Below are 115343 nucleotides of genomic sequence, written 5' to 3'. Positions count from 1 at the left end.
GGCCAGATGACCAAGGACCTCGCGCTGCTCATCTCGCGCGACGCCCCGTGGCTGTCGACCGACGAGTTCATGAACGCGCTCGACGAGAACCTGGCGCGCAAGCTCGCCGCCTGATCGTTTCGTCGTCAGCGGGCCGCCGGGATTTCCCGGCGGCCCGTTTTCGTCACGGTCGAAGGCGATATGCAGAAAGACGCATGTTTGACTCCGTAACCGGTGGTTATACGAGTCGTTCTCCATGCAGAACGGATGACGGTCGCGGCGCCGAGGGGTCGCCCACCGGTCCGGCCGCCTTGTCCCGGGCGCCGACCGGTTCCCTCAGACCGACGTGACCGACGTAGGCGCCCGCACGCGCCTGCCGTCCCTTCCCTGCGGGGGGTCCTGTCCCGGGCCCCCCGCCCCTCTATCCACAGCCCTGTGGACAACTCAGCGCCGCGAGGCGCAGGTCACGCACATCGTGGCGAAAGGGCGAATTTCCAGGCGCTCGGAGGGGATTGCCGAACCGCACGACTCGCAGAGGCCGTAGGTGCCGGCGTCCAGGCGGGCGAGGGCCTCGTTGACGGCGGCCAGCTGGGTGCGGGCGGCGGTGAGGACGGCGGTCAGCTGGGCCCGTTCGTAGGCGATGGTCGCGCCCTCGGGGTCGTGTTCGTCGTCGGCGTTGTCGGCTCGGGAAGCCTCGAACAGGGCGTGCAGGTCGGCGTCGAGCGTGGCGATCTCGAGCTCCGCCTCGGCGCGCAGGCGGTCCAAGGCGGAGCGGTGGTCCATCAGATCTCGCGCAGCAACTGGGCGGCCTTCTCGGGCACGACGTCGTTGATGAAGACACCCATCGCCGACTCGGAGCCGGCCAGGAACTTCAGCTTGTCGGCCGCGCGGCGGATGCTGAACAGCTGCAGGTGCAGGTAGCCGAGGTCACGCCCCTCGCCCACGACCGCCTGGTGCCAGGCCGAGATGTACGGCATCGGCCGGCCGAACAACCCGTCGAAGCGGCGCAGCAGGTCCAGGTAGAGCGGCCCGAACGCGTCCCGCTCGGCGTCGGACAGCGCGGGGATGTCGGCCAGTTTCCGGTGCGGGGCCAGGTGCACCTCGAACGGCCAGCGCGCGGCGGCCGGCACGTACGCCGTCCAGTGCTCGTTGGCCGCGACGATCCGGGTGCCGTCGGCGCGTTCGGCCGCCAGCACGTCGGTGTAGAGGTCGTTACCCGTACGGGCCAGGTGAGCCCGGGCGGCGGCCAGCATGGCCCGGGTGCGCGGAGGCACGGTGGGGTACGCGTAGATCTGGCCGTGCGGGTGGTGCAGGGTCACGCCGATCTCGACGCCGCGGTTCTCGAACGGGAAGACCTGCGCGACCCCGTCCACCTGGGACAGCGCGGTGGTCCGGTCGGCCAGCGCGTCGACCACCGTCCGTACGCGGGAAGGGGTCAAAGCGCCGAACGAGCTGTTGTGGTCGCTGGTGAAGCACACGACCTCGCACCGCCCGAGACCGGGCCGCACCGGAACCATCGGCGTGACCTCGGTGATCTCATCGGGCAGTACGCGGTCGCTGAACGACGGGAACTGGTTCTCGAAGACGACCACGTCGTAGTCGGGGGCCGGGATCTCGCTCGCGAACCGCGGCCCGGTCGGACACAGTGGACAGGCGTCGCTCGGCGGCAGGAACGTGCGGGTCTGCCGGTGTGCGGCGATGGCCACCCACTCGTCGACCAGGGGGTCGTAGCGCAGCTGCGAGGCCGGCGGCGGGGGCGGGAGCTGCCGCGTGTCCGCGTGACCGGCCCGGTGGGTCTGTGCCTCCTCGTTGAAGTAGATCAGTTCGCGCCCGTCGGAGAGACGGATGGCCGTACGGCTCTTGAACGTCACTGGGAGCTCACAACCACGAGGTCGGGGACTGTCTCGGACAGCAGGGTGCGGGCGGCTTCGTCGAGCCCGTCGTCGGTGATCAGCACGTCGGCCCGTTCGAGGGGGACGATCGAGGAGATGCCCACCGTGCCCCACTTGGTGTGGTCGGCCAGCACGACGAGGCGTTCGGCCGCCTCGACCAGCGCGCGGTTGACGTCGGCTTCCATCAGGTTGGGCGTGGTGTAGCCGGCCCGTTCGCTCATCCCGTGCACGCCGAGGAACAGCATGTCGAGGTGGAGCGTGCCGATCGCGGCCACGGCGACCGGGCCGACGAGCGCGTCCGACGGCGTGCGGGTGCCGCCGGTCAGCACGACGGTCTGGTCGGGGCGGCCGGCGCGGTAGAAGATGTCGGCGACCGGGATCGAATTGGTCACCACGGTCAGCGAGGGCACGTCGACCAGGCGCTGGGCGAGGCCGGCGGTGGTGGTGCCCGCGGAGAGCGCGATCGCGTCGCCGGGGGAGACCAGTGCGGCGGCCCGCATGGCCATGGCGGCCTTCTCCGTACGCTGGCGCACGCTCTTGGCCGCGAAGCCGGGCTCGTGGGCCGAGCCCGGGCTGACCGTCGTCGCTCCGCCGTGTACCTTCGCCAGCAGGCCACGGTCGGCCAGCGATTCGAGGTCGCGGCGGATGGTCATGTCGGAGACGCCGTATTCCGCGGCGAGCTCGCTGACCCGGACGCCGCCGGCGGCCCGGACCCGGTCGAGAATGGCTGCTTGTCGCTGCTGGGCAAGCATCAGCGGACCTCCGCCGGGAACCGCACTAAATCGAACACGCCCGAACACTACCTGGCGTAGGGGCGTGAGCGAAAGAGTCAGTTAGATACCTCGCCCGCGCTTGTGCAACGCGGAGAGAACGTTCTCAACTTTCACTGCTCCGGTCATTGCCGCAAGGGCAATCGCCGTACGAGGTTCCTTCCAGTTCGCCCGTACGGCCTCCTTGCTGAACTGCCACGCCTGACTGCGGTTGCCGGTGGCCGCCGACCAGCAGGCCAGCTGCCCGTAGACGCGGGCCGCGCCGGGCTTGCAGCCGCTGATCTCGGGGTGGCGTTGCATCATCCAGCGCAACGAGCTGATCTTGGTCGCGTACTCGTAGGCGTAGTGCGACGTGCGTCCCCACAGGACCCGGACGAGGGGCTCGTCGAGGTGCACGATCGGGGTCCGGCGGGCCGCCCGCAGCAGCAGGTCCCAATCCTCGTTCTGGCTGCCCGGGGCGTCCTCGGCCACCAGCCCGATCGCCTCCGGCACGAGCGCCGAGCGCCGGATCAGGAACGACGACGAGTGCAGCATCGCCATCCGGGAGCGGGCCAGCTCGTCGATCGTGACGCGGCTGCGCCCGGCCAGCCGGGGTGTGCACTTGCCCTCGTACTCGACCTCGATCGCACATGTGGCGAACTCGGCCTCCGGCTCGGCCAGCACCGCCGCCACCTGCCGCCGCAGCTTGTCCGGCTGCCACACGTCGTCGTCGTCGCAGAACGCCACGAACTCGGTGTCCAGCGCCAGGATCCCGGTGTTGCGCGCCCCGGCCAGCCCCGACGTCCGCCAGTTGGTCAGGACCAGCACCTGGACGCCCTCGGTCGAGGCGAGCAGGTAGTCGGGCTCGGTCTGGTCGTAGACCACCAGCACCTTGAGCTCACCCGGGTAGTGCTGGTCGCGCACCGACGCGATCGCCTTGCGCACGAGTTCGGGGCGGTTGCGGGTGGGGATCACGACCCCGACGGACGGCCAGTTCATCGGGTCTCCTCCGACGTCGACGACAGTGAGAGCGGATATCCGTAGGCACGCAGCATGGGCGCGCAGACCGTGCCGACCAGGCGCCGCTGGTTGCGGGGCAGCGAGCGCTTCCAGGCGTCGTCGCGGCGCAGCGGCAGCCGCCCCACGGTGAAGCGCATCGGGTTGCCAGCGGCGCTGTGCCCGACGCGCAGGTCGGCGTAGCCGTCGCCGACGAAGTTCAGGTCCTCGGGCATCAGGCGCAGCCCGGCGAAGTCGCCGAGGGCCGACAGCCGCGAACGCGGGTCCTGCAGGAACTCCTCGTAGCGCAGCCGGTGCATCGGCACCCCGCGCTTGGCGAGCAGCCCGAAGGCAGCGTTGTGAGCGTTCCACAAAAGCGCCGAGCGGCCGGGGGAGTAGCGGGTCATCTCGTCCGCGCCGTCCGTCTCCGGGCGGGTCACCTTCTTGGTCCACGAGTACGCCACCCCGCGCGCGTCCCGTACGACGTGCACCACGCGCAGGTCGATCTCGGGTGCCCAGCGCAGCACGTGGGCCAGCGCGGAGTGCTTCGAGGAGTCGACGACCGTACGGGCTCCGGAGACCTCCGCCGCCGCCTTGTAGACCCGCGCGTAGAAGTGTGCGTACTCGTACACCTCGTCGGGCGCCTCCACCGCGGTCGCCAGTCTGGGGATGTGCCGGGTGCGTTCGACCGCGTCGCGCAGCCGGTGCACCCGGTCGATGTCCACGTTGTGCCAGCCCCCGAACGCGTACTGGCCGACGCGCTTCCAGAACGTGCAGGCGGAGAATCGGGCGCCGCAGCCGCAGCGCTCGTCGTCGCGGATGTCGCGCTGCCAGAGGTGCACCACCTCGCCCAGCGCGCAGACTCCGGGCAGTTCGCCTAGCAGGCGTTCGACGAGTGTTGTCCCACTTCGCCCTAATCCACCCAGAAATAGCACCCGTGCCACTTTGGCCCACCTTCGCTCGTTTCGCTCCTATAACGAGCCAACAACCGCGAAGGAGGCGTTGCGTGTCAGTCGAGGCTTTCGACCGCGTCGAGCTGGACGGAACCGGCATCGATCGGATCACCGAGGCCGAGGTCGTGGCCGTGGTGCGGGACGCCCTCGCGCACGGCCGGGGCGGGCGGATCTTCACCCCGAACGTCGACATCCTGCGCCGGGCCCAGCGCGACGACGAGTGCCGGCGCCACCTCCAGGACGCCGACCTGGTCGTGGCCGACGGCATGCCGCTGATCTGGGCCAGCAAACTGAGCGGGGCGCCGCTGCCCGAGCGGGTGGCGGGCAGCAGCCTGATCTGGTCGCTGTCGGCCGGGCTGGGCCTCGACCAGCGCTCGATCTTCGTGCTCGGCGGCACCCCCGCGGCCGATGACGCCACGGCCGACGGCGCGACCCGGGCTGCCGACCGGTTGCTGGCCGCCTGCCCCGGCCTGCGCGTGGCCGGGACGTCGTGCCCGCCCTACGGATTCGACAACGACCCGCTGACGTACTCCGACCACTGCGCGAAGGTCGTCGACGCGCGCCCCGACCTGGTGTTCGTCGGGCTCGGCTACCCCAAGCAGGAGCGCTTCATCTCACGGCTGCGCTCCGAACTGCCGCAGACCTGGTTCATCGGCTGCGGCGCGGCGGTCAACTTCGTGGCCGGCGACATCGAACGCGCACCCCGCTGGATGCAGCGCACCGGCCTGGAATGGGCGCACCGGCTCGGCACCGAACCCCGCCGGCTGGCCGGACGCTACCTGCGCCACGACGCCCCGTACGCGTTGCGGCTGCTGGCCCAGGCCCCGGCTCAGCGCGCCAGGGCCCGCTGAATCCGCACGGCGAGCGGCTCGATCTCGGCCCGGCCGTATCCGAGGTGAACGAGGAACCCCGTGACGAACAGCGGCCCGCTGTGCCGGTGCAGCGGCGTGAAGTCGCAGACCAGGTCGTACCGCGAGCACAGGCTGAACACCGCGGGCCCGGCCGGCAGCGGCGCGCGGCGGGCCTCGAACGTTCCCGCGTACGCCTGCGCGACACCCCGGCCCGCGGCCGGCGCGCTGCCCACCCGGACGGCGCGGTCGCCCGGCGCACGGTCCCCGTCGGCCATCAACGCCACCGCCGCGATGTGCTCCAGGGTGGCCGGCCGGGCCCGCTGCAGCACCCGATGGATCACCATCGCCCCCTGCGAGAACCCGGACAGCACGAGCCGCTCGTCCGGGCAGTCCCGCGTGCGCTCCCGCAGCAGCTTCTCCAGAGCCCGTACGCCCCGGCGCACGCTCCGCAGATAGTCGGCCCGCCCACTGGCCGGCTTGACGAACGTGGTGACCGGCGACGCCCGATAGGGCAGCGGATACGCCGTGATCTCCTCCGGCCCGTCCACGAGCGCACGCAGCAGGTCGAGGTTCTCGCTCCCCATGCCCACGTTCTGCCCCGACCCCCGCACCCCGACGAAGAGCACGTCCCCGCACGCGGGCACCTCCACGGCGAGCGCCTCCGGTGCGGTGACCCCCAGTCCCGCCAGCATGAGGAGGGCGGCTCCCATCGTCGGGGCGATTCTGCGCAAAACCGGCACAAGCTCTGTTTTTAGCAGTGCTCAGAGGCGTGGCGGCGGACAACGCTGTGGACAACTGTGGAGTCGCCCGTGGGGACTGTGGACGAGGCGGGCCCGCCGGTTTGACAACGGCGTACGGTGATGACCCGTCTCCCCGAGGTGGGTGGGGGCTTGGGATGGCCGTACATAGCAAAACGTACGTACGGTTTAATGGGTGGCATGGGATTTGAGCGGCTCCATCACGTACAGGTGCTGTGTCCGCCCGGGGGAGAAGAGCAGGCCCGCGCCTTTTACGCCGGCGTGCTCGGCCTGACCGAACTGGCCAAGCCGGCCGTACTGGCGGCGCGTGGCGGCTGCTGGTTCCGGGGCGGCGGCTGGGAGATCCACGTCAGCCCGGTGTCCGGCTTCGCGCCGCAGCAGCGGGCTCATCCCGGTGTGCTGGTCGACGACCTCGACGGACTGGCCGCGACCCTGGAGGCGGCCGGCCGCCCGGTGTGCTGGGATCCTCACTTCCCGGGCCATCGGCGGTTCTACTCGCAGGACGACCACGGCAACCGGCTCGAGTTCCTGGAGCCGGTCACGGAGTGAGGCGAGGGTCGAATATGCGGCGGATATACGGGTGCCGCTTATCTTTCGTTTCCCGCGCGTTCATCGGCGGCCGTGAATGAGGCGGCGGTGGATGGGGCGACGGGTCGAGCGAAAGAGAGAGAAGCATGATTCGGCGGATACCAACCCTGTTGGCGGCTTTCGTAGCCGCGGTCGTCGCCTCCTTCGCGGTCGCCGCGCCGGCGAGTGCGGCCAACCCGTTCGAGTTCAACCGCACTGAGGCGAAGGGTCTGATCATCTGCCTCATCTACTCCGACGCGGGCTGCGGCGAATTCGATCCGGACGGGGACGTCTTCCATGTCTGGGATCAGGCGGCGGACGGGCACTCGGCCGCCGTCTACTGGCACAACTACCTGCCCGGCTCAACGGCGTTGTACCGCTGGGGATCCTGCGTGAACAGCAACGGCAACGGCGATTCGGGTCAGTGCAACAAGAACTTCGTCGAGGGCTCGCGGATCGACTACAAGGTTTGCGCTTACGACTCGGGGACGACGCCCTCGGACGTCAACAACTACTTCCAGTGCAGCGCGGTCAAGCGGACGTACGCATGAGCGGCCACGGCCGGACGGCGATCCTGCGCAGACTGCTCGCGGTTGTCGCCGTCGCGGCGGCCACCCTCTCGATGACCTCGGCCCCCGCCGTCGCGGCCAGCGCCTTCGAGTTCGATCACACGGTCTCGGCGACCTGGTCGGGCGCCGACGGGTGCATCCCCGAGGGTTACGGCGCGCTCGGCTGTTTTCAGCACGACGGTGACATCTTCCGGGTGCAGGACACGGCCCGGGACGGGCATTCGGCCGCGATCTACTGGCACAACTATCTTCCCGGTTCGTCGACGCTCTACCGCTGGGGCTCGTGCGTCAACAACGACGGGTACTTGACCATCGGCAAGTGCAACAAGAACTTCCGAGAAGGCTCCACGATCAAGTTCAAGACCTGCCTCTACGACGACAACGCGGTGACGATTCCCTCGAACGTCGCCAACTACTACGACTGCACCACTGTCTGGACCGTGATCGCGTGATCTCCGGCCGGGCCCGCGGGTCAGCGGGCCCGGCCGGAGCATCGGTCAGCGCGGCGTGAACCAGGGGTCCTTCGCCATCCGATGGAACTCCCGGAACGCCGCGGTGTCGCCGGTGAGCTGGAACTGTTTGGTCGGGCCGTTGCCTTCGGGGTCGGACTCGAAGTAGGCGATGGCCTTGATCTGCGGATTCGCCTTGAAGGTGCGCCGGGCGTCCTTGAGCCAGTCGGCCCGGCCGGCCGAGCCCCACGCCTTGGCCACGCCGAACTCACCGATGACGATGGGCTTGGGGCGCGCGGCGGCCCATGTCAGGAACGGCGCCATCAGGTCGCCGATGGGCTCGAAGCGTTCACCCGCGTAGACGTCGACGCACGTCCAGTCGACCTGGTCGTCGCCGGGGTAGAACGCGGGGGCGTCGCCCCGGATGAAGCCTTCGGCGGTCGGGCACCACACCCACGACACGTTGGTCGCCCGTTCCTGGGCGAAGATCGCCCGTACGTATTTCCAGGCCGCGATGTAGTCCTCGCCCGACCACATGGTCGCGCGCAGGTTGGGCCGGTCCATCTCCCAGCGCATCCGCAGCAGCACCGGTTCTTTGATCTTGCGGACGGCGCGGGCCTGTTTGCGGATCAGGTCGTCGTGCTCGCCGTCCAGGATGGACCGGTTGTCGCCGGTGGCCCAGCTGACCATCAGCGTCGCCCCGCGGGCCAGGAACTCCTTGTCCGAGGGGGTGCCGACCATCTGCTCGAAGCGCCGGTACGTGTTCACGATCTTCAGCGGGCGGCCCAGGTCGGCCTGCAGGCTGTCGACGGCGGCCAGCCGGCCCACGTGGGTCAGCGCGTCCGGTTTGATCCACGCCCCGAACAGGGCCCCGCGCGCGGGCGCCGCCACCGGCCCCGACCGGAACGGGCCCTGGTTGACGGCGACGCCGCTGGGTGCGCTCGTCAGGTCGGGCGCGGGCGGCTGCGGCGGCTTCTCGTCCTTCGTGCAGCCACTCAGCAGCATGGTCAGGGCGGCCAGGATCACCAAGGCCTTACGCATGGACACGCCGGGCCGTGTAGAGGACGTTGACCGCGTACGCGTCGCTGCCCGGGAGCCGGCGCACGGCGGCGTCGGCGGCCCGCGCGACCGGGTTGCCGTGCAGCGACGGCGTGATCATGGAGAAGCCGCGCCGTTCGACGATGACGAAGCCGTGCCGGTCGAGCAGCGTCGCGACCTGCTCGTGGGAGAGCTCGGCGAACCAGCGCTCGCCCTGGTGGCGGCGGGCCCGCAGGTGCCGCACGGAGCCGGCGTTGCCGTGGTTCTCGACGACCAGGATGCCCGAGTCGGCGGTGGGCAGGGCCTTGGCGGCGAAGGCGAGCGCGCGGTCCCGTACGGTCTCGTCGACGTTGAGCAGCAGCCGGAACATCGTCACGATGGCCGGGAAGCCGGCCGGCACCGGGTGCGGCACGGGCCCGTCCGGCGCCACCTGGTGCCAGTTGGCCCGCGACCCGACTTGGGCCGCCTTGGCCATCATCTCGGCCGACGTGTCGTAGCCGTGGGCCTCGCGCACCAGGCCGTGCAGCGTGCGGATGGCCCGGCCGGTGCCGCAGGCGAAGTCGTGCTGCACCGGGGCGAGCTCGCCGAACTCGCGCCGCACCAGCGTGCGCAGGTAGTCCTGCTGCCGTTCGTTGATCTGCGAGGCGTAGCTGTCCGGTGCGTACGTGATCGTCTCGTACTTCTCGACGGCATCGGTGTCCTGGAACACCTTGGTGTAGTCGGTGGTCAACTCGTCCTCCTCATGAGTTCGAACGATTCGGTCGGAACGCGTCCAGTGCGAGCGGGACGCGCAGGAGCCAGGTGCCGGCCAGGAAAGCGGGGACGGCGATCACCATCGCGAGGGCCCGGCCGGTGACGGCGACCAGGGCCCACGGGAGCGCGCCGAAGCAGACGACTGAGAGCAGCGCGGCGGCCCGGGTGCCCCGGCCGAACGGGTGCAGCCCAGCCGAGCGCCCGACCTGGATCAGCGGCAGCAGGTTGTTGACGACCATCGCGCAGGCCAGCCCGATCGCCGCGCCCAGAGCGCCGAACCGGGGGATCAGCAGCACGTCGAGGGCAACCGTGACGGCCAGCGCGACGAGCACGTTGACCAGGTTCCACGAGGTGCGGCCGGCCATCGCGAGCACCATGTCGACCATCCCGCAGCCGGTGGCGACCAGCATCGCGGCCGCCAGCACGGCGACGACCGGGACGCCCTCGGCCGCGTACCGGTCGCCGAACAGCCGCAGCCACACCGGCGCGAAGAAGATCACCAGCAGGTTGACCGGCCACGTCACCAGGACGAGCCAGCCCGTGGCGGTCCGGTAGAGGTCGTTGGCGGTGCGCCGGTCGTCCACGGCCAGCGCCTCGGCCAGGCGCGGCTGCACGGACTGGGAGATGCCCTGGTTGGCGAACTGGATCAGCACGACGAAGCGGCCCGCGACCGCGTAGACCGCCGCCGGGACCAGGCCCCCCAGCACCGCCACGAGCAGCACGTCGATTCGTTGCAGGGCCAGCTGGGCCACGCTGGCGATCGCGCGCGGACCGGTGAACCGCCAGAACTCGCGGCGCAGGGCCCTGCGTTCGGCCCGCCGGGCGGGGACGCCGGTCGGCTCCGTCTTGCGGTAGAGCCGCCGGAGGGCGTACGCGGAAAGGATCGTCACCGGCAGATAGGGTGCGGCCCAGGCCAGCGCGAACGCGGGCAGCGAGGCGGCTGTCCACAGTGATGTGACGCCCGCGATCCCGACCAGCACGAGCTGCAGCCCGCTGCGCACCACCCGGTCGAGCATCACCGTGGGCCGCATCGCGCGATAGCCCCGGGTGGCGGTGAGCAGCGCGTCGGTCATCGCCTGCAACGGCAGGAAGACCGCCAGCACCCGCAGGCCCGCGGTGTGCGCGGCGACCACGTGCCCGGCCTCGCCCGCGGTCATCCGGGCGATCGCCGGCGCGGTCAGCCACAGCGCGACCGCGAGCGCGACCGACAGCACCATCACCGGCGTCAGGCCCGTACGCAGGCAGGCGCCCAGCAGGTGGGCCCGGCCGGTGGCGCGCAGCCGGGCCGGCCAGTAGACCAGCCCGGTCGGGGTGCCCAGCTTGGCCAGCCCGCCGGCCAGCACGAAGGCCGCGGTGGCGGCGAAGAACGCGCCGGCCTGCTCGGCCCCCAGCGAGCGGGCCACCACCCAGGTGACCACCACCCCGGTGCCGCCGGCCAGCGCCGAACCGGCCATGTTGGCCAGCCCGCCCCGGGCCGCGCCGCGAGCACCGGCGGCGGGCCTGTCTAGGACCGCCATACCGGCTTGCGTCCCAGCCAGCGGGCCAGGGCCTCGTCGTGCGGCAGGTAGTAGTCGCTCAGTTCGCGGCGCAGGGCCGGGTCCATGTCGCTCTCGCGGGGCCGGGCGTTGTGCCGCTCGAACGGCGGCCGTTCCAGATAGCTGGGCAGGCCGAGGAACTCGCACACCTCGTCGTAGACGTCCTCGGGGTCGCTGAAGAACCGCTCGCTCTCCATCACGTGGATGCGTTCACGGCCCACGTGCTGCGCCATCACGCTCAGGTAGCGGGCGTACTCGCCGCGGGCCCGGTAGGCGTGGTGCTGGTGGCTGAAGCTGTAGAACTTCGGGTCCTCGGCCAGCCGCTCCTCCTGCTTGTGCAGGCGGGCCGGTTCGAGGGCGATCGCGGCCCCGAAGTCGCGCTCGGTCTCGAAGCCGCGGGCGACCTCGTGGTGGTGCTGCGAGTAGGCGCGTTCGACCGGGTCGCGGACGAGCACGAGCAGCCGGGCGTGCGGCAGGTCGCGGGCGATCCGGGCGGCCGCCTGCGGGTGGTACATGTAATACGGGCTCGACTCGAACGTCTGCGGCTGCACGCCGTAGCGCTCACCGACCTTCTCGCCGCTGCGCACGAGCGGGAAGTGCCCCTTGTACCAGGCCATCCCGCGGTCGTACGAGGTGTCGAAGTAGTGCACCCCCTTGTGCAGCACGGCCTTGAGCACCACGGGATGCCCGGCCAGCGCGCGATACAGCGACGTCGTGCCGCAGCGCTGCCCGCCGCAGATCAGGAAGGTGGGGGTCATCCGGCCCGGCGCGGTCAGCCTGCCGTACGAGCGGGAGCCCAGGTGCACGACGCGCTTCATCGGCGCCGGCAATTTGCGTACGTCCATGGTTGGTCTCCTCAGAGCTCCTCGACCCGCCGGATCAGCACCGGCAGCAGCCAGGTGCCGAGCACGCCCAGGCGGGCGCCCGCCTCGGCCTGGCGGTCGGTCAGGTATCGGGTGGCCAGGTCGACCAGGTAGAGCAGCGCGGTCGCCTCGCGGCCGTCCACCGGCACACCGAACGGCGCCAGCAGCTCGGCCGAGCGCCGCACGGTCGCCTCGACGGCGTCCTTGGCGTCGCCGGTGGACTGGATCCGCCGCTGCAGCTCGTGGTGCACGGCGTCGAAGCCCAGCGGCACGCCCGACGCGAACCGCTCCCAGTCCCAGACCAGCAGCCCGTCGGCGATGTTGGCCATGTTCCAGGGGGCCCAGTCGCCGTGCCACGCGCCGTACCGCAGCACGATCTCGCCGGCCCGCTGGACCAGCAGCTCGGCCGCCGCCGCGAGCCCCACGCCCTCGGGCCGGTCGCCCACCTCGGCCAGCCGGGCCCGCAGGTCGTGCCAGTACGCACTGCCGGACAGTGCCCCCGTCGTGTAGCCGCAGCACCCGGCGATGTCGAGCATGGCCGCGACCAGCCTGCGCCGGCTCAGCGGCGCGCGGGGCAGCCACACCGGCAGCGCCGACTGCACCAGCACCTCGAGCCCGCGCCACTGCCCGGCGTGCAGCACGCGGGGGATGACCAGCTTGGTCAGGCCGCTGTGGGCCAGCGACGTCAGGGCCGCGGTCTCCGCCCGTACGAGGGCCTGGGTGAGCGGCCCGGTGCCGAGCTTGCCGAAGCCGAAGGTGTCGCCGTCCGGCCCGATCAGCTGCAGCACCGGCTTGCGGTTGGCCCGGGCCGGGCCGATGTGCACGCTGACCGACAGCTCACGGCCCAGCGCCTCGCTCAGGTGCCCGTCGATGCTGTGCGAGAACGGGCCGGTGACCCGGATCCGGTCGCGCAGCAGCACGCTCGAGGCACCCGTGCGCACGGCGGCCACGACGGCCTCGCGCTTGAGCTTGGCCGAACGCGACTGCGGTTCGGCGTAGCGGCGCACGGCGGCCGCGGCCACCCGGCGCGAGGTCGACGGCACCAGCAGCTTGGGCCGGCGGGCGTCCGGCACCACCATGTACTCGGCGATCGGGGTGCCGGGCGAGCCGTCGGTGCGGCACGGCGGCGGGTAGAGGAGGCCGAGCACCTCGTTCAGGTAGCGGGTGCGCAGCTCCGCGTCCCCCGCGGTCAGCTCGGCGGGCGCGGTCCTCACCGGACTCATGTCGTTTCCCCCTCGATCGAATTGCGCCAGAGCAGCGCGAAGGCCAGAACCATGAAGGCCAAGGGGGTGACCAGCGAGTTGTACCAGAGCATCGCGGAGAAAGACGTGACGATCGCCGCGGAGGCGGCCACCCCGATGGCACTGCGATCACGCCGGAACCGCCACAGCCCGTACGCGAAGAAGCCGAGATAGCCGGCCGTGCCGACCGCGCCGTGCGAGTAGAGCAACTGCCACAGCTGCCCGTTGCCGCCGACGGTGAAGTTGCCGCAGCGCTCGCAGCCGGCACTCTCCCCGACCGTGATCGAGTTGCGGCCACCGAGCGTGTTGCGGGTGCCGCCGTAGCCGATCACCGGCGACTCCCGGAAGCCGTCGAGGGCCCGGTCGATCAGGAACGAGCGCACACCGTTGGACTTGCCGTTGTCGAGCCGGGCGCCGACCACGTCACCGAGCGGCGTGGCGAGCAGGGCGACCCCGAGCAGAGCGCCCGCCACCGTGACCGCCCCGATGATCCAGAGCCGGCCGGCCAGGACGTAGCGGACCGCCACGTAGAGGACGAGTACGCCGACGCCGATCCAGAGGCCGCGGTTGAGCGACACGACGGCGGGCACGACCGAGACGACCAGGCACACGACCGCCCAGAACTTCGCCTTGCCGCTCCTGGCCTGGCCCGCGGCGACGACGAGCCAGCCCGCCAGCAGGCAGAAGTTGTTGCCCCAGGTGTTCGTGTAGCCCCAGGGGGCGGCCGGGCGCGGCTGGCTGTCGCCGACGATGTCCATGATCTGGGCCGCGTACGGATGCACGAGCGACTGCACGAAGCCCTTGTTGCGCACCCCCGACGGCAGCAGCCACTCGACCGGTGAGGTGAACTCGAAATTGCCCGCCACCATGCCGAGCAGGCCGCCCAGCACGGTCACCACGAACAGCCAGCCCAGCAGCCGGACCAGTCGCCGGCGGGGCAGTTCGGCCTCGGTCAGGTTGCCCGCGTAGACCAGCAGGACGGTCAGCGCGCCGTACATGAGGAACTTGTAACCCGCCGGCAGCAGGCGGCCCGTCGCGTGCCCGGCCACCGTGCCCGCCGGGTCGGCCCCGAGTGCGCCGATGCTGACCACCACGGCGACCAGGAAGACGACCCACCACACGAAGCCCGGCGGCAGCCGCAGCGGGCGCCCGGCCGTACGCCGGCGGATCAGCAGGAACAGCATCGGCACGGCCATCAGCGCGAAGATCAGCACGCCCAGGCCGAGCGCCCACCAGACCGGATAGAACGCCAGGATGCTCGCCACCGGCCAGGCCGGCAGCGCCATCTTGCGGACGTCCGGGGCCGGGCCGCCGGTGCTGGGCACCGCGGCCGCAGACACCTGGGTCACTGCTTGTCGCCGTCCTGCGCCTTGACGTCCAGGCCGGACATGTCGATCACCGCGGTGATCTCCTCCGCGCTGTCCGCGACCCGCGGACGCACCTGCTGCGCGGCCTTCTCGGCGGCCGACATCGTGTTGGTCGGGAACCGCTGGGGCGGCATCAGGTCACGGTCGAGCACGGCGGTCTCGTCCGGGCGCGGGCCCGCCGACGGGGCCGGCGGCGTGAGCGTGACGGCCGGGCCGACCGGCTCCGCGGTGCGCAGGTTGGTCAGGCGCGGCAGCACGACGGCCCCCAGCAGGGGCGTGCCGACCCGCTGCAACTGCTCGGCCGCGTCGAGCAGGGCGGGGCGGCGGGCCCGGCGCAGCTCGACGGCCAGGATGGCCGCGTCGGCCAGGCTGGCCAGGCTCTGCGCGTCGGCGCTGCTGGCGGTCGAGGGCGCCTCGATCACGATGTAGCCGCCCTGGCCGCGCAGCGTCTCCAGGGTGTCCTTGAGCCGCTGCGACTGCATGAGCCCGGCCGCGGTGGCCGCGCCGCCGGTGGTGATGACCCGCAGCGACGGGATGCGCGGGGTGCGCTGCAGCGCGCGGGCCAGGCCGACCCGGCCCGCCAGCAGGTCGGACAGGCCCGGGACGGCCGAGACACCGAGCATCCGGGCGATCGGGGCGGCGTCCACGACGCTGTCCGGCAGGTGAGCGCCGATCAGGACCACTTCACTGCCCGTACGGGCGAGGGCCGCGGCCAGGTTGGCGGCGACCAGCGTGCTGGCCGAACCGCGGCTGGCCCCGGTGACCACGATGACCTGCTGACCGGCCGGCATGGTGGCCAGCACCTCGTTGCGCAGGCGGTTGAAGACCCGGCCGCCGGCCCCGTAGGGCTGCAGCACGTCGTCGAAGTGCGGGGTGGTGCGCTCGTCCAGGGCGGCCAGCACATGCATGCGCCCCCGGTCGCGCACGTCGGCGGCCGAGCGCAGGCGGCGGTCGAAGCGTTCCCGGACGAAGGCCAGGCCCAGCCCGAGCAGCAGGCCGATCATGCCCCCGGTGGCCAGGTTGACCATCGCGTTGGGGCTGGTAGGGGTGTCGGGCAGCCGGGCGTCGCTGATGATGCTGCCGGCGCCGATAGTGGTCGTGGTGAGCTCGTTCAGCTTGCCGGTCATGCCGTTGAGCTGGTTCTGCGAGTTCGACCGCAGGCTCAGCAGGTTGCTCTCGTCCGAGCTGCCCTTGGCCGCCCGTGACAGCCGGGCGTTGATCCCGGCCAGCGTGGTGGTGAGCTGCTTGATCTTCGCGCTCAACGTCTTGATCTGCTGGTTGAGGCTGCTCTGCGCGGTCTCCTCGCGGTTGCGCAGATAGGCCTCGGCGAAGGCGTGCGACCCGGCCTGGGCGTCCGCCGGGGTGCCGGCCTGGAACGTGACCATGAGGACCGTCGTGTTCGCGGGGACCTCGACCGAGACGTCGCGGGCCAGCTCGATCGGCGTCAGGGGGCTGCGCAGCAGGGCCGCCGCCTTGGCCGCGACCGCGCCCGAGCCGACCAGCTGGGCCTCGGTGTCGAGGTTGACCATGCCCTTGGTCCGGCCACCCTGGGCATTGGTGTCCTGATCGACGGCCTGCACCAGCACGGCGGTGGAGGACTGGTAGACCTTCGGCATGGCCGAGGTCAGGGCCGCGCCCGCGCCCAGACCGGCTCCTGTCGCGATCAGCGCGATCCACCAGTGGCGGCGGAACACGCCGAGATAGTGCGAGACATCGGCAGGGCGTGACGCTTCCATCGGTTGGCGGCCCTTTCGGGGGTGGAGTGAGAAGTGGCAATCGGGCGTTTCGCCCCCGGAGGGGTAAACGTCTCACTCCCGCCTTCGTGATGGGTTTATTGCAATTTCGGCTCCACCCAGCCGTTGTCCACGAGATATGCCACCACGAGCTCGATCGCCTCGGGCACGGTGATGGTTGTCGTGTCGATGCTCAGTTCGGCGTCGGCCGGCTCCTCGTACGGGTCGTCGATGCCGGTCATGCCGCGCAGCTGCCCGGCCCGGGCCCGCGCGTACAGGCCCTTGCGGTCGCGTTGCTCGCACACCTCGAGCGGGGTGTTGACGTGGACCAGCACGAAGCCGGCGCCCGCCTCGACGGCCATCGCGCGGACGGCGGCCCGGGCGTTCTCGTACGGCGCGATGGGGCACGCGACCGCCATGCCCCGATGCCGGCCGACCTCGGCCGCCACCCAGCCGATCCGGCGCACGTTGGCGTCGCGGTCGGCCTTGCTGAAGCCCAGCCCGGCCGAGAGCTCGCGGCGCACCACGTCACCGTCGAGCAGCGTGATCGTGCGCTCGCCGCTCTCGCGCAGCGAGTCGGCCAGGCCGCGCGCGATGGTCGACTTGCCTGAGCCGGAGAAGCCGGTGAAGAAGACGACCAGGCCCCGGTGGCGGCGCGGCGGGCGGGCCCGCACCAGCTCCTTGGCCACGGCCGGGGGAGTGTGCCACTCGGGCAGCGGGAAGCCGCGGTCGAGCAGGTCGTCGATCTCAGCCGGGGTCATCGCGAGGCGCCGGTTGCGCAGCGGGATGTCGTCGCGCCAGCGCCACTGGCCGTCGCGGTTGTCGTAGGCCAGCTCGCGCGGGACGAGCACCCGCAGGCCGGCCCCGGAGAGCATCTCGCCCGTCGAGAGCACGTGGGTCACCCCGTACGACCCCAGGACGCGCGCCCGCAGCAGGGCGTCGCGCATCTCGTCGCCCCGGGTCAGCAGCGGCACGGCGACGATGGTGGCCGGGGGCATCCGGTCGCGGGCGGCGAAGACCGCGCGGACCAGCGCCTCGGGCGGCAGGCCGTCGGGGCCGGCGCCGCTCACCGGGATCATGATCAGCAGGTGGGCGCCCAGGGTGCGGGCGGCGTGCGCGATCTGGGCCAGCTGCGGGCGGTGCAGCGGGCGGTCGGCGATCACGCCCAGCACCCGGCCCGGTGGCAGCAGGGCCCGCACCTCCTCGGGGGTGCGCTTGAGCCGCTGGAACGGGCCGTGCCCGCCGTCGCCCATCCGCCGGACGACGCCGCCGGCGGCGAAGCGACGCTCGCTCGTGGACCACAGGTCGTTCACGTCGAGCGCGGCGACCGGCGCGCCCTCGGGGTCGGTGAGGATGATCTTGCGGCGCAGCGGATCGTCGACCGCGAGCCGCTCGGCCAGCTCGGCCGGGATCTCCACAGTGACCGCCACCGGCCACGGCGTGCCGTCCGCGAGCCGGCCCCGGCGGCGCAGGGCGGTCAGGTCGGCGCGGCCCAGAAACCCGGTGAGCGGCGCGTACGCGCCGGACAGCAGGAGTTCCAGATCCGCGAGCTCGTGCGGCTGCGGTGTGTACGACGGGGCGTCGCGCAGCACGTCCTCGGGCAGCACCGAACCATTCACTTCCGTATCCCCCTGCGGCCGATTAGGAGACAGTTTCTCAGCCTCGCTGATCGTGGTCGAGACGGGTATCCCGCCCCGGTTTTCTTCTCGTCGTGAACGGGTAATGGACAAAACGGATGAAAGTTACAATACTGGCTCTTCGTGAATCGCCGCCCGCGCCGTTTCCGGCTCGTTCAGATAGCCGCCGTACCCACGGCCTTCGTCCTTTCCGTCGCCACCACGCTCGCCTGGGCCTGGACCGGCGGGGTCGACCAGATCGGACTTCCGGTGGGATCGCTCGGCGACCCCACGGTCTCCGTGCCCGTGCTCTCACCCACCGCGCAGCAGCCGGGAATGCCGGACGCGCTCGCCCCTGCGCGTCGTCCGTCCTCGGCCGCCGCCGCATCCTCATCGGCGGCCGCTGCCACCACTGCCGCGTCGTCCGCCGCAGCCGGCACGACCGGCACGACCGGCACGACCGGACCGGCGGCGCCGGCCGCCGCGCCGGGGACGCTCGTGCCGCAGGGGCGCATGGCCCCGGCCGGCGACACGCAGCAGGCCCGCGGCGAGGACTGCTACACCGGGCACAACCTCGTGCCCACGTGCGGCGTCCTGTGGGGCGTGGCGCCGGGCGCGCACACCGAGAGCCGGGGCGCCTCGGCGCTCGCCCGCTTCGAGCGCAAGACCGGCCGGCACCAGGCGATCTACCACGCGTACCACGGCGGGATCAGGCAGCTGTTCCCGACCGAGCAGGAGATCGCGATCGCCCACCAGCCGGGCAAGCGGCGCATTCTGTTCCTCAACTGGAAGCCGGAGTCGGCGTCCTGGGCCAAGATCGCCCGGGGGGACCGGCGGACCGACGCGTATCTCGACCGGCTGGCCGTGCACATCAAGAGGAACTTCCCCGAGCAGTTCTTCTTCGCCGTGCACCACGAGGGTGAGAACGACGTCCGCGAACGGGCCGGCTCCGGTTACACCGCGCGCGACTACGCGGCCATGTACCGGCACGTGATCAAGCGGCTGCGGGCCAAGGGCGCGACCAACATCGTCAGCGTGCTGGTGCACATGGCGTACGTGCCGCACGCGCAGAAGAGCTGGTTCAACTCGATGTATCCGGGTGACGACGTGGTCGACTGGATCGGCCTCGACACCTACGCCTACAGCGACCCCGGCTACGGCCACGGCCAGTTCTCCGAGGTCTTCAACCGGCGGCTCGAGGGCAAGGGCAAACAGTACTGGCCCGGCTTCTACAACTGGGCCAAGATGCGGCACCCGGGCAAGCCGCTGATGCTGGCCGAGTGGGGTGTCTGGTCGTCCAGGCGCAACCCGCAGTACAAGGCCGACTTCTACCGCCGGCTGGGCCACGAGATCCGGCAGTTCCCCAGGATCAAGGCGATGGTCCAGTTCGAGACGCCGAGCAATCAGAAGGGCCAGGACTCCTCGGTGGACAGCACGCCGGCCGCGCTCCACGCGTACCGGAAGCTCGGCAGCCTGCCGCTGTTCCAGGTGGCCGTCACACCGCGACGCTGACGGCTACCGCAGCGAGATCCGGGCACCCGGGGAGGAGAAACTTTCGTGCAGCACCACCGTCGTGAGGGTCGCCTCATCGGGGACGTCGAAGACCAGTGACCCCTTGACCTGGCTGCCCGGGGCGATCTCGTCGAGGAAGTTGCGGGCCTCGTTGTTGACGAACACCTCGGCCTGGATGTCGGTGGAGAACTCGGTGCCGGCGGCGTCGTAGGCCTTCTGTGAGTTGCTGTCGAAGAGCTCCGGGGTCCGGGCGCCGTTCTTCACCGTCACGTCGAGCAGGCAGTACGTTCCCTTCGGCTCGAGGTTGACGTATTCGTCGCCGACCCGGTCGACGCCGCAGCGCACGGCGGTGACGGTGAAGACGAACCGGCCGTCGCGGGCCGGCCGGCCGATCTCGCCGCCGGTCGTGCTCACCACTTCCCGGGCGCCGTCGTCGCCGCGCAGCACGAGGAACCAGCTGACCGCGGCGACGACGGCGAGAACGACGACGCCGGCCACCCACGGCCACAAAGGCCGTGGTGGGCCGGCGTCCTCGTCTTCGTCGTCCGCGACCTCGGCGTCGGTCATGACCTCATCAAAACACTGCCGTCACTGTGCGCAGCGGGCCGATCGGTCAGAAGCCGTGCCGGACTAGCTGGTTTCGCCGGCCACGCTGAACGAGCCCAGCCGGTTGATCGCGTAGATCGTGCCGCCGAGGGCGAAAATCGCGCTCATCACGATCGCGACCGGCACCGAGACCTTGCCGTCGAGCATGCCGGTCGGGGCGATCCGGTCGGCGATCGAGATGACGTACTGCTCGATCGAGAGCACCCGGGTGCCGCTGACGAACCGGCCGAGCAGCCCCTCCCACACCAGGATGTAGGCCAGGCCGAGCAGCACGGGCCGCCGGGTCACCAGGCTGAGCAGCAGGAACAGCGCCGAGTAGGCGATCGCGCCGGCCACCGCGCCGACCACCAGGGCCAGCCCGAAGCGCACCGAGTCGGCCAGCAGCCCGGCCACGAACAACGGGACGGCCGCGGTCAGCGCGCTCACCCCGGCCGCCACCAGCAGCTTGGCCAGGATGATGTCGCGCCGGGGCAGCGGCTTGGTCAGGATGTGCACGATCGTGCCGTCGTCGACCTCGGAGCCGAGCACGCCGGTGCCGACGATTAGCGAGATCACCGGGAGCACGACGGCCAGGCCCAGCCCGACCACGACCGCCTGCCCCCACTGGCCGGGGTCGACGTCGTAAGCCCGGCAGATCGCGGCCAGGCCGATCAGCAGCAGCGGCAGCGGCAGCAGGAGCAGCACCCGCCGGCGGCCGAACAGGCCGCGTGCGGTGATGTAGGCGACCGTGGACATCATGCCTCCAGGAGGTAGGAGAAGACGCTCTCCAGCGACTCGTCGGACGGCAGCAGCTTGCGCAGCCGGATGCCCTCACCGAGGGCGATGCGCGGCAGCGCGCGGGTGAAGCTGCCGTAGTCGGACGCCCGTACGGTCAAGCCGTTGGCCTCGACCTCGATGCCGCTGACCGACTTCTCACCGATCAGCGCCACCGCGAGCCGCCGGTCGTCGGAGCTCTGCACGGCGAACACGTGCGGCCGGTTGGTCATCAGGCGGCGGATGCGGCGGTAGTCGCCCGAGGCCGCCAGCCGGCCCGCCACGATCACCTGGACCAGGCCGGAGAGCTGCTCGACCTCCTCCAGGATGTGCGAGCTGAACAGGATCGTGTGGCCCTGGTCGCCCAGCGTGTGCAGCAACTCCATCATGTGCATGCGCTGCCGCGGGTCCATGCCGTTGAACGGCTCGTCGAGCAGCAGCACCTGCGGCTCGTGCACCAGCGCGGCGGCCACCCGGGTGCGCTGCCGCATGCCCTTGGAGAAGGTGTCGATCCGCCTGTCCTGCGCGCTCGTCATCTCGACCAGTTCGAGTGCCCGTTTCGTGGCCGCGGCCGGGTCGGGCAGCTTCTGCATCTTGGCGCAGGCCAGCACGAACTCGTACGCGGAGAGGAAACCGTGCACGGCCTCGCGCTCCGCGACCAGGCCCAGCGAGCGGTAGATGCCCGGGTTGCGCCAGGTCGGCGAGCCGTCGATGGTGACGACGCCGCGCGACGGGGCCAGGAAGCCGGCCATCATGTGCAGCACCGTGGTCTTGCCGGCGCCGTTCGGTCCCAGCAGGCCGGTCACGCCCGGCTGCAAGGTCATGCTGATGTCGTTGACGGCGACCACGTTGCCGTACCAGCGGGAGACGTTCTGCAGGTCGACGGTGCTCACAGCGAGGCCACCTTCCGGTAGCGGGCCAGCAACAGCAGGAGGGCGGCGGCGACCAGGCAGAACAGCTCGATGCCGTAGATCACGCCGAAGTCGCCGATGTCGAGGTCCATGCTGTTCTGGCCGCGCAGCCACGACTGCACGCCCGCGAGCAGCGACATCGGGCTGGCCAGGCCGGCCAGGTGCTGCGCGGTGCTCGACGGCAGGATGCTCAGCACGCCGACGACCGGGGTGGTCATCAGGAAGACGGCCACGATGCCGCCCGCCGCGAACGCGCGCTTGCCGGTGATCGAGGCGACCAGCAGGCTGATCGACGCGAACAGCAGCGCCCACAGCACGCTGTAACCCCAGCCGGGCAGCAGGTCGAGGAACTCGTTCCAGACGCCCGAGGCGCCCTTCTTGGTGGTGAACGCCCCGCCCAGGAACATGATCAGCTGAGGCACGCCGAGCAGCAGGAAGACCGCCGTGGCCAGCGCGGCGAACTTGGCCCCGATGTAGTCGAAGGCGCGCAGCGGGCGGCTGAAGTAGAGCGGCAGCACCCCCGAGCGCATGTCCCGCGAGACCAACTCGGGCGCGACGATCGCCACGAAGAAGATGACCAGCCAGCTCATCGTGTCGTCGAACGAGAAGTAGTCGAACAGAATGATGTTGGCCTGCGCCTTGACCGCGGCGTTGATCACCGCGACCAGCAGGACGATGCCCGCCACCAGCCACGGGAAGATCTTGGCCTTGGCCGAGCGGCCCAGCCCGAACGAGGCGCGCAGGCCGTGCTGATAGATCGCTCCGAACACCGCGGACCGGCCCAGGCGTGGACCCTCGTACCGCTGGTATCCGATGTCGTGGATGACGCCCGCATCAGACATCGGCGGTCTCCTTCGTCGTGAAGAGCTCGGCCACGCGGTGGCGTCGCTGGTCGAGGCGGTGCAGCGGCAGGTCGAGCTCGGCCACGGCGCGCAAGATCTCGTCGTACGCGGATTCGCTGGTCAGCGGCACGAGCAGCATCCGGCCCTCGCGGGTGACCGTCAGCTCGCGCTGCACGAGGACGTCGGCCAGCTCGTCGGTGCCCTCACTGACCTCGACCGCCAGCACGTCGGAGGCGGCCGTCATCGCCGAGATCCGGTCGGCCCGCAGCAGCCGGCCACCCTCGATCGCGATCAGCGAGTCACAGATGCGCTCCACCTCCCCCAGCAGGTGCGAGCAGACGACGACCGAGATGCCGAACTCGTTGCCGATGCGGTGCACCAGGTTGAGCATGGCGTCCCGGCCGGCCGGGTCGAGGCCGTTGGTCGGCTCGTCCAGCAGCAGCAGGTCGGGGTCGTGCACGAGGGCCTGGGCCAGCTTGACGCGCTGCTTCATGCCGGTCGAGTAGCCACCGATCTGCCGGTAGCGCTCCTCGTAGAGGCCGACGTGCCGCAGCGCCTCCGAGGCCCGCTCGCGCGCGGCCGTCTTGGGCAGCCCGCTGAGCCGGCCCAGATGGGTGACGAACTCCGAGGCCGAGACGTCCGGGGGCAGGCAGTCGTTCTCCGGCATGTAGCCGACCCGGGCCCGCACCTTGTCGGTCTCGGTCACCGGGTCGATGCCGAACACCCGCACCTCGCCGCTGGTGGGCGCCGTGAGGCCCAGCATGATCTTGATAAAGGTGCTCTTGCCGGCACCGTTCGCGCCGACGAGCCCGATCACGCCCGCCTCGACGTCGACGGTGAGTTCGCTGAGGGCGGTCACCCCGCCCCCGTACGTCTTCGTGAGCGACTGTGTCGCGATGATGGTCACGGCAACAGCCTAGGAAGGGTCCGCACCCGATCGGATCCGGTTAAACCCTGAGAGACGTCGGGGGTCTCTCAGGCTCCTCTCAGAATCACCTCGATGCGGGTCCGCGCGTTCATCAAGACATGGGACTCACGTCAATGTGGCCGGGTGGGGTCTTCCTGTCCTTCGGCCTCTGGTTCGACCGCCTCCCGGACGAGCCGGTTCTGGCCGCGGTCGGGGACGTCCTGGAGCGCAACGGCGCCACGTACGCCGGGGCGATGTTCTTCGGGCCGCCCGGACTGTCGTTCTCGCGGCTGCCCGGCGCGGCCGGGATCGGGTACGCCGGGGAACGCTCGGCCCGCGAAGTCCGGCGCTGCCTGCGCGACGGCGGCGGGTACAAGGTGGCGATGAACCTGCCCGGCGCCGGACCGGCGGCCCTCTCGTTCGAGGCGACACCCGGCGAGGACGCCCCGCCCGGGCGGCACCCGGTCGAGGTGACCGTGGAGGCGGGCGCGTTCGCCATCCCGCGGCAGTTGTGGAACGCCGACGAGCGGGCGGCCGCCGAGGCCCGCCAGGCGGTGGTGCTGCGCTACCTGGAGGCGTGCTGCACGGCGCTCGACCCGGCGTACGCCGTGCTGCACTCCGAGGGTTCCACCCCCACCCCGGCCGCCCTGGCCGTCGGCCGCCAGCTCGGCACCGACGTCTACGTCTCGGACCGGCTCGGCCTGGACCCCCGTCTGACCCAGGTCAACCGGCTCTCGCAGACGCTGCGGTGGCCGACCGGTTCCTTCCACTCGGGCTGGTTCCTGGCCGAGACCCCCGACCTGGACGCCCTGCTCGCGGCGTGGACCCGCCCCGCCCTGATCATGGCCGAACGCCTGACCGTCACGAGCTGACACGTGTGCCCCCGGGCTGGTGGGAACCCGGGGGCACACGCGGTTCAGGGCCGCCGTACGGAGATCAGAAGTTGTCCGGCGTGCTGATGCGGCTCTTCAGGTAGGTGCCCGACTGGCTCAGGACGCCGTTGCCGTAGTCGGAGCCGTTGCAGGTGCCGGACCGGAAGGCCGCGCTGCTCTCGTCGGCGTCCGAATAGGTCCAGTTGGCGTAGCTGATCTGCAGCCGGTCCAGCAGGTCGAGCCAGGTGGCGGTGCTCTGCAGGTCGACCTGGCCGCCACCGGTGTAGGTCACGGTGCCGAACTCGGTGACGAACAGCGGGAGCGAGGCCGCCGCCCGCTGCACCTCGGCGCGGTAGTTGTCCAGGTGGGACGCCGCGTAGAAGTGGAACGCGTACATGATGTTGCCGGCGTTGACCGGGTTGGCGGTGATCTCGGCCGAGGTCGAGCCCTCGGAGACGCCCAGCGACGACCAGCCGCGGGTGCCGACGACGATCACGGCGTCCGGGTCGTTGGCCCGGATCACGGGGATGACCTGCTCGGCGTAGCTCTTGATGCCGGCCCAGCTGACGCCGTTGGGCTCGTTGGTGATCTCGTAGATGATGTTCTTCTTGTTCGCGTTGCGCGCCGAGACCTCGTTGAAGAACGTCTTGGCCCGGGCCAGGTTGTAGTTCGGGTCGCCCGGGGTCAGCGTGTGGAAGTCCACGAGGGCGTACAGGCCGCGGCTCTCGGCCTGGTCGACCAGGTTGTTGACCTGCGACGTGAAGCCGGCCGGGTTGGTCTCGTAGCCGCCCTCCTGCACGTACATCGAGATCCGCAGCAGGTCGGCCTTCCAGTCGTTGGCCAGCGCGTTCAGCGAGTTCGTGTTGTAGCACTTGGCGAACCACTGCAGGCCGTGCGTGCTCATGCCGCGCAGCTGGATGGCCTTGCCGTTGGAGTTGCACAGCTTGGTGCCGCAGACGCGCAGCTGCCCGTTGATCGCGACCGGGGTCGTACCCGTCGGGGGAGTGCTGGTCGGGGGAGTGCTGGTCGGCGGAACCGTGCTCGGGACCACGGGGGACGGCGTCGTGGACGTTCCGCCGCAGGAGGCGCCGTTGACCTGGCAGGAGGTGGGGCGGCCGGTGCCGTTGGCGACGAACCCGAAGGACGTCGACGCGCCCGCGGCCAGCGTGCCGTTCCAGCCGGCCGGGGTGAACGTGTACGTGGAGCCGGAGACCGACTGCGTGGCGTTCCAGGAATTGACGACGGTCGTGCCGGCGGGCAGGGTGAGCTGCACCCGCCAGGTGCTGATCGTGGACGAGGTGTTGTTCTTGACCTCGACCTGGCCCTGGTAACCGGTGTTCCACGAGCTGGTCACCGTGAAAGCGGCGGTCTCGGCGCTGGCCGGCAGGGCGATCACCGTGGCTACGGTCGCAGCGGCGGCGGCAACCGCGACGCCGGCGAGAATTCTCCATCTGCGCATGGGGGATCGATGCTCCATCGGGGAGGGGACTGGGGCTTTGGGAGCGCTCCCACGGACCATAGCCGCATCCGTCGATGGCTGCAAACGGGAACGGGCCCGGGACGTTTCCGCCCCGGGCCCGGAAAACGGCGTAAATCAGCCCGTGTTGCGCATGCCCGCCGCGATCCCGTTGACCGAGGTCAGCAACGCCCGTTCCAGGGCCGTGGAGTCGGACGGGGCCCGGCGCGCGCCCGGCGCCACGACGGCCTGGCGGTCGGCCTCGCCCGCGTCGCGATACTGCCGGAGCAGCGCCACCTGCAGGTGGTGCAGCGGCTCCAGGTAGGTGTCGCGGACGCCCAGCGTGCGCTTGAGCTCGGGCTGGTTCTCCAGCAGCTCCGACGTGCCGGTGATGGCCAGCACCTCGCGCACCGTCAGCTCGTACTCCTCCCGGATCTTGTCGAAGATCGGGTGGAGGTGCTCGGGCACCAGGGTCTCGACGTACCGCCGGGCGATCGTCAGGTCGGTCTTGTTCAGCATCATCTCGACGTTGGACAGGAACGTCTGGAAGAACTGCCAGTTGGCGTGCATCTCCTGCAGGACCTCGGTGTGGCCGGCCTCGCGGGCCGCCTTGAGGCCGGTGCCGACGCCGAACCAGCCGGGCACGATCTGCCGCGTCTGGGTCCAGCCGAACACCCACGGGATCGCCCGCAGGCCGCCCAGCCCGGCGTCGGTGTTGGGCCGCTTGGCCGGGCGGGAGCCGATGTTGAGCGCGCCCAGCAGCTCGGTCGGGGTGGCCGCCCAGAAATACGCGGGCAGGTCCGGATTCTCCACCAGCGAGCGGTACTGCTTGAACGCCGCGTCGGACGCCGTGTCCATGGTGGCGTCCCAGCGGGCCAGGCGTTCCAGGTCGACCGACGGCGAGGTGTGCAGCAGCGTCGCCTGCAGCACCGCGGCCACGGTGAGCTCCAGGTTCTCCCGGGCCAGGGCGGGCAGCGTGTACTTGTCGCTGATCACCTCGCCCTGCTCGGTCACCTTGATCGCGCCGTCCAGCGTGCCGTAGGGCTGGGCCAGGATCGCCTCGTGGGTGGGGCCGCCGCCGCGGCCGACGGTGCCGCCGCGGCCGTGGAAGAGCCGCAGCCGGACGCCGTGCCGGGCCGCCACATCACGCAGCGCGCGCTGCGCCTTGTGGATGCCCCACTGGCTGGTGGTGATGCCGCCCTCCTTGTTGGAGTCGGAGTAGCCCAGCATCACTTCCTGCACATCGCCGCGAGCCTTGACGATCTCCCGGTACGCCGGCAGCGACAGCATCTCGTCGAGCAGGTCACCACCCGCGTCGAGCTCGGCCGGGGTCTCCAGCAGGGGCACGATGTTGACCCGGGCCCGGCCGTTGTGGATGTCGATCAGCCCGGCCTCGCGGGCCAGCACGGCCGCCGCCAGCACGTCGTCCACACCCAGGGTCATCGAGATGATGTACGTCTCGATGACGTCGGCGCCGAACCGGTCCTGCACGTCGCGGATCGTGGTGAACACGTCGAACGTCTTGCGGGCGGAATCCGTCAGCGGCGTGTCGACGCTGGCCAGCGGGCGCCGCCCGGTCAGTTCGGTGGCCAGCAGCTTGGTGCGGTCGGCCCGGTCGAGCGCGGCGTAGTCGTCGACCTCGCCGACCCGTGCGTACAGCTGCTGCAGGACCTCGTGGTGCTTCTCGGCGTGCTCGCGGACGTCAAGCGTGGCCAGCTGCAGCCCGAAGGCCGAGACCGTACGGATCGCGGTGGCGACCACGCCGACGGCGGTGAGCTGGCCGGAGTTGCGGGCCAGGGAGGCCCGGATCAGCTCGAGGTCGCTGATCAGCTCGTCGCTGCCCAGGTAGTCGCGGCCGGGCACGTGGGCCGTGCCGCGGCGCAGCCGGTCGCGCGTGTTGGCCAGCTTGGCCTTGATCGCGCGGACCTTTAGCCGGTACGGCTCCTCGGCGTTGGTGCGGCGGAACCGGGGCGCGACCTCGGGCAGGTTGTCGAGGTCCTTGGCCAGCGAGGCGGACAGGTCGAGCGAGACCCCGCGCAGCCGCCGGGACACCGAGAGCACGTCGATCAGCTGGTCCATCGCGGCCTCGGTGGCCTGGATGCCGTGCTCGTGCTGGATCAGCAGCACGTCGCGGGTGACGGCCGGGGTGACGAACGGGTTGCCGTCGCGGTCGCCGCCGATCCAGGAGCCGAAGGTCAGCGGGCGGGCCGTCGGCGCGGTCTCGACGCCCAGCTGGCGCAGCGTCTCGGCCAGGTCGGCCAGCACCTGCGGGGCGGCCTCGGCGTAGAGGTCCTTGAGGTAGTAGACCGCGTTGCGGGCCTCGTCGGTCGGGTCGGGCCGGTCCAGCCGCAGCTCGTCGGTCTGCCACAGCAGGTCGATGAGCTCGGCGAACTTGCGCGTCGAGGCGGTGGTGTCGCTCTGGCCGTAGAGCACCTGGGCCGCGGCCTCGGCGTCCAGCGCGTCGGCCAGCTGGCGCAGCTTGGACAGGATCGAGCGGCGGGCGGCCTCGGTCGGGTGCGCGGTGAAGACCGGGCGCACGGCGAGGCGGCGGGCGGCCGCGGCGATCTCGTCGGACGGCACCCCCTGCTCGGCGATCCGCTTGGCCGCCTGGTCGAGCCAGCCGCCGTCACGGGCGCGGCGCCGCCGCAGGTCCCGCGAGCGGTGCACCTGCTCGGTGATGTTGGCCAGGTGGAAGTAGGTCGAGAACGCACGGGCCAGCTTGGTGCCGGTGGTGACGTCCATGGCCGCGAGCCGGTCGGCGGCGGCCTCGGGCTCCTGCCGGACCAGGGCGCGAATCTCCTCGACCAGGTCGAGCAGCGGACGGCCTTCCTGCCGGGCCAGGGTCTGCCCGAGCAGCGTGCCGATGCGCCGGATATCCGCGCGGAGCGCGGCGTCGGGGCCGTCGGGGTCCAGGTGGCCGTGCTGGTCGGTCATGTCGCGCTGCGCGCTCTTCATCGGGGGCGCTCCTTGCCTTGAAAGGTGCTCCAGGACAGCGCTGTCCCGACTGCGCCGATCGTATCGGCGCGAGGGTAGCAAGGGGGGAATTGGGATAAGGTTCACTTGGCCAGCGCGAGCGCGTACGCAGGGAACCATTGCCCCGCCGGGGGCTGACCAGGCCCGCAGGCGCCGTCGGACTCTCCGGGACGTTTCACCCAAAGGTACGCATCCACCAGCGCGTGTCCGGTCCGCAGGGTGGGCGCGGGCCCGAGCCGCCGCCCGGGCGGGTTGCACCAGTGCCGGTCGCCCGCACCGCGCTGGGCCGGCCCGTTGCCGTTGCGGCTGGTGTCGACGACGAAATGTTTGCCCCCGAGACTCCGCGAGACGGCATTTCCGTACGCGACGTTGTCCGCGGTCGTCTCGAAGTTGGCCACGTTGAGCGCGAACCCGGCCGCCGTGCCCACCCCGGCCGAGCGCAGGGCGGGGCCGAGCTGCGCGGCCGGGATCCACGTGGGGTTGCCGCCGTCGACGTAGACGCGCGCACCCGGCGCCGTCTTCCGCAGCGCCGCCACCGCGTGCCGCAGCAACCCGTAGCGCTCGGCCGCGTGGGCCGCCGACAGGCACCCCCGTACGGCCTGCGCCACCGCGTCGGGTTCCAGCACGACGATGGTGCGGTGCCCGCGCAGGGCCCCGGCCAGCGCGTTCACCCACCCCCGATAGGCGGCGGCACTGGCTGCGCCGCCCGCCGAATGCCCCGAGCAGTCCCGGTGCGGAATGTTGTAAAGCGTCAGCACCGGGGTGCGCCGGGCGGCGGCGGCCGCGGCGACCAGCCGGCGCGCCCGTTCGACGTAGCCGGGTGCGCCGTCGGTGAACCAGACCGAGGTCGGCTGGTCGGCGATGCGGCGCAGGATCGTCGCCTCGCCCCGCCGCCCGGCCTGTTCCAGGGCGCGCACGGCGACGGTGGCCGCGCCGTTGGGGTCGGCGTAGAGGTGCGGGCTCACCGACCGTGGCGGCAGCGGGATGTGCAGCTCGGGGTCGCGCTCGCGGGCCCCCGCGGCCACCGCCACCGTGCCCAGGCCGATCAGCGAACCCGCCAGCAGAAGGGACATTCTCACCCGGCGGGGCATCACCGCACCCGGACCCAGCGGGCCACCGACGGGCGGCCGCGGTCGTCGACCAGGAAGAGCATGTACCAGCCGGACGGCGCGATCCCGGCTTGGGCGGGCACGCGCAGCTCGAGGCGGCCGTCGCCGGCGGGCCGGAGGCCGAGCGCGACCGAGCGCTGGTCGGTGTCGGTGCCGTGGGTGACCGAACTGGGCCGCACCAGCCGGGCCGACGTGATCCGGCTGGCCTGCGGCGAGGCGACCGTGAAGGCGCCGCCGCGGGTGATGACGCCGGGGGCCTGCGCGATCACCGGGCGGTCGCCGCGGAACAGGTAGGGCGGGCTGTAGACCTCGATGCGCTGCTCGAACGAGCCGGGCGCCCGGCCCGAGCGGTCGTAGAGCGGGTCGCCGCCCATGGTGATGACCCGGCCGTCGGGCAGCAGCAGCCCCTCGGAGTGGTAGTTGCGGCCGACCGTCGACTCGGCGGCCGTACGGAAGGAATGGGAGGACGGCACGTAGAACTGCGCGTTGAACAGGTCGCTGCGCTGCCGCCCCCGATAAGGCCCGCCGCGGTAACCGGACGAGCCGCCGCTGGTGAACACGGTGTCGTCGGGCAGCACGACGGTGGACAGGTAGCGCGCCGGCTTGGGCAGGTCGGGCCCGGGGCGATAGGCCGGCTTCTTCGCGCGCAGATCGACGATGCCGGTGCGGGCGGTCGAGATCGGTGAGTCACCGACCCCGCCACCGCCGAAGATCATCACCTGCTGGTCCTGGGCGGGCGGCAGCAGCACCGAGGTGGCGGTCTCGTTGAGCTCCGGCTGCCGCAGACCGGGCACGGGCTGGAAGTGGTTGCCGCCGAGATCCCAGATGCCCGGCGTACGCCCCTCCTGGTCGGAGCCGTAGCCGCTGTTCGCGCCCGAGTAGAACAGGCGGCCGTCGGCCAGCTGGTGCAGGCTCGGATAGGTGGGGAAGTAGCGTTGCAGCCGGGGCGCGCGCGACCACGTCTTCGTGCCCGCGTCGTAGACCTCGTTGCGGCCCGGGATGATCCGGCCGTACTGGTCCAGGCCGGACACCGCGAGCACGTCGCCGCCGGTCAGCGTGACGAGGGTCGGATACCAGCGATGGTCGGTCATGTCGCCGGTGCGGTGATAGCGCTCGGTGCGCGGGTCGAACTCGTACGAGGTCTTGTCCCCGCCGTACTCCTGCTTCTCCCGCGTGATCTTGTCGGCCACGCCGTACAGGTTGCGCAGATCGGAGCCGGTGAGGGCCGGGATCGTGTACTGCGCGCCGTCACGGACGACCGCAGCGTCGCCGGCGCGGACGGCGTCGACCCACACCTCCCGCTCGCCGGCCGTGACGGCGACGTGCGTGCCGTGCACGACCTTGCGCGCCGGCGGGACGTCGAACGCCGTACGGCTGACGTATTCGTGCCCGGTGGCCGAGCGGAACTTGGTGCCCTTGGCGAACCGGCGCACGCCGTGGTCGGGCGACTCGTTCTTCACTTTCATCACGCCGCCGGCCCGCTTGACGTCGGACTCCAGCACCTCGTACGACTTGGTGCCGCCCGCGATCAGCAGGTTGCCGTTCGGCAGGAAGCTGTGCCCGGCGCAGAAGACGTCGGTCGGCGTGTCCACCTCGCTGAACTTCTCCGTACGGGGGTCGTAGAGCACGGTCCGGAAGGTGCCCGCCTCGAACTGCTCGCGGTTGTTGCCGCTGCCCGCCACGATCAGCACCTTGCCCGTGCTGAGCAGGGCCGCGTGGATGGCGTTGACCCGGAAGCCGGCGGGCACGGGCAGCTTGGCCCAGTGCCCGTACTTCTCCTTGTACGACTGGCGGTTGATGTTGTAGTTGTGCAGCGCCTCGGTTCCGGCCGCGAGGACCGGGCGGTTCGCGAACGCGACCACGGCGAGCACCACCACCGCGACTGTTCCGCTGGCCATCCGGCGCGCGAGACTGGGGCGGGGGCGGGGCTTCATACAGCGGGCTCCTTTTTCCGGTGGCGGCGCTGCGCGAGCCACAGCGCCGGTGGGGTCAGACAGATGAGCAGGTTGAGCGCGGGCCACACGAACATGGCGTTGTCGACGTGCCCGGTGATCCCGGCGATCACCAGCAGCACGACGAAGAACGCGGCCCAGCGCAGCCCGGGCGCGAAGGTGGCCGGCCGGTCCGGGCTGGTCGAGTCGCCCTTGGGCGTGACCACGAACCCGGCCTTGCGGCCCAGCAGCGCGCCGACGAGCGACGACACGTAGATCGGCGTGGACAGCGTGGACGCCACCATGCCGGTCAGCCCCGACGAGCCGGCCTCCTCGTGCGGGCTGGTGTTGTGGCGGCGGTTGAACACGTACAACCCGACCTGGAACAGCGCGGCGTCGATGTAGAGCATCAGCCACACCTCCTGCGGCACGTGCACGCCCTGCGCCCCGAGAGCCAGATAGCAGAACGCGTTCACGGCGCCCAGCAGCCAGGCCAGCGCGGTCAGCGGGTAGTACGACATGAGCAGGCCGTAGTGCAGCGCCCGGCCCGGGCCGAGCTTGAGGGCCAGCCGCCAGAACTTGCGCAGGACGACCTCGTCGGTGCCGCGCGACCACCGGTGCTGCTGGGTGAAGTAGTCGGTCCAGGAGGACGGGCCCTCACCCACGGCCAGGACGTCGGGCGTGTAGACGGAACGCCACTTCTGGGCGTGCAGGGCCAGACTCGTTGCCATGTCCTCGGTGATCGAGTCCTGCAGCCCGCCGATCGTTCTCAAAGCCTTGATCCGTACGGCGTTGTTGGTGCCCACCAGCATGGCGATACCGCGCCGGTTGCCGGCCCGCTGCAGCAGCGAATGGAACAGATACTGCTGCGACTCGGCCCAGCGGGTGACCAGGTTGTCGTAGTTGCCGTAGATCTGCGGCCCGACCACGAAACCCACGCCGGGATCGCGGAAGTAGCCCAGCAGGCGCTCGCAGAAGTTGGGCAGCGGCACGTGATCGGGGTCGACCGAGACGAACACGTCGTAGTCGTCGCCGTTGACCTCGACCCACGAGTTGTAGTTGCCGTGCTTGGTCTTGGCCTTGAACGCGCCCGACGCGGTGTTGAACTCGGCCCGCCCCTTGCGGCTGAAGTGCCGGACGCCGAGCCGCTCGCACATCGCCTTGACCTCAGGGTCGTCGCCCTCGTCGAGCAGCCAGACGTCGTACGGGCCGCCGTAGCGCACGTTGCGGGCGGCGCGCAGGGTCCGCTCGACCATCGCCACCGGCTCCTTGCCGGGCACGATCGTGGTCAGGAACGCCACCCGCATCGTGGTGTCCGGCACGACCGGCACCGGGTCCCGCGCCCACAGCGTCGACAGGCACAGCGTGACCACGTTGACCAGCCGGAACAGTTCAATCGCGGCGGTCGCGCCGATCATCACGAGGGCACCCGCGTAGTGCGCCGGGTCGATCGAGCGGTCCGGGATCTCGATCGACGCGATCAGCCAGCCGAAGAACGTGCTCTCGAAGGCGAAGGCGAACAGCGTGATGAGAACCGTGAGGAACGGCCTGCGCCGCGCGAGCCGTTTCATCCGTACGCGATAAGGCTCGTGACCCGGCTCGGGCGCCGGATCGGCCGGGCCGGCCAGCACGCTGTACGCGCTGTAGTTGTAGCGCGCGGGCAGCAGCATCGTGGCCGCCTGCAGCGCCGGGCTGACGCTGACCCGGCCGACCGGCCGGCGCGGTGCGGGGACCTTCTCCTGAACCTTCCGCATCAGGCGGACAGGGGCACGGCCGGGCGCACCGCGGGCCGGCGCTCCGCGATCCGGGTGACCGGCGCGGGCGCGGCGAACCGCAGGCGCTCCGGGGTCGACGTGGCCCGGGCCTTGGTGACGAAGTCGTGCCGGGCGGCCGCGAAACCGGACCGGTCGCCGAACATGTCGCGGCTCATCTCGGCCAGCTCGCGCGTCTCGAAGACCTCCAGCGGCACCCGCTCGGCGGCCAGGCGGCGGGCCTTGGCCTGACGGCGGCGTCGGGCGGCCCGCGGCTCGCTCTCGCGCTCTGCCAGATCGGTCAGCCATTGCGTGTACGCCTCGGGGTGGCGCGGCCCGACCTCGTCGACCAGCCCCAGCATGGCCGCGTGGTCGGCGCTGACCGGGAGCCGGTCGTCGATCAGCCGCTGCGCCTGCTCCTCGCCGACCCGCCGCGGCAGCGTGAAGGTGTGCAGCTCGGAGCCGTACAGGCCCATCTCGTAGTAGGGGTTGAGCACGATCCCCGCGCGGGCGGCCACGATGTCGGCGCCGAGACCGAGCATCACGCCACCGGCGCCGGCGCTTCCGGCGTACGCGGAAATGACGACCTGCCGCGTGCAGGTGACGATCTCGCGGCACACGTCGTTGATCGCCCGGATGTTGGCCCACGCGCTGCCCGCGGGGTCGGCCGCGGCCTCGATCACGTTGAGGTGGATGCCGTTGCTGAACGCGTCGGTGCCACCCCGCAGCACCAGCACCTCGGTGTCCTGGGCGGCCGCGTGGCGCAACCCGGCCAGCAGGCGGCGGCAGTGCCCGGCCGCCATCGCGCCGTTGTAGAAGTCGAACGCCAGCCAGCCGATTCTTCCCGTACGGCGGTAGCGCACCTGGCGGTACGCGTGCGGGGTCTCGGGCTCCACGCCGATCGGCAGCGGCGACTGGGGCACACCCTTGAGCCGCTTGCCGAGCAGGACGGTGGCCGGCAGCTTGATCTTTTCCGCGCGCAGATGCCCCACCCAGAGCGCGCCGTCGCCCGTGCCGATCAGCACCGCGCCCTGCCGGCGACCCAGCAGCGCACCCGGACGCGGGTGCCGGGCCAGGCCGGGCGTGGCGTCGTAGGCGAAGACGGGCAGGCCCGCGATCTCGGTGCGGACGCCCGGCGCGCCGTCGGCGGCCCGGATCCTGCGCAGGATCCGCTCGGTCGAGTCCGACCAGTCGAAGGCGCGGTCCTCCTGGGTCATCAGGGGCCGCGGACGCGCGCCGGGCGCCTCGGCCGGGGCCTGGTCGGCCGGCGTCGGCTCGAACTCGGCGTCGGCCGCCTTGGCCACCACCTCGAACATGCAGTCCAGGGCGGCGTCGGCCACCGGCCCGTGGTAGAGCGAGGACTTGCGCGGGGGAGCGGCCGGCATGGCGAACGTGCGGGTGGCCCAGATCGGCCCGGCGTCCATCTCCTCGACCGCCTGCAGAGCCGTGACGCCCCACACGTGCGCCCGCTCGGCGATCGCCCAGTCCAGTGAGGACGGCCCACGATCGCCGGCCGGACCCGGGTGGATGATCACCGTGCGCCAGTGCTGCCAGATCTCGGCGGGCACCCGGTCCTTGAGGAACGGGCACAGGATCAGCTCGGGGCCGGCCGCCCGAACCCCGGCAATCATGTCGGACGCGCTCGTCGCGAGCTGCACGCCCACGTCGTGCCCGGCCTCGCGCAGGGCACACCAGGCCCGCTGACTGAGACCGTTGAACGCCGTAACGAGCAGCAGGATCCGCACGTTTCCTCCCCAGGGAATGCCTTCTGCAGCCGCCACTATTGCCCGCTTATCGATACATATGTCGGACATGGTGTGCGTTGTTGTCGGGGCGGCGGTGAATGTCAGACCGGCGGACTAAACTTGCCGTCGTACCCCCGCCCCCTCCGGGCGTTGGGGTTATCTGACGTGCTTTGGGGTCTTCGATGCAGCTCTCCGGTCTCATTCCCGCCGCGCTCCGCGACCGCGGTCTCGCCCGCGCGCGCGACCTGGCGCGCCAGGCCTACGCCGAGTCCGACGCGCTCGACCTCACTGCACCCGCCTCGCTGCGGCCGTTCGTCGTGGCCGCCGTGGCCGGGGCGGCCGAGATCGGCGGCGCGGGGCGGCCGGTGCTGGCCGTCACCGCCACCACCCGCGAGGCCGACGACCTGGCCGACGCGCTGGGCTGCCTGATCAGCCCGTCCCGGGTCGCCGTCTTCCCGTCGTGGGAGACGCTGCCGCACGAGCGGCTGTCGCCCCGTTCCGACACCGTCGGCCGCCGCCTGGCCGTGCTGCGCCGGCTGGCCCACCCCGGCTCCGACCCGGTCCAGGTCGTCGTGGCCCCCGTCCGTTCGGTGCTGCAACCGCAGCTCAAAGGCCTGGGCGACCTCGAGCCGGTCGAGTTGACCACCGGCGGCTCGGCCGAACTGGAAGAGGTGGCCCGGCGCCTGGCTGACATGGCGTACGCGCGGGTCGACCTGGTCACCAAGCGCGGCGAGTTCGCCGTGCGCGGCGGCATCCTCGACGTCTTCCCGCCCACCGACGAGCATCCGTCGCGCGTCGAGTTCTGGGGTGACGAGGTGGAGGAGATCCGCACCTTCGCCGTGGCCGACCAGCGGACCATCGACCCGGTGACGTCCCTGTGGGCGCCGCCCTGTCGCGAACTGCTGCTGACGTCCGACGTCCGGGCCAAGGCGGCTTCTCTCGCGGCTGACCACCCCGAGCTGGCCGAGATTCTGGACAAATTGGCCGAGGGTATCCCCGTCGAGGGCATGGAGTCGCTGGCCCCGGCCCTGCTCGACGGCACCGGCAGCATGGAGTTGCTGATCGACTGCATGCCCGCGGGCACCCACGTGCTGCTCTGCGACCCCGAGCGCATCCGCACCCGCGCCCACGACCTGACCCGTACGTCCGACGAGTTCCTGGAGGCGTCGTGGGCGGCGGCCGCCGTCGGTGGTCAGGCCCCGATCGACGTGGGCGCCGTGGCTTTCAAGACCCTGGCCGACGTACGGGCGCATGCCGCGACACTCTCGCAGCCGTGGTGGACGGTTTCGCCGTTCGGCCTGGCCGACACCCCTTCTCCGGCCGAGGATCAACCGTGGCTGGAGAAGGCCGAGGTCGAGGTCTCGCCCGACCTGGGGGACGCGGTGGCCCTGGCCGCCCAGCCCGTGCCGCTCTATCACGGCGACACCGCCAAACTCGCCGCCGACCTGCACGAATGGGCCGCCGCGGGCTGGGCCGTCGCGCTGGTCTTCGAGGGCCACGGCACCGCCCAGCGAGCCACCGAGTTGCTGCGCGACGCGGGTCTCGGCGTCACCCCGGCCGACTCCATCGAGGCCCCGATCGAGCCCGGCCAGCTGCTCGTCACCTGCGGCGGGCTCAACCACGGCTTCGTCGACGCGGCCTCCCAGCTCGCCGTGATCACCGGCAACGACATCACCGGCGGCCGCGGCGCGTCCACAAAAGACATGCGCAAGATGCCGTCGCGGCGGCGCAACACGATCGACCCGCTCGAGCTCAAGCCGGGCGACTTCGTGGTGCACGAGCAGCACGGCATCGGACGTTACGTCGAGCTGGTGCAGCGCACGGTCAACGGCGCCGACCGTGAATACATCGTGCTGGAATACGCCGCGTCCAAGCGGGGCCAGCCCGGCGACCGGCTCTACGTGCCGACCGACCAGCTCGACCAGCTCTCTCGCTACGTCGGTGGCGAATCGCCCACGCTGCACAAGATGGGCGGCGCCGACTGGCAGAAGAGCAAGGCGCGGGCCAAGAAGGCGGTCAAGGAGATCGCGGCCCAGCTGATTCAGCTCTACGCGGCCCGCCAAGCCTCCAAGGGCCACTCGTTCGGTCCCGACACGCCGTGGCAACGCGAGCTGGAGGACGCCTTCCCCTACACCGAGACCCCCGACCAGATGTCGGCCATCATCGAGGTCAAGCACGACATGGAGCTGCAGGTCCCGATGGACAGGCTGATCTGTGGCGACGTCGGCTACGGCAAGACCGAGATCGCCGTACGGGCGGCTTTCAAGGCGGTGCAGGACGGCAAACAGGTCGCTGTGCTCGTGCCGACCACGCTGCTGGCCCAGCAGCACTACAACACGTTCACCGAGCGGATGAGCCAGTTCCCGGTGACCATCAAGCAGCTGTCCCGGTTCCAGACCCCGTCCGAGGCCCGGCTGACCCTGGAGGAGGCGGCCAACGGCACGGCCGACATCGTGATCGGCACCCACCGCCTGCTGGCCAACTCGACGAAGTTCAAAAACCTGGGCCTGATCATCGTGGACGAGGAGCAACGCTTCGGCGTCGAGCACAAGGAGCAGCTCAAGGCGTTGCGGGCCTCGGTCGACGTGCTCACGATGTCGGCCACCCCCATCCCTCGTACGCTGGAGATGGCCATCACCGGCATCCGCGAGATGTCGACCATCGCCACCCCGCCCGAGGAACGCCACCCGGTGCTCACGTTCGTCGGCGCGCAGGACGACAAGCAGGTGGCCGCCTCCATCCACCGCGAGCTGCTCCGCGACGGCCAGGTGTTCTACCTGCACAACCGGGTCGAGTCGATCGACAAGGCGGCCCGCCGGCTGCGCGAGCTGGTGCCCGAGGCCCGGGTCGCGGTCGCGCACGGCCAGATGAGCGAGGAGCAGCTGGAGAAGGTGATGGTCGGCTTCTGGGAGAAGGAGTTCGACGTGCTGGTCTGCACCACGATCGTCGAATCCGGCATCGACATCCCGAACGCCAACACGCTGATCGTCGAACGGGCCGACCTGCTCGGCCTGGCCCAGCTGCACCAGATCCGGGGCCGGGTCGGCCGGGGCCGCGAACGGGCGTACGCGTACTTCCTCTACCCCCGCGAGAAGCCGCTCACCGAGCAGGCCCACGAGCGGCTGGCCACCATCGCCCAGCACACCGAACTCGGCGCGGGCATGTACGTGGCGATGAAGGACCTCGAGATCCGCGGCGCCGGCAACCTGCTCGGCGGCGAGCAGTCCGGCCACATCGAGGGCGTCGGTTTCGACCTGTACGTGCGGATGGTCGGCGAGGCCGTCTCGGCGTTCAAGGGCGAACGTCCCGAGGAGGAGGCCGAGGTCAAGATCGATCTGCCGGTCGACGCGCACCTGCCGGTCGACTACATCTCGGTCGAACGGCTGCGCCTCGAGATGTATCGGAAACTGGCCGAAGCCCGCGACTCCGCCGCACTGGACGAAGTGGTGGCCGAGATGACCGACCGCTACGGCGAGCCGCCGGCCCAGGTGGCCAACCTCATCGCGGTGGCCCGGTTCCGGCAGATCGCCCGCGCCTACGGCCTCACCGACGTGTCGATGCAGGGCAAACACATCCGCTTCTCGCCGCTGCCGCTGCCCGACTCCAAGCAGCTGCGGCTCAAGCGCTACCACCCCGACTCGGTCTACAAGCACGCGACCGACCAGGTGAGCGTGCCCCGGCCCAGCACCCGCCGCGTCGGCGGCGAGCCGCTGCGCGACCAGGCGCTGCTCGAATGGTGCGCCCAGCTCCTCAAGGACGTGCTGGGCGAGGTCCCGGCCCCGGCGTTGGCCAAGTGATCGTTCTTCCGGGGCCGGGTGATCTGGCTCATAACCGACGTGAGAGAGTCAGTGTCATGCAGCGTGCTCGCCGACTGGCATCCATCGTCGTCGTTGCCTGTCTCGGGCTGGGCGGGCTCTCGGCCTGCCGGTCCGAGCCGTCCGTGGCCGCCTACGTGGGCGACAGCGCCAAAGTCACCGAGGCCCGGGTGCAGGAAGTCTGGGACAACGCGTCCGACGCGCTGACCAGTGCGGCCGCCGGCCAGCCGGACGCCTCCGGCGCGGCGCCCACCCTGGCCATCACCCGCCTCGACATCGTGCGCACCCTGGTCGGCCACGACGTGCTGGCCGCCGTGGCCGAACGCGAAAACGTGACGCTGCCGGCCGACCTGCCGCTGGCCGACTACGCCAGCCAGCTGCGCCTGCCCCAGACCGCCGAATACGTCCGGCTCTACGCCGAATTCGACGGCCTGCTGCGCGCGCTGCGCACCAAGGTCCAGTCCGCCGCGCCCGACGCCTCCGAAGACGACCTGCGCGAGGTCTACACCGTGCTGCTGCAGTCCAACGAGGTCCCCGCGGGCACGACGTTCGACCAGTTCAAGACCCAGCTCCCGGCGGAGAACCTGGCCCTGGTCAAGACAGCGGCGGCCGTGCGCAAAGAAGTAGCCGAACTGACCAGCACGATGGACATCACGGTCAACCCGCGGTATCAGCCGCTCGGCATCCCGGTCCTGGAGTTCCAGACCCAGCAGGGCCAACTGAAGCCCCTGGTCGAGGTCCCCCTGGGCGAGTCCACGAAGAGCACCGTCACCGACGTCTCCTGATCGGCCACGCGTCTTCCACGGGTCCGGCTCCCTCTTGGGGCCGGGCCCGCTTCGTTTCCTGGTCCAGCCCTGACCTGCCCGCCCCCGCCCGCTCGTCCGATCCGGATCCTGCCCCCCCTCCGGTCCGCCTCGCGGTCTGCCGCCCGGCCCGTTGCTCCGTTTGTCCCGCCGCACGTCGCCTCACCCGCTACCCCGCCGCGGCCTCCTCATCCGGCCTGATGGCGCGCCCGGCAGCCGGCCCCGATCCGCCCTCCATCAGGTCGCTCCCGCACTGTGATCGACCTCTCGCGAGCAGGGCCGCCGCGGCCTGTGGACAACCCGGTTCGCGGGGTTGACAAGCGGTAACGTCCGCACATCTCCCCAGGGTGGGTGGGGGAGGTGGTGGCACACCGGGGGTGGCAGAGTTGCCGGCATGACCGCACGGATCTTTCTGCTCGTCACCTCGCCGCGTCTGCCTGCGGGGCTGTTGACCGCGGCCGCCTGGGATGTGGTGCGGGCGCATCCGGTCTTCGCCGGTGGTGAGAGCGAGCAGGCCGAGGCGCTGCGCAAGAGCGGGGTGCCGGTCACCGTCGTCGAGAGCGATCCCGAGCTGCTGATCGCCGAGCTGGCGACCGCGGCGGGGCAGCAGGACGCCGCGGTGGTCTGGCTGGCCGGGCCGACCGGGGACGAGTCGTTCGCACGCAGTTTGGGGTTGCGGCTGGCGCGGGAGCCGGGTCTGGCCGAGCTCGAACTCATCTACGGGTCGTGGGATCCGCCGGGGGCGCGGCTGCTCGACGCCGTGGCGGTGATGGACCGGCTGGCCTCCCCGGGCGGCGACCCCTGGAAGCGGGCCCAGACCCACCGCTCGCTCGCTCCGTATCTGCTCGAGGAGAGTTACGAGGCGTACGACGCGATCGAGGCCGACGACACCGACGCGCTGCGCGAGGAGCTGGGCGACGTGCTGCTGCAGGTCGTGCTGCACGCCCGGCTGGCCGAGGAACTGCCCGCGGACGAGGCCTGGAACGTCGACGACGTCGCGGGTGACCTGGTCGACAAGATGATCCGGCGCAACCCGCACGTGTTCTCGGGGGTCGAGGTGACCGACATCGAGGAGATCACCCGCAACTGGGAGAGCATCAAGAAGGCCGAGAAGACCCGCGACTCGGTGCTCGACGGCATCGCACTGAGCCAGCCCGCCCTCGCCCTGGCCGCCAAGATCCTTCACCGTACGGATCGGGCCGGGCTCGACGTGCCGTTGCCGGAGGGGACCGACCTCGGCGCGCGGCTGCTGCGGATCGTGGCCGAGGGCGGCGACGCCGAGCAGGCCTTGCGGCGCGCGGCGCTGGAGTACGCGGAGGCCGTACGGGCGGCGGAGCCCAAAAATGTCGGACCGGCCGAGTAGGTTTCACGGCATGCCGGAGTTCGTACCGCTCGCCGAGCGCATCGTCGACGCCCTGCTCGAAAGCAACCCCGGGCTGGCCACCTATGCGGGTGACCACCGGTTCGACGACCGCCTGCCCGACCTGTCCCCGGGCGCGGTCGACGCTCAGGTCGCCATGCTCCGCGACGCGACCGACGCGCTCTCCGGTGTCGATGCCGACGCGCTCGACCCGGAGGATCAGGTCGACCACGCCATTCTGAGCGCGATGGCCGAGCGTGGCCTGTTCGAGCTGGGCGACGTGCGGGAGCACGAGTGGAATCCGCTGGAGCACAACCCCGGCCCGCTGCTGCACGCGCTGATCTCCCGCCAGTTCGCCCCGGCCGAGGAGAGGCTGGCCGGCCTGGGGGGCCGGCTGGCGGCGATTCCCGACGCGCTGGCCACGGCCCGGGCGGTGCTGCGGGACGTGCCGCGCATCCACGCCGAGACGGCGATCGGTCAGTTCGCGGGCACGGCCGCGCTGATCCGGGACGAGCTGCCTGCCCTGCTCGAGCAGGAGCCGGGCATGCGCGGCGCCGTCGAGCCGTCCTCGGCGGCCGCGCTCAAGGCGCTCGAGGAGTTCGACGGCTGGCTGCGCGCCCGGGTCGACAGCGGCGAGCCCGGCCGCGACCCGCGGCTGGGCCGCCGGCTGTGGGAGGCCCGCCTGTGGCACACGCTCGACACCGAGCTGCCCGCGGCCGAGGTGCTGTCCCGGGCCCGGGCCAATCTGGAACGGGTCGGCGAGAGCCTGCGGGAGGCGGCCGCCGAGCTGACCGGTGGCCCCGCCACCGACGAGACGGTGCGCCGGGCCCTCGACAGCCTGGGCGCGCAGCATCCGTCCGACGACACCATTCTCGACCTGGCCAAGGTCACGATGGCCGAGGCCACCGAGTTCGTCCGCGAGCACGACGTCGTCACGCTGCTCGACGATCCCTGCGTCATCGAGGAGATGCCGGAGTTCGCGCGCGGCGTCGCCGTGGCCTATTGCGACCCGCCGGGCCCGCTCGAGACGGCCGACGTGCCCACCTTCTACTGCATCTCGCCGACGCCGTCCGACTGGCCGGCCGAGCGCGTCGAGTCGTTCTACCGCGAATACAACGACCACATGATCCGCGACCTGACCGTGCACGAGGCGATGCCCGGCCACTTCCTGCAGATCGCCCACGCGCGGCGTTTCCGGGCGGCGACCAGGGTGCGCGCGCTCGGCTGGTCGGGCCCGTTCGTCGAGGGCTGGGCGGTCTACACCGAGGAGGCGATGGCCGACCTGGGCTTCGGTGGCCTGCCGGTGCGCCTGCAGCAGCTCAAGATGCAACTGCGGATGAGCCTCAACGCGATCATCGACCAGCTCGTCCACTGTGACGACCTGCCCGAAGCCGAGGCGATGGCCTTGATGACGGGGGCCGGCTTCCAGGAGGAGGGCGAGGCCGCCGGCAAGTGGCGCCGCGCGTTGCTCACATCGACCCAGCTCTCGACCTACTTCGTCGGCTACACCGAGGTGGCGGCCATCGCCGCGGCCCGCCCGTTCGGCGCCACCCCCAAGGCCTGGCACGACGCCATGCTCGCCCATGGCTCCCCGCCACCCCGCCACCTGCGCACCCTCCTGGGCGTCTGACCCGTTCCGGGGCACCGGCCGTTGTCCGTTCCCGAGCACCGTCCGACGCCGGATCGGGCTCAGCCACGGCCTGACTCGCCGGATCGGGCTCAGCCACGGCCTGACTCGCCGGATCGGGCTCAGCCACGGCCTGACTCGCCGGATCGGGCTCAGCCACGGCCTGACTCGCCGGATCGGGCTCAGCCACGGCCCGACTCGCCGGATCGACATGCGCCGTGGGCCTCACACCCGGACTCGGCTGCGCCGGCCCGGTCACGGTCGCGTGGCGCCGGGCCAGACTCGTTGGTGCCGGCCGGGCCGTGGTTGCGTGGCGCCGAGCCGGACTCGGTGATGCCGGCCCGGCCGCGGTTGCGCGGTGCCGTGCCAGGCTCGGCGGCAGGCTTGTTCGCGCGGCGCCCGCCCTGGCGATCGATGCCCGAAGGGGTACGGCGGGCGGTGGAGGAAGTCTGCGGTTCGCCGATTCGGGCGGGCCGCGATGTAGGTGGCGGCATGTCGCCCGGCCCGGCCGCGGTCCTGCGGCTGGCGAACGGGCGGCAGGTCTTCGTCAAGGCCGTCGCCGCGAGCGCGAGCAGCGCGTCGCATCGGTTCTACCGGCAGGAGGCGGTGGCGCTGGCGGCCCTTCCGCCGGGGGTGCCCGCGCCCGAGCTGATCGGTGCGGTCGAGGTCGATGAGTGGTGTGCGCTGGTCATGTCGGTCGCCGCCGGGGTCCCGGCCGGACCGCCGTGGACCGACAGCGGGGTCCGTCTGGTCGCGGCGGCCTGCGAGACGATCGCCGCGGTGGAGGCGCCGCCGGTGCTGCCGCCGATCGCCGGCCTGCTGACCGATCTGGACGGCTGGCATCGCCTGCGCACCGAGCACCCCGATCTGCTCGACCCGTGGGAACGGGAGCATGCCCGCGCGCTGGCCGACCGGGCGGCGGGCTGGCCGGAGTGGACCGCCGGGCAGACCTTGGTCCATCAGGACATCCGCGCCGACAACGCCGTGCTCGGCGCGGGCGGGGCCGTGCTGGTGGACTGGAGTTTCGGGTGCGCGGGGCCGGCTGGCTCGACCGGGCGCGGCTGGCCACCGACATCGTCGGCAGTGGGCATCGCGACGGGCCGCAGGCGGCCCTGGCGGCCGCCGCGGGCCTGCTTCCGGCCGGGGCGGGGCGGTTCGTCGCGGCCCTCGCGGGGATGTGGCGTTATCGGTCGACCCTGCCCGCGCCGCCGGGGCATCCCACTCTCCGTGGGTGGCAGCGGGCGCGAGCCCGGGCCGTACGGGGATTGCTCGAGGTTGTGCTGCGGAGCTAGGGGCGCGGGCTCAACTACCCAGTTCGGCTTGGCGACGCTGCAGGGCGAGGTTCCGCAGCGCGCCGGCCAGGGTGAGCACCGCCGCGACGCCGAGCACACCGATGGTCAGGAGCGGCCCCACCCGTATTCCGGAGGAAACGATCAGCGCCCCGATCGCGAAGACGGCGCATCCGGCCGACGTACCGCTCGACCGGGCCGTGCCACGCGCGCACCAGCTCGGCGAAAGCGTCACGTTCGCCGCACTGGCGGCGGACGATCAAGAGCTCGTCGCTCCTGCCTGCCTCCCTGAGTGTTCAGTCGGGGAGGCCGGCCGCGAGGTTCGCTACTCGGCCGACTTGTCGATCAGCTTGATGCCGGTGGGGACCAGGAACGCGTCGTCCGGCAGGTCGTCCCGGTACGACGTCAGGGCCTGGTCGATGCGCTTGCCGTTGATGGTGGCGGTAAAGCTGGCCAGGGCGCCCTCGTTGGTCACGCACAGGTCGAACTCGCGGGACGGGGTCTCGTCGACGCCGGCGAGCGACAGGCATGTGGCGTGGCGGCCGGCGATCGTCGTGTCGTGCGGGGTGGTTTCGACGACCGGGTCGAGCGCGGCCGTGGCCAGCATCGCCTGTACGGCCTCGGCCGAGATCAGCGGGCCGTCGTCGAGAGCGGTCGCGGCGGCCGGGTCGGCCGTGCGGGATTCGCAGGTCGACGTCGAGCACCTGATCGTCACGGTCGACGTCACGATCAGGCGGCCGCCGGGGTAGACGTACGACGCGCGGAGCGGGCGCTGGGCCCGGTTGACCGTGGCGACCTCACCGCCGGCCACCTGATATTTCGCGGAGTAGGTCAGGGCCGAGCCCGCGGCCAGCTGCCCGGCCGCCTCGGTGATCAGGGACTCCCGGCTCAGCGGGGCCGCGTTCGCCTCGTCGAGGTCGCCGCAGCCGGCCGCGCCGAGCAGCGCCAGGCCCGCAGCGGTCAGGCCGGCGGTCAGGCGCGTAACAGTGGGCACGTCTGACACCTTGGCCCATGCGCGCAACCTCAGGCAAACCAGTTATGGCGAGGCTGCGCTGCGTGCTCGCGCCATCAACTGCTCGTGCATGATGTAGCGCCGGACCACCCGGGCCGAGTGCTCGTCGGTGCCCGTGAAGACCGCCACCAGCTCGACGATCATCGGGCCGCGGCGCGGGATCTGCTGGCGCATCGAGCTCACCTTGACGGTCTGCGCCGGGAATTCGACCACCTCGTCGCCGACCTGGACGCGCAACGTGAGGTCCGTGCCGGGCTGCACCTCGACGTCGGTGAACTGGGCCCGTACGGCCCGTTCGCTCAGGTCCCGTACGAAGCCTTGGGCCGGCCCTTCGGGCAGCATCAGCACGATCGGCTCGCCGCCGCCGCCGCGCACGAAGTCGCGGCTCTGCTCCAGGGACGCCTCCCCGGCCAGCTGCACGTCGACCCGGTTGCCGTCGACCGCGGTCACGGTGGCGAGCGAGGCGTACCGGCCGCGCGGCGCCGTCGCCCAGCGCAGCGTGACGGTCGAGCCGGCCGGCGGCACGTTGTCGAGCGCCAGCGAGAGCGTCAGGACGGGGCCCTCGGTGTGCACGACGCGAACTCCGGGCAGCGTTTCGCCGTACGAGGTCAGCTCGATGAACGACCCGTCGGCGGGAAGCGTAGGTGTGCTCATAGTGACGGGGTAATCGGTGAACCCGGGCCGGACCTTAGCCAAAACCCAAGGGCAACCGTACGAGCGTGACGACGGCTCGATACGCTCAGTGCCGTGGTCGGCCGCAGGGTCGCGGTCGGTGTGAACGGCAGCCAAAGGCAGCCTGAATGAAGGAGCGACACGACACATGGCCACCATTGAAGCGATCGTCGCCCGCGAGATCCTGGATTCCCGGGGCAACCCGACCGTCGAGGTCGAGGTCGGGCTGGACGACGGCACGGTAGGCCGCGCCGCGGTGCCCTCGGGCGCCTCCACGGGTGCTTTCGAGGCCATCGAGCTGCGGGACGGCGACAAGGGCCGTTACCTCGGCAAGGGCGTCGAGAAGGCGGTTTCCAACGTCGAGGACAAGATCGCCGACGAGCTCGTCGGCTACGAGGCCAGCGAGCAGCGCCTCATCGACCAGAAGATGCTCGACCTGGACGGCACGGCCGACAAGAGCGAGCTGGGCGCGAACGCGATCCTGGGCGTCTCCCTCGCGGTGGCCAAGGCGGCTGCGCTGAGCGCCGAGCTGCCGCTGTTCCGCTACGTCGGCGGCCCCAACGCGGCCGTCCTGCCGGTGCCGATGATGAACATCCTCAACGGTGGCGCCCACGCCGACTCGAACGTCGACGTGCAGGAGTTCATGATCGCGCCGATCGGCGCCCCGACCTTCCGCGAGGCCCTGCGCACCGGCGCCGAGGTCTACCACGCGCTCAAGTCGGTGCTGAAGAAGAAGGGCCTGTCGACGGGCCTGGGCGACGAGGGCGGCTTCGCGCCGAGCCTGCCGTCCAACGCGTCCGCGCTCGACCTGATCGCCGAGGCCGTGCAGGCCGCCGGGTTCTCCCTGGGCAGCGACATCGTGCTGGCCATGGACGTCGCCGCCACCGAGTTCCACAAGGACGGGGCGTACGTCTTCGAGGGCACCCCGAAGTCGACCGACGAGATGATCGCCTACTACGCGAAGCTGGCCGCCGACTACCCGATCGTCTCGATCGAGGACCCGCTGTCCGAGGAGGACTGGGCCGGCTGGAGCGCGATGACCGGCGAGCTGGGCGACAAGATCCAGATCGTGGGTGACGACCTGTTCGTGACCAACCCGACCCGCATCGGCCGGGGCATCGCCGAGAGCGCGGCCAACGCCGTGCTGGTCAAGGTGAACCAGATCGGCTCGCTGACCGAGACGCTGGACGCCGTCGACCTGGCCCACCGGGCCGGCTTCAAGACGATGATGAGCCACCGCTCCGGTGAGACCGAGGACACCACGATCGCCGACCTGGCCGTCGCGGTGGGCAGCGGCCAGATCAAGACCGGCGCCCCGGCCCGGTCCGACCGCGTCGCGAAGTACAACCAGCTCCTGCGCATCGAGGAGCAGCTGGAGGGCGCGGCCCGGTACGCCGGTGCGGGCGCTTTCCCGCGTTACCGCACGGCGTGACGAGCGCCCACTAGATCATGGAGTTGTGGCGCCCCCGGAAACGGGCATAGGTTTCAGCGGGCGCCACAACACGTGACGGAGGGGTTGGGGTGACGACACAGCGACGATCACCGAGCGGTCAGGGTCCGTCCCGCCGCCCCGGATCGTCGCGCACCCGTCCGACCGGACCAATCCGCAATACCGGAAATGTCCGGAGCGGTCGCGCCGACCCCGGCTCACCCGATAAAACGCCCAAAGGCGGACAAAAGGCTGAGGGTGAAGCGCCGAGCAGCAGCGCGGCCGCCCGTAACAGCGCGACCGGCCGCCCGACGCGGAACATCAAGCGCACGACCCTGAACCGTCCGACGGCCTCCCGGCGTACGGGAATCGCCGGCCGCGGCGCCACCAAGCGCACGGTTGCTCCCCGGCCGCGCGCCCTGACCGGCCGCGCGATGGTGCTGATCGTCGTCTTCGTCGCGCTCGCCCTGGCCTACACCTACCCGCTGCGGGTCTATCTGGCCCAGGAGTCGCAGATCGCCCAGCTCGAGGCCGACCAGGCCGCCCAGCGGGAGCTGATCACGCAGAAGGCCCAGGAGCTGCAGAAGTGGAAGGACCCGGAATACCTCCGGGCCCAGGCCCGTGAGACGTTGTTCGCCGTGCGGCCGGGGGAGACCCCGCTGCTCGTGCTGAACGACCCGGCCGGCGCCGCCGCCGAGGCCGGTCAGAAAGCCCCGGCGGCCGCACCCGACCGCTGGTACGACACGCTGTGGAGCAGCGTCCGAGCCGCCGACGCGGAGTCCCCCAACTGAAATGCCTGAGCCAACCGAAGCCGACCTTGAAATCGTCCAGGCCCAGCTCGGCCGGCCTCCCCGCGGCACCCGTGCGATCGCGCACCGCTGCCCGTGCGGCAACCCGGACGTGGTGGAGACGGCCCCGCGCCTCGACGACGGCACGCCCTTCCCGACCCTCTACTACCTGACCTGCCCGCATGCGACCGCCGCGTGCAGCCGCCTCGAGTCGGCCGGCGTCATGCGCGACATGCAGGACCGCCTGTCCACCGACCCCGAGCTGGCCGCGCACTACCAAGCGGCCGCTGAGGACTACAAGACGCGCCGCAAGGCCATCGAGGACGTTCCGGAGATCGCGCACGTCGCCGCCGGTGGCATGCCCGATCGAGTGAAATGCCTGCATGTCCACCTCGGGCACGCGCTCGCTGTGGGCCGGGGCGTGAATCCTTTCGGGGACGAGGTCCGCGACGCCGTCGAGCCGTGGTGGACCGAGGGCCCCTGCGTCAAACGGGAAGAATGACGGTGGAGATCCGGCGCGCGCGCACTCAGGACGTCCGGGCCATTCGCGCCCTGGTCGACGAATACACCTCCGATCGGCGGCTGCTCAGCAAGGCCACGGTCACCCTGTACGAGTCGGTGCAGGAGTTCTGGGTCGCCGTCGACGAGGACGACCGCGTCTTCGGCTGCGGAGCCCTGCACGTGATGTGGGAGGACCTGGCCGAGATCCGTACGGTCGCGGTCGATCCCGCCCACCGGGGTCAGAAGATCGGTCACAAGATCGTCGAGCGGCTGGTCGAGGCGGCCCGTGAGCTGGGCGTGGCCCGCGTGTTCTGCCTGACCTTCGAGACCCGGTTCTTCGGCTCGTTCGGGTTCACCGAGATCGATGGCGCGCCCGTGCCGCACGCGGTCTACGAGCAACTGCTTCGCTCGTACGACGAGGGTGTGGCCGAATTCCTCGACCTGGAACGGGTCAAGCCCAACACGCTGGGGAACACGAGAATGCTGCTGCACCTATGACCCGCGTGGCCGGGATCGACTGCGGGACGAATTCGATCCGCCTGCTCATCGCGGACGTCGCCGACGGCGGGCTGACCGACGTCGCCCGCCGCATGGAGATCGTGCGGCTGGGCGAGGGGGTCGACCGCACCGGGCGCCTGTCCGCCGAGGCCCTTTCCCGTACGAGGAAAGCCCTGCTCGGCTACGCCGCCGAGATCGCCGAACTGGGCGTCAACCGGGTCCGCATGTGCGCCACGTCGGCCTCGCGGGACGCCGAGAACGCGCAGGAGTTCCGCGACATGGTGCGCGGCGTGCTCGGTGTCGACCCCGAGGTGATCAGCGGCACCGAGGAGGCGGCCCTCTCCTTCACCGGCGCGGTCGCCGGGCTGCAAGCCGAGCGGCCCTGTCTGGTGGTCGACATCGGTGGCGGCTCGACCGAGTTCGTCACCGGCTCCGACCGCGTCGACCACGCCATCTCGATGGACATCGGCTGCGTGCGGATGACCGAGCGGCACATCCACAGCGACCCGCCCTCGGCTGCCGAGATCCACAACGCGGAGCGGGACATCGCGGCCGCGGTCGACATCGCCCTGACCGCCGTGCCCGGCCGCGCCGCCACGACCCTGGTCGGCCTGGCGGGCACGGTCACCACCGTCACGGCGCTGGCGCAAAACCTTCCCTCGTACGACGCCACGCGCATCCACCACGCCGAGGTGAGCCTGGCCGACGTGTCCCGCGTGACCGCCGACCTGCTGGCCATGCCGGTCGCCGAGCGGCTGGCCCTGCCCGTCATGCACCCCGGCCGGGCCGACGTGATCGGCGCCGGCGCCTTGATCCTGCGCACGATCATGGAGCGCTCCGGCCACGATTCCCTGATCGCCTCCGAACACGACATCCTCGACGGCATCGCCTTCAGCCTGGCCTGACCCGCTCGCGACGTTCCGTGGCCGCGGCGGCACTACTGTCGTCTTGACGGTATTTCGCATTGCGCAGTACTGTCCTTCGCGTGGATACCACCCAGCTGCTCAAGGGTGTCCTGGACCTGGCCGTGCTCGCCGCCCTGCGCGACGAGGACGGCTACGGCTATGACATCCTGCGCCGCCTGCGGGCCGCCGGGCTCGAAGACGTCGGCGACGCCTCGGTCTACGGCACCCTGCGCCGCCTGTTCGCCGCGGGCTTTTTGAACAGCTACGTGGTGCCCAGCGTGGAGGGCCCGCACCGCAAGTACTACGGGCTCAACGCGGCCGGCCGCGCCGAGTTGCAGCGGTCGGGCAAAGTGTGGCACGGCTTCGCATCCACCATGGACGATCTGCTTCGCGAGCGGGAGACGGCGTGAACTCCACGGCACAGGACGAGATCACCGAATACGTCGAGCGGGTCCGCGCGGCGCTGGCCGACCTGCCCGAGGGCACCCGCGCCGAGCTCCTCGAGGACCTGCCCGAGCACCTGGCCGAGATCCGGGCCGAGGACACGGTCACCCTGACCGACCGGCTGGGCACCCCCGAGGCGTACGCGGCCGAGCTGCGCGCCACCGCGGCGGGCTACGTCGGCGGCTTTCCCGAGCCGCCCAAGAGCCCCTGGGTCACCCCGGCCGAGGTGCGCACCCAGGTGATGCGGGTGCTCGGGCCGGCCGACGTCAAGATCGGGCCGATGATCGGCTACCCCAAGGCCAGCGACTTCCTCACGCTGCTCCGGCCCGCGTGGTGGGTGCTGCGCGGCTACCTGGGCGCGATGGCGCTGGCCTACCTGTTCGACGCCAGCGGCAACCAGCCCGGCCTGCTGCCCCGCATCGGCGGCAGCACCCTGGTGGCGTTGCTGCTGCTGACCGGCTGCGTCGTCGCCTCGATCCTGGTCGGCCACCGCCGCCTGGGCCGCGAAGGCTGGCAGCGCTACGTGATCAACGTCGGCTCGGTGTTCCTGGTGCTGTTCGCCATCGGCGGCTTCTTCAGCGCTGACAGCGACGTGCGCGACCCCGGCTACAACGACGCGGGCTACTCCGGCGGCGGCAACCCGTACGACTACATCACCGACGTCTTCGTCTACGACAGCACAGGCAAACTGGTGCCCGGCGCGCGCCTGTTCGACCAGGAAGGCGCGCCGATCCAGATGGGCAACGCCTACTGCAGCGACCCCAACACCGGTGAGTCGTGGCACTCGCGCTCGATGGGCTACCCGTACTGCCCCGAGGCAGCGCCGTTCGGCTCACCCAACGCCACCCCGTCGGCGAGCCGCACGGCCGGCGCCGCCACCCCGACCGAGCCGGACGAGAACGCCACACCCGGCGCCACCGCCACGCCCGGCAACACCGCCACACCCGGCGCCGGCGCCGTGCCCACCGCCACTGCCGACGCGCCGCCCGGCAAGACCGAGCGCCCCGCCCCGTCCGCATCGTTCCTCGACGGCGGCCGCTGACAGTGACGCTGCCCACGCCACCGACCGGCCCGCCCCGTCCGCGTCGCTCGTCACCGGCGGCCGCTGACGCCGCCCACCCCTCCGGCCACTGAACGGGGTCGCGAGAAGGCAGGCCTGATCGCTACTGTCTGCTCCGCTTGATCCGGCCGTTCCTGGCCGGCCCGCGGAAAGGACCACCCGTGAGCGACGCGACCCCGCCACCTCCCGACCCGACGTTCGCGCCGCCGCCGACCCCGCCGCCGCCGGCCTACCCTCCTGCGCCACCCACCTTCCCGCCCTCGGCGACCGACGGCGCGGCCTTCCCGCCCTCGGCGACCGACGGCGCGGCCTTCCCGCCCTCGGCGACCGACGGCCCGGCCTTCCCGCCGCCGTCGTCGCCCGCGGGCCCGGCCGGAGCCGCCGTGCCGTCGGACCAGCCCACCTACCTGCCCACTGCGGCGCCCGGCCAGCAGGCTTTCCCGCCGGATCAGCCCGGCTTCGCGCCCGGTCAACCCGGCTCTTCGTCCCCTGACGCGCCCGGTGAGCCTGCTTTCCCGCCGGCCGTGCCGGGTCAGCGTGCTTTCCCGCCGGCCGTGCCGGGTGAGCCTGCTTTCCCGCCGGCCGCGCCGGGTGAGCCTGCTTTCCCGCCGGCCGCGCCGGGTCAGCCTGCTTTCCCACCCGCTGCGCCGGGTGAGCCCGCCTTCCCCGCTGCATCCGCGCCCGGCCAGCCCACCTATCCGCAGTACGGGCAGCCCGGAGCCACGCCGAGTTCGGCCGCGCCGTCGTCGTTCGGGCAGCCCGCCTATGGTCAGCCGCAGTCGGGCCTGCCGGCGTACGGGCAGCTCGAAGCTCCGCCGAACTCGGGCGCGCCGTCGTCGTTCGGGCAGCCGGCCTATGGTCAGCCGCAGTCGGGCCCGCCGACGTACGGGCAGCCTGCGGGCCAGTCCGGCTACCCACCGCCTCCGGGCCAGTCCAGCTATCCGCCGCCTCCGGGCCAGCCGTATCCCGGGTATCCGCCCCAGGGTCCGCCGGGTTACCCGCAGCCTGGCCACCAGAATTACCCGCAGCCAGGCCAACAGGGTTTTCCGCCGCCGGGCCAGCCGGGCTATCCCGCGTATCAGGGGTTGGGTGTGCCCGCGCCCAAGAAGCGGAGCACGCTCAAGATCGTGCTGCTGGCGGTCGGGCTGGCCGGGGTGCTGCTGGTCGGTCTCGGGGTTTTCGGTGTGAGCGCGATCGTTTCGGCCGCCGCTGATCCGGCCAAGGGCGCCCAGGTCGGCGACTGCCTCGCGGCCACGGGCGTGGTCGCCGACACCGGCATCTCCGACACCTCGGCCGAGATCGTCGACTGCTCGTTCCGGGATGCGGAATACACGGTCGTGGCCCGCATCGAGGGCGAGAGTTCGCCGACCAGCTCCGCGTGCGACAAGTTCTTCTCCGGTGACGAGCGTTTCTACGTCTATGGCAGCACCGCGGGCGACGGTTACGTGCTTTGCCTGCGCCCGAAAGGCTGACAGCCCGAAAGGCTGACTGCACGTCGCAACTCCCGGGGGTCGGTCGCTAAAGTCGCGGCTGCGACCGCCCCTCGAGAGGATTCCCGCGTGAGCTCATCTGATCGGTCCCGCCGGGGCAACATGGTGGTCGTGGCCATCGTGGCCGGGCTGGTCGTGGCGGCCGCTGTCTACGCGATCAGCGGCCTCGTCCTCGGCGGCGACGGCGCCCGTGACGCCAAGGCCGGCGACTGCATCGCTTCTGACAAGGATGTCGACGACGAGGGCACCACCAAGACCGGTGCTTCCCTGATCGAGTGTTCGGCCGCCGAGGCCCGGTTCACCGTGGTGGCGCGGGTCGACGGCGAGAGCTCCACCCAGAGCGACTCCTGCAACAAGTTCTTCCAGGAGAAGGAGGAGTTCTACGTCTACGCCAACGGCGACGACCGGGGCTATCTCCTGTGTCTGCGGCCCAAGGCGTAGAAAGAACTGTGTGAGCCCCACCCGTACGCCTCAGCAAGTGCAAGCCACCGCGGCCCGGGCGGCCTCACTCAGCGTGCTGGACGCCGAGGTCGCGGATTGTTTCGCCTGCCCGCGCCTGGTCGCCTGGCGTGAGGAGGTGGCCGTCACCAAGCGGGCCTCGTTCCGCGATCAGCATTACTGGGGCCGCCCGGTCCCGGGTTACGGCGTGGCCGACCCCGAGATCGCCATTTTGGGCCTGGCCCCGGCCGCGCACGGCGGTAACCGTACGGGCCGCATTTTCACCGGCGACCGTTCGGGTGATGTGCTGTTCGCCGCGCTGCACCGGGCGGGCCTGGTCAATCAGCCGACCAGTGTCGCCGCCGACGACGGCTTGACGCTGCGGCATCTGCGGATCTTCGCCGCCGTCCGCTGCGCCCCGCCCGACAACAAACCGCTGCCGGAGGAGCGTGACACGTGCGCGCCCTGGCTGCACCGCGAGCTGGAACTGATCCGCCCGACCCTCAAGGTGGTCGTCGCGCTCGGGGCTTTCGCCTGGCAGGCGTGGTGGCCCGCGATGACTGCGGTGTACGGCACGAGGCCGCCGGTGCCCCGCCCGAAGTTCGGTCACGGGGCCCGGGTCAGCCAGCCCGGTGTGCCGGAACTGCTGGGGTGCTTCCACGTCAGCCAGCAGAACACGTTCACCGGTAAGCTCACCCCGGCCATGCTCGACGACGTCTTCACCGAGGCGAAGCGGCTGGCTCAGATCTGACGGGCCCAGCGAAGATCTGACGGGCACAGCGAAGATCTGACGGGCACAGCGAAAGATCTGACGGGCACAGCGAAAGATCTGACGGGCACAGAGAAGGACCGATGACCCTCGCGGCACTGCGACGCTGGTGGCCCCTGGCCGCCGTCCTCGTGCTGCTCTTCGGCACCGCGCTGGCCGCGACCAGGTCGGAGCCGCGCCTGGAGCAGATCGTGCGGGACGAGCCGACCGCCGAGGCGCCGCTGCTGCCGACCCCGGTCCCGTCGGGTGTGCAGTCCAGCCCGCCGCCTCCGCCCGAGCCGGCCCGCGGCCTGCCCGATTGGATCAACACGGCCGCCGTCATCGTGCTCGGCCTGGTCGTCGCGATCGTGCTCGGCCTGCTGATCTATTCGCTGCTGCGTGACCGCCGCCGCCGTTCGGGCAAGAACAAACGCGACCGGAAACGTCAGGGCGACCAACCCCGTACGGCGGAGGAACTGGTCGCCGCCCTCGATGCGGGCCTCGAGGAGCTCTCGGACACCGACCGCGACCCGCGCCGTGCCGTGATCGCCTGCTGGGTGCGGCTGGAACAGGCGGCCGCCGCCGCGGGCACGCCCCGGCATCCCGGTGACAGCCCCACCGACCTGGTCGGCCGCCTGCTGCGCGAGCAACAGGTCGACGCGCAGGTGCTGGCCGCGCTGCTCGACGTCTACCGCCAGGCCCGCTACGCGACGCACACGGTCGACGACCAGATGCGCCGCCAGGCCCGTTCGGCGCTGGAGCGGCTGCGGGCCGATCTGGGCGCGGGGGTGCCGGCGTGACCACGGGCGGGCTGGAGGACCTGTTCGGCGAGCGCGAGGAGCCGGCGGGCGGCGACGAGGCGGCCCCCGAGCGCAAGCGGTCGTGGACGGGCTGGGTGCTGCGCAACCTGCTGCTGGTCGCCCTGGCCTCCGCGGTCGTGGTGGCCGTCATGCGCTCGGCCGACCTCGACATCTCGATCGTCTTCGTGGTGTCCGCGCTGACCGGGCTGCGGCTGATCCTGCTGGCGGTGGCCGAGGTGCGCCCGCCGCCGCGGCCCAAGCGTTCCGACCGGCGCGGCTCGTCCGACGGTGGCAGCGGCACCGACTCGCTGCGGGCCGCGGTGCGCCGCTGGGAGCAGAATCTCGAGCGGGCCAACGCGGACGACGACCTGTATTCGCGTAACGTTCTGCCGGTGCTGGCCGAGCTCACCGACGAGCGCCTGCGGCTGCGGCACGGGATCACCCGGGCGTCCGACCCGCGGCGGGCCCGTAAGCTGCTCGGCGATCCGCTCTGGGCGACGCTGCACGACCGCGGCCGGCGCATGCCGAAGGCGCGTGACCTCGAGTCCTACGTGGACGTCCTGGAACGACTGTGAGAAAGGTGCCGTGGTGACGGAGACAGGCGCGCAGCCCCTTCCTGCGTACGAGGTGGGAAGGCTGGCCACTGCTGTCCTGGACTCGGTCGGCAGCGTGGTGGTCGGCAAGCGCGACTCGCTCGAGCTGGTGCTGGCCGGGATCCTGGCCGGCGGGCACGTGCTGCTGGAGGATCTGCCCGGGCTCGGCAAGACGTTGACCGCCCGCTGTTTCGCGCAGGCGCTGGGCCTCGACTTCCGCCGGCTGCAGTTCACGCCCGACCTGCTGCCCGCCGACGTGACCGGCTCCTTCCTGTACGACCAGCGCAAGGGCGATTTCGCGTTCCGGGCCGGCCCGGTCTTCACCAACATGCTGCTGGCCGACGAGATCAACCGGACGCCGCCGAAGACCCAGGCCGCGCTGCTCGAAGCCATGCAGGAGAAGCAGGTGTCGGTCGAGGGTGTCACCTACCGCCTCGACCCGCCCTTCCACGTGCTGGCCACGGCCAACCCCATCGAGTACGAGGGCACCTACCCGCTGCCCGAGGCCCAGCTCGACCGGTTCCTGCTGCGCGTGTCGTTCGGTTACCCGACCGCCCAGGAGGAGTGGGAGGTGCTGCAGCGCCGCATGTCGCGCCGGCAGGAGGAGGCTTTCCTGCAGCCGGTGGTCGATTCCGCCGCGCTCCAGTCGATGCAGGCGGCGCTGGAGACGATCACCGTCGAGGACTCGATCGGCCGGTACTGCGTGTCGCTGGCCGCGGCCACTCGCGAGCACGCGTCGGTGCTGGTCGGTTCGTCCCCGCGCGGCTCGCTGGCGCTGCTGCTGCTGGCCCGGGCGCGGGCCGCGATGGCAGGTCGTGACTTCGTGGTGCCGGAGGACGTGAAGGACGTCGCCGTGCCTGCCCTGGCCCACCGCATCACGCTGCGGCCCGAGATGTGGCTGCGCCGCGTCGACCCGGCCTTCGTGGTCGACGAGGTGCTGCAAAATACTCCGGCCCCGGCCAGCGGCGCCCTGCCCACCTACGCCACGGGGTACACCGCGACGTGACGGTTCCCGAGCCGCTGCTGCGCCGGGCCGTGCCGCCGGCGACGTCGAGCGATTCGGGTCACGGCCCCGCCTGGGCCCCGACCCGCGCGCTCGGCCGTGCCGTGCTGCTCACCGGCCTGTTGCTGGTGCTCGGGGTCGCGCTGGGCCGGGTCGACCTGGTGCTGCTGGCCGCGCCGTTCGCGATCGGCGCGGCCGTCCACCTGCGCCGGATGCCCCGTTCGACGCCCGAGCTGTCGGTCACCGCCGACGAGGAGCTGCTGGTCGAGGGCGGCCAGGTGCAGGCCTCGGTCACCGTCACCAACCCCGACGTCATCCCGTACGACCTGGTGGTGGTGCGCACCCGCACCTCGCGCTGGCTGAAGCTGGAGCACGCGGACCGGCCTTTCGCGCTCACGGTGGCCTCGGACGGCTGGGCCGCGGTCGACCTGCCCGGTGACGCGCTGCGCTGGGGCCGGCAGGACGTGGGCCCGGCCGCCGCCCGGGTGGCCGCGTGCGGGGGCCTGCTGGCCTGCCGCCCGGTCGTCACCCCGGCCTACGGCGTACGGGTGTATCCGGTCACCGAGCCGTTCAACGCGATCGAGGCCATGCCCGCCGCGGCCGGCCTGGTCGGCGCGCACCGTTCGCGGCGGATGGGGGAGGGCGGCGAGTTGGCCGGTGTCCGCCCGTTCGCGCCGGGCGACCGGCTGCGGCGCATCGACTGGCGGGTCTCGTTGCGCACGCGCGACCTGCACGTCGCCTCCACCCTGTCCGACCGGGACGCCGAGGTGGTGCTGCTGCTCGACGTGCTGGGCGAGGTCGGCCTGTCCGGTGGCGTCGGCGGCAGCGCGTCGGTGCTCGACACCACGGTCCGGGCCTCGGCCGCGGTCGCGGAGCACTATCTGCAGCGCGGTGACCGGGTCTCGCTGCTCGAATACGGTGCGGCGGCCCGCCGGCTGCGCCCGGCCACCGGCCGCCGGCAATATCTGACCGTGCTGGAGTGGCTGCTCGACGTGCGGCCCGACCCGATGGACCACGCGGGCGACTTCGGCGCGCATCACGTCTCGTCGGACGCGCTGGTCGTGGTGCTGACCCCGCTGATCGACCCCCGGGCGGCCGACATGCTGGCCTCGCTGGCCCAGTCGGGCCGGTTCGTGGTGGCCGTCGACACCCTGCCTGCCTCGGCCGCCCCCGAGGTGCGCGGCCCGTGGACGCCGCTGGCGACCCGGCTGTGGCGGCTGGAACGCGAGAACGTGCTGGGCCGGCTGCGCGAGCACGGCGTCCCGGTCGTCGAGTGGGCCGGCGCGGGCAGCCTCGACCTGGTGCTGCGTGACGTCTCCCGGCTCGCCTCGGCCCCGCGGGGACGCTGATGTTCGACCTGATCACCCGGAAGGTCGGTGGCGCCCGCCGCGCGCTGACCCGTGCCACCGTTCTGCCGTTCCTGGTGCGCTGCGGTGTCGGCGTGGCCGGCCTGATCGCGATGGCCGTGGCGTGGCCGTTGACATTGTTCGGCACGCAGTTCTTCGTGCCGCTGGCCGTGGTCGCCCTTTATCCCGCGTTCGCGCCGCGCGGCCGGGGCGCCACGTTCGCCGCATTGGTCGTGATCGGTGGCTGGCTGGCCGACACCGCGTTTTACGACTCCGAAGTGTCGCTGTGGCGGGTATTGACCATTGCCTCCGCCCTTTATCTGGGCCATTCGCTCACGGCCCTGGCCGCGGTGCTGCCGCACGACGCGGTGGTGAACATCGACGTCGTGGGCCTGTGGCTGCTCCGGGCGCTGGGCGTGATCCTCGTCTCGGCTCTACTGACCGTGTTCGCCTTGGGGCTCGCCGCCGAACTCGCGGGAGGTCCTTTCCTCGTGGCCACAGTGGTCGGATTGGCCGGTGCCGCGGCGGCCACGCTGCTCATATCACGGCTCGTGCATAGAGCGTGAAATCTGCCCGCAATATGTGGGTCACAGCACTTGACAAATCGATTTGTTGTACATCACACCAGGAGGCGCGAAGGCCTGTCGGCGCGCGAGAATGGCTCATGTGAATCCGCAGCGCATCGTCGTCGTCGGTGCAGGGCACGTCGGTCTTTACGCCGCCCTGCGCCTGTCGAAGAAGCTCAACCGGCGCCGGGCCGAGATCGTCGTCATCGACCCGCAGCCGCACATGACGTACCAGCCGTTCCTCCCCGAGGCAGCGGCCGGCAACATCTCCCCGCGGCACAGCGTCGTGCCGCTCCGCCGCGAGCTCAAGAAGTGTCGCGTGGTGGCCGGCGAGGTCACCAAGGTGGAGCACGCACGCAAGACGGTGACCATCCAGCCCATCGAGGGCCCGGCCACCGAGATGAGCTACGACCACATCATCGTGGCCCCGGGTTCGGTCTCGCGTACGCTGCCGATCCCCGGCCTGAGCGAGCGCGGCATCGGCCTCAAGACCATCGGTGAGGCCACCTACCTGCGTAACCACATCCTCGACCAGCTCGACGTGGCGGCCGTGACGCCCGACCCCGAGCTGCGCAAGGCGGCGCTGACCTTCGTCTTCGTCGGCGGCGGCTTCGCCGGCATCGAGGCGCTGGCCGAGATGGAGGACGTCGTCCGCGACGCCCTGAAGTACTACCCCGAGCTCGACGCCCAGGAGCTCAAGTTCGTCCTGGTCGAGGCGACCAACCGGATCCTGCCCGAGGTCGGCCCCAAGATGGGCGCGTACGCGGCCCGTGAGCTGGCCAAGCGCGGCATCTCGCTGCGTCTCGACACGTTCCTCAACTCGTGCGTCGACGGCGAGATCGTGCTCTCCGACGGCGACTCGTTCCGGGCCGAGACCCTGGTCTGGACGGCCGGTGTCAAGCCGTCGCCGATGCTCGACCACACCGACCTGCCCCGCGGCCCCAAGGGTCACATCAACTGCCTGCCCACGCTGCAGGTGGCCGACAGCGACGGCAACGTGCTCGAGGGCGCCTGGAGCGCGGGCGACAGCGCGCAGGTGCCCGACCTGACCAACCCGGGCGGCTGGTGCTCGCCGAGCGCCCAGCACGCCGTGCGGCAGGCCCGGGTCCTGGCCGACAACATCCGGCAGGTCGTCCTGGGTGGCGAGCCCAAGGAGTACAAGCACAAGTACATCGGCAGCGTGGCCGGCCTCGGCCTCGGCAAGGGTGTCGCGCACGTCTACGGCATCAAGGTCAAGGGCTGGCCGGCGTGGTTCATGCACCGCACCTACCACGTGAGTCACATCCCGTCGTTCCACCGCAAGGCCCGCGTGGTGGCCGACTGGACACTCGCCATGCTGTTCAAGCGCGAGACGATCGCCCTCGGCCAGCTGCACGCCCCGCGTGAGGAGTTCACCGAGGTGACCCCGCCGGTGCAGCGCACCGCGGAGCGCCCCAAGGCCGAAGCCTGGTCCCGCTGAGGCGGTCTCCTGTCCTGACGCCCGGACGTATACGGTGTCCTAGGGTGTCGTCGGTCACGGCGATGCCCTAGGCCCGCCCGGGTGGTGGAACGGCAGACACGGCCGCCTTAAAAGCGGCTGCCTCACGCAGGCGTGCGGGTTCGAGACCCGCCCCGGGCACCCATGTCGGCACTTCGACACTCTTACATTCAGCCTGTTCACAGCATTCCGAGGCTTTTCCGATCACCTGCCTCCCGTACGCTGGAACGGCACGTCAAGCGTGCCTCAACCTCATAAGGGAGGCTGGACACAGTGAAGACTTCCAACCCGGTGCTCTCGCGCCTCGGCCAGGCGGCTGAGCGGGAGCGTACGGCCGGGTACGGGGCCTACGGCCCCGCCGGTGCCGCCCCGGGTTACGGTCAGCCGTATCCCGGCGCGTCGGATTACCCCGCCGCTCCGCCCGCCGTCCAGCCCATGACGGTCGACGACGTCGTCGTCAAGACGGTCACACTGCTCGGCATCACCGGCGTCTCCGCGGTCGTCGCGTGGAACGTGATCCCCGAATCGATGACCGGTGCCGCCTGGATCGGCGCCGCGATCATCGGCCTGGTGCTCGGCCTGGTCATCTCGTTCATGCGGATGGCCAACCCGGCGCTCATCGTGGGTTACGCGGTCGTCGAGGGCGTCTTCGTCGGCATGGCGTCCAAGGTTTTCTCGGTCATCGCCGGTTACCAGGGCGTCGTGCTGCAGGCGGTGATCGCCACCTTCGGCGTCTTCTTCCTCACGGCCTTCCTCTACAAGGCCCGGGTCATCCGCGCGACGCCGAAGTTCCAGCGCGGCATGATCATCGTGATGGGCGGCCTGTTCGCCGTCATGCTGATCAACATCGTGCTGTCGCTGTTCGGCTTCAGCACCGGCCTGCGCGACAACGGCCCGCTGGGCTACCTGTTCAGCGTCGTCTGCATCGTGGTGGCCGCGCTCAGCTTCATCCTCAGCTTCAACGAGGTCGAAGAGGGCGTGCGCGCCGGCCTGCCGGCTCGTTACTCCTGGGTCGCCGCGTTCGGCATCCTGGTCAGCCTGGTCTGGCTCTACCTGGAGATCCTGCGCCTGCTGAGCTTCCTGCAGGGCGGGGACGACTAGCACGACAAACGAAAAGCGCCCGGACCCCCGTACGAGGGTCCGGGCGCTTTTCTTTTAGCCTGATCGACGTGACCGACTTCGCGACGTCGATCGACCGGCTGCTCAACCAGATCCGCGTGTGGGAGCAGCCCCGCTGGAATCAGGACGACCGCGCCGCCCGCACGTACGCCCTCGTGCAGCGCCTGGCCGACCTGGGGGCCGACGCCGAGGGCCGCCCGCGCCGCGAGGTGCCGCGCGAGCACGACATGATCCTGCCCGACCAGGTGCGCGTGCTGGCCGACGACCTGCTGGCCGCGGGCGCTTCCGACGAGCTGATGGCCGAGGCCGCGACCGCCGTCGACGAGCTGCGGGCCACGCTCAACAAATAAATCCGCCGAGCCCGGCCGCTCGTGGCAGACCGGACCCGGCGGTAATCCGGGGGATCGAACCTCAGCTGAGGCGTTCCAGGACCATCGCCATGCCCTGGCCGCCGCCGACGCACATCGTCTCCAGGCCGATGCTCTTGTCGTGCCAGTCCAGCCCGTTGAGCAGGGTGCCGGTGATGCGGGCGCCGGTCATGCCGAACGGGTGGCCCACGGCGATCGCGCCGCCGTTGACGTTCAGCTTCTCGATCGGAATGCCCAGGTCGCGGTAGGACGGGATGACCTGGGCCGCGAACGCCTCGTTGATCTCGACCAGGTCGACGTCGTCGATGGTCATGCCGGCCCGCTTGAGCGCCTGCCGCGACGCCTCGACCGGGCCCAGGCCCATGATCTCCGGGCTGAGCGCGGTCACGCCGGTCGACACGATCCGGGCCAGCGGGGTGATGCCCAGCTCACGAGCCTTGGTGTCGCTCATGATGACCACTGCCGCGGCGCCGTCGTTGAGCGGGCAGCAGTTGCCCGCGGTGACCGTGCCGTCGGGGCGGAACACCGGCTTGAGCTGCGACACCGCCTCCAGCGTGACGCCCGCGCGGGGACCGTCGTCCTGCGCCACGACCGTGCCGTCGGGCAGCGTGACCGGGGTGATCTCGCGCTCCCAGAACCCGTCCGCGATGGCCTTCTCGGCCAGATTCTGGCTGCGGACACCGAACTCGTCCATGTCCGCGCGGGTCACGCCCTTGATCTGGGCCAGGTTTTCGGCGGTCTGGCCCATCTGGATGTAGACGTCGGGGAGCTGACCGTCGTCGCGCGGGTCGTGCCAGGTGCGGCCGCCCTCCGCGTACTGCGCCGTCCGGGCCTCGGCCTCGGCGAACTTCGGGTTCTGCCAGGGGCCGCCGACCTGGGCCTGCAGCGCCGAGGGGAGACCGTCCGAGCTGCCTCGCGCGTACCGGGAAACGGTTTCGACACCCGCCGAGAGGAAGATGTCACCCTCGCCGGCCTTGATCGCGTGGAAGGCCATGCGGGTGGTCTGCAGCGAGGACGAGCAGTAACGGGTGACCGTCGCGCCGGGCAGACCGTCCAGCCCGAGCTGCGTGGCGACCACGCGGGCCATGTTGAAACCCTGCTCACCACCGGGCAGCCCGCAACCGAGGTAGAGGTCCTCGATCAGGGTGCGGTCGAGCTGCGGCACCTTGGACAGCGCGGCGTCGATGATGGTGGTGGCGAGGTCGTCGGGACGCAAGTCCCTCAAGGATCCCTTGGCTGCACGGCCGATGGGGGATCGAGCGGTGGCGACGATGACAGCTTCCGGCATGGGCCCAATTTAACTCGCGGGTAACTTAGCCGGTAGTGCAAATTCGTCACAGAGGGGCCATGGCCGACTACTGAACCGTCATCGCGCGCTCACCCGGCGGGTGTCATCGCCGCCTTCTCGACGGCCGGGTACAGGGCGTGAGCCCACACCCGGTAGCCGTCGGCCGAAGGGTGGAAGCCGTCGTAACAGAGGGTGCCCGCGTCGGCCCGGAACACCGCGCCGGTCTTGTCGCCCAGGTCGACGACCGCGCCACCCGCAGCCGTCACCGCTTTGGCCTGCGCCTTGGCCATCCGGCGGCCCAGCACACCGGCCACCTGCCGCAGCGGCGGGGCGATGGCCCGCAGCGCGCCCAGGTCGGGGCAGGTGCCGACCACCACCCGCACGCCCGCGTCACGCAACCGGCGCACCGCAGTGCCCAGCTGGGCCGCCGACTCCTCGGGGCTGCGCAGGCTCGTCGCGTCGTGCGCGCCGACCAGCACCACAGCCACATCGGGCCGGTCGCCCAGCAGCGCCCGCGCCACCTGGGTGGCCAGGTCGGACGAGCGGGAACCGGCCACACCGACGCTGGACAGCAGCACATGCCGCTCGCCGGTCTCGCCGTTGCCCTCGGCCAGCAGGCGGGCCAGGTGGCCACCCACGGTCTCGCTCAGCCACTCGACGCCCACGCCGATCGCCGCCGAATCGCCCAGCAGCACCAGGCGCAGCGTGGGCGCCGACACCGGGCCCATCGACGTGCGCAGGGCCAGGCCCATGGTCGGCTTCGCGTAACGGCGCGCCTTGGCCGCGAGCACCTCGCCGATCAGCAGGGCGGCCCCACCGACCGCGCCCGCGAGCAGGCCACCGGCGGCCGCCTTGCCGATCCGTGCGTTCAGACCCGCCATCCTGCTCGCCTCCCTGCGTCACGGTGCATGCTCGTGATCCTCCGGAGTCCACCCTACGGCGCTCGACGCCGAGCGGCCGCTGGGAACGACTTCCGTCGCCGGGGCCGGGGACGCCGCCGACCGGTGGCCGAACCACGACCGCGGCTCGCCGAACCACGGATGCCGCCGCAGCACGGCCCACCGGCCCGCCGCGCTGACCTCGGTGCCCGGAGCCTGCACCGCCTCCTGCGCGGCCTGCTCCAAGTTGCGTACCCCCTCCGCGGCCGGAAGAACCGTGCGATCGTCCTCGCCGAGAACCGCCATCAGGGTCGGCATCACCACGGCGGCCGCCCGGGCGTAACCCTCCGCCGACGGGTGGAAGCGGTCCGAGCCGAACATGCGCAGCGGGTCGGCCTCGAACATGGGCCCCAGCAGGCCACCGATCGACACCGTACGCCCACCCGCCTCGACCACGGCGACCGTCTGCGCGGCGGCCAGATCACGACTCCACTTGCGGGCCAGCCAGCGCAGCGGCGGCTTGATCGGCTGGATCGCGCCGACGTCGGGGCAGGTGCCGACGACCACCTTGCAGCCCACCGCGCGCAGCCGGCGTACGGCTTCACCCAGGTGACGTACGGCGGAAGCGCGGTCCGAGACGTGCGTGACGTCGTTGCCGCCGATCAGGATCACCGCCACGTCCGGCTCATGATCCAGCGCGGCGTCCACCTGATAGGGCAGTCCCGACGACATCGACCCCACAACGGCCAGCCGATGCAGCCGTACGGGCCGGCGCAGGCGGCGCGACACCCCGGTGGCCAGCAGCGCGCCCGGCGTCTCGCGGGGACGGTGCACGCCGTACCCGGCCGCGGTGGAATCACCCAGGACGACCATGCTGATCGCCTTGCCGCCGAACTTCCCGCCGTAAAGGCCGTCGCCGCGCGGAGGCGGCGCCTCGGCCATCGGGATGATCCGGCGGGCGTGCGAGGCCTGCCGCATCAGCACACCGGCCGACACGGCCGTCAACGTGGCCAAAGCGCCCGTCACGCCGCCGAGGATCTGCCCGGCCAGCTTGATCCGGCGCCAGTCCTCCGCGGTGATCTGAACGGTGCTCACAGGCTCCCTCGCTGTCGCTCTTCTCCAGATTCCCAGAAACCGGCAGGGGAATTCGAGGCTATCGCGCGGCGGCGAGAGGCAATCATGGCGCGCACAAGTCATGCTGGAATGACCGGAAGGAGAACAGCATGGCGAAGACGCTGAAACGAACGGCGGCGTTCACCGCGCTGGCCAAGGCATTGATGGCGGGCGCTCGCGGCGGGCCCTCGCTGTCCACCCGCATCGCGGCGATTCCGCGGATGATGAAGGCGACCACGCGCGGCCAGTACGACGGTGGGTTGCGGCTGGCCATGATGGCGGCCGCCACGGCGTACGTGCTGTCCCCGATCGACGTCGTTCCCGAGATGTTTCTGCTGGTCGTGGGCCTGGCCGACGACGCCGTGATGGTGGCCTGGCTGGCCGGCTCGGTGCTCGCCGAAACGGAGCGCTTCCTGGAGTGGGAGAAGGAGCAGCACCGGATCGTCGTACCCTAGGGCCGTGCGCTACTACGACAACGTCGTCGACATCATCGGGGACACCCCCCTGGTCAAACTGAACTCCGTCACCGAGGGCATCGCGGCCACGGTGCTGGCCAAGGTCGAATACTTCAATCCCGGCGGCTCGGTCAAAGACCGGATCGCGCTGCGGATGGTGCTCGACGCCGAACGCGACGGGCTGCTCGAACCGGGCGGCACGATCGTCGAGCCCACCAGCGGCAACACCGGCGTCGGGCTCGCCCTGGTGGCCCAGCGCCGCGGCTACAAGTGCATCTTTGTCTGCCCCGACAAGGTCAGCGAGGACAAGCGCAACGTCCTCAAGGCGTACGGGGCCGAAGTGGTGGTGTGCCCGACCGCGGTCGCCCCCGAAGACCCGCGCTCCTACTACAACGTCTCCGACCGGCTGGCCCGCGAAGTGCCCGGCGCGTGGAAGCCCGACCAGTACAGCAACCCCGCCAACCCGCGCTCCCACTACGAGGAGACCGGCCCCGAGCTGTGGAAACAGACCGAGGGGCGGATCACGCACTTCGTCGCGGGCGTCGGCACCGGCGGCACGATCACCGGGGTCGGCCGTTATCTGAAAGAGCAAGGTCCCGTACGGGTCGTGGGCGCCGACCCGGAAGGCTCGGTCTACTCCGGCGGCAGCGGGCGGCCCTACCTGGTCGAAGGCGTCGGTGAGGACTTCTGGCCCACCACGTACGACCGGGAGATCTGCGACGAGATCATCGAGGTCTCCGACTCCGACTCGTTCGAGATGACCCGCCGCCTCGCCCGCGAAGAAGGCTTGCTGGTCGGCGGCTCGTGCGGCATGGCCGTGGTGGCCGCGCTCGAAGTGGCCCGCCGCGCCTCCGCCGACGACGTCGTGATCGTGCTCCTGCCCGACGGCGGCCGCGGCTACCTTTCCAAGATCTTCAACGACGAGTGGATGGCCCGCTACGGCTTCCTCAGGTCCGTCGACGGCGCCCCCACCGTGGCCGACGCGCTGGAAGGCAAAGGCGGCACGATGCCGCCCCTGGTCCACGTGCACCCCACCGAAACAGTCCGCGACGCCATCGACTACATGCGCGAATACGGCGTGTCGCAGCTGCCCGTGCTCAAAGCCGAACCCCCGGTCGTCACCGGTGAGGTGGCGGGCTCGATCGCGGAGAAGGCGCTGCTGGACGCGTTGTTCACCGGGCAGGCCCACCTGCACGACACGATAGAGCGCCACATGGGCGACCCCCTCCCGATGATCGGCGGGGGCCAGCCGGTGAGCGAGGCAGTAACCCTGCTGGAAAAATCCGACGCGGCGATGGTGCTGGTCGACGGCAAGCCGGCTGGGGTGCTGACCCGGCAGGACCTCCTGGCGCACCTTTCCTGAGCGCTTCCTGGGGCCGGTGCAGCTTTGGCTGTGCCGGCCCTTGCGTGCCTGGTCTGCTCTCTGTGCCGCCGCTGTCCTGCGCTGGCCGAGTGCGGTCCAGCCGCGGGCCTCCCCTCAGCGTCGCGTCCAGCCTCGGCCTCGTGTTTCGCCTCAGCGCCGCGTCCGGCCCGGCTCCGCGCCCGGAGGGCACAGCTCTGCGTCCAGCCCTAACCCAGCCCGGCCCGGCTCCGCGCCGGAACGCACAGTCCTGCCCAGCCCAGCCCCGACCCAGCCCGGCCCGGCTCCGCGCCCGGCACGCACAGTCCTGCCCAGCCCCGGCCCAGCCCGGCCCGGCTCCGCGCCCGGAACGCACAGCCCTGCGCCCAGCCCGGCCCGGCTCCGCGCCCGGAGGGCACAGCCCCGACCCAGTCCAGCCCACACCTGGCGCCACCAATTGCAGCTCAGCCCCGCTCCTGGCGCTGCTAGCCCCCCGTCAAGCATGGCCCGCACCCAGCCCAGCCCAGCCCAGCCCAGCCCAGCCCAAGCCTCGCCCCGCCGCCCGGTACTCCCCAAGCCCGTACCGCGCATGGCCATGACTTTTTGTCCGGTTTCGCCCGTTGCCAACCAGCCCTAACCCGCCCACCTAGGGGGCCTCCACCCTAAGACGGCGGCGGCCGGGGTGCGGGCTGCTCGTCCACAGGATGCCGGAAACGCGATTTGCGGGCTTCGAGTTGTCCACAGGGCTGGGACCGGAGCGGACGCGGATGGCTGCAGCGCCTAGGTTGGGCTGGTGATGTCGAAGCTGCGTCGTGTCGTTCTTCCGCTGGTGGCCGCGGCCGCCGTTGTGCTGATGGCGGGGCCCGCCGGGGCGCAGGCGCCTGAGCGGCTCGCCACCCAGGTGACCGATCAGGCCGGTGCGCTCAGGGATCGGGGCGCGGTCGATGCGGCGCTGAGTGATCTTCAGGAGAGGACGGGGCTGCAGCTGTTCGTCGTGCTGGTCGAGTCGTTCGACGGCACGCCGGCGCAGGAGTGGACCGATGAGACGGCCCGGCTCAGCGACCTCGGTGATCGGGACGCGTTGCTGGCCGTGGCCGTGACCGATCGGGCGTATGCGTATTCGTTCCCCGACGATTCCCGGCTCAGCGACCGCGAGCTCGCCGACGTCGCCGAGAACGACATCGAGCCCGCCTTGAGCCGCAGCGACTGGTCGGGGGCGGTGGTCGCCGGTGCTCAGGGGTATGCCGATGCGGCCGGCGGTGGCGGCTTCGAATGGTTGTGGCTGGTTGTCGTGCTGGTCGTGGTGGTCGTGCTGGCGTGGCTGTGGCTGCGGCGGAGGCGTCGGCCCGCCCCGAGCGCCGCGCCGCCGGCCCAGGCCCCGGCCGGGCCCAGCCTGGAGGAGCTCACCGGCCAGGCGAACGCGCTGCTCATCGAGCTCGACGACGACCTGCGGGCCGGTGAGCGGGAGCTGGGGCTGGCCGCCGCGCAGTACGGCGCCGAGGCCACCGCGCCGTTCCAAGCGGCGTTGCAGGCCGCCCGGCAGGATGTGGCGGAGGCGTTCCGGCTGCGGATGACGCTCGAGGAGGAACCAGCCCTCGACGAGTCTCGCCGCCGCGACACCCTCGCCCGGATCATCGAGCTCTGCCAGGGTGCCGACGCCCGGTTGGATGCCGAGTCCGAGGCTTTCGACCGGCTGCGCGACCTGGAGGGCCGGGCCGCCGAGGCGGCCGATGAGATCGACCGGCGCCGGGTGGCGGTCGAGCAGTCGCTGCCGGCCACCGAGGCAACGGCGCAGCAGGTGCTGACCACGTATTCCGGTGGCGCGGTGACCGCCGTCGCGACCAATGTGGACCAGGCTCGCGAGCGGTTGTCCTTCGCGGCTTCCGCCTTGGCCGAGGCGCGGGCAGCGCTGGCCGGCGCCGCCGGGTCAGGGGTGGTGCATCCCGGCGGCGGCGCGTCGGATCCGGCTGCGGGCGGTGCGGCCGCGGGATCGGTCGGCCCGGGCGACGGCGGACGCTCGGGTGCGGCAGGCGAAGTCTCGGCAGTACCCGGCGGAGACCGGGCCGAGGCGGCGCTCGCCGTGCGGGCCGCGGAACAGGCCGTCGACCAGGCGGAACAGTTGGTGGCCGCGGTGAGCCGGGCCGCCGCGGATCTGCCGGCCGCGCGGACCGCGGCCGAAGCGCTGATCGCCGAGATCACCGGTGAGATCGCTGCGGGGCGGGCGGCGCTGAGCGGGAGTGGTCCGGCTCCGGCGGGGCTGGCCGCCGCGGTCTCGGGCGGCGAGCAGGCGCTGGCCGAGGCGGCGACCGCTCTGGCCGTGTCGCGACCGGATCCGGTCGAGGCTGTCGCCACGTTGCAGGCGGCCGACGCCGCCTTGGACACCGCGCTGGCCGAGGCCCGCGACGTGGCCGAGCGGCTGGCCCACGACCGCGGCCTGCTGGCCCAGGAGTTGCCGGTGGCCCGGGCCGAGGTGGCGGCGACGAACGACTTCATCACCACCCGTCGCGGGGCGGTGGATTCCGGCGCGCGGGCCACGTTGTCCGAGGCGTTGCGTCATCTGGCGACGGCGGAAAGCCTGGCCGGCTCCGACCCGGCGTCCGCGCTGGCCGCGGCCCGGCAGGCGCGACACCTGGCGGCCAATGCGGGTCAGGCGGCCCGGCTCGACGTGCAGCGCTGGGGCGGTGGCGGCGGCTCCGGCTGGGGTGGCCCGGGCCGGTCGGGCGGCTTCGACGCGGGCGCGTTCGCCGGGGCGGTGCTGGGCGGCATTCTGTCCGGCGGCGGCAGTTCCTACGGCGGCCGTTCGGGCGGATTCAGCGGCGGCGGTTTCGGTGGCAGCGGATCGAGAGGCCGCCGTACGTCGAGCGGTGGTGGCGGCCGCCGGGGTGGAGGGGGCCGCTTCTGAGGCCGCCGACGTCAGGGCCGTACGGACGGGTCGGTCACCTCGATCACCCGGGTGGTGGGGGCCGCTTCGGCGAAGGAGGCCCGCAAAGCCAGGCGGTCGGGGTCGGTCATGAAAGCGTCGTAACCCGTACGGGACTCGAAGCGGATCAGGTGGACCTCCGAGTGGGCGTCGGTGCTGTGCAGGCGGCGTTCCAGGGTGCCGCCGTGGCGGGGGAGCAGGGCCAGCACGGCGTCCTCGTACCGCTTGCCGCCCGCCGGGTCGGTCGGGGACATGTCCACAATGGCCACGAGCAGGAGGCCGGCCGCCTCGCCTGAGTTGATCACGTGGAGCAGTATCCCAGGCGAGGCGGGGGTCAGTTGAGTTCGGCGGGGACGGTGACGACGTCGACCAGGGCGTTCTTGCGGAGCAGGGTGATCGGCAGGTCGGTGCCGATGGCGGGGCCCAGCATGAGCCGCAGCAACGCCTGCACACTCTGCGTGGACTGGCCGCCGGCCGTGATCAGGATGTCGCCCAGGTAGATGCCGGCGTTGCCGGCGGGGCTGCCGGGGACGACTTCGACCACGCGGAGCCCCAGCTTCTGGTCCAGCCGTTCGGCCAGCGCGGGCGGCAGCGGAGTGGGGACGCCGGCCACCCCGAGCCACGCCCGGCGTACGCGGCCGTTGGCGACCAGCTCGCCGATGATCGAGCGGGTGGTGGAGTTGATCGGGACGGCCAGGCCGAGGCCGTAACCGGCGACCGCGGTGTTGATGCCGACCACGGTGCCCGTCGAGTCGGCGAGGGCGCCGCCCGAGTTGCCGGGGTTCAGCGCCGCGTCGGTCTGGATGACGCTGTCGATGATGCGTACGCGGCGGCCGTCGCGTGCCGGCAGCGAGCGGCCCAGGCCCGACACGACGCCCGCCGTGACCGAACCGGCGAGGCCCATCGGGTTGCCCACGGCCACCACCAGCTGGCCGATCTTGAGTTCGTCGGCGTTGCCGAGCGGCGCGGCGGGGGCGCCCGGGTTGTGCACCCGTACGACGGCCAGGTCGGAAAGGGGATCCGCCCCGACCACGTCGAAACGGGTCTCGGTGCCGTCGGCGAAGTCGGCCGTTCCGCCGTTCGCCCCGGCCACCACGTGCGCGTTGGTCAGCAGAAATCCGTCGTCGGTGAAGGTGACCGCCGAGCCGGCGCCCTGCCCGCGCGACGTGCGCACGGAAAGGGCTGCGACCGACGGCAGCAGTTTGGTGGCGACGCCGGTCACCACACGGCTGTAGGCATCGAGTGCCCCTGAGTCGACACCCGTGTGTTCGGTATCCATGAGTGCTTCAACACGGCCCCGACCGGCATCAATGCCGTACGGACGTCCGCCCACGGCGAACACGAGCGGTACGGGGTCGTCACGCAGGGTCGCGCTAATCGCACAGAAAGTCCGACCGGCGGATGGTGCTGCGCGGTTGTATAGGTCGTGACGGACGTATGACGACCCGACCGACACCCGAATCGCCGACGAAGGGGTACGGAATGGTCATCGCCGAGTCGATGCCGACCGACATTGTGGACCGCCTCCTGTGGGAGGACGCCCAGCAGATGCTCGGGCGGCACGCGGAGCCGGACGGTGACGGCAGCTGTGTCTGGTGTGGATGGCGTTGGCCGTGCGCACCGCGCCGGCTCGCCGAACGCGCCGACGCTGCCTCCCGCCGCCCCTGGCGGGAAGCGTGGACCGTCCGTCACGACCTGAACAGCATCAGAGCGGTGCCGGGGTTGCGCGCCGGGCGTGAGGACCAGCGCCCGGTCAACCGCGGCAGTTTCGACTGACCCGGCACGACAACTGCAGAGAGCTTCGACGTCGCCCGTCCGCTTGACCTCCCCCGGCAGGCGCGGCCACCCGGCCCGGGATGACGTCGTCCGGCGGTGAGTTCGCTGCGCCCCGCCAGCGCCGCGACCCCCGCCGCAAGACCCGCCCTAGATCCGGATCAGGACCGGCACGCCTCCGCCGGTCCAGCGTCTCCGGCCAGACGCGACCCCGGTTCGGGCGGGACGGTTGGCGGGAGCGTGGGACCACAGGTTCCCCCGTTCCACATCGGTCTCACGCTCCCGCCCAGCCGAAACACCGTTCGACCGGCTTCTTATCCGGTGACCGTGACGGTGGCGAACTCTCTTGACCCGAACTGATTGGCGTTCCCCACCTCGTCGTACATCGTTGCCGAGTAGACGTGCCACGTACCGACAGCCGCGCCCGCGGGAAGCGTCACGGTGTATTCCCATGTGCCGTTGGTGGGGGTGCCGGAAACCTTGGTGCCCCACTCCGACGAGGACCAGTCGCCACTCGGGCTCTCCACGAAAACGGCACCGGGCGTGCTGATGACACCGCTCAGGTCATCCGTAGCGGCTACCCGGACCTTCAGCACTCGGTCCTGGCTGTTGTCGAAGGTGCCGGCGCTCAACTTCGCTGATTCCCAACGTACGACCGGCGGCGTGGTGTCAGCCTTGCCGATGACAAGGAACGACAAGTGCGTCGTGATCGTCGTCAGGTTCTGGGCCCGATCCCAGAGGTCAGCCTGGAATACCCGCCACGTACCGGGCGCGGTGAACCGCGGCAACGTGGTGGCGAACTGCCACAGGCCATTGTTCGCGGTGCCGGAGACCCGGGTGATTTCGTCCAGGTCCACTACCGTTCCCTGGGGTGACTGCATCCGAAGCTGGGCTTGACCCGGCTCCCATCCGCTCCCGTTGTCGGTGATCCGCAGAAGCACTGAGATCCTGCGGACGCCGTTGTTCCACACCACCGCGGGCACGATGCCGCCGGACACGACGGTGACGGCCGGCGGAGTGTGGTCGGACGCAGTCGACGCCGCGGCAGTTGCTGGTTCCGTCCAGGTCAGCGTGCTCGCGACTGTGAGGAGTCCGGTCGCGGCGAGGAGGGGCAACCTCATGAGTTGGTCCGTTCCGTTCGAGGGCGGGGACGGGTGATGCCATCGACCGGCGATTGCCGCACCTGAGAAACTACCGACGCCAACTCGCCGTGAGCCCCGCCACGGTGTAGCTCGGTATCAGCCGGCGGCGGAGAGTCCTGCCGTGCCAGTACGCCGTCTTCCAACTCCTGTGCAAGCGCGCACAGCTGATCCAACGGGCCCGGGCCCACGCTCGCCTCAGCGAGTTCCGGCGCGCCCGACCCGGCAAGACCGGGCGCGCCGAATCATGTCGATGCGCCGGCCGTGACAGCGGCGCGCATCTTCCACGACGAACGTGCACCCTGACGTGGCGGCCTGGGCGGCGTCCGTAGTTAGGGTAGGCTAACTAAAGGCTCGGCGCAGGTCAATCATGTAGCGGAGTTGGGCGACGGGTTCGCCGTTCACGGGCTCCTCGCGGGTCGCGCCGTCGGGTTTCCAGCCGCCCGCGACGTAGAAGTCCCGTGCCCGGGAGTTCGCCTCGAGTACCCACAGCACGGCTCTCGGTTCGCCCAGGGCGGCCAGCGACGTGAGCGCGTCCACCATCAACTGCCGCCCCACCCCGGTGCCGAGCGCCGAGGGCAGCACGTGGATCGCGTAGAGCTCGACCGCCCCCGGCGTCTCCGACGGCCCCACGTACGAGAATCCGATCACCTCGCCGGAGGAGTCCACGGCCAGGGTCAGGCGGTGCGTGTCCTTCTCCCAGCGATACCGCTCGGTCCACCACTCGCCGAAGGCTTCCTCGGTGCGCAGCGCGAGCGTCGACGCCGAGAGAATGCCGGCGTAGGCCGCGACCCGCGAACGCTGATGCACCCGGCCCACCGCGACAAGATCATCCTCGGAGGACGCCGTACGGAGGGTGACGGTCATCAGGCGACCGTAGCCTCGCGCCGTGGGGGCACCGGCACCCGGTCCAGGTCCGACCCGACCACGATCTCCCCGTCGAACGAGGCCCGCGCCTCCTCCAGGAACCGCCCGGCGTCCGGGTAGCGCTGCGAGAAGTGCGTCAGAACCAGCGTCCGTACGCCCGCCTCCCGCGCCACCGCACCGGCCTGCGCCGCCGTCAGGTGACCCACCTGGGCCGCCATCTCCGCGTCCTCGGTGAGGAACGTCGACTCGATGACCAGCAGGTCGACGCCGGCGGCCAGCGTGTGGACGTTGTCGCAGAGCCCGGTGTCCATGACGAACGCGAAGCTCTGCCCCGGCCGCTCGACGCTGACCTGCTCGAGCGTCACGTCACCGAGCCGCCCGTCCCGCTGCAGCCGGCCGACCGCGGGCCCGGCTATGCCGTGGGCAGCCAGCAACTCGGGAACCATCCGGCGCCCACCCGGTTCGTCCAGGCGATACCCGTACGTGGGGAGGGAATGTCGCAGGGGCAGCGCCGTGAGCCAGCCCGCAGGCGTGGCAGTGGCCCACGAGGCATCGGCGATCGGCGAGGCGACGATGTCGGAGTTGTCCCAGTAGCTCGTGGCGTGCCGCAGCCGGTCGTAGAACTCCTGGCCGGCCGCCGGGTAGTGCACAGTCACCGGGTGGGGCACCTTGTCGAGCGAGATGCGCTGCAGGACGCCGGGCAGGCCGAGGCTGTGATCACCGTGGAAATGGGTGATGCAGATGCGCTTGATGGGGCTGACCGCGAGGCCGGCCATCAACATCTGGCGCTGGGTGCCCTCGCCCGGGTCGAACAGGATGACCTCGTCGTCCCAGCGGAGCAGGTAGCCGTTGTGGTTGCGCAGCCGGGTCGGCACCTGGCTGGCCGTGCCGAGCAGGACCAACTCGCGCACTGCAGACTCCCCGCGGAAATGAAGCGACCCCCAGGGACTTCCACACGCGAAGGTGTGGTCCGGTCGGACAAGGCCGGATCCCTGGGGGTCGGGTGGCTACCTTGAATTCGCCGCACCGCTGCCACACGGTCTCGACGTACCACTACTACGAAGCTGTCGAGGACAGCGGCTAGCGGACAGCCACCTCACGAGTCCCGTTGCTATACAACTTCGGACCACCTCCCTTCACGTGTACGGCCACGTTAACCACTGGAAGGCGGCACCGCCAAGGCTTTTTACATCACTACAGCCGCGGGAATACGCGCGGCGACATCTCGGTGCCCTCCACCGCGAGCGCGGCCGGGCCGACGATCAGCGGGTCGGGCGCGCCGACGAGGTCCTGGTCCTTGTTGTCGTAATCGAAGCGGTTGAGCACGTGCCGCATGGCCTCGATCCGGGCGCGCTTCTTGTCGTTGCTCTTCACCACGGTCCACGGCGCGTCGGCGGTGTCGGTGTAGAAGAACATCGCCTCCTTGGCCTCGGTGTAGTCGTCCCACTTGTCGAGCGACGCGAGATCGTTCGGCGAGAGCTTCCACTGCCGTACGGGGTCGACCTGGCGGATGGCGAAGCGGGTGCGCTGCTCGCCCTGCGTCACCGAGAACCAGAACTTGACCAGGTGGACGCCGGAACGGACGAGCATGCGCTCCAACTCGGGGGCCTGGCGCATGAACTCGAGGTATTCCTGGCGGGTGCAGTAGCCCATGACGCGCTCGACGCCGGCCCGGTTGTACCAGGACCGGTCGAACAGCACGATCTCACCGGCCGAGGGCAGGTGCGAGATGTAGCGCTGGAAGTACCACTGCGTGCTTTCCTTCTCGCTGGGCTTCTCCAGCGCCACCACCTTGCTGCCGCGCGGGTTCAGGTGCTCCATGAAGCGCTTGATCGTGCCGCCCTTGCCGGCCGCGTCGCGCCCCTCGAACAGGATGACCATGCGCTCGCCGGTGCTCTTGCACCAGTTCTGCAGTTTGAGCAGCTCGATCTGGAGCAGCCGCTTCTGGTGGTCGTACTCCTGGCGGGTCATCCGCTCGTCGTACGGGTATTCCTCGCGCCACGTGTCGACGGGGGTGCCGTCGGCGTTGAGCAGCACCGGGTCGTCGTCATCGTCGTCCGCGACCCGGTATCCACCCAGCTCGGCCACCGGCCCGTCGTAGGGCTCCGTCGTCGCGTCCGAGTCATCGAAGGGACCGTTCTGCTGTTCCTGCTGTTCCTGCTGCTCCGCCTCCGCCTGCATGCCTTCTACATACCCCCGGAGGGTGACAACTCAACGGCCGATCAGATGAACATTCAGCCCAGCCACCGGCGCAGCTTCTTCCGGCGGGAGCTCTCCACGACGACGGGCAATTCCTTGTACGTGTCCTTGCCCACCTGCTCCTGCCGGGCCCACAGGACGCCGAACCAGAAGCTGTCCGGGCCGATCTCGTGCAGCAGCTCGCGAGCGACCACCGAGTCCTGATGCGCGCCGAGCACGTCCTGCAGCTCCGTCAGCACCTTGACCAGCTGCTTGCCGGGGTCGCCGGCCTCCGCCGCGAACACCTCGACCGCGTAGCGGGCGCGCTTGTAGGCCTTACGGGCGTCGTGCAGCTCGTGGTCCTCGCCGTGGGCCAGCGCCACGTCGAGCAGCGCGTCGGCCTTGGCCAGGCTCTTGTGGGCGCGCCGGAGCGGGTCCGGCTCGACCGTCCTCTGCCGGGCCAGCTGGTCGATGCGGTCGAGCAGGGTCAGGTAGCGCTCACTCTCCAGCGCCTCGTCGAGCGCGGCCCGGCCCGCGGCGACCTGGGCGTCCAGGTGTTCGCGGATGCGCGCGGCCACCGGCTCGAACTGCGGCCCGGCCTCGTCCAGCCCGGCCAGCAGCTTGCCCTCCTGCACCTGGCCGTCGCGCACCTGACCGAGCAGGTCGGCCAGCCACTTGAGCTCCTCGTTGAGGTCGGCCGCCTCTGCGAAGGTGCGCTTGAACGTCTTCAGGGTGCTGCGCAGGCGGCGGGTGCCCACGCGCATCTTGTGCACGGCCTCGGGGTCGCCCCGCCGGACGCCCGGGTCGTACTCCGTGATGGCGTCGTGCTGCTCACGGACATACCGGAGCACGGGGTTCTTGCTGGGCGGGCCGGCCTTGGGCAGGGTGGGATTGCCGAACGCGCGCGCGACCTTGGACGGGCCCGCGGCGGGCGCGGCCCCCGCGGCCAGCAGAGCCTTCTCGACCGCGGCGAGCAGTTTGGGACCACCGTCGACCAGCTCGACCTCGACCTCCTGCCAGCGCTGCTCGTGGCCGTCACGCTCGGCGATCACCTGATCCTGGGCGACCAGCGCGAGCGTGTTGCCCTTGGCGTCGCGCAGCGGGGTCTCGACCCGCTGGGTGCGCAGCCGCGCGATCGGCTTGAGCTCCTGCCGCCGGATGATCGCCCGCACCTGACCGACCAGCTCGGCGGGCACCGTTTCGGGGGCGCCGTTGAGGGGAAGCCGGTGCTCGGTACGGTCTGTGCCCTGACCGGGCGTCTTCAGATGCCAGCCCGCGTCGCTGCCACCGCTGCGCCGCCGGAGCGTCCGGCGGTTCCTCATCAGGGCCAGGTCGTCGGTGTCGAAATACGTGGCGTCGAGGTCGTGGGTCTCCCCGCCGTCGCTGTTGCTGATCCCTGCCTTGCCGGTGAGATCGGGCAGCCGGAACTCGGTAGGCACGTCATATTTACGCTCTGTTTCGGTCGCGATCTCCATCAGTTAATACTGCCCGAACGGGTGACGCTCACACAGGCCAAGTCTTTAGCAGGTTCTGCACAGCCGGGTCACAGGCGGCCCTGGCACCGTGGGCACATGGAGAAGTACGACCGCCGTCCCATATCCCTGGCCGGGCTCGGCCTGATCAGCGCCGGTGCCGTGCTGGGTCTGGCCCTGGCCACGCCCGCCACCGCGGCACCGTCGGAGCAGCCCACCCGGCAGCAGTCCCAGTCGGCGCAGACCCCGGCGGGCGAGGAGGACGGCGCTTAGGCCGCCATGGGCCGGCCGCCCAGGCTGCGCAGATAGAGCGCCCGGGAGTAGTTCGCGGCGGCCGCGCCGTAATACATGGTCGCCAGCCCGACGTAGAAGCCGTTGTTGGTGATCGCGTTCTTCGCCGCGGTCGACGCCGACCAGCGGATCTCCGCGTCCGACTCGCTGATGCCCTTACGGATGCAGCGCAGCCGGTTCATCTCCTTGCCGGTCTTCCAGGTCTCGAGGGCCTGCTCGGCCTCGCGCATCGATTCCTCGGCCTGCTCGGTGAGCGACTCGGCGAGGTTCCAGGCCAGGCGTTCGTCGTCGTTGTAAAAGGTCCGCACGTCCCACCTCCCGCTGTACCGCCATCGATCCCCAGTGTGCGGAACATGTCGGGACATGTCGATCTTTTCCACTCCCAGGCATGAAAACCGCCCCCGGCGACTGCCGGGGGCGGGCAGGATGCGTCAGGCGGTGCGGGCCACGCCCACCGGGCAGGTCATGCCGTTCGGGCCGTGGTTGCAGTAGCCGTACGGGTTCTTGCTGTCGCTGAGGTACTGCTGGTGGTAGTCCTCGGCGTAGTAGTACGCCGTGAGCGGGCCGATCTCCGTGGTGATGACGCCGCGGCCGGCCTTGGTGACGATCGGCTGGAACGCCTCCAGGGAGGCTTGTGCGGTCTTGGCCTGCTCGGCCGTGGTCGTGTAGATCGCGGAGCGGTACTGGGTGCCGACGTCGTTGCCCTGGCGCATGCCCTGGGTCGGGTCGTGGTTCTCCCAGAACGCCTTGAGCAGGTCCTCGTACTGGATCTTGGTGGGGTCGTAGACGACCTGGACCACCTCGGTGTGCCCGGTCGTGCCGGAGCAGGTCTCCTCGTACGTGGGGTTCTTGGTGAACCCGCCGGCGTAGCCCACGGACGTCGAGTAGACGCCCGGCAGCTGCCAGAAGATCCGCTCGGCGCCCCAGAAACAGCCCATCCCGAACACGGCGACCTCGAGGCCGGCCGGCCACGGGCCCTTGAGCGGGGTGCCGAGAACGGTGTGCTCGCTCGCCACCGGCATTTCCATCAGGCGGCCGGGGAGGGCCTGGTCGGGGGTAATCAGCTCAAGCTTCTTGTGCCGCAGGAACACGGTCACTCCCTTCATCCGCCTGTGTAACACCGGCGGCGGCCTCATCCTTACCCGAGTCGGGCGGCGATGGTCGTAGCGTACTGAGCTGCTTCTTCGTCGTTCGCGTATGTGGTGCGGGGCCAGAAGAAGCCGCGCAGGCCGTCGCCCTTGGTTCGCGGGACGACGTGGAAGTGCAGGTGGGCCACCGACTGCGAGACGACGTTGTTGTTGGCCACGAATGTGCCCTGTGCGCCGAGAGCTTCCGGCACGGCCGCCGCCACCCTCTGCACGAGTCCGAAAAATCCGGGCAGAAGGGTGGAGGGCAGGTCAGGGAGCGTGACCACGTGATCGCGGGGGACCAGAAGGACGTGGCCCTTGAAGACCGGGCGGGTATCGAGGAATCCCACCCCGTCGGGCGAGTCGATGACCTTGAAGGCGGGCACTGTCCCCGCCACGATGTCGCAGAACACGCACGATGCCACCAGGTGAGACTAGCCTTGCGCCTCATGACGGCTAACGACTACGGGTTCGACACCCTTGCCATCCACGCCGGCTCGGATCCGGACCCCCGGACCGGCGCGGTCGTGCCTCCGATCTATCAGACGAGCACGTACGCCCAGGACGCCGTCGGCGCGCCCCGGCTGGGTTACGAATACAGCCGCTCCGGCAATCCCACCCGCGACGCGCTGCAGGAGTGCCTGGCCGCGATCGAGGGCGGCCGCCGCGGCCTGGCCTTCGCGAGCGGTCTGGCCGCCGAGGACACGCTGCTCCGGGCCGTCTGCCGTCCGGGTGACCACGTCGTGATCCCCGGGGACGCGTACGGGGGCACTTATCGCCTTTTCGCCAAGGTCGCCGAGAACTGGGGCCTGTCGTGGACGGCCGTGCCGCTGGACGACCTCGACCAGGTGCGTGCCGCGTTCCGGCCCGGCGTGACCAAGATGATCTGGGCCGAGACGCCGACCAACCCGCTGCTCAACGTGGCCGACATCGCGGCCCTGGCCGGGCTGGCCCACGAGTACGACGCGCTGCTCGTGGTGGACAACACGTTCGCCTCGCCGTACCTGCAGCAGCCGCTGGCTCTGGGGGCCGACGTGGTCGTGCACTCGACCACGAAATACCTGGGCGGCCACTCCGATGTGGTCGGTGGCGCCCTGATCACGGCGACCGACGACCTCGGCGACACGCTGGCCTTCCACCAGAACGCCATGGGCGCGGTCAACGGCCCGTTCGACGCGTGGCTCACGCTGCGCGGGATCAAGACCTTGGGCGTACGGATGGACAGGCACTGCGACAACGCCGAGCGCATCGTCGGCTACCTCAACGAGCACGAGGCGGTGTCCGAGGTTCTCTATCCGGGACTCGAATCACACCCGGGGCACGAGGTCGCGGCCAAGCAGATGCAGCGGTTCGGCGGGATGGTGTCGTTCCGGGCCGCGGGCGGCGCGGAAAAGGCCATCGAGATCTGCAACCGGACAAAGCTCTTCGTGCTCGCCGAGTCGCTGGGCGGCATCGAGTCGCTGATCGAGCACCCCGGGCAGATGACACACCTGTCCGCTGCGGGCTCCGCGCTTGAAGTCCCCGCCGATCTCGTGCGACTGTCTGTCGGCATCGAAACCGTTGACGATCTGCTCGCGGACCTGGAGCAGGCACTCGGCTGACCTACGGAGCACGCAATGACGGACGGGACGACCTGGGTCGGCGCCACCGCCAAACAGATCTCGCGCGCGGTGCGGCGCGGCGACATCACCGCCACCCAGGTCGTCGCCGACCACCTGGAACAGATCGCCATCACCGACCCCTCGCTGGACGCGTTCCGCATCATCCGGGGCGGCGAGGCGATCACCGAGGCCGAGAAGGTCGACGACCAGGAGGACCTGTCGAACCTCCCGCTGGCCGGGGTCCCGGTCGCGGTGAAGGAGAACACGCCGGTGGCGGGCGTGCCGACCTGGAACGGCTCGGCGGCCGCCCGCACGCCCGTGGCCGAGGAGGATCACGAGGTCGTCCGCCGGCTGCGGGGGGCCGGGGCGGTGGTCGTCGGCATCACCCGCATGCCCGAGATGGGGCTGTGGGCGGTCACCGACGAGTCCGACACGCCCACCCGCAACCCGTGGGACCGCGACCGTACGCCGGGTGGCTCCTCCGGGGGTGCGGCGGCCGCAGTCGCCGCCGGGCTGGTGCCGATCGCCCAGTGCAACGACGGCCTGGGCTCGATCCGCATCCCGGCCGCCTGCTGCGGACTGGTCGGCCTCAAGCCCGGCCGCGGTGTGGTCCCGGCCGAGCTGGGCATCGCCAACTGGTTCGACCTCGTCGAGAACGGCGTGCTCACGACCACCGTGTCGGACGCCGCCCTGGGCTTCTCCGTGCTGGCCGGCCGCGACCCGATCAAACTGGTCGAGCCCAGCCGGCTGCGGATCGGCGTCTCCACCCGGTCACCCCTTCCCGGCGTACGGGCCGACGAGCCCAACATGTCCGCCGTGACCACCGCCTCCAAGCTGCTGGTGCAGGCCGGGCACGACACCCGTACGGCCGATCCGAAATACCCGCCGACGCTGGGCCTGGGCACGCTGGCCACGTGGTTCGCGTCGGCTTACCGGGAGTCCGAGGCCTATCAGCTGGCCGCGCTGCAGCCGCGCACCCGGCAGCACATCCGGCTGGGCAAATGGGCGCTGCGCAGCGGCCTGGTCCGGCAGTCGCAGCGCGACGCGTTCCGTGAGGCGTCCATCCGGTTCTTCGCCGACAACTCGATCGACCTGCTGCTCACCCCGGCCCTGGCCTCGGCGCCGCCGCCCGCCGACGGGTACGCGAACGGCTCATGGCGGCACAACATGTCGGTCAGCATGAAGTACGCCCCGTTCGCGGCGCCGTGGAACATCGCGGGCCTGCCGGCCATCTCCGTGCCGGTCGGCACCCGGCCCGACGGGCTACCGCTGGCCGTGCAGCTGGTCGGCCCGCCCGACTCCGAGGCGCTGCTGCTGGCCGTGGCCGGGCAGTTCGAGGTTCTCAACCCCTGGCAGCGGTTCGCGTTCGCCTGACGCCTGTTCGCAGTGCTGGCCCCACCCCCACGACGAAACCAGCGCTAGGGGCAGTATTCAGGGAATGAACTCGCTCGACCTGCTTTCGCTGGCCGACATCCGGTCCGCGCGTGAGCTGCTCACCGACGTGGTCAAAACCACCCCGTTGATCCCGTCCCGTCCGCTCACCGAGCTCACCGGCACCGACGTCTGGCTCAAGTGTGAGAACCAGCAGCGGGCGGGCTCGTACAAGGTGCGCGGCGCCTACACCCGGATCGCCCGGCTCTCCGCCGCCGAGCGGGCCCGCGGCGTGGTCGCGGCCAGCGCCGGCAACCACGCGCAGGGCGTCGCGCTCGCCGCCGGGCTGCTCGGCACGCGTGCGACAGTTTTCATGCCCGAGGGTGCGCCGCTGCCGAAGGTCACCGCGACCCGGGGTTACGGCGCCGCCATCGAGTACGCGGGCACCAGCGTCGACGACTCGCTCGACGCGGCGCACGCGTTCGCCGCCGGGACCGGGGCCGTGCTGATCCACCCGTTCGACCACCCCGATGTGATCGCCGGGCAGGGCACGGTCGCCTTGGAGATCCTCGAGCAGTGCCCCGAGGCCACCACGATCGTCACCGCGGTCGGCGGCGGCGGGCTGATCTCGGGGGTGGCGGTCGCGGCCAAGGCGCTGCGGCCCGACATCCGGGTCGTCGGGGTGCAGGCCGAAAGCATCGCGGCCTATCCGCCCTCGCTGGCCGCCGGCGCCCCGGTCAAGCTCGAGCGGGGCGTCACGATCGCCGACGGCATCGCGGTGCTGCGGCCCGGCGACCTGCCGTTCGCGCACGTCAGCAAGCTGGTCGACGAGGTGGTCACGGTCACCGACGAGGACCTCTCGGCCGCGCTGCTGGTGCTGCTGGAGCGGCACAAGACGGTGGTCGAGCCGGCCGGGGGCGCGGCCGTGGCGGCCCTGCTGACCGGCGCCTACGCCCCGCCGGCGGACGGTCCGGTGGTGGCGATCCTCTCCGGTGGCAACATCGACCCGATGCTGCTGCTGCGCGTGATCGAGCACGGGCTGGCCTCGGCCGGCCGGTTCCTGCGGCTGGCCGTGCGCTGCACCGACCGGCCGGGTGAACTGGCTCGGCTGCTCGGTGTGATCGCGGAGCAGCGGGCCAACGTGGTCGACGTGGCGCACTCGCGGCAGAGCCCGCGGCTGAGCTTCGGCGAGGCCGAGGTGGCGCTCTCGGTCGAGACCCGCGGGCCCGACCATTCGGCCGCCCTGATCAGCACGCTGCGCGACTCCGGCTATCGGGTGTCGCTGCTGGCCGACACCACGCCTTAGGCAGCCAAAAGGCCCGCGGGCGCACCCGCGGGCCTTTCTGCGTCGGGGTCAGCCCTCGAACGGGCCGAACTTCACCACTGTCACCTTGATGTCGGCGCCGCTGGGGGCCGTGTACGTGACGGTCTGACCTTCGCCCGCGCCGAGGATGGCGGTGCCGAGAGCCGACTCGGGGCTGTAGACCGTGAGGTCGGTGGTGGAGGCGATCTCCCGCGAGCCGAGCAGGAACGTCTCGGTGTCGCTCTGGTCGTCGTCGAAGTAGATCGTCACGACCGAGCCGGGGGTCACCTCGTTGGCGGTCTGGGCCTCGCCGACCTCGGAGGTGCGCAGGAACTCCTTCAGGTACTGGATTCGGCCTTCCTGGCGGCTCTGCTCCTCGCGGGCGGCGTGGTAGCCGCCGTTCTCGCGGAGGTCACCCTCCTCGCGACGGGCGTTGATCTCCGCGGCGATGGCGGGGCGACCGGCGATCAGCTCGTCGAGCTCGGCCTGCAGCCGGTCGTAAGCGTCCTGAGATAGCCAGGTCTTGGGCGCCTCTGAACTGGTCACGGTCGATCTCCTTGCTGGAACGGGCACGAGACAAAAAGGAAAAGCGCCCAACATCCCTGGCGGGGATGCTGAACGGAGCGAATTACCTAGCTTACCAGCGGTATGCGAGCCGCCGGATTCGCGCGATTTTGCACCGATCAGATCGCGTACGGGGTCAGGCGGCGCGGCACTTCAGGACGTCGCCGACGCTGGCCCGGGCCGTGGTGGGCACGTCCTCCTCGGCGTCGATCGCCGACTCGTCACCAGCCGCGCGGACCACCACCGTGCGCCGGCCGACCTCGAAGCCGTCGTAGTCGCGGGCGCGCAGGATGCACTCGGCGGCCCCGCCGGCGGGCACCCGTACCGTGAACCGGATGGTCAGCACGGTGGCCGACGGTTCCTCCCAGCCGACGATCTGCGGGTCGTAGTCGGTCTGCCCGTACCGCTGGAACAGGCTGACCGAGAGCACGAGCGAAGCCGCCACGACGACCACGAGCACGAGGATCGGCAGCACCGGCCGGCGACGACCGGAGCGGCGCTTGCCGTACCGTCCCGGCGGGAAGGCCGGGGCTGTGGTGCGCGTCTCGCTCACCGGAACACCCTCTCGTGCGTTTCTTGTCGGGGGGATCCGCAAGAATGGCAGGGTCCATCTTCGCAGTCGAAACTTCGCAGTCGAAACCTGGCCCGCCCGTCGCGGCTCAGGTCCGAGGAGACTTCAGTGGCCGAGCAGTTGCGTCTCATGACGGTGCACGCGCACCCCGACGACGAATCCAGCAAGGGCGCCGCGACCATGGCGCGCTATGTTGCCGAGGGCGTGCGGGTGATGGTCGCGACGTGTACGGGCGGCGAGCGCGGCAGCATCCTCAACCCGAAGATGGATCGTCCCGACGTGCTGGAGAACATCTCCACGATCCGCCGGGCCGAGATGGACCGGGCCCGCGAGATCCTCGGCGTCGAGCAGTCCTGGCTGGGCTTCGTCGACTCCGGCCTGCCCGAGGGTGATCCGCTGCCGCCGCTGCCCGAGGGCTGTTTCGGCCTGCAGGATCCGCAGACCGCGGCGCTCCCGCTGATCAAGCTGATCCGCGAGTTCCGCCCCCACGTCATGACGACCTACGACGAGAACGGCGGCTATCCGCACCCCGACCACATCATGTGCCACAAGGTGTCGGTGGCGGCGTTCGAGGCGGCCGGTGACCCGGAGCAGCACCCCGAGCTGGGCGAGCCGTGGCAGCCGCAGAAGCTGTACTACAACTCGGGTTGGACGCGGGCCCGCATGCTCGCTCTGCACGAGGGCATGCTCGCGGCCGGTCTCGAGTCGCCGTACACGGAGTGGCTGGAGAAGTGGTCCGACCGCGACGACCGCGGCGACAAAATCACCACGCGCGTCGAGTGCGGCGAGTTCTTCGAGACGCGGGACGAGGCGCTGCGGGCCCACGCCACTCAGGTCGACCCCGACGGCTTCTGGTTCAAGATCCCGCTGGAACTCCAGCAGAAGGTGTGGCCCACCGAGGACTTCGAGCTGGCCCGGTCGCTGGTCGACAGCCCGGTGCCCGAGTCCGACCTCTTCGCGGGCATCCGCGAGTCGGTCGAAGCCCGCTGAGTACCCTCACTGTCATGGACCTCGAAGTGGTCAACGTAGCGGTCAACAACTTCGGCGACACCCGGTCGGGCGGCCTGGCCGGCCCGATGGGGCTGTTCGTCATCGTGCTCATGTCCATAGCGACTGTCTTGCTGATCCGCAACATGAACAAGCGCTTGCGTCGGCTTCCCGACAGTTTTCCCGACGCCAAGCAGACGCAGCGTGAGGCTGAGATCGCCCGGCTGAACGCCGATCTCGGGCATCCGGCCCGTGGTGAGGCCACTCACGACGTCGACGCGAATCGATCGGACGCCCCCGTCGCCGGTGCGGACGACGAGGTCACAGGCGTTACTACTCAGGGTGACGGCGGCTCCGCAGACGGCGACAACCGTCGCGTTTGACCTCGTCGCGGGTGGTGTCGTCACGGCGGGCGACAGCACACACGGTATTGGTCTGACGTAAGGGTGATACGCGTCGTGCGTCAAGCCCTGTTGCGTTCATCGGTATTGATTTAGCCTTCCGCCGGGGGCTTAACCGCCCCCGATCCCTGCGCGGAAGGGGGCGCCGAAAATGACCATTCCCCGCCCGCGTTTTTCTCCACTGCAGATGCACGTGCATCCGCCAGTGCCGCAGTTCAAGCGGTGTTTTTCATGAGCGCCCCGCCGGTCGCCGAGACCCGCGTCCGTCGATCCTGGATCGACGCGGCGGGCCTGGCCGGTCGTTCCCGCGGGGTCCGTGCGCTGACCGCCGCGGTCGCGGGTGCGGCCCTTCTGGTCGCCGTCGTCGGCGTGCTGCTGCCGGTCGGTCTCCCCGCCGACCGTCCACTCACGCCCGTGGCCGGGGTCGCACTCGCCGTGGCACTCGTCGGGGCCGGGCAGCTGGCCCGGTTGCGGTTCCGGCTGGGCCGCGGCTTCGTCTCCGTGAGCTGGGGCGAAGCCGCCTTCATCATCGGCTTCGTCGTGGTGCCGCCCGGCTGGCTGCCCGCCGCGACACTGGCCGGCGCGCTGGGCGCGTGGGCGCTGCTGTCCTGGTGGGACTCGCGGCGCAACGTGGCCGAGACCGTGCACCTGGCGGCCTCGCTCAGCCTCGGCTCGGCCGGCGCCGCGCTGGTGGCCGGTCTGATCGCCGGGGACGCGCCCGTGCTGAGCACCACCACGTCGATCGGGCTGGTCGCGGGCGCCCTGACCTATCAGCTGGTCACCTTCGGGCTGGCCACGCTGACCCTCACGCTGCACCGGGACGCGCCCGCCGGGCAGATCCTGGTCCGGGCCTCGTACGCGAAGATCCCGATGTTCGTCGGCAACGTGGCGGTCGGCCTGGGCGCCGTGCACGTCATGGTGGGCGGCCCGCTCTGGCTCCTCGCGTTCGCCCCCGGGCTCTGGCTGCTCCAGCGCACCTACCGGTTCCACCTGCGGGCCGAGGAGGAGCGCCGCATGTGGGAGGCGTTCGCGGCGGCCACGGCGACCCTGCCCGCCGGCACCGAGGCCGAGGTCGTCCGGGCCGGGCTGGGCGCCGCGCTCGACGTGTTCGGCGCGCGCCGGGTCGAGGTCGAGGTGCGCGGCCGCGACGGCGAACGCCGCTACGCCGAGGACAGCCCGGGCCAGGACAACGCCGTGGCCGGCCTGCCCGGTCCGGCGATCACCCGGGCGATGGCGGTCGCCGGGGACACGGTCGGCGAGCTCACCGTCTGGCTGTCCGACCCCACCCTGCCGGTCCCGCGCGACGAGGCCGCCATCTCCGCGTTCGGCGACGCCCTGGCCGGCGCCCTGCACGACGCGGCGACCCGCACCCGGGTGGCCGAGCTCGAGGAGCGCATCACCCGCGACCGCACCGAGGACAGGCTGACCGGTTTGCTCAACCGCACCACGCTGCTGACCGAGGGCGACCGGCAGTTGCGCTCCTTCGACCGGCGCCGCCCGGTCGCGCTGCTGCTGCTCGACATCAACGACTTCCGTGAGGTCAACGGCACCCTGGGCCACCGGCACGGCGACGAGGTGCTGCGCACGGTGGCCGAGCGGCTGACCGAGCTGGCCCGCGCCGGGGAGCTGGTCGCCCGCACCGGCGACGACGAGTTCGCGCTGTTCATCCCGACTGTGGCCACGCTGACCGACACCGACCTGGCCGCGACTCAGCCGTCCCCGATCCCGATGGCCCTGCGCCGCGCGCGTGACGTCGTCGAGCACCTGATGCGGCCGATGGAGGTGTCCGGCGTACGGCTGGCCGTCGAAGTGGCGGTCGGGGTCGTGGCCCAACCGGCCGGGCGAGCCGACCTGGCCGAGATGGTGCGCCGCGCCTCCCTGGCGTTGCACCAGGCCAAGCGGCAGCAGGTGTCGGTGTCGGTCTTCGACGCCGCCCAGGACGCGGTCACCACCGACGGGCTGGCTCTGCTGGCCGAGCTGCAGGACGCGCTGGCCGCCGACGATCAGATCCTGCTCAACCTGCAGCCCGCGGTCGACCTGGTCACGGCGGCGCCGACCGGGGTCGAGGCCCTCGTACGGTGGAAGCATCCGCGTCGCGGCCAGCTGTCACCGACCGAGTTCATCCCGGCCGTGGAGCACTCGGCCGAGCTGCACACGGCGTTCACCACACGGGTGCTCGACCTGGCCCTGCAGGCCGCCGGGAGCTGGCACGCGGCGGGCATCGACGTGCCGGTCTCGGTCAACGTCTCGGCCCGCAGCCTGCTCGACCCCGGCTTCCCGGCCCAGGTCGCCGAGGCCCTGCGGCGGCACCGGGCGCCCGCCTCCCGGCTGGTCCTGGAGATCACCGAGTCGGTCGCGGTCAGCGAGGACCGGATCGTCGACGAGGTGCTGGCCGAGCTTCGCGGCAACGGCATCCAGCTGTCCCTCGACGACTTCGGCACCGGCTACTCGTCGCTCTCGATCGTCACCCGGGTCCCGGTCGAAGAGATCAAGATCGACCGGTCCTTCGTCGACGAGATGATCGAGTCGACGGCGGCCGAGGCGGTGGTCCGTGGCGCGGTGGAGCTGGGCGCGCGCCTCGGCGTACGGGTGGTGGCCGAAGGGGTCGAGACCACGGAACAGCGCGCCGCCCTCATCGCGCTCAACTGCCCCTCGGCGCAGGGCTACCACTTCTGCAAGCCGATGCCGGCCGACCGGATCGTGTCGGCGCTGACCCAGCTGGCCGAGGCGGCCCCGGCCAACATCCGCCCACTACGCGCCGACGACGCCGTCTAGCGGACGGCCCGGCAGGCGCCGCGCCGCCGCCGTCTAGGTCACTATCTTCTCGCCTCCGAGCCGCGGACGCCCGGGAGTGAGAGGCTTGGGGGTATGGCCAATCGTCTCGCCGGCGCGACCTCGCCCTACCTGCTCCAGCACGCCGACAACCCGGTCGACTGGTGGCAATGGTCCGACGAGGCGTTCGCCGAGGCCAGACGCCGCGACGTGCCGGTGCTGATCTCGGTCGGCTACGCGGCCTGTCACTGGTGTCACGTGATGGCGCACGAGTCCTTCGAGGACGAGCAGGTCGCGAAGCTGATGAACGAGGGCTTCGTCTCGATCAAGGTCGACCGGGAGGAACGGCCCGACGTCGACGCCGTCTACATGACCGCCACCCAGGCCATGACCGGGCAGGGCGGCTGGCCCATGACCGTCTTCGCCACGCCTGAGGGCGACCCGTTCTTCTGCGGCACGTACTTTCCGAAGGCCAACTTCGCGAACCTGCTCGGCTCGGTGACCACGGCCTGGCGCGACCAGCGGCAGCAGGTGATCGAGCAGGGTGCCAACGTGGTCCAGGCGATCGGCGGGTCGCAGCTGGTCGGCGGGCCGCGCGCGCCGATCTCGTCCGAGCTGCTCGCCGCGGCCGCCAACGGGCTGCTCAAGGAGCAGGACACGACGCACGGCGGCTTCGGCGGGGCGCCCAAGTTCCCGCCGCACATGGCGATGTTGTTCCTGCTGCGGCACCACCAGCGCACCGGGTCGGAAGAGGCGCTGGAGGCCGTACGGTTCGCGGCCGAACGGATGGGTCGCGGCGGCCTTTACGACCAGCTGGCCGGCGGGTTCGCGCGCTACTCGGTCGACGCGACCTGGACGGTGCCGCACTTCGAGAAGATGCTCTACGACAACGCGCTCCTGCTGCGGGCGTACACGCAGCTCTGGCGGCTGACCGGCGACCCGTACGCCCGGCGGATCGCCGACGAGACGGCCGAGTTCATGCTGCGCGACCTGGGCACCGCGGAGGGTGGGCTGGCCTCCGCGCTCGACGCCGACGCGGCCGGGGTCGAAGGACTCACGTACGCCTGGACCCCGGCCCAGCTCACCGAGGCGCTCGGCGACGACGACGGCCCGTGGGCGGCCGACCTGTTCCGGGTCACCGCCGAGGGCACGTTCGAGCACGGCAGCAGCGTGCTCGTGCTGGCCCGCGACATCGACGCGGCCGACCCCGGCCTGGTCGTGCGCTGGGGCGAGGTGCGCACCCGCCTGCTCGACGCGCGGGCCGGCCGCCCCCAGCCCGCCCGCGACGACAAGGTCGTGGCCTCGTGGAACGGGCTCGCCGTGACCGCGCTGGCCGAATACAGCATCCTGACCGGTTCCGCCCACGTCCGCGACGAGGCTTTGCGGATCGCCGAGGTGCTGGCGACCCGGCACGTCGTCGGCGGGCGCCTGCGCCGCGTCTCACGCGACGGCGTGGTGGGGGAGCCGGTGGGCGTGCTCGAGGACTACGGCTGCGTGGCCGAGGCGTTCCTGGCCGTGCACCAGCTCACCGCCGACGCCGTCTGGCTCGACCGGGCCCGCGACCTGCTCGACGCGGCGCTGGCCCACTTCCCGACCGGTGACGGCGGGTTCTACGACACCGCCGACGACGCCGAACGGCTGGTCACACGGCCCGCCGACCCGACCGACAACGCCACGCCGTCGGGGCTGTCGGCGCTCTGCGCGGCCCTGGTCGCGTACGCGGCGCTGAGCGGCGAGCCCAGCTATCGCGAGGCGGCCGACGCGGCGCTGGCCACGGTGGGCCCGGTGATCGGCTCACACCCCCGGTACGCGGGATACGCGGCCGCGGTGGCCGAGGCTGCGCTGACCGGCCCGTACGAGATCGCCATCGCGGCCCCGGCCGGGCAGGAGGGCCCGCTGCTGGCCGCCGCCCACCGGCACGCGCCGCCCGGCACGGTGATCGTCGCGGGCGAGCCCGACCGGCCCGGGGTGCCGCTGCTGGCCGACCGGCCGCTGCAAGGTGGCGTCCCCACGGCGTACGTGTGCCGCGGTTTTGTCTGTGACCGCCCGGCCACCAGCGTGGAGGAGCTGACCACCCGGCTGGGTTGAGCTGGGGCTTGGCTAGGCTGGGCGGGCGATGGATACCCGAACCGGTCTGCCCGTAGTCGGCATGGTGGGCGGTGGCCAACTGGCCCGGATGACCCACCAGGCCGCGATCTCCCTCGGCCAGTCACTGCGCGTGCTGAGCGTCTCTCCCGACGACAGCGCCGCCCTGGTCGCGGCCGATGTGCGCATCGGCTCCCACACCGATCTGGCCGCCCTGCGCGAGTTCGCGAAGGGCTGCGAGGCCGTCACCTTCGACCACGAGCATGTGCCGAACTCGCACATCGCCGCCCTTGAGGCCGAGGGGGTGAAGGTCTTCCCCGGCTCCGCTGCGCTTCTGTTCGCCCAGGACAAGGGCGAGATGCGTACGCGGCTGGCGGCCCTGGGTGCGCCGGTGCCCAGGTGGGCGCGCGTTTCGTCGTCTGCGGACATTGCGGACTTCGCCGGCGGTTCCTGGCCGGTCGTGGGCAAGGCCACCCGCGGTGGGTACGACGGTCGCGGGGTGTGGATGCTGTCGTCCCCCGCGGAAGCCGACGACCTGGTCGCGACCGGCACTCCGCTGATCGTCGAGGAGAAGGTGCCGCTGCGCCGCGAGCTGGCCGCGCTGGTCGCCCGCTCGCCGTTCGGGCAGGTCGCGGCGTATCCGGTGGTCGAGACCGTGCAGCAGGACGGCATCTGCGTCGAGGTGCTCGCGCCCGCGCCCGGCCTCTCCGAAAGCCTGGCCCTGGAGGCCCAGCAGCTCGCGATCGACCTGGCCAACGCGCTGGGCGTGGTCGGTCTGCTCGCCGTCGAGCTGTTCGAGACCGACGCCGGCATCGTGGTCAACGAGCTGGCGATGCGGCCGCACAACTCCGGGCACTGGACGATCGAGGGCGCCCGGACGTCGCAGTTCGAGCAACACCTGCGCGCGGTCCTCGACTACCCCATGGGCGAGACCTCGCTCACCGCCCCCGCCGTCGTGATGGCGAACGTGCTGGGTGGCGAGCCCGGCGGCATGTCCATCGACGAGCGGCTGCACCACCTGTTCGCCGAGGACCCGGGGGCCCGCGTGCACCTCTACGGCAAGCTCGTGCGGCCCGGCCGCAAGATCGGGCACGTGACGGTGCTCGGTGACGACATGACCTCGGTGCGGGCCCGCGCGGTCCGCGCCGCCCAGTGGCTTCAGGAGGGCCGGTAAATGGCGCCGCGCGTCGGGATCATCATGGGCAGCGACTCCGACTGGCCCACGATGGAGGCCGCCGCGGTCGCGCTGGCCGAGTTCGAGGTGCCGTTCGAGGTCGGCGTGGTGTCGGCCCACCGTACGGTCGGCAAGATGGTCGACTACGCGTCGTCGGCGGCCGAGCGGGGCCTGCAGGCGATCATCGCGGGCGCCGGGGGAGCGGCCCACCTGCCCGGCATGGTGGCCGCGCTGACCCCGCTGCCGGTGATCGGGGTGCCGGTGCCGCTCAAGCACCTCGACGGCATGGACTCGCTGCTCTCGATCGTGCAGATGCCGGCCGGGGTGCCGGTGGCCACGGTGTCGATCGGCGGGGCGCGCAACGCCGGGCTGCTCGCCGTACGCATCCTGGGCGCGTCCGACCAGCTGCTGCGCACGAAGATGGCCACCTTCCAGACGAGCCTGGAGAAACTGGTGGCCGAGAAGGACGCCGCCCTGCGCGAACGTCTGCTCGGGTGACGTCGCTTCGATGAGACGCTGGACTCCGTCGATCATGCTCATCGCGGCCGGGATCATCGGCGGCGTCCCGATGATCATCAACGGCTCGGTTCTCGGCGGCGTGCTGATTCTGGCGGCTTTTGTTCTCTTCGGTGGCTTCGTTGCGCCGCTCGCGTTCCCTCGTTCCATTACCGACGCCGACGCGAGAGCCGCCCAAGCCGCCGACGGCCGGCCGATCATCTACTGGCGGCCCGGTTGTCCGTATTGCCTGCGGATGCGGGCCCTGCTGGCGCGTGAGGCCGGCCGATACCACTGGGTCGACATCTGGAACGATCCCGCGGCCGCCGCATCCGTACGGGCCATCGCCGGCGGCAACGAGACGGTACCCACCGTGGTCGCGGCCGACCAGTCCTATGTGAACCCCTCACCGCAGCTGGTCCGAAACCTTCACTGAACGCTCTCCTGCACTGCTGCGCATCGAGAACACCGACCACACCAACATCAACTAGCATCCGGGCGAGCTTCCCTGGGCGGCGCGAGCGGGGTGTGGTCGTCCGAGCTCAGCGACGGGGCGTACCCGAACCCGATGGCGGGCGGCACGATCAAAGGCGCGCGCATAGTCGAGACGCGCAGCCGCCGGAGCACGTCGAGGCGAACGACGGCGCTGACGTGTCCTGGCCGTGCTCGTAGTCGTTCGTGTCTTTGCGCAGTGACGGCGAGACGCCCATCGACTGCGCGTCGGGGCCGCTGAACATCGGAGAATCGACCGCATTCGAGCCGGTAATACGGGAAGCTGCGCGGTCCGGTCCGGACTCCTGTACCAGGGCGGAGTTCACCTTCGAGAGGTCCCGGCGGCGGGCCGCCAAGGCCCCATTCGAACGACGGTGACCCGGACTCCATCCGAGAGGCGCAGCGTCGGACGGCCGGCACGGCCGAAGTGGGCCGATCTGGAGAGGCGAGAAACCGGTACCCCGGCGGGGTCACCCGTCCCAGTGGCCCGCCAGGCGGCGTGCCGGCCGGTAGAAGAACTGATATCCCTTCCCGGTCCGACCGGGAGACCCGGCGGGGGCTCGAGATGGAGAACTCGGGAGCCGACATTCTTGCCGCTCAGGGGTGGCGCATAAAGCAGAATCCCTCGGCCGAGGAGGGCGGGCGGGCCCTGCGCCTGCCGCCCGGGGCGACCCTGCTCGACCTGGCCTGCGGCACCGGCGAGATGCTGTGCACCTGGAGCCGGGATCACGGCGTCACCGGCACGGGTGTCGACATCAGCACCAACCACATCGAGCGGGCCCGGGCCAGGGCCGTCGAGCTGGGGGTGGCGGGGAATGTGACTTTCGTGCACGGTGACGCGGCCGGGTTCGTGGCGGCCGAAAAGGTCGACGTGGCCGCATGTATCGGCGCGACCTGGATCGGCCAAGGTGTGGCCGGCACCGTCGAGTTGCTGGGGCGCAGCCTGCGTCCGGGCGGGCTCATGCTGATCGGGGAGCCGTTCTGGCGGGAGGACCCGCCCGACGAGGCCGCCGTGCGGGGCTCGCACGCCGAGCAGAGGAGCGACTTCGCGGACCTGCCCGGCCTGGTCGGGTCGTTCGGCGAGCTGGGCTGGGATCTGGTCGAGATGGTGCTGGCCGACGAGGACAGCTGGGATCGCTACGTCGCGGCCCAGTGGCTCACCGTCCGCACCTGGCTCGACGAGAACCCCGGTGACGAGCTGGCCGCCCGGTTCCGGGAAGAGCTCGACACCGCGCCGCTGAATCATGTGCGTTATGGGCGGCGCTACCTGGGCTGGGGCGTGTTCGCCCTGAAGAAGCGCTGACCTAGAGTGCCAGGGTGATCTGTCTGCGCGAGGCCACCTTGGCCGGGCCTGAGCTGGACAGCCTGTACGGGATCTGCCTGTCGCGGCCCGAGTACTGGCGCGTCAGCGGCGACCTCGACCTCGGCACCCTGTCCCGCGCCGAGGTCGAGGTCATGCTGCGCGAGGACACGGTCGTTGCCCGCGAGGACGGCGACCGTGTCGTGGGGTTCGCCCAGTTGCTCGACGAGCACCCGATCGACGGCCACCCGTGGATCGGTCTGTTGCTGGTGGACGGTCGCCTGGGCCGCCGTGGCCACGGGCGGGCCATCGTCGCCGCGATCGAGGACCGTTACCGATCGGCGGGTGCCCCCGCGCTGCGCCTAGGTGTGCTGGTCGGCAACGAGCCGGCCCTCGCCTTCTGGCGGGCGCTCGGCTACGAGCAGATCGACCTGCGCCCCGACCTGGCCAAGGGCCGCCCGACCCGGATCATGGAGAAGCCGCTTTAGAGGTGGCTCACGTCGTTGAGGCTGACGACTGCGTGGTTGTGGAAGTAGTCGTCCTCGTGCAGCGTCGTGATGCCGCCCGCGGTGAAGCGGAACGCGACCCGGCCTGCGGCTTCGAGCGGCATGCCGATCCAGGCCGCCAGCACGAAGGTCGCGGCCATGCCGTGGGTCACGATCACCTGGTGGGCCGCCTCCGGCTTCACGATGCGGTCGAGTGCGGCGTAGACCCGTACGGCCAGGTCATGTTTGGTTTCGGCGCCGGGGATGCCCTCGTCGTGGCGCATGCGTTCGCCGTCGCGCGGCGGTGGAACGAAACGGGCGTCCAGCCAGGACTGGGGGCGGCCGCCGGCTTCCCCGTACGACTTCTCGCGCAGATCACCGTCGAGGGTCACACCGGTGCCGAGGCGGTTCGCGACGACTTCCGCCGTACGGCGGGTGCGCAGCAGGTCGGACGAGTAGACCTCGGCCCCGGCCGCCCGGGTCGCGAGCACGTCGGCGATCTTCGCGGCCTGGTCGAGCCCGCGTGGCGTGAGGTCGGAGTCGAACCAGCCACCGACGAGGCCGGCGACGTGGTGGGTGGCTTCGGGATGGGTGACGACGTGGAGCGTGCGCATGCCCGTAAAGATAGGGTCGAAGCGTGATCACTTGCGTGGTGCATTACACGATCGACCCGGAGCAGATCGCGGCGTTCGAGCGGTTCGCGCGCGAATGGATGCGGCTGGTGGCCAAGCACGGCGGCGTCCACCACGGCTATTTCCTGCCCGCCGAGGGGGCCAGCGACAAGGCCGAGGCGCTGTTCAGCTTCGAGAGCCTGGCCGCGTACGAGCGGTATCGCGCACTGTTCGGCCACGACCCCGAGTTCGTCGCGGCCGACCGGATTCGCGACGAGTCGAAATGCGTGGTGCGCTACGAGCGCACGTTCATGCGCCCGCTCCTTCCGGCCGGCTGAACGCCGCCCAGGTTACGGCGGTCAGGTCAAGGGGGAGCGCCGGAGCCGGGTCGTCTCAGCGCATGCGGACCAGGGCGCCCCGCAGGCCTTCGCGGGTGCGGCGGCGGTTTTCGTTCGTGGCGCCGACCCAGAGCAGGATGACGCCGAGCGGCACGAGGACCAGCCAGGGGCCGACCAGGGTCATCGCGAAGTGGATGGCGGCGATGATGGTGGCGACCGCGCCGACGACGACAGGGGCCTGCTGGCGGTTGCGGGAGCCGACGATCAGCGTGGCCACGGCGGCTAGCAGCAGCAGGACCTCGCGCAACTCGCCGCCGTCGCCGGCCAGCACGATGCCGATCGTGGGTACGAAGGCCGCGAGCAGCGCCGGCCCGTACGCCACCCAGCTGCTCAGGTCGGACCGGTCGCGCGACTCGATGACGCCGACCAGCAGGGCCAGGGCGGCGAAGGGCAGCGTGTACGCCTCGGGCAGCGCGACGTCGGCCAGCGCGATGAACAGCCACCAGCCCACGACCTCGAAGCCGACCGCCGTCCAGAACAGGGCTCGGCGCTGGCTGGGCGGGCGGCCCACGCGGGCGGCGGCCAGGCCGAGCACGGCGCCCCAGGCGGCCAGCATGGCGGCCAGGTGGGCGGGCGAGTCGAACGCCATGACCCCGGCGATCAGCGCGGACGCGTAACCGCTCCACTCGATGGTGGTGGCCTCGGTGCGGTATTGCGGCAGGCCCAGCCGGGGCACGGTGGCCTCGAGGATCAGCAGGGCGGCGCCGACGGCGAGCACCCCGAACGCGGCCCACGGCCGTTCCACACCGGCGGCGATCGCGGCCGTGAGCACGAAGAACTGGCCCATCACGGCGGCGAAGACCCAGCCCAGCACGCGGGCGAAGCGGCTGCGCCCGGCCAGCGCGGCGGCCAGGCCGACGAAGATCGCGCAGCCCAGCGTGAGCAGGGTGAGGCGTTGTTGGGCGAGGCTGCCGGCCAGGCCCGCGTTGCCGGCGAGCAGGCCGATCACGAAGACGATCGTGCGGACGGTGCCGAGCAGCGAGGAGCGGCGGCCGGCGGGCGGCGGGGTGAGGGCCAGGCCGAGCATCGAGATCGTGAAGACGACCAAGGCCGCGCTGGTGGCCGTCGGGTACGCCGCGTGCAGGGCGATCGGCGTGATCAGGATGGTGATCGCCAGACCCGGCATGATGACCGGCACGGTCTCGGACGCGCGGCCGCCGAAACCGATCGCGGCCAGTGCGGCGGCCCCGGTGAGCAGCACGATGGCCAGGACGCTGGTGCCGTCGACGTAACCCGACGAGGGCGCGGCCAGCGCGGGGACCGGGCCGTCCCAGATGTGCCCGAGCTGGCCCAGCGGGTCGATCAGGGCGGCCCGCAGCGCCGGGGCGATCGAGAAGATGGCCAGGATGGTGGGCAGCAGGGCGAGCACGACGGCGCTGGTGGCCGGGTCGACCAGCCAGCGGCCGGTGAGCCCGAGCGGGCGCGCGGTCGTCCAGCGCCGGGCGCGGTAGCTGCCGCTGGAGAACGCGCCTTCGCGGGCCAGCGTGAGGCCGGGGGCGGGGATCGAGCCGCGCAGCAACTCGGCCATGACGCCGAGCAGCGCGGCGGCCGCCGCGTAGAGGGCCGTGGGGTGCGGGGTCGGGATCGACGCGAACGCGGTGATCGTCGCGCCCAGCACCAGGCCGACGGTGGCCCAGGGCAGGAACTGCGCGATGTAGCGGCCGGCCAGGGCGAGCACGGCCAGGCTGAGGCTGGACGCGGCCAGCGCGGCCGTCAGCACGATCAGCGCGTCGTGGGCCTGGTCGGCGGCGACGGAGGCCAGCACGCCGGGCAGCGCCAGCATGATCGCCCCGGTGGCGGCGCCGCCGATCTGGGCGCGGTGCCGCGGCATGCCGGTGTCGTCGCGGGCCAGATCGGCCTCGGTGATCGTGGACGGTGACCAGAACCGGCCCGGCGGGGGCAGCGGGGTGCCGGGCGGTGGTTCCTGGATCTCGGCGACCCGGGTGCGGGCCATGATCGCGGTGAGGGCGCCGATCATCACCACGATCAGCAGGGACAGGGCCGTCGACCAGGGCCGGGCCAGCGACGAGACGACGGCGTGGAGCAGGACGACGGCGGCCGCCCCGGCCCGGCACAGGGCGGCGATCGGGTCGATCGTGGCCACCGCGGCCATCGCGTAGGCCAGGGCGACCGCGCCCCCGAGCAGCAGCGGGGACCACCAGGGCAGCCCGAGCGCGAACGGGGCGCCGATGGCGGCCAGCGCCCCGGCGATCGCGGAGAACAGGTGCGACCACGGGCGGGGCGCGGCCAGGTCGGCCGCGATCGCGATGGCGACCAGGGCGAACGGGGCCTGCCAGGCGCCCGGGCCGGGGGCCGGACCGCGGGACAGGTCGGCGTCCCACAGGTCGGCCGGCACGGAGAGCATGCGGACGGCGCCCGCCACGGCCAGGTAGCCCGCGATCGCGCCGATCACCGCGCCGGCCACGGCGAGCCCGCGGTTGGGGCCGCGCGCCCAGTCCTCCGGCAGCACGGCCACGGCGAGCGCCACGATCAGCACCACCACGCCCGCCACGGCCAGCGGGGCCTGCGGGAAGGCGAGCGCGAAGACCCGGGCCAGCGCGCCGCAGATGGCGACCGTGGCCGCCGCGGCGGCGATGTCGGGGCCGTCGAGCATGCGGTCGCTGCGCCGGCCGTTGTCGATCGACTTCGAGAAGAACAGCAGGCCCGCCGCGACCAGCAGCAGCGCGCCGACCCAGACGTCGGGGGCGGTGGCGCCGGGGGCGAGCAGGGCGGCCAGGGCCAGGGAGATCGCACCGAGGCCGGTGCCGGCGGTGAGCGGCAGGCTGATGTCGCGGCGGGCCACCTGGAACACGGCCGCGTAGCTGAGCGTGGCCGCCACGGCCAGGAAGCCGACGGCCAGGGCGGGCACGGTGACCGCCTCGGTGGCCGGCGGGCCGTCGCCGCGGTCCGCCACGGCCAGCGCGGCGCTGACCACGGCGCCGGGCAGGGCCAGCGCGGCCGCGCCGGAGGCCCAGTCGCCCACCAGCCAGGCGTACAGCCGGATGGGGATCTGGCGGGCGGCCACGGCGATCATCACGCCCGCGCCGGCCAGGGCGGTCAGCACGGCGGCGGTCAGCCAGGCCGCGCCCAGAGCGGCGCCGGCGGAGAAGAAACCAACCACGCCGGCCGCGGCGACGTGCACGATCGCGATGCGCCGGGTGGTCGCGGCCAGCCCGGCCGCGCCGATGCCGACCGCGGCGATGACCAGCGGCCAGGGCGCCTCCGACCAGTTCAGGGTGAGCGAGGCGGGCACGGCCAGGGCGGTCAGCGCGATGCCGATCACCGCGCCCTCGTGCCGCACGCTGGGCGGCAGGGCCAGGGCGGCGGCGATGGTGACCAGCAGCGCGCTGAAGGCCAGCAGCCAGCCCAGCTCGCCCGCGGCCTCGGCCATGCGCTGGGCGTAGCCGGCCGTCTCGGCGTGCCAGACCGGGCGGGCGGCCTGCAGCGGCGCCAGCGCGGCCCGCAGGCAGCCGATCACCAGGATCACGCCGATGATGCCGAGCGCGACCGCCGAGGCGATCTGCGGGCCGCGGCGCACCTCGGCCGGCACCAGGGTGACCACGGCGCCGGTGACCGCGACGGCGGCCGCGGCGACGGCCAGCGTCCAGTGCGGCGACACGACGTCGGCGATGCGGGCGGTCGCGCCGATCACGGCCAGGGCCAGCACGCCGCCGGCGATGTTGCGGGCGACCTGGTTGTCGAGCAGGTAGGCCGCGGCGGCGCCGGTGAGCGCGGCCAGCACCAGCACCAGGCCGGAGCGCAGCGCGTCGGGCAGCACCTGGGCCTGCAGCAGCGCCACCGACGAATAGAGCAGGGCGCCCGCGCTGGCCACGCAGAGCAGCGCGAACGTGAGCTCGCGGAGCCAGTCGGCCGACGGCGGGGTGGCCGGCGGGGCCAGCGGCACCGAACCGGCGGGCGGCGCGTCGCCGGGGCGCGGGCCCGGGAAGATGCGCGAGCGCAGCCAGCCGCGGCGGCGCGAACCGGCCAGGCCCGGGATGATCAGGTCGGGTTCCTCGCGCGCCGTCTCGGGACGCTCGGGCGGATCCTCGGGCAGCGGCGCCGGGTCCTGCGCGCGCCGGTCGGCCGGGCCCGGGCGGCCCCAGGGCCAGCGCGGCACCAGCCGGCCCTTGCGGATCACGGTGGTCAGCAGCAGCAGGTCGAGCACGGCGACCACGGTCAGAGCCATGCCCCAGCCGGCCGGGCTTTGGATCATGGGGTCGGCCAGCAGCAGCGGCACCGGCTGGACGGCCACGACAGTCGCGTAGCGGGGCGCGGCCAGCCGGGTGGCCCCGGCGTAGACGAACGCGGCCACGGCGGTCAACGCGAAGGAGATGCCCAGATAGAGCGGGACGGGCACGTCCGCGCCGCCGGTGACCGAGCTGCCGTGCAGGGCGAACAGCGTGAGCGGGAGCAGGACCAGGCCGACCCAGGCCACTGTCTCGCCGGTCGAGCTCAGGCCGCGCTTGGCGATGCCTGGCGCCACGGCCAGGGCGATGGCCGTGCACAGGGCGAGGATGAAGGCCCGGGCGAACGGGTTGCTGACCGCCACCCCGGCGAAGACCACCGCGGCCACGCCGATCAGCAGCGCCCCCAGGGCGAGCAAGATGTTCTGCACCGACTGCGAGGAGGCCTCGGGCGGGTGGTGCTCGGCCCCGGTGAACCCGGCCGAGCGGCGCGGCGGCGGGGCCACCCGCTCAGTCGGCGGCGGGTCGTCGACCAGGACGGTGACGCCGTCGGTGGCGACCCCGGGCGGCCCGGTGTGCGGCGAGCCGGGCGGCGCCCAGTCGGGTCGCGGCCCGGACGATCGGGCCGCGCGCGGGGGCGGCGGCGCCTCTCCGGCCGCCGGGGCGCCCGTGGGCGGGGGCGGCGGCGGGAACTCCTCGGGCTTCTGCCGGCGCGGGCGGCGCGTCTTGGCCGTCTTCTTCTGCTGGTTGGCGTGGGCCAGGATGTCCCGCTGGAACTGGGCCGCCTGGATCTTGGCGGCGATCTGCGTGCGCTCCTTGGCCGCGGCCATGTCACGGATCTTGAGATCCGCGATCGAGGCTTCGATCCGGGCCAGCTCATCGTCGTAGCCGTCGGGCTGTCCAGACTGCGCCACGAAACCTCCTCGACCCACCCGACCGGTCTGACTAGAGCATGCCGGTACGACATTCATTAGAACAGGCTCACGGCGGTCGACATCTATAGAAAACGCGCAGACGGCTACATCGGCGGCCGTCCCATTCCGGGGTAGGTCTGTCCCGCACGGTGCCACTGCTCCCGGTCCAGGCAGTTCCGCCAGTCGATGACCTGGCGGTCGGCCACCAGCTCACCCAGCCGCACCGGACCGGCGTTGCGGAAGTCGGCCCACTCGGTCACGACGATTACCAGGGAGACGTCGGTCACGGCGGCTATCGACGCCTCGTCGTAGGTGGCGCCGCAATAAACCGGTGCCCAGGAAAGGCGAGCGCAGCACGTCCGGACATCTGGTGGGCGTACGCTACGCGCCAGTAACATAGCGGCGGGACTGCTTGAGGAAGGGACGAGGGGCATGAGCGAGTTCGACGTCTACCAGTTGCCGGAGGATCACGAGACCATCCGCGCCGCGGTGCGCGAGGTGTGTGACGCGCGGGTGGCGCCGAACGCGGCCGAGGCCGACGAGACCGGCGAGTTCCCCAAGGCGTCGTACGACGCGCTGCGCTCGAGCGACTTCCACGCCCCGCACATCCCCGCCGAGTACGGTGGCGCCGGCGCGGACGCCCTGGCCACGGCGATCGTGATCGAGGAAGTGGCACGGGCCTGCGGGTCGTCGTCGCTGATCCCGGCGGTCAACAAGCTGGGCACGATGCCGCTGCTCATCGCCGCCTCCGAGGAGCTCAAGCAGAAGTACCTGCCCAAGGTCGCGTCGGGCGAGGCCATGTTCTCGTACTGCCTGTCCGAGCCCGAGGCCGGTTCCGACGCCGCCTCGATGACCACCCGGGCGGTGCGGGACGGCGACTTCTGGGTGCTCAACGGCGTCAAGCGGTGGATCACGAACGCCGGGGTGTCCGAGTACTACACGGTTTTCGCGGTCACCGACCCGGCCAAGCGCTCGAAGGGCATCTCCGCCTTCGTCGTGGAGAAGTCGGACGAGGGGGTCAGCTTCGGCGCGCCGGAGAAGAAGCTGGGCATCAAGGGCTCGCCCACCCGTGAGGTCTACTTCGACAACGTACGGATCCCGGCCGACCGCATGATCGGCGAGGAGGGCACCGGCTTCGCCACCGCGATGAAGACCCTCGACCACACCCGCGTGACGATCGCCGCGCAGGCCCTCGGCATCGCCCAGGGCGCGCTCGACTTCGCGAAGAACTACGTGAAGGAGCGCAAGCAGTTCGGTAAGCCGGTCGCTGACTTCCAGGGCGTGCAGTTCATGCTGGCCGACATGGGCATGAAGCTCGAGGCGGCCCGTCAGCTGACCTACGTGGCCGCCGGCAAGAGCGAGCGCGGCGACGCCGACCTGACCTACTTCGGCGCGGCCGCGAAGTGCTTCGCCTCCGACGCCGCGATGGAGATCACCACCGACGCGGTCCAGCTGCTCGGCGGCTACGGCTACACCCGCGACTACCCGGTCGAGCGGATGATGCGCGACGCCAAGATCACCCAGATCTACGAGGGCACCAACCAGGTCCAGCGCGTCGTCATGGCCCGCCAGCTCCTCAAGGACTGACTTCCCGGCACCCCTCCTGTCTGAGACGCCCAGTCGGGACGTCTCAGACAGGAGACTGTGCGCTGGGCGCTAGCTCAGCTCTGTGGGTGAAGGGTCGTTCGGCTGGCTTCTTTGCCATGCGCCGAGGAGTTCGGCCGGACCGTAGGAGGCGTCCAGGCCGGAGGTTTGTACGCCGCTGCGACTGATCGCCAGCAAGGGAACCGCCTCGTCGGTCACTGCGGCTCGGTGTCGTTGCAAGGCCAAAAGGTCATGGTTGTCGAACGCCGAACGTTCGAGCCACTTGACGGAGCCGAGAAAGAGCAGCTGCCGGGCCACCGGTGCCCGATCGGCGCCGACAACGTCGATCTCGAGACTGTTGGACCGGGTCCAGTACGAACCGATCACCGGGGCTGCCGGCAGGGGGTCGTCCGGAAGCAGCCGGGCCAGCGACTCTCTGAGCAGGGGCTCGACAGCGCGGCCACGCCAGCTCGTCCAGCCGGCCTCGATCCGTCGCAAGGTGAGGTCACCGCGCAGCCGTTCGATCTCGGGCAAGTGCGGTGCTATGAAAGTCAACCAGAACCTCAGGTAGGGATCGGTGACGTGGTAGCGCCGCTCCTTCGACGGTCTGAGCGCCACCGGAAGCTCCGCGGCGACCATGCGCTTGTCGGTCAGCACCTCGGTCGCCCGCGTCAGCGTGGAGTGGGAGATCCCGCCGGCGGCTCGGGCGATGTTGGTGAACGTACGCTCACCGCTGCCGATCGCGGACAGGATCGTACGGGCCATCGCTGACTCGGGAAACTCTCCAGCCAGGGAGCGCTCGGCCGAGACCAGCAGCGGTGAGACCGGGTTGGCGAGCTCCGCGGACAGGAACTGCCACAGGTCGGTCCCGGGTTGCCAACCGGCGCAGATCAACGGGAGGCCGCCGGTGACCAGTGCTGCGTCGAAGGCCTCGGCCGGCGGCAGGTGGAGCATGTCGCCGACCTCGGCCGGGTTCAACGGTCCGAGGATCATCTCTTTGCCGCGCTGATGGAACGGCCGGCCGTACGAACTCAAAGCCTCCATCATCGACAGGTCCGAGCCGACCAGGATGAGCAGGACCGGCTTGCGGCTGAGCTCGCGGTCCCAAGCCCGTTGCAGGATGCCCTCGAATGCGTCGACCCGGTCAACCAGGTAGGGCACTTCGTCGATGACCACGACGCTGGGCCGGTCGTCGGGCAGGATGCCGGCGAGCTGCCGGAGTGCGGCACTCCAGTTTCCCGGGGTGGCGTCGTCGAAAACCGCTCGGTCCGGAAGGTCCGACGAGCTCACCGCTTCGATGAACGACTCCAATTCGACCTCGTCGGCGGCCCCGGCTGCAGTGAAGAACACTGCCGGCGCGCCCGAGCGGTCGACGAAGGCTTCCACGAGGCTGGACTTGCCGATGCGGCGGCGTCCCCGCATGAGCAGGCACTGCCCCGGACGCGGGTCTGTGTCCGGGGCGCCTGCCACCTGCGCGAAGAGAGCGTCGAGAACTGCCAGCTGGTGCTCTCGCCCGATGAATGCGACCACGAAGCCTCCGAGCCGATTAGTACCGTTGAAGATACTATCGCTGGCGATACTATCGGAGCTGACAGGTTGAAACGTCGGCTTGCGCGAACCACAGCGGTGGCCGGGTCGCCGTCGATGGCGGCGGCCATCTGGGGGACCAGCTGAACGACGTGGCCGCGCCCATCTGCTCCGCGTAGGTTAGGCTCACCTAATCAGATCACCCTCGGAGCGTACGTTGACTGCGGTCGTTGCGGCCCCGTCCGCCGGCCCGCAGCAGAAGCGGGCGAAGCGGCGCTGGACCGGCTTCGTGGCAGCGCTCGCTGCCTGGCGCCGGCCCAGCAGACGCCTGCTCGACGAGCCGACCACCTTCCTCGACCTGTCGCACCAGTTCGAGGTGCTCGACCTCTGCGCCGAGCTGCACGAGCAGGGCCGCACGATCGTCGCGGTGCTGCACGACCTCAACCACGCGGGCCGCTACGCGACCGACCTCATCGTGATGAAGGATGGCCGAGTGAACGCTCAGGGAGCTCCGGCCGAGGTGATGACGGCCCGGCTCGTCGAGGACGTGTTCGCGATGCCGTGCCGGACCATCGACGACCCGGAGACCGAGACCCCGATGGTGGTGCCGGCCGATCGCCACCGCCGCCGAACCGCCCGTACGGCCGGGGTCCGCGCGTGAAGGAGGCGCTCGGGAAGCAGCGCCGCCTGATCGTCCTGAGCTCGGTGCTGGCCACCGGTCACCAGGCGGGCGAGGCGGCGGTCCCGTTCCTGATCGGCGTGATCATCGACCGCGCCGTGGACGGCGGCGTGGGCGACCTGTTCCGCTGGCTGGGCGTGCTCGGCGCGATCTACATCGGACTGAGCTACAGCTTCCGCTACGGCGCCCGGGCCGCCGAACGCGCGGCCGAACAGGCGGCCCACGACCTGCGGCTGCGGGTGACCCGCCGGGTACTGCACGACCGGGGCGGGGCCGAGACGGGCCGGCTGCCGGGCGCGCTCGTCGCGATCGCCACCAGCGACACCGCGCGGGTCGGCGGGATCGCGGTCGCCATCACGTACGGGACGGCCGCGGTCATCGCCGTGATCTTCTCGGCCGTGTTGCTGCTGTCCATCTCGATCCCGCTCGGGCTGCTGGTGCTGCTCGGTCTGCCGCCGCTGATGGGGCTGACCCGGCTGATCGGCAAACCGCTGGAGGAGCGCAGCGAGACCGAGCAGGAGCACGGCGCGCACGCCTCGGGCATCGCGGCCGACCTGGTCTCGGGGCTGCGCGTGGTCAAGGGCCTGCGGGCCGAGGAGGCCGCGGTCGAGCGCTACCGGCAACGCAGCCGGGTCGCGCTCACGGCCACCGTGCGGGCGGCCCGCACCCAGGCGGCGTACCAGGGACTCGTGCTGACCATCAGCGGACTCTTCCTGGCGGTGATCGCCGTGGTCGGCGGCATCCTTGCGGTGCGCGGCAGCATCACCGCAGGCCAGCTCATCTCGTCCATCGGGCTCGCCCAGTTCCTGGTCGGGCCGCTGTCCACGTTCGGCTGGGTGGGCGCCGACCTGGCCCAGGGACGCGCGTCGGCCAAACGGGTGGCGGCGGTGCTGTCCGCGCCCGAGGCGGTGCGCGGGGGCGAGGAGTCACCGGCCACGCCCGTACGGGGTGCGATCGACCTGCGCGTACGGGACCTGGCAGTGAAAATCGCCCCCGGCGAGCTCGTCGGTGTGGTCGCCACCGACCCGGCCGTGGCGGCCGAACTGGTCCGCCTGCTGAACCGGTCGTCCGACCCGGCCGACGGTGTCGTCGCGCTCGACGGGACCCCCCTGGCCCGCCTGAGCCCCGAAAAGGTGCGGGCCGCCGTGCTGGCCGTCGAGCACCACACCGACCTGTTCGACGGCACGATCCGCTCGGCCGTCTCACTGCTGCGCGCGGACGCGGACACCGTCGAGGCCGCGATGGCCGCCGCCGACGCCGACGAGGTGGCCCGCACCCGGCCCGACGGCCTCGACGCGATGCTCGACGACGGCGCCCGCACGCTCTCCGGCGGGCAGCGGCAACGGATCGCGCTGGCCCGCGCGCTGGCCGCCGACACTCCGGTCCTGGCGATGCACGACCCGACCACCGCGGTCGACGCCGTGACCGAGGCCCGGATCGCCGCCCGGCTGCGCGACGTGCGGGCCGGGCGCACCACGATCCTCATCACCACCAGCCCGGCCCTGCTCGCGATCACCGACCGGGTGCTGTTCGTGCACGAGGGCGTGGTGCGGGCCGACGGGACGCACAGCGACCTCGCGGCCGGCGACGAGACCTACCGGGAGACGGTGCTGGCATGACGACCACTCCGCTTCCGATCGCGGCCGGACGGCGTACGCGGGCCGCTCTGCTGGTCTTTCTGCGACCCGAACGCAAACGGCTGGCCGGGGCCATCACGCTGCTGATCGCGGGCACGGTCGCCGGATTGCTGGCGCCGCCGTTGCTCGGCCACATCGTCGACCTGGCGTCGAGCGGGGCCTCCACCAGCGAGTTCGTCCTGACCGGGGTCGGGCTGGTCGCGGTGGCCCTGGTCGACGCCGTGCTGGCCGGCCTCGGTTTCGCGCTGCTGGCCCAGGCGGGCGAGTCCACTCTGGCCAGGATCCGCGAAGGATTCGTCGAGTCGGCCCTGCGGCTGCCCCTGGAACAGGTCGAACGGGCCGGCGCGGGCGACCTGACCTCGCGCGTGACCAACGACGTGACGGTGGTCGGTGAGGCCGCCCGCTCGGCGGTGCCCGAGTTCACCCGGGCCATCCTGACGATCGTGCTCACCCTCGGCGGCATGGCCGTGCTGGACTGGCGTTTCCTGGTCGCCGCGCTGGTCGCGGTGCCGGTGCAGGCGTACACGGTGCGCTGGTACGCCCGCCGCGCCGTGCCGCTCTACGCCCGCCAGCGCGTCGCCGTGGCCGCCCAGCAGCACCACCTGCTGGCCACGATCGACGGCGCGCCGACCATCCGCACGTTCCGCATCGCCGAAGAGCACAGCGGCCGCGTCGCCGCCCGCTCCCAGCAGGCCGTCGACCTGCTGCTGCAGGGCATCGCGCTGATGACGCGCTTCTACGCCCGGCTGCACGTGGCCGAGTTCGCCGGGCTGGCCGCGGTGCTGGCGACCGGCTTCTTCCTCGTACGCGGTGACGCCGTGAGCATCGGCACGGCCACCGCGGCCGCGCTGTACTTCCACGGGCTGTTCAACCCCATCAACACCGCGCTGGCCCTGGTCGACGACGCGCAGGCCGCCGCCTCCGGGCTGGACCGCCTCATCGGTGTGGCCGACCTGGCCGGCGAACCGCGTACGCCGAAGCCCGTCACCGAGGCGCCGGCGGCGGTCGTCGTCAGCGGTCTCGGCTTCGCCTACCACCCCGACCGGCCCGTGCTGCGCGACGTCGACCTGGTCGTGCGGCGCGGCGAACGGGTCGCCGTGGTCGGCTCGACCGGCGCCGGCAAAACCAGCCTGGCCAAGGTCATCGCCGGGGTGCACGACCCCGTCTCCGGCACCGTCGAGGTCCCCGCGGGGGAGGTCGCCCTGATCACGCAGGAGGTGCACGTCTTCGCCGGCCCGCTCATCGACGACCTGCGCCTGGCCCGCCCCGGCGCCACCGACGACGAGGTGCGGGCCGCGCTGGCCGCCGTCGACGCCGCGGGCTGGGTCGCCCAGCTCCCCGACGGCCTGGCGACCGAGGTCGGGGCGGGCGGCCACACGCTGACCGCGGCCCAGGCCCAGCAGGTGGCGTTCGCCCGGCTGATCCTGGCCGACCCGCCGGTGGCCATCCTCGACGAGGCCACCGCGGAGGCCGGCAGCGCCGGTGCCCGCCTGCTGGAACGCGTGGCCGCGGCCGCCCTCGAGGGCCGGACCGCGCTGATCGTCGCGCACCGGCTGACCCAGGCCGTCAGCGCCGACCGGGTGGTAGTGCTGGAACAGGGACGTGTTGTGCAGGCCGGACCGCACGCAACGTTGATCGAGGAGCCCGGCCCCTACGCCACCCTCTGGCAGGCGTGGTCAGGCCAACGCGACCACTGACCAACGGCGACGGCCCGGCTCACCCCCGCCCGGTGGGTCCGCTCCTCAACCTGCCCACCGAGCTGCGGCAGCCAGGCCCGCGCGGCCGGGCTGTCCCGCCTGTGCCGCCGGTCTCGCCTGTCCCGCCCTGCCTCGCCAACCCTCCGCCAGCGGCGTCAGCCTGCCAGCGGCGTCAGCGTCCCAGCGGCGTCAGCGTCCCAGCGGCGTCAGCCTCCCAGCGGCGTCAGCCTGCCAGCGGCGCCCACCCCGCCAGCGGTGTCAACCTCAACCAACCGGGGCCTTTTTGGCCGGCTACGCCCCTGAATCGCAGCCGCCTCGCCGCCGCTTCACCGGCCTTACCTTCGGCTGTTTCTTCGTTTTGATCTCTTGCCACCCCATCGGTCGGCTGCGGGAGGCCAGTGGTTTCCCGCGGCCGACCCGGCGGTTGGGGGGATGGCGCGGTGCAGGTGGTGGCGTGGTGTGGGTGGTGACGTGGTGTGGGTGGTGACGCAGTGTGGGTGGGGACGTGGTGTGGGTGGTGGTGCGGTGTGGGTGGTGGGGCGGTGTGGATGGTGACGCGATGGGGTGGTGGCGCAGTGCGGGTGGTGACGCGGTGGAGTGGGGACGTGGTGCGGGTGGTGCGCGGCGGGAGTGGTGGCGCGATAGGGGTGGTGGCGCGGTGGGGTGGCCATGCCGAGCGGGTGGCGCTGTGCGGGTGGCTACGGGCAGCGGTTGGGGAGTTGGGCGTAGCAAGATTGCTTCATGAGTCGTCGATGGAGTGTGCTGGGTGTGCCGTCGAGTGCGGGCGCGCATACGCCCGGCGTTGAGCAGGGCCCGACCGCGCTGCGGGAGTCTGGGCTGATCAACAACCTGCGTGCGGGTGGGCTCGACGTTGAGGATCGTGGTGACGTTCGGGGCTTCCGGTGGCGGCCCGACCCGGCCCGGCAGAGTGGGCAGAACGCCGCGACCGTGGCCGCCGTGGCCGACGACGTGGCGGAAGCCGTGACGGCCGTCCTGGCCGACGATCGCGTCCCGCTCGTGCTCGGCGGGGACTGCAGCATCACCGTCGGCGTCCTGGCCGGTTTCGACCGCGCCGCCAGGGAACCGGCACTGCTCTACATGGACGGTGGGCCCGACCTCTTCACCCCGGACACCCGCTCGAACGGCAACCTGGACGCGATGGGAATGGCCCACCTGTTGCGACTGCCCGGTCACCTGCCCGAGGTCGCGGCCGTCGGCGCACCCCTCACGCCGGCGCGCGTCGTGTCCTTTGGGGACACTCTCGCCGAGGACGGTCCCGATCACGAGCGGGAGCTGTTGGAGGAGCTCTCCATCGCCCGCGTCACCGCCGCCGACGTGCACCGCGACCCGCGTTCCGCGGCCGAGAAGGCGCTGGCTGCCGCGGGCGAGTCGTTCGTGCTGCACTTCGACGTCGACGTGTTGCGCTTCACCGACATGCCGATCGCGGACGTGCCCGACTCCGGCGGCGAGCCGACCGGCCTGACCCTGCACGAGGCCATGACTTGCCTGTCGGTCTTCGTAGGGAGTGGCGCGCGGCTGGCTGCGCTGGTCATCACCGAGGTCAACCCCGATCACGCGCCTGACCGCGCGGTGCTCGACGACTTCTCCACGGCCGTCGCCGCCGCCCTGAGCACGTAGACGCGAACCCTTGAGCGTCGCTTTTTCGCGGCTCGTGTGACCGCCCGCACAAACGGTCAACCAAGATCGGCCGAAAGTACGTATCCGCCTGTTCCGGGCAAGTCTGTCCGATATGCCACGATCTGTGACACAAGGCAGCACGCAAACCTGGAGGGTAGATATGAACAAGGCAGCTCGCACGTTCACGATGATGGCGATGGGCCTGGTCGCCGGCGCCACCATGGCCGCCGGTCCCGCGATGGCCGCCGACAGCACCAAGGCCCCGGTCGCCAAGCCGGCCACCACCACCAAGGCGGAGAAGGGCTGGGGCCGCGACCGCGTCGTCGGCTACTTCCGGACCCTGCGCGCCTGCGAGCAGGCCGGCCGCATCGGCGAGTTCCGCAACCGCTGGGACGACTACGACTGCGACCGGGTCCGCTTCGGTTTCAAGCGCGGCCTGTGGGCCCTCGAGGTCGAGCGTGACTTCCGCGGCGGCCACGGCCACGGCCCGTGGGGCGGCCACGGCCACGGCCCGTGGGGCGGTCACGGCGGTCACGGTCACGGCGGTCACGGTCACGGCGGTCACGGGCCGCGCGGCCACCGCTGATCATCGCGGGCCGGGTAGCCCGGCCCGGTGAGACGCGGGCGCGAGGGTTCCGTCCACGCTCTCGCACCCGTCGCTGAACCACCCCGCCCTTGAATCACCCCGGTGCTCGGGCCGCATCTCCACCGATGCGGCCCGAGTGCACTTTTCAGACGCGGCGCAGAACCGTCACCACGCGACCCAGGATCGTGGCGTCGTCACCCGGGATCACGTCGTAGGCCGGGTTGCGCGGAACCAGCTCGATGTGCCGGCCGTTGCGCCGCAACACCTTGACCGTGGCCTCGCCGTCGATCATGGCCGCGACGATGTCGCCGTTGTCGGCCACCTGCTGCTGGCGCACGACCACCGTGTCGCCGTCGCAGATCGCGGCCTCGATCATCGAGTCGCCCTTGACCTTGAGCGCGAACAATGTGCCGTGGCCGACCAGGCTCAGCGGCAGGTTGAGCTCCTCGTCCACGTTTTCGTCGGCCAGGATCGGCGCGCCGGCCGCGATCGTGCCGATCACCGGGACGGGCACGTTGGCCTGCTCACCCGGAGTGCGCACGTCGATCGCCCGCGATCCCCGGGCGCCGCGCCGGATGAGCCCGCGATCCTCGAGCGCCTTGAGCTGATGGGTCACCGACGACGGCGAGTCGAGCCCGACGGCGGCGCCGATCTCACGGATGGTCGGGGGATAACCGTGCTGGTCGATCCACTCGCGGATCATCGAAAAGATCTGCCGTTGCCGCTTGGTCAGGGGCACGTCGTCCGTGGACATGCGGTGATGTTACTACACTTTCGATCATCTGTACGACTCGATCGGGTGACTCCCCGTAACCTCGCGCCGATCAGTTCGGCCGGCGTTGCTGCGGGATGTCGGGTTCGGCCTCCGGCGGCCGCTCCATGTTCATCACGGTCATCTCGCGCTTCTCGGAGTCCGGCCCGTTGCCGTTCCCGCCCGGTGGCACGATCCGGCTGGTCGGGTCCTCGGCGAAGTCGGGCCGCTCGGCCGCGGCGATCGAAACCACCGCCGGCTCGACCGTCCCGGCCGCTGGCCCGATCTGCTCCCCGGCACCGGTTGGCCGTACGGCTCCGGTCCGGTCGGCAACCGTGTTCTGCCCGGCGGCGGGCAGCCGGATGAACTGGGTGCGCTCGCCGGGCGGCTCGACGGAGCCGGGCCGGACGATCTGCGTACGGTCCGGGTCGAACGAGATCACCTGGGTCTCCTCCGCTCCGGCGTCCCCGTTTGCGACCGGTCGTTCGTCGGCCACCAGACCCGGATGCCGGGCGATTCCGGCCGGCGCCACCGGTGGCATAAGCCGCAGGTCGTCTTCCCGTACGACGTGAGCGGACGCCTCGGTGAGCCGGTTCGCGCCGTCGATCTCCATCGAGCGCGTGCTCTCGGCCAGCGCCATGATGGTCTGTGTCCGGTCCGGATCCGGCGCGCTCAGCGACCGGGTGATCTCGGCGTCGTCGATGCCCGACGCGGCGTGTGCGTCCTCCGACGTGATCACGTTGATGGCGTGCGTGATCTCCGCATCCGGCTGCGCCACCCGGATGGTCTGCGTCCGCTCCGGGTCGGGCGCGTCGAGCGCCCTGGTCACCTCGGCCCCGCTCAGATCCGGGCCGTCCACATCCGGCGCCGCCACCGACGCGCGGGCCCGGACCGGCTCGTTGACTACCTCCCGCCACTCCTCACCCGCGGCCGGCGTCACCGGCAGCTTGGTGGTCAGCTCACCGATCTTGATGGCTCGGGTCCGCTCCGGATCCGGCGCCCCGAACTCCCGGGTCTCCTCGAAGTCCGGCGGCACCGCCCGCGAGTGCGGCGCCGGCCGGGCCTTCGCACTGACGAACAACAACGCGTCGTCGACATCCGCGATCGGCTCCTCGCCCGCGACCTTTAGCCCCGCAGCCGCGATTTCGGTCACCGACATGACGGTCGACGGTTCGTCCCCGTCATCGCTCGCGCGACCCGGAGCAGCCTCCTCACCAGGGCCGCCCGCATCTTCCTGCCGAGCGGCGGTCGGCTCCTCAGCCTGAGCAGCCTCGATCTCGTCGGCGTGGGTGTTGAGCGGCTCGGCCGTTTCGTCGGTGATGTCGGCCGTTGCCCGTTCGTCGCCCGTTGCGCGGACGGCCGTCAACACGGTCGTAGCCTCGTCGGTGTCGTCGGTGTCGTCGGTGTCGTCGGTGTCGTCGGGCTGAGCTCCGGTCGCGTCGAGATCCGTGGTGGCGTCGAGATCGGCGGTTGCCTCGTCGGCGTCGGTGTGTCGCGGGCCGGGCGTGATCCCTGCGACCGGCAGAACGGTCGTCGCCTCATCCGCGCTCCGGACTACGGCCGAGGGTGCGGTGTCCTCGTCGGGCCCGAGCGTGCCGGCGGCCGTGGCCTCACCATCGCCGGTTGCGGTGCCGACGGGTGTCAGCAGCGTCGTAGCTTCGTCGGTGGCGGGAACGGGCGCGTGGAGCTCCGATGTCGCGTCGTCCGAGCCGGCGGTCGGCAGGCTCTCGGTGGCCGGCCGCCCCGCGGGGAGGGTTCCGGACGGCATGCCGACAGCCGTGAGGACGGTCGTAGCTTCGTCGTCGCCGCTGGAGTCCGCCGGCTGAGCTGCCGTGTCGACGGCTTTCACCTCGGGTTCCGCGGGCGGAGGCGTCACGGTGGCCCGGCGGGTCGAAGCTTGCCCGTCGCAGAGCGCAGCCACGGTGGCCGCCTCGTCGGCGGAGACGATCACGGTGGTGCGACGTTGATCCCGGAATGTCGGCCACGCGATGGTGGCCTCGTCCTCGGGCGCCACCGCGGCAACCTCGCGCAGCGGCCCGGCGAGCGCAGGTGCCGGCGCGCCGGCACCGGCTGACGCATCGACTGTCGGCTCCGAGTCGCGGCCGGTCGCAGCGGAGCCGACCGCAGCAAGGCCGTCAGCAGCGGAAACACCAGCGGCGGACGTGTCAGCGGCGGAAACATCAGCAGCGGACGTGTCAGCGGCGGAGAAGTCAGCAGCGGACCTGTCGGCAGCGGAAACACCAGCAGCGGACCTGTCAGCGACGGAGACATCAGTAATAGAAGCGTCGCCAGCGGGGGCGTCAGTGATCTCGGCGGCGGCGGGCGCTTCCAACCGCGTACCGGTCGATGTCGGCTCGTCCGAAGGCAGCACCGTGGTCACATCGGGATCAGCCGGTGCGGCAGTCACAGCGCCCACGGTCGGCGGATCATCCGAGGCGGTGGGAGCGATCACGGCCGTCGTGTTGTTCGGGTCCGGAAGACGCAGCACCGCAGTCGGGTCCGGGTCGGTCGGTGTCACGACCGCGGTGGTCATCACCCCGACGGCCGGCGAACCCACCACCGCCGCCTTCCCCCGGGCCCGCCCCACCTGTCCGATGATCGGCAGCACCGGCGGCTCGTACCGCTCCCACCGCCGCGCGCTCAGCGCCGTGCACAGCAGGGGCAACGCCAGCATCGCCGCCAGCCCGTAGCCCGGCCGGCTGAGGTCGAAGCCCTCTTTCGCCACCGCACCCGGCCATATCCCCGCATATCCTCCCGGCGACACCAGCGCCCACAGCGAGACGCCCAGGTACGCGAGCCCGCCGAGGACCGGCCCGGCCGGCGAGATCGGGGCGAACAGCAGGATTCCGTACGCCGTGCCGGCGAGCAGCAGGAGCAGCAGCCCGGTGGCCGATTCGACGGCGAAGTCGTCGCGCCCCCGCGTGGTCAGGCTCGTGGTGAATCCGGCTCCGGCGAGGATCCACACCGCCGGTGCCAGCACGAGGGCATACAAGGTCGACCTGAAGTGGCGCACGCTTTCTCTCCCCGAACACTGGCGGCTCGACGAACCGTACCGTCGCCGGGCCACCGCACGGAAGGACGCCGTAACCTACGCCGCATGAGTGAAGGCCGCCCCACCAGCCATTCCAGGGTCACGTTGAGCCGCATCATGACCGCGGTGGACGTCAACCTGTACGGCACCGTGCACGGCGGCGTCCTGATGAAGTTCGTCGATGACGTGGCCGGCGCGGCGGCGGCCCGGCACAGCGGCGGCACGGCGGTCACGGCCGCGATCGACGAGATCGTGTTTCTCGAACCGGTACGCGTGGGTGATCTCGTGCACGCGTACGCGCAGGTCAACTGGACGGGCACCAGTTCGATGGAGGTCGGCGTCAAGCTGGCCGCGGAACGCTGGGATGTGGTCGCCGCCGAGCCGCTGACCGTGGCGACGGCCTATCTCGTGTTCGTGGCGGTGGATGTGGCCGGCCATCCGAGGAACGTGCCTCCGGTGTTGCCGGAGAACGTGGACGACGAGCGCCGGTTCCGCGAGGCTTTGATCCGGCGGGAGCATCGCCTGGCCCGGCGGGCTGCCATCCAGAAGGCCAGGGAAGACTGAGTCAACGTTAAGGTGATCGCATGACGGGCGCAGTGTTGTGGCAGCCGCCGGCGGATGTTCGCGAAACGTCCCGGATCGGGCACTATCTGTCCTGGCTGGAGCGGGAGCGCGGTCTGGCGTTCGCCGATTACGCGGCCCTGTGGCGGTGGTCCGCCGACGACCTGCCCGCGTTCTGGCAGTCGATCGCGGATTACTTCGAGGTGATCTGGCACGACCCGCCCTCGGGTGTGTTGCCCGACAGCGCCATGCCGGGCGCGAAGTGGTTTCCCGGCGCGACCCTCAACTACGCCGAGCATGTGCTGCGCATGCCCGGCCTGGCCGCCGACGACCCGGTGGTCTTGGCCTACTCCCAGTCGCGCGAGCCGATCGAGCTGACAAAAAGCGACTTACTGGAACAAGTGCGCATCGTGCGGTCGGGGTTGAAAGCGCGCGGAGTGGCCCGGGGGGACCGGGTCGCCGCCTATGCCCCCAACATCCCCGAGACCTACGTCCTGATGCTCGCCACCGCCAGCCTGGGCGCGATCTTCTCGAGTTGCGCCCCCGAGTTCGGCGTACGCAGCGTGATCGACCGCTGGCAACAGATCGAGCCCAAGGTCCTGGTCGCGGTGGACGGCTACCGCTACGGCGACAAGCCGATCGACCGCACCGACGAGGTGGCGGCGATCCGAGCGGCCCTCCCGTCCCTCGAGCACGTCATCACCATCGGCTACCTCGACCCGGCCCGGGACACGTTCGGTGACCTCAAGGGCGACGACCCCATGGCGTACGAGAAGGTTGCCTTCGACCATCCGCTCTACGTGCTCTACAGCTCGGGCACCACGGGCCTGCCCAAACCGATCGTGCACGGCCACGGCGGCATCCTGCTCGAACACCTCAAGATGCTGGCCCTGCACCACGACCTCGGCCCCGGTGACCGCTTCTTCTGGTTCACCACCACGGGCTGGATGATGTGGAACTTCCTGGTCAGCGGGCCGGCCGTGGGCGCGGCCATCGTGCTGTTCGACGGCAATCCCGGCTTCCCCGACATGTCAGCCCTGTGGGACCTGGTCGACGAGGCCGGCATCACGTATTTCGGCACGTCGGCGCCGTTCCTGATGGCCTGCCGCAAGGCCGGGATCACGCCCCGCAAGGAGCGGCTCCGGGGCATCGGCTCGACCGGCGCGCCGCTGCCGCCCGAGGGGTTCGACTGGGTCTACGAGGCGGTCGGCCGTGACCTGCAACTGCAGTCGCTGTCCGGTGGCACCGATGTGTGCACCGGCTTCGTCGGCGCGGTTCCGCTGCTCCCGGTCGTCGAGGGCAAGATCGCCTGTCGCGCGCTGGGAGCCCGGGTCGAGGCGTACGACCCCGAGGGGCGCCCGGTGCTCGACGAGCTCGGCGAGCTGGTGATCACCGCGCCGATGCCCAGCATGCCGGTCGGCTTCTGGAACGACCCGGACGGCAAGCGCTACCGCGAGGCCTACTTCGACTACTTCCCGGGCGTGTGGCGGCACGGCGACTGGATCACCATCGGCGCCGACGGCTCGTGTGTGATCACCGGTCGCTCCGACGCGACGCTCAACCGTGGCGGCGTCCGGCTGGGCACAGCCGAGTTCTACTCCGTGGTGGAGAGCTTGCCCGAGGTCGCCGATTCCGTGGTCGTGCACCTGGAGCAGGAGGGCAACCCGAACGGCGAG

103 protein-coding genes, 1 tRNA gene and 1 pseudogene (2 of these 105 cut by a window edge) are annotated in these 115343 nt (G+C 71.4%); 57 read left to right on the top strand and 48 right to left on the bottom strand.

Annotated features, from left to right (window positions below; translation table 11 throughout):
- Positions 1-114 carry the final stretch of an NADP-dependent isocitrate dehydrogenase gene (locus BKA14_RS26900; RefSeq protein WP_184953625.1) on the top strand. 1104 nt of this gene lie to the left of the window's left edge, so the window shows 114 of its 1218 coding nt (coding positions 1105-1218); its start codon lies off the left edge, out of view; it ends in the stop codon at positions 112-114.
- A 309-nt stretch (positions 115-423) separates the two neighbouring features.
- Here BKA14_RS26900 and BKA14_RS26895 read toward each other — a convergent pair whose 3' ends face one another.
- The 5 genes from BKA14_RS26895 to BKA14_RS26875 all read right to left on the bottom strand — a co-directional run bounded on the left by BKA14_RS26895 (position 424) and on the right by BKA14_RS26875 (position 4560).
- Entirely contained in the window at positions 424-762 is a 339-nt protein-coding gene (locus tag BKA14_RS26895; RefSeq protein WP_184953624.1) for a TraR/DksA family transcriptional regulator, read from the bottom strand.
- Positions 762-1850: a galactose-1-phosphate uridylyltransferase gene (gene galT, locus BKA14_RS26890; RefSeq protein ID WP_184953623.1), complete on the bottom strand. Its 1089-nt coding sequence runs from the start codon at positions 1848-1850 to the stop codon at positions 762-764. Before galT ends, BKA14_RS26895 begins: the two co-directional genes overlap by 1 nt.
- Positions 1847-2623, bottom strand: a complete 777-nt coding sequence (locus BKA14_RS26885; RefSeq protein ID WP_184953622.1) for a DeoR/GlpR family DNA-binding transcription regulator — start codon at positions 2621-2623, stop codon at positions 1847-1849. The genes galT and BKA14_RS26885 overlap by 4 nt, the downstream gene beginning before the upstream one ends.
- 81 nt (positions 2624-2704) lie before the next feature.
- Entirely contained in the window at positions 2705-3619 is a 915-nt protein-coding gene (locus BKA14_RS26880) for a glycosyltransferase family A protein (protein WP_184953621.1), read from the bottom strand.
- Positions 3616-4560, bottom strand: a complete 945-nt coding sequence (locus BKA14_RS26875) for a sulfotransferase (protein WP_184953620.1) — start codon at positions 4558-4560, stop codon at positions 3616-3618. The genes BKA14_RS26880 and BKA14_RS26875 overlap by 4 nt, the downstream gene beginning before the upstream one ends.
- A 62-nt stretch (positions 4561-4622) precedes the next feature.
- Between BKA14_RS26875 and BKA14_RS26870 the strand changes: the two genes are divergently transcribed.
- Positions 4623-5420 carry a WecB/TagA/CpsF family glycosyltransferase gene (locus BKA14_RS26870; protein WP_184953619.1) on the top strand — a complete coding sequence of 266 codons (798 nt, stop codon included), beginning with the start codon at positions 4623-4625 and terminating at the stop codon, positions 5418-5420.
- Here the strand turns inward: BKA14_RS26870 and BKA14_RS26865 are convergent.
- Positions 5399-6130, bottom strand: coding sequence for a cutinase family protein (locus BKA14_RS26865; protein WP_184953618.1), 732 nt, complete (start codon positions 6128-6130; stop codon positions 5399-5401). The two genes, BKA14_RS26870 and BKA14_RS26865, sit on opposite strands and share 22 nt — an antisense overlap.
- Positions 6131-6349: 219 nt before the next feature.
- On the opposite strand from BKA14_RS26865, the gene BKA14_RS26860 reads away from it, so the two are divergent.
- The 3 genes from BKA14_RS26860 (at position 6350) to BKA14_RS26850 (ending at position 7766) form a co-directional block, all read left to right on the top strand.
- Positions 6350-6727, top strand: a complete 378-nt coding sequence (locus BKA14_RS26860; RefSeq protein WP_438861906.1) for a VOC family protein — start codon at positions 6350-6352, stop codon at positions 6725-6727.
- Between the two features lie 149 nt (positions 6728-6876).
- Positions 6877-7296 carry a hypothetical protein gene (locus tag BKA14_RS26855; RefSeq protein ID WP_184953616.1) on the top strand — a complete coding sequence of 140 codons (420 nt, stop codon included), beginning with the start codon at positions 6877-6879 and terminating at the stop codon, positions 7294-7296.
- Positions 7293-7766, top strand: coding sequence for a hypothetical protein (locus tag BKA14_RS26850; protein ID WP_184953615.1), 474 nt, complete (start codon positions 7293-7295; stop codon positions 7764-7766). The genes BKA14_RS26855 and BKA14_RS26850 overlap by 4 nt, the downstream gene beginning before the upstream one ends.
- A gap of 45 nt (positions 7767-7811) precedes the next feature.
- On the opposite strand, the gene BKA14_RS26845 is transcribed toward BKA14_RS26850, so the two are convergent.
- The 8 genes from BKA14_RS26845 to cysC form a co-directional block, all read right to left on the bottom strand.
- Positions 7812-8804, bottom strand: coding sequence for a glycosyl hydrolase (locus BKA14_RS26845; RefSeq protein ID WP_184956982.1), 993 nt, complete (start codon positions 8802-8804; stop codon positions 7812-7814).
- Positions 8797-9531, bottom strand: a complete 735-nt coding sequence (locus BKA14_RS26840) for a class I SAM-dependent methyltransferase (protein ID WP_184953614.1) — start codon at positions 9529-9531, stop codon at positions 8797-8799. The genes BKA14_RS26845 and BKA14_RS26840 overlap by 8 nt, the downstream gene beginning before the upstream one ends.
- A 10-nt stretch (positions 9532-9541) precedes the next feature.
- Positions 9542-11071, bottom strand: coding sequence for an MATE family efflux transporter (locus tag BKA14_RS26835; RefSeq protein WP_184953613.1), 1530 nt, complete (start codon positions 11069-11071; stop codon positions 9542-9544).
- Positions 11059-11934 (bottom strand): sulfotransferase domain-containing protein, encoded by an 876-nt coding sequence (locus tag BKA14_RS26830; protein ID WP_184953612.1) that lies wholly within the window; start codon positions 11932-11934, stop codon positions 11059-11061. The genes BKA14_RS26835 and BKA14_RS26830 overlap by 13 nt, the downstream gene beginning before the upstream one ends.
- 11 nt (positions 11935-11945) lie before the next feature.
- Entirely contained in the window at positions 11946-13175 is a 1230-nt protein-coding gene (locus BKA14_RS26825) for a hypothetical protein (protein WP_184953611.1), read from the bottom strand.
- A complete protein-coding gene (locus tag BKA14_RS26820; protein ID WP_311776114.1) occupies positions 13172-14542 on the bottom strand; it encodes an O-antigen ligase family protein in 1371 nt (456 codons plus the stop codon). The genes BKA14_RS26825 and BKA14_RS26820 overlap by 4 nt, the downstream gene beginning before the upstream one ends.
- A complete protein-coding gene (locus tag BKA14_RS26815; protein WP_239093530.1) occupies positions 14539-16254 on the bottom strand; it encodes a Wzz/FepE/Etk N-terminal domain-containing protein in 1716 nt (571 codons plus the stop codon). Before BKA14_RS26815 ends, BKA14_RS26820 begins: the two co-directional genes overlap by 4 nt.
- 137 nt (positions 16255-16391) lie before the next feature.
- Positions 16392-17912: an adenylyl-sulfate kinase gene (cysC, locus tag BKA14_RS26810; protein WP_184953609.1), complete on the bottom strand. Its 1521-nt coding sequence runs from the start codon at positions 17910-17912 to the stop codon at positions 16392-16394.
- A gap of 141 nt (positions 17913-18053) precedes the next feature.
- Between cysC and BKA14_RS26805 the strand changes: the two genes are divergently transcribed.
- On the top strand, positions 18054-19421 hold the full coding sequence (locus BKA14_RS26805; protein ID WP_184953608.1) for a glycosyl hydrolase: 1368 nt from the start codon (positions 18054-18056) through the stop codon (positions 19419-19421).
- A gap of 3 nt (positions 19422-19424) precedes the next feature.
- Here the strand turns inward: BKA14_RS26805 and BKA14_RS26800 are convergent, their stop codons facing one another.
- The 5 genes from BKA14_RS26800 to BKA14_RS26780 form a co-directional block, all read right to left on the bottom strand.
- Positions 19425-19988 carry a DUF4352 domain-containing protein gene (locus tag BKA14_RS26800; protein ID WP_184953607.1) on the bottom strand — a complete coding sequence of 188 codons (564 nt, stop codon included), beginning with the start codon at positions 19986-19988 and terminating at the stop codon, positions 19425-19427.
- Between the two features lie 63 nt (positions 19989-20051).
- Positions 20052-20762: an ABC transporter permease gene (locus BKA14_RS26795; RefSeq protein ID WP_184956980.1), complete on the bottom strand. Its 711-nt coding sequence runs from the start codon at positions 20760-20762 to the stop codon at positions 20052-20054.
- Positions 20762-21673, bottom strand: coding sequence for an ABC transporter ATP-binding protein (locus tag BKA14_RS26790; RefSeq protein ID WP_184953606.1), 912 nt, complete (start codon positions 21671-21673; stop codon positions 20762-20764). The genes BKA14_RS26795 and BKA14_RS26790 overlap by 1 nt, the downstream gene beginning before the upstream one ends.
- Positions 21670-22533, bottom strand: a complete 864-nt coding sequence (locus BKA14_RS26785) for an ABC transporter permease (protein ID WP_184953605.1) — start codon at positions 22531-22533, stop codon at positions 21670-21672. Before BKA14_RS26785 ends, BKA14_RS26790 begins: the two co-directional genes overlap by 4 nt.
- Positions 22526-23440, bottom strand: coding sequence for an ABC transporter ATP-binding protein (locus BKA14_RS26780; RefSeq protein WP_184953604.1), 915 nt, complete (start codon positions 23438-23440; stop codon positions 22526-22528). The genes BKA14_RS26785 and BKA14_RS26780 overlap by 8 nt, the downstream gene beginning before the upstream one ends.
- A gap of 119 nt (positions 23441-23559) precedes the next feature.
- Between BKA14_RS26780 and BKA14_RS26775 the strand changes: the two genes are divergently transcribed.
- The gene (locus BKA14_RS26775) at positions 23560-24312 is read left to right on the top strand and encodes a hypothetical protein (RefSeq protein ID WP_184953603.1); all 753 of its coding nucleotides are present in this window, start codon (positions 23560-23562) and stop codon (positions 24310-24312) included.
- Between the two features lie 64 nt (positions 24313-24376).
- On the opposite strand, the gene BKA14_RS26770 is transcribed toward BKA14_RS26775, so the two are convergent.
- The 6 genes from BKA14_RS26770 to BKA14_RS26745 form a co-directional block, all read right to left on the bottom strand.
- The gene (locus BKA14_RS26770) at positions 24377-25771 is read right to left on the bottom strand and encodes a cellulase family glycosylhydrolase (RefSeq protein WP_184953602.1); all 1395 of its coding nucleotides are present in this window, start codon (positions 25769-25771) and stop codon (positions 24377-24379) included.
- A gap of 135 nt (positions 25772-25906) precedes the next feature.
- Complete coding sequence (gene ppc / locus BKA14_RS26765; protein ID WP_184956979.1) at positions 25907-28702, bottom strand: phosphoenolpyruvate carboxylase; 2796 nt, start codon at positions 28700-28702, stop codon at positions 25907-25909.
- Positions 28703-28824: 122 nt separating this feature from the next.
- On the bottom strand, positions 28825-29814 hold the full coding sequence (locus BKA14_RS26760; RefSeq protein ID WP_203722750.1) for a glycoside hydrolase family 6 protein: 990 nt from the start codon (positions 29812-29814) through the stop codon (positions 28825-28827).
- A 17-nt stretch (positions 29815-29831) separates the two neighbouring features.
- Positions 29832-31748 (bottom strand): radical copper oxidase GlxA, encoded by a 1917-nt coding sequence (glxA, locus tag BKA14_RS26755; protein ID WP_239093528.1) that lies wholly within the window; start codon positions 31746-31748, stop codon positions 29832-29834.
- A gap of 32 nt (positions 31749-31780) precedes the next feature.
- The gene (locus BKA14_RS26750) at positions 31781-33535 is read right to left on the bottom strand and encodes a glycosyltransferase family 2 protein (protein WP_184953599.1); all 1755 of its coding nucleotides are present in this window, start codon (positions 33533-33535) and stop codon (positions 31781-31783) included.
- Entirely contained in the window at positions 33535-35277 is a 1743-nt protein-coding gene (locus BKA14_RS26745) for a hydrogenase maturation protein (protein WP_184953598.1), read from the bottom strand. The genes BKA14_RS26750 and BKA14_RS26745 overlap by 1 nt, the downstream gene beginning before the upstream one ends.
- A 182-nt stretch (positions 35278-35459) precedes the next feature.
- On the opposite strand from BKA14_RS26745, the gene mfd reads away from it, so the two are divergent.
- The 5 genes from mfd (at position 35460) to BKA14_RS26720 (ending at position 44463) form a co-directional block, all read left to right on the top strand.
- Positions 35460-39074, top strand: coding sequence for a transcription-repair coupling factor (gene mfd / locus BKA14_RS26740; RefSeq protein WP_184953597.1), 3615 nt, complete (start codon positions 35460-35462; stop codon positions 39072-39074).
- 56 nt (positions 39075-39130) lie between these two features.
- A complete protein-coding gene (locus BKA14_RS26735; RefSeq protein WP_184953596.1) occupies positions 39131-39877 on the top strand; it encodes a hypothetical protein in 747 nt (248 codons plus the stop codon).
- 412 nt (positions 39878-40289) lie between these two features.
- A complete protein-coding gene (locus BKA14_RS26730) occupies positions 40290-41258 on the top strand; it encodes a nucleoside triphosphate pyrophosphohydrolase (protein WP_184953595.1) in 969 nt (322 codons plus the stop codon).
- 10 nt (positions 41259-41268) lie between these two features.
- Entirely contained in the window at positions 41269-42885 is a 1617-nt protein-coding gene (locus BKA14_RS26725) for a DUF885 domain-containing protein (protein WP_184953594.1), read from the top strand.
- 489 nt (positions 42886-43374) lie between these two features.
- Entirely contained in the window at positions 43375-44463 is a 1089-nt protein-coding gene (locus BKA14_RS26720) for a phosphotransferase (protein ID WP_184953593.1), read from the top strand.
- 33 nt (positions 44464-44496) lie between these two features.
- Here the strand turns inward: BKA14_RS26720 and BKA14_RS26715 are convergent, their stop codons facing one another.
- Together BKA14_RS26715 and BKA14_RS26710 are read right to left on the bottom strand one after the other, a co-directional pair.
- Positions 44497-45165 carry a hypothetical protein gene (locus BKA14_RS26715; RefSeq protein WP_184953592.1) on the bottom strand — a complete coding sequence of 223 codons (669 nt, stop codon included), beginning with the start codon at positions 45163-45165 and terminating at the stop codon, positions 44497-44499.
- A 42-nt stretch (positions 45166-45207) separates the two neighbouring features.
- Positions 45208-45837, bottom strand: a complete 630-nt coding sequence (locus BKA14_RS26710) for a PilZ domain-containing protein (protein WP_184953591.1) — start codon at positions 45835-45837, stop codon at positions 45208-45210.
- Positions 45838-46003: 166 nt separating this feature from the next.
- Between BKA14_RS26710 and eno the strand changes: the two genes are divergently transcribed.
- The 19 genes from eno (at position 46004) to BKA14_RS26615 (ending at position 61410) form a co-directional block, all read left to right on the top strand.
- On the top strand, positions 46004-47287 hold the full coding sequence (gene eno, locus BKA14_RS26705; protein WP_184953590.1) for a phosphopyruvate hydratase: 1284 nt from the start codon (positions 46004-46006) through the stop codon (positions 47285-47287).
- An 89-nt stretch (positions 47288-47376) separates the two neighbouring features.
- Positions 47377-48075: an FtsB family cell division protein gene (locus BKA14_RS26700; protein ID WP_184953589.1), complete on the top strand. Its 699-nt coding sequence runs from the start codon at positions 47377-47379 to the stop codon at positions 48073-48075.
- A 1-nt stretch (position 48076) separates the two neighbouring features.
- Positions 48077-48574 (top strand): DUF501 domain-containing protein, encoded by a 498-nt coding sequence (locus BKA14_RS26695; RefSeq protein ID WP_184953588.1) that lies wholly within the window; start codon positions 48077-48079, stop codon positions 48572-48574.
- A complete protein-coding gene (locus tag BKA14_RS26690; protein WP_184953587.1) occupies positions 48571-49071 on the top strand; it encodes an amino-acid N-acetyltransferase in 501 nt (166 codons plus the stop codon). The genes BKA14_RS26695 and BKA14_RS26690 overlap by 4 nt, the downstream gene beginning before the upstream one ends.
- Before the next feature lie 5 nt (positions 49072-49076).
- Positions 49077-49976, top strand: a complete 900-nt coding sequence (locus BKA14_RS26685; protein WP_275412404.1) for a Ppx/GppA phosphatase family protein — start codon at positions 49077-49079, stop codon at positions 49974-49976.
- Positions 49977-50056: 80 nt separating this feature from the next.
- Positions 50057-50386, top strand: coding sequence for a PadR family transcriptional regulator (locus BKA14_RS26680; RefSeq protein WP_184953585.1), 330 nt, complete (start codon positions 50057-50059; stop codon positions 50384-50386).
- A complete protein-coding gene (locus BKA14_RS26675) occupies positions 50383-51462 on the top strand; it encodes an HAAS signaling domain-containing protein (protein ID WP_184953584.1) in 1080 nt (359 codons plus the stop codon). Before BKA14_RS26680 ends, BKA14_RS26675 begins: the two co-directional genes overlap by 4 nt.
- 179 nt (positions 51463-51641) lie before the next feature.
- Positions 51642-52952, top strand: coding sequence for an LppU/SCO3897 family protein (locus BKA14_RS26670; protein ID WP_184953583.1), 1311 nt, complete (start codon positions 51642-51644; stop codon positions 52950-52952).
- An 87-nt stretch (positions 52953-53039) separates the two neighbouring features.
- Entirely contained in the window at positions 53040-53411 is a 372-nt protein-coding gene (locus BKA14_RS26665; protein WP_184953582.1) for an LppU/SCO3897 family protein, read from the top strand.
- A gap of 37 nt (positions 53412-53448) precedes the next feature.
- Positions 53449-54159 (top strand): uracil-DNA glycosylase, encoded by a 711-nt coding sequence (locus BKA14_RS26660; RefSeq protein ID WP_184956978.1) that lies wholly within the window; start codon positions 53449-53451, stop codon positions 54157-54159.
- 101 nt (positions 54160-54260) lie between these two features.
- Positions 54261-54956: a DUF4129 domain-containing protein gene (locus BKA14_RS26655; RefSeq protein WP_184953581.1), complete on the top strand. Its 696-nt coding sequence runs from the start codon at positions 54261-54263 to the stop codon at positions 54954-54956.
- Positions 54953-55531 carry a hypothetical protein gene (locus BKA14_RS26650; protein WP_184953580.1) on the top strand — a complete coding sequence of 193 codons (579 nt, stop codon included), beginning with the start codon at positions 54953-54955 and terminating at the stop codon, positions 55529-55531. The genes BKA14_RS26655 and BKA14_RS26650 overlap by 4 nt, the downstream gene beginning before the upstream one ends.
- Before the next feature lie 13 nt (positions 55532-55544).
- Positions 55545-56555 (top strand): AAA family ATPase, encoded by a 1011-nt coding sequence (locus BKA14_RS26645; protein ID WP_184953579.1) that lies wholly within the window; start codon positions 55545-55547, stop codon positions 56553-56555.
- A gap of 14 nt (positions 56556-56569) precedes the next feature.
- Positions 56570-57901: a DUF58 domain-containing protein gene (locus BKA14_RS26640; RefSeq protein ID WP_184956977.1), complete on the top strand. Its 1332-nt coding sequence runs from the start codon at positions 56570-56572 to the stop codon at positions 57899-57901.
- Positions 57901-58464 carry a hypothetical protein gene (locus tag BKA14_RS26635; protein ID WP_184953578.1) on the top strand — a complete coding sequence of 188 codons (564 nt, stop codon included), beginning with the start codon at positions 57901-57903 and terminating at the stop codon, positions 58462-58464. The genes BKA14_RS26640 and BKA14_RS26635 overlap by 1 nt, the downstream gene beginning before the upstream one ends.
- Positions 58465-58564: 100 nt before the next feature.
- Positions 58565-59923: an NAD(P)/FAD-dependent oxidoreductase gene (locus tag BKA14_RS26630; protein WP_184953577.1), complete on the top strand. Its 1359-nt coding sequence runs from the start codon at positions 58565-58567 to the stop codon at positions 59921-59923.
- Between the two features lie 75 nt (positions 59924-59998).
- Positions 59999-60082: transfer RNA gene (locus BKA14_RS26625), tRNA-Leu, on the top strand.
- Between the two features lie 132 nt (positions 60083-60214).
- Positions 60215-61042, top strand: a complete 828-nt coding sequence (locus tag BKA14_RS26620) for a Bax inhibitor-1/YccA family protein (protein WP_184953576.1) — start codon at positions 60215-60217, stop codon at positions 61040-61042.
- Between the two features lie 68 nt (positions 61043-61110).
- Positions 61111-61410 (top strand): hypothetical protein, encoded by a 300-nt coding sequence (locus BKA14_RS26615; RefSeq protein WP_184953575.1) that lies wholly within the window; start codon positions 61111-61113, stop codon positions 61408-61410.
- Between the two features lie 61 nt (positions 61411-61471).
- Here the strand turns inward: BKA14_RS26615 and BKA14_RS26610 are convergent, their stop codons facing one another.
- The 3 genes from BKA14_RS26610 to BKA14_RS26600 form a co-directional block, all read right to left on the bottom strand.
- Positions 61472-62716, bottom strand: coding sequence for an acetyl-CoA C-acetyltransferase (locus tag BKA14_RS26610; RefSeq protein WP_184953574.1), 1245 nt, complete (start codon positions 62714-62716; stop codon positions 61472-61474).
- An 89-nt stretch (positions 62717-62805) separates the two neighbouring features.
- Entirely contained in the window at positions 62806-63597 is a 792-nt protein-coding gene (locus tag BKA14_RS26605) for an SGNH/GDSL hydrolase family protein (protein ID WP_184953573.1), read from the bottom strand.
- Between the two features lie 18 nt (positions 63598-63615).
- The gene (locus BKA14_RS26600) at positions 63616-64689 is read right to left on the bottom strand and encodes an SGNH/GDSL hydrolase family protein (protein WP_438861905.1); all 1074 of its coding nucleotides are present in this window, start codon (positions 64687-64689) and stop codon (positions 63616-63618) included.
- Between the two features lie 128 nt (positions 64690-64817).
- Here BKA14_RS26600 and BKA14_RS26595 point away from each other — a divergent pair, with 128 nt between their 5' ends.
- The 3 genes from BKA14_RS26595 (at position 64818) to BKA14_RS45225 (ending at position 69403) form a co-directional block, all read left to right on the top strand.
- Positions 64818-65162, top strand: coding sequence for a YkvA family protein (locus BKA14_RS26595; RefSeq protein ID WP_184953572.1), 345 nt, complete (start codon positions 64818-64820; stop codon positions 65160-65162).
- 4 nt (positions 65163-65166) lie between these two features.
- Complete coding sequence (locus tag BKA14_RS26590) at positions 65167-66525, top strand: cystathionine beta-synthase (RefSeq protein WP_184953571.1); 1359 nt, start codon at positions 65167-65169, stop codon at positions 66523-66525.
- A 772-nt stretch (positions 66526-67297) separates the two neighbouring features.
- Entirely contained in the window at positions 67298-69403 is a 2106-nt protein-coding gene (locus BKA14_RS45225; protein WP_184956975.1) for a TPM domain-containing protein, read from the top strand.
- An 11-nt stretch (positions 69404-69414) separates the two neighbouring features.
- Here the strand turns inward: BKA14_RS45225 and BKA14_RS26580 are convergent, their stop codons facing one another.
- Both BKA14_RS26580 and BKA14_RS26575 read right to left on the bottom strand, forming a co-directional pair.
- Entirely contained in the window at positions 69415-69726 is a 312-nt protein-coding gene (locus BKA14_RS26580) for a DUF1330 domain-containing protein (RefSeq protein ID WP_239093518.1), read from the bottom strand.
- A 29-nt stretch (positions 69727-69755) separates the two neighbouring features.
- Entirely contained in the window at positions 69756-70700 is a 945-nt protein-coding gene (locus tag BKA14_RS26575; RefSeq protein WP_184953570.1) for a S1C family serine protease, read from the bottom strand.
- A gap of 203 nt (positions 70701-70903) precedes the next feature.
- Between BKA14_RS26575 and BKA14_RS26570 the strand changes: the two genes are divergently transcribed.
- Positions 70904-71197: a hypothetical protein gene (locus BKA14_RS26570; protein WP_184953569.1), complete on the top strand. Its 294-nt coding sequence runs from the start codon at positions 70904-70906 to the stop codon at positions 71195-71197.
- 311 nt (positions 71198-71508) lie between these two features.
- Here BKA14_RS26570 and BKA14_RS26565 read toward each other — a convergent pair whose 3' ends face one another.
- The 5 genes from BKA14_RS26565 to BKA14_RS26545 form a co-directional block, all read right to left on the bottom strand.
- On the bottom strand, positions 71509-72309 hold the full coding sequence (locus BKA14_RS26565) for a hypothetical protein (protein WP_184953568.1): 801 nt from the start codon (positions 72307-72309) through the stop codon (positions 71509-71511).
- Between the two features lie 366 nt (positions 72310-72675).
- Positions 72676-73200, bottom strand: a complete 525-nt coding sequence (locus BKA14_RS26560) for a GNAT family N-acetyltransferase (RefSeq protein ID WP_184953567.1) — start codon at positions 73198-73200, stop codon at positions 72676-72678.
- On the bottom strand, positions 73200-74111 hold the full coding sequence (locus tag BKA14_RS26555) for a ribonuclease Z (protein WP_184953566.1): 912 nt from the start codon (positions 74109-74111) through the stop codon (positions 73200-73202). The genes BKA14_RS26560 and BKA14_RS26555 overlap by 1 nt, the downstream gene beginning before the upstream one ends.
- 283 nt (positions 74112-74394) lie before the next feature.
- Positions 74395-75381: a polyphosphate kinase 2 gene (ppk2, locus tag BKA14_RS26550; protein WP_184953565.1), complete on the bottom strand. Its 987-nt coding sequence runs from the start codon at positions 75379-75381 to the stop codon at positions 74395-74397.
- Positions 75382-75434: 53 nt separating this feature from the next.
- Positions 75435-76853 carry a CYTH and CHAD domain-containing protein gene (locus BKA14_RS26545; RefSeq protein ID WP_184953564.1) on the bottom strand — a complete coding sequence of 473 codons (1419 nt, stop codon included), beginning with the start codon at positions 76851-76853 and terminating at the stop codon, positions 75435-75437.
- A gap of 96 nt (positions 76854-76949) precedes the next feature.
- Between BKA14_RS26545 and BKA14_RS26540 the strand changes: the two genes are divergently transcribed.
- Positions 76950-77123, top strand: a complete 174-nt coding sequence (locus tag BKA14_RS26540) for a hypothetical protein (RefSeq protein WP_184953563.1) — start codon at positions 76950-76952, stop codon at positions 77121-77123.
- Here BKA14_RS26540 and BKA14_RS26535 read toward each other — a convergent pair.
- From BKA14_RS26535 to BKA14_RS26525, 3 genes are all read right to left on the bottom strand, one after another.
- Positions 77120-77449, bottom strand: coding sequence for a hypothetical protein (locus BKA14_RS26535; RefSeq protein WP_184953562.1), 330 nt, complete (start codon positions 77447-77449; stop codon positions 77120-77122). The two genes, BKA14_RS26540 and BKA14_RS26535, sit on opposite strands and share 4 nt — an antisense overlap.
- Positions 77450-77572: 123 nt before the next feature.
- Positions 77573-78232 (bottom strand): peptide-methionine (S)-S-oxide reductase MsrA, encoded by a 660-nt coding sequence (gene msrA, locus BKA14_RS26530; protein ID WP_184953561.1) that lies wholly within the window; start codon positions 78230-78232, stop codon positions 77573-77575.
- Between the two features lie 47 nt (positions 78233-78279).
- The gene (locus BKA14_RS26525) at positions 78280-78693 is read right to left on the bottom strand and encodes an HIT family protein (protein WP_184953560.1); all 414 of its coding nucleotides are present in this window, start codon (positions 78691-78693) and stop codon (positions 78280-78282) included.
- 24 nt (positions 78694-78717) lie between these two features.
- Here BKA14_RS26525 and BKA14_RS26520 point away from each other — a divergent pair, with 24 nt between their 5' ends.
- The 3 genes from BKA14_RS26520 (at position 78718) to ilvA (ending at position 82546) form a co-directional block, all read left to right on the top strand.
- On the top strand, positions 78718-79869 hold the full coding sequence (locus BKA14_RS26520; RefSeq protein WP_184953559.1) for a cystathionine gamma-synthase: 1152 nt from the start codon (positions 78718-78720) through the stop codon (positions 79867-79869).
- Between the two features lie 15 nt (positions 79870-79884).
- Positions 79885-81243, top strand: a complete 1359-nt coding sequence (locus BKA14_RS26515) for an amidase (RefSeq protein ID WP_184953558.1) — start codon at positions 79885-79887, stop codon at positions 81241-81243.
- Positions 81244-81307: 64 nt separating this feature from the next.
- Positions 81308-82546 (top strand): threonine ammonia-lyase, encoded by a 1239-nt coding sequence (gene ilvA, locus BKA14_RS26510; protein ID WP_184953557.1) that lies wholly within the window; start codon positions 81308-81310, stop codon positions 82544-82546.
- A 48-nt stretch (positions 82547-82594) separates the two neighbouring features.
- Here the strand turns inward: ilvA and greA are convergent, their stop codons facing one another.
- Together greA and BKA14_RS26500 are read right to left on the bottom strand one after the other, a co-directional pair.
- Positions 82595-83143: a transcription elongation factor GreA gene (greA, locus tag BKA14_RS26505; RefSeq protein ID WP_260416578.1), complete on the bottom strand. Its 549-nt coding sequence runs from the start codon at positions 83141-83143 to the stop codon at positions 82595-82597.
- 100 nt (positions 83144-83243) lie between these two features.
- Positions 83244-83660 (bottom strand): DUF4307 domain-containing protein, encoded by a 417-nt coding sequence (locus BKA14_RS26500; protein ID WP_184953555.1) that lies wholly within the window; start codon positions 83658-83660, stop codon positions 83244-83246.
- A gap of 126 nt (positions 83661-83786) precedes the next feature.
- Here BKA14_RS26500 and mca point away from each other — a divergent pair, with 126 nt between their 5' ends.
- From mca to BKA14_RS26455, 9 genes are all read left to right on the top strand, one after another.
- On the top strand, positions 83787-84668 hold the full coding sequence (gene mca / locus BKA14_RS26495) for a mycothiol conjugate amidase Mca (protein ID WP_184953554.1): 882 nt from the start codon (positions 83787-83789) through the stop codon (positions 84666-84668).
- A gap of 14 nt (positions 84669-84682) precedes the next feature.
- Positions 84683-85048, top strand: coding sequence for a hypothetical protein (locus BKA14_RS26490; RefSeq protein WP_184953553.1), 366 nt, complete (start codon positions 84683-84685; stop codon positions 85046-85048).
- 249 nt (positions 85049-85297) lie between these two features.
- Complete coding sequence (locus BKA14_RS26485) at positions 85298-87841, top strand: putative bifunctional diguanylate cyclase/phosphodiesterase (RefSeq protein WP_184953552.1); 2544 nt, start codon at positions 85298-85300, stop codon at positions 87839-87841.
- Positions 87842-87934: 93 nt separating this feature from the next.
- Entirely contained in the window at positions 87935-89926 is a 1992-nt protein-coding gene (locus BKA14_RS26480; protein ID WP_184953551.1) for a thioredoxin domain-containing protein, read from the top strand.
- 28 nt (positions 89927-89954) lie between these two features.
- On the top strand, positions 89955-91097 hold the full coding sequence (locus tag BKA14_RS26475; RefSeq protein ID WP_184953550.1) for a 5-(carboxyamino)imidazole ribonucleotide synthase: 1143 nt from the start codon (positions 89955-89957) through the stop codon (positions 91095-91097).
- Positions 91098-91595, top strand: coding sequence for a 5-(carboxyamino)imidazole ribonucleotide mutase (gene purE, locus BKA14_RS26470; RefSeq protein WP_184953549.1), 498 nt, complete (start codon positions 91098-91100; stop codon positions 91593-91595).
- Positions 91596-91629: 34 nt separating this feature from the next.
- Positions 91630-92028 (top strand): glutaredoxin domain-containing protein, encoded by a 399-nt coding sequence (locus BKA14_RS26465; RefSeq protein ID WP_239093517.1) that lies wholly within the window; start codon positions 91630-91632, stop codon positions 92026-92028.
- A 621-nt stretch (positions 92029-92649) separates the two neighbouring features.
- Positions 92650-93387, top strand: coding sequence for an SAM-dependent methyltransferase (locus BKA14_RS26460; RefSeq protein WP_184953547.1), 738 nt, complete (start codon positions 92650-92652; stop codon positions 93385-93387).
- A gap of 14 nt (positions 93388-93401) precedes the next feature.
- Complete coding sequence (locus BKA14_RS26455) at positions 93402-93872, top strand: GNAT family N-acetyltransferase (protein WP_184953546.1); 471 nt, start codon at positions 93402-93404, stop codon at positions 93870-93872.
- Here BKA14_RS26455 and BKA14_RS26450 read toward each other — a convergent pair.
- Positions 93869-94483, bottom strand: coding sequence for a histidine phosphatase family protein (locus BKA14_RS26450; protein ID WP_184953545.1), 615 nt, complete (start codon positions 94481-94483; stop codon positions 93869-93871). The genes BKA14_RS26455 and BKA14_RS26450 overlap by 4 nt on opposite strands.
- A 23-nt stretch (positions 94484-94506) precedes the next feature.
- Between BKA14_RS26450 and BKA14_RS26445 the strand changes: the two genes are divergently transcribed.
- Positions 94507-94818 (top strand): NIPSNAP family protein, encoded by a 312-nt coding sequence (locus BKA14_RS26445; RefSeq protein ID WP_184953544.1) that lies wholly within the window; start codon positions 94507-94509, stop codon positions 94816-94818.
- 55 nt (positions 94819-94873) lie between these two features.
- Here BKA14_RS26445 and BKA14_RS26440 read toward each other — a convergent pair whose 3' ends face one another.
- The gene (locus tag BKA14_RS26440; protein WP_184953543.1) at positions 94874-99976 is read right to left on the bottom strand and encodes an SCO7613 C-terminal domain-containing membrane protein; all 5103 of its coding nucleotides are present in this window, start codon (positions 99974-99976) and stop codon (positions 94874-94876) included.
- A gap of 104 nt (positions 99977-100080) precedes the next feature.
- A complete protein-coding gene (locus BKA14_RS26435; RefSeq protein ID WP_184953542.1) occupies positions 100081-100263 on the bottom strand; it encodes a hypothetical protein in 183 nt (60 codons plus the stop codon).
- Between the two features lie 145 nt (positions 100264-100408).
- Between BKA14_RS26435 and BKA14_RS26430 the strand changes: the two genes are divergently transcribed.
- Complete coding sequence (locus BKA14_RS26430) at positions 100409-101563, top strand: acyl-CoA dehydrogenase family protein (protein ID WP_184953541.1); 1155 nt, start codon at positions 100409-100411, stop codon at positions 101561-101563.
- A 69-nt stretch (positions 101564-101632) separates the two neighbouring features.
- Here BKA14_RS26430 and BKA14_RS26425 read toward each other — a convergent pair whose 3' ends face one another.
- On the bottom strand, positions 101633-102982 hold the full coding sequence (locus BKA14_RS26425) for an ATP-binding protein (RefSeq protein ID WP_221477321.1): 1350 nt from the start codon (positions 102980-102982) through the stop codon (positions 101633-101635).
- Positions 102983-103316: 334 nt separating this feature from the next.
- Between BKA14_RS26425 and BKA14_RS26420 the strand changes: the two are divergent.
- The 5 genes and pseudogenes from BKA14_RS26420 to BKA14_RS26400 all read left to right on the top strand — a co-directional run.
- A pseudogene (locus tag BKA14_RS26420) lies at positions 103317-103748 on the top strand (ATP-binding cassette domain-containing protein); the annotation flags it as partial.
- Positions 103745-105385 carry an ABC transporter transmembrane domain-containing protein gene (locus tag BKA14_RS26415; protein ID WP_203722738.1) on the top strand — a complete coding sequence of 547 codons (1641 nt, stop codon included), beginning with the start codon at positions 103745-103747 and terminating at the stop codon, positions 105383-105385. The pseudogene BKA14_RS26420 and the gene BKA14_RS26415, both read left to right, overlap by 4 nt.
- Positions 105382-107100 (top strand): ABC transporter ATP-binding protein, encoded by a 1719-nt coding sequence (locus tag BKA14_RS26410; RefSeq protein WP_184953539.1) that lies wholly within the window; start codon positions 105382-105384, stop codon positions 107098-107100. Before BKA14_RS26415 ends, BKA14_RS26410 begins: the two co-directional genes overlap by 4 nt.
- A gap of 741 nt (positions 107101-107841) precedes the next feature.
- Positions 107842-108738 (top strand): arginase family protein, encoded by an 897-nt coding sequence (locus BKA14_RS26405; RefSeq protein ID WP_184953538.1) that lies wholly within the window; start codon positions 107842-107844, stop codon positions 108736-108738.
- A gap of 160 nt (positions 108739-108898) precedes the next feature.
- The gene (locus tag BKA14_RS26400) at positions 108899-109324 is read left to right on the top strand and encodes a hypothetical protein (RefSeq protein ID WP_184953537.1); all 426 of its coding nucleotides are present in this window, start codon (positions 108899-108901) and stop codon (positions 109322-109324) included.
- A gap of 145 nt (positions 109325-109469) precedes the next feature.
- Here BKA14_RS26400 and lexA read toward each other — a convergent pair whose 3' ends face one another.
- Positions 109470-110078: a transcriptional repressor LexA gene (lexA, locus tag BKA14_RS26395; protein WP_184953536.1), complete on the bottom strand. Its 609-nt coding sequence runs from the start codon at positions 110076-110078 to the stop codon at positions 109470-109472.
- A gap of 70 nt (positions 110079-110148) precedes the next feature.
- On the bottom strand, positions 110149-113055 hold the full coding sequence (locus BKA14_RS26390; RefSeq protein WP_184953535.1) for a hypothetical protein: 2907 nt from the start codon (positions 113053-113055) through the stop codon (positions 110149-110151).
- Positions 113056-113172: 117 nt separating this feature from the next.
- Between BKA14_RS26390 and BKA14_RS26385 the strand changes: the two genes are divergently transcribed.
- Both BKA14_RS26385 and BKA14_RS26380 read left to right on the top strand, forming a co-directional pair.
- Positions 113173-113670 carry an acyl-CoA thioesterase gene (locus BKA14_RS26385; RefSeq protein ID WP_184953534.1) on the top strand — a complete coding sequence of 166 codons (498 nt, stop codon included), beginning with the start codon at positions 113173-113175 and terminating at the stop codon, positions 113668-113670.
- A gap of 20 nt (positions 113671-113690) precedes the next feature.
- Positions 113691-115343 carry the 5' portion of an acetoacetate--CoA ligase gene (locus BKA14_RS26380; protein ID WP_184953533.1) on the top strand. 285 nt of this gene lie beyond the right edge of the window, so the window shows 1653 of its 1938 coding nt (coding positions 1-1653); its start codon is at positions 113691-113693; the stop codon falls past the right edge of the window.

It is taken from the genome of Paractinoplanes abujensis, from assembly GCF_014204895.1.
GTDB lineage: Bacteria > Actinomycetota > Actinomycetes > Mycobacteriales > Micromonosporaceae > Actinoplanes > Actinoplanes abujensis.
This window is presented reverse-complemented; position numbering and strand designations above follow the sequence as displayed.

Coding starts and splice junctions, on each gene's coding strand:
- BKA14_RS26895 (WP_184953624.1), bottom strand. CDS start 762: ATGGACCACCGCTCCGCCTTGGACCGCCTGCGCGCCGAGGCGGAGCTC.
- BKA14_RS26885 (WP_184953622.1), bottom strand. CDS start 2,623: ATGCTTGCCCAGCAGCGACAAGCAGCCATTCTCGACCGGGTCCGGGCC.
- BKA14_RS26880 (WP_184953621.1), bottom strand. CDS start 3,619: ATGAACTGGCCGTCCGTCGGGGTCGTGATCCCCACCCGCAACCGCCCC.
- BKA14_RS26865 (WP_184953618.1), bottom strand. CDS start 6,130: ATGGGAGCCGCCCTCCTCATGCTGGCGGGACTGGGGGTCACCGCACCG.
- BKA14_RS26860 (WP_438861906.1), top strand. CDS start 6,350: ATGGGTGGCATGGGATTTGAGCGGCTCCATCACGTACAGGTGCTGTGT.
- BKA14_RS26850 (WP_184953615.1), top strand. CDS start 7,293: ATGAGCGGCCACGGCCGGACGGCGATCCTGCGCAGACTGCTCGCGGTT.
- BKA14_RS26845 (WP_184956982.1), bottom strand. CDS start 8,804: ATGCGTAAGGCCTTGGTGATCCTGGCCGCCCTGACCATGCTGCTGAGT.
- BKA14_RS26835 (WP_184953613.1), bottom strand. CDS start 11,071: ATGGCGGTCCTAGACAGGCCCGCCGCCGGTGCTCGCGGCGCGGCCCGG.
- BKA14_RS26830 (WP_184953612.1), bottom strand. CDS start 11,934: ATGGACGTACGCAAATTGCCGGCGCCGATGAAGCGCGTCGTGCACCTG.
- BKA14_RS26825 (WP_184953611.1), bottom strand. CDS start 13,175: ATGAGTCCGGTGAGGACCGCGCCCGCCGAGCTGACCGCGGGGGACGCG.
- BKA14_RS26800 (WP_184953607.1), bottom strand. CDS start 19,988: ATGACCGACGCCGAGGTCGCGGACGACGAAGACGAGGACGCCGGCCCA.
- BKA14_RS26795 (WP_184956980.1), bottom strand. CDS start 20,762: ATGTCCACGGTCGCCTACATCACCGCACGCGGCCTGTTCGGCCGCCGG.
- BKA14_RS26785 (WP_184953605.1), bottom strand. CDS start 22,533: ATGTCTGATGCGGGCGTCATCCACGACATCGGATACCAGCGGTACGAG.
- BKA14_RS26775 (WP_184953603.1), top strand. CDS start 23,560: ATGGGACTCACGTCAATGTGGCCGGGTGGGGTCTTCCTGTCCTTCGGC.
- BKA14_RS26770 (WP_184953602.1), bottom strand. CDS start 25,771: ATGCGCAGATGGAGAATTCTCGCCGGCGTCGCGGTTGCCGCCGCCGCT.
- ppc (WP_184956979.1), bottom strand. CDS start 28,702: ATGACCGACCAGCACGGCCACCTGGACCCCGACGGCCCCGACGCCGCG.
- BKA14_RS26760 (WP_203722750.1), bottom strand. CDS start 29,814: ATGTCCCTTCTGCTGGCGGGTTCGCTGATCGGCCTGGGCACGGTGGCG.
- glxA (WP_239093528.1), bottom strand. CDS start 31,748: ATGGCCAGCGGAACAGTCGCGGTGGTGGTGCTCGCCGTGGTCGCGTTC.
- BKA14_RS26750 (WP_184953599.1), bottom strand. CDS start 33,535: ATGCGGAAGGTTCAGGAGAAGGTCCCCGCACCGCGCCGGCCGGTCGGC.
- mfd (WP_184953597.1), top strand. CDS start 35,460: ATGCAGCTCTCCGGTCTCATTCCCGCCGCGCTCCGCGACCGCGGTCTC.
- BKA14_RS26735 (WP_184953596.1), top strand. CDS start 39,131: ATGCAGCGTGCTCGCCGACTGGCATCCATCGTCGTCGTTGCCTGTCTC.
- BKA14_RS26730 (WP_184953595.1), top strand. CDS start 40,290: ATGACCGCACGGATCTTTCTGCTCGTCACCTCGCCGCGTCTGCCTGCG.
- BKA14_RS26725 (WP_184953594.1), top strand. CDS start 41,269: ATGCCGGAGTTCGTACCGCTCGCCGAGCGCATCGTCGACGCCCTGCTC.
- BKA14_RS26720 (WP_184953593.1), top strand. CDS start 43,375: ATGTCGCCCGGCCCGGCCGCGGTCCTGCGGCTGGCGAACGGGCGGCAG.
- BKA14_RS26710 (WP_184953591.1), bottom strand. CDS start 45,837: ATGAGCACACCTACGCTTCCCGCCGACGGGTCGTTCATCGAGCTGACC.
- eno (WP_184953590.1), top strand. CDS start 46,004: ATGGCCACCATTGAAGCGATCGTCGCCCGCGAGATCCTGGATTCCCGG.
- BKA14_RS26695 (WP_184953588.1), top strand. CDS start 48,077: ATGCCTGAGCCAACCGAAGCCGACCTTGAAATCGTCCAGGCCCAGCTC.
- BKA14_RS26690 (WP_184953587.1), top strand. CDS start 48,571: ATGACGGTGGAGATCCGGCGCGCGCGCACTCAGGACGTCCGGGCCATT.
- BKA14_RS26655 (WP_184953581.1), top strand. CDS start 54,261: ATGACCCTCGCGGCACTGCGACGCTGGTGGCCCCTGGCCGCCGTCCTC.
- BKA14_RS26635 (WP_184953578.1), top strand. CDS start 57,901: ATGTTCGACCTGATCACCCGGAAGGTCGGTGGCGCCCGCCGCGCGCTG.
- BKA14_RS26610 (WP_184953574.1), bottom strand. CDS start 62,716: ATGCCGGAAGCTGTCATCGTCGCCACCGCTCGATCCCCCATCGGCCGT.
- BKA14_RS26605 (WP_184953573.1), bottom strand. CDS start 63,597: ATGGCGGGTCTGAACGCACGGATCGGCAAGGCGGCCGCCGGTGGCCTG.
- BKA14_RS26595 (WP_184953572.1), top strand. CDS start 64,818: ATGGCGAAGACGCTGAAACGAACGGCGGCGTTCACCGCGCTGGCCAAG.
- BKA14_RS45225 (WP_184956975.1), top strand. CDS start 67,298: ATGTCGAAGCTGCGTCGTGTCGTTCTTCCGCTGGTGGCCGCGGCCGCC.
- BKA14_RS26575 (WP_184953570.1), bottom strand. CDS start 70,700: ATGGATACCGAACACACGGGTGTCGACTCAGGGGCACTCGATGCCTAC.
- BKA14_RS26570 (WP_184953569.1), top strand. CDS start 70,904: ATGGTCATCGCCGAGTCGATGCCGACCGACATTGTGGACCGCCTCCTG.
- BKA14_RS26560 (WP_184953567.1), bottom strand. CDS start 73,200: ATGACCGTCACCCTCCGTACGGCGTCCTCCGAGGATGATCTTGTCGCG.
- ppk2 (WP_184953565.1), bottom strand. CDS start 75,381: ATGCAGGCGGAGGCGGAGCAGCAGGAACAGCAGGAACAGCAGAACGGT.
- BKA14_RS26545 (WP_184953564.1), bottom strand. CDS start 76,853: ATGGAGATCGCGACCGAAACAGAGCGTAAATATGACGTGCCTACCGAG.
- BKA14_RS26540 (WP_184953563.1), top strand. CDS start 76,950: ATGGAGAAGTACGACCGCCGTCCCATATCCCTGGCCGGGCTCGGCCTG.
- BKA14_RS26520 (WP_184953559.1), top strand. CDS start 78,718: ATGACGGCTAACGACTACGGGTTCGACACCCTTGCCATCCACGCCGGC.
- BKA14_RS26515 (WP_184953558.1), top strand. CDS start 79,885: ATGACGGACGGGACGACCTGGGTCGGCGCCACCGCCAAACAGATCTCG.
- ilvA (WP_184953557.1), top strand. CDS start 81,308: ATGAACTCGCTCGACCTGCTTTCGCTGGCCGACATCCGGTCCGCGCGT.
- greA (WP_260416578.1), bottom strand. CDS start 83,143: ATGTTGGGCGCTTTTCCTTTTTGTCTCGTGCCCGTTCCAGCAAGGAGA.
- BKA14_RS26490 (WP_184953553.1), top strand. CDS start 84,683: ATGGACCTCGAAGTGGTCAACGTAGCGGTCAACAACTTCGGCGACACC.
- BKA14_RS26485 (WP_184953552.1), top strand. CDS start 85,298: ATGAGCGCCCCGCCGGTCGCCGAGACCCGCGTCCGTCGATCCTGGATC.
- BKA14_RS26480 (WP_184953551.1), top strand. CDS start 87,935: ATGGCCAATCGTCTCGCCGGCGCGACCTCGCCCTACCTGCTCCAGCAC.
- BKA14_RS26475 (WP_184953550.1), top strand. CDS start 89,955: ATGGATACCCGAACCGGTCTGCCCGTAGTCGGCATGGTGGGCGGTGGC.
- purE (WP_184953549.1), top strand. CDS start 91,098: ATGGCGCCGCGCGTCGGGATCATCATGGGCAGCGACTCCGACTGGCCC.
- BKA14_RS26465 (WP_239093517.1), top strand. CDS start 91,630: ATGCTCATCGCGGCCGGGATCATCGGCGGCGTCCCGATGATCATCAAC.
- BKA14_RS26460 (WP_184953547.1), top strand. CDS start 92,650: ATGGAGAACTCGGGAGCCGACATTCTTGCCGCTCAGGGGTGGCGCATA.
- BKA14_RS26450 (WP_184953545.1), bottom strand. CDS start 94,483: ATGCGCACGCTCCACGTCGTCACCCATCCCGAAGCCACCCACCACGTC.
- BKA14_RS26430 (WP_184953541.1), top strand. CDS start 100,409: ATGAGCGAGTTCGACGTCTACCAGTTGCCGGAGGATCACGAGACCATC.
- BKA14_RS26425 (WP_221477321.1), bottom strand. CDS start 102,982: ATGCGGGGACGCCGCCGCATCGGCAAGTCCAGCCTCGTGGAAGCCTTC.
- BKA14_RS26410 (WP_184953539.1), top strand. CDS start 105,382: ATGACGACCACTCCGCTTCCGATCGCGGCCGGACGGCGTACGCGGGCC.
- BKA14_RS26405 (WP_184953538.1), top strand. CDS start 107,842: ATGAGTCGTCGATGGAGTGTGCTGGGTGTGCCGTCGAGTGCGGGCGCG.
- BKA14_RS26400 (WP_184953537.1), top strand. CDS start 108,899: ATGAACAAGGCAGCTCGCACGTTCACGATGATGGCGATGGGCCTGGTC.
- lexA (WP_184953536.1), bottom strand. CDS start 110,078: ATGTCCACGGACGACGTGCCCCTGACCAAGCGGCAACGGCAGATCTTT.
- BKA14_RS26385 (WP_184953534.1), top strand. CDS start 113,173: ATGAGTGAAGGCCGCCCCACCAGCCATTCCAGGGTCACGTTGAGCCGC.